Origin of the sequence: Metabacillus indicus LMG 22858 (genome assembly GCF_000708755.2) — a bacterium.
GTDB lineage: Bacteria > Bacillota > Bacilli > Bacillales > Bacillaceae > Bacillus_P > Bacillus_P indicus.
Map to the genome: position 1 here is coordinate 1,653,845 of NZ_JGVU02000002.1, position 99,431 is coordinate 1,753,275.

The 99,431-nt window shown below is 44.7% G+C and carries 97 protein-coding genes, 2 tRNA genes, 1 pseudogene, 1 riboswitch and 1 other annotated feature (1 of these 102 cut by a window edge); of the genes and pseudogenes, 30 read left to right on the forward strand and 70 right to left on the reverse strand.

The features are described 5' to 3' along the window. Positions 1 to 891: the 3' portion of a cysteine synthase A gene (cysK, locus tag AZ46_RS11755; protein ID WP_029278916.1), read on the forward strand. Its footprint begins 42 nt before the window's first position; 891 of the gene's 933 nt are visible here — the last part of the coding sequence; its start codon lies beyond the left edge, outside the window; it ends in the stop codon at positions 889 to 891. Positions 892 to 917: 26 nt separating this feature from the next. Here the strand turns inward: cysK and AZ46_RS11760 are convergent, their stop codons facing one another. Both AZ46_RS11760 and pepV read right to left on the reverse strand, forming a co-directional pair. Continuing rightward, on the reverse strand, positions 918 to 2,096 hold the full coding sequence (locus AZ46_RS11760; RefSeq protein ID WP_029278914.1) for an MFS transporter: 1,179 nt from the start codon (positions 2,094 to 2,096) through the stop codon (positions 918 to 920). Positions 2,097 to 2,210: 114 nt separating this feature from the next. Then, positions 2,211 to 3,605 (reverse strand): dipeptidase PepV, encoded by a 1,395-nt coding sequence (pepV, locus tag AZ46_RS11765; protein ID WP_029278912.1) that lies wholly within the window; start codon positions 3,603 to 3,605, stop codon positions 2,211 to 2,213. A 337-nt stretch (positions 3,606 to 3,942) separates the two neighbouring features. On the opposite strand from pepV, the gene AZ46_RS11770 reads away from it, so the two are divergent. Both AZ46_RS11770 and AZ46_RS11775 read left to right on the forward strand, forming a co-directional pair. Further along, on the forward strand, positions 3,943 to 5,244 hold the full coding sequence (locus tag AZ46_RS11770; RefSeq protein ID WP_029278910.1) for an NCS2 family permease: 1,302 nt from the start codon (positions 3,943 to 3,945) through the stop codon (positions 5,242 to 5,244). Between the two features lie 314 nt (positions 5,245 to 5,558). Further along, entirely contained in the window at positions 5,559 to 5,783 is a 225-nt protein-coding gene (locus AZ46_RS11775; protein ID WP_029278908.1) for a DeoR family transcriptional regulator, read from the forward strand. A gap of 87 nt (positions 5,784 to 5,870) precedes the next feature. Here AZ46_RS11775 and AZ46_RS11780 read toward each other — a convergent pair whose 3' ends face one another. After that, complete coding sequence (locus AZ46_RS11780; RefSeq protein ID WP_029278906.1) at positions 5,871 to 6,596, reverse strand: pseudouridine synthase; 726 nt, start codon at positions 6,594 to 6,596, stop codon at positions 5,871 to 5,873. A gap of 151 nt (positions 6,597 to 6,747) precedes the next feature. Further along, positions 6,748 to 8,370: a putative polysaccharide biosynthesis protein gene (locus tag AZ46_RS11785; protein WP_029278904.1), complete on the reverse strand. Its 1,623-nt coding sequence runs from the start codon at positions 8,368 to 8,370 to the stop codon at positions 6,748 to 6,750. Positions 8,371 to 8,707: 337 nt separating this feature from the next. On the opposite strand from AZ46_RS11785, the gene AZ46_RS11790 reads away from it, so the two are divergent. After that, a complete protein-coding gene (locus AZ46_RS11790; RefSeq protein WP_029278902.1) occupies positions 8,708 to 9,985 on the forward strand; it encodes a BaiN/RdsA family NAD(P)/FAD-dependent oxidoreductase in 1,278 nt (425 codons plus the stop codon). A gap of 11 nt (positions 9,986 to 9,996) precedes the next feature. On the opposite strand, the gene AZ46_RS21755 is transcribed toward AZ46_RS11790, so the two are convergent. From AZ46_RS21755 to AZ46_RS11860, 14 genes are all read right to left on the reverse strand, one after another. Next, positions 9,997 to 10,179, reverse strand: a complete 183-nt coding sequence (locus AZ46_RS21755) for a sporulation protein Cse60 (RefSeq protein ID WP_029278896.1) — start codon at positions 10,177 to 10,179, stop codon at positions 9,997 to 9,999. Continuing rightward, positions 10,180 to 10,419 carry a DUF2553 family protein gene (locus AZ46_RS21760; RefSeq protein ID WP_029278894.1) on the reverse strand — a complete coding sequence of 80 codons (240 nt, stop codon included), beginning with the start codon at positions 10,417 to 10,419 and terminating at the stop codon, positions 10,180 to 10,182. Positions 10,420 to 10,530: 111 nt separating this feature from the next. Further along, a complete protein-coding gene (locus AZ46_RS11805; RefSeq protein WP_029278892.1) occupies positions 10,531 to 10,854 on the reverse strand; it encodes a rhodanese-like domain-containing protein in 324 nt (107 codons plus the stop codon). 98 nt (positions 10,855 to 10,952) lie between these two features. Beyond that, positions 10,953 to 13,367 carry a leucine--tRNA ligase gene (gene leuS / locus AZ46_RS11810; protein ID WP_029278890.1) on the reverse strand — a complete coding sequence of 805 codons (2,415 nt, stop codon included), beginning with the start codon at positions 13,365 to 13,367 and terminating at the stop codon, positions 10,953 to 10,955. A 97-nt stretch (positions 13,368 to 13,464) separates the two neighbouring features. Continuing rightward, positions 13,465 to 13,691, reverse strand: a binding site (T-box leader). Between the two features lie 151 nt (positions 13,692 to 13,842). Continuing rightward, entirely contained in the window at positions 13,843 to 14,166 is a 324-nt protein-coding gene (locus tag AZ46_RS11815) for a DUF4257 domain-containing protein (RefSeq protein WP_029278889.1), read from the reverse strand. Between the two features lie 341 nt (positions 14,167 to 14,507). Next, positions 14,508 to 15,695, reverse strand: a complete 1,188-nt coding sequence (locus AZ46_RS11820) for an MDR family MFS transporter (RefSeq protein WP_029278888.1) — start codon at positions 15,693 to 15,695, stop codon at positions 14,508 to 14,510. A 155-nt stretch (positions 15,696 to 15,850) separates the two neighbouring features. Next, positions 15,851 to 16,255: a hypothetical protein gene (locus AZ46_RS11825; RefSeq protein WP_029278887.1), complete on the reverse strand. Its 405-nt coding sequence runs from the start codon at positions 16,253 to 16,255 to the stop codon at positions 15,851 to 15,853. Positions 16,256 to 16,306: 51 nt separating this feature from the next. Beyond that, the gene (locus AZ46_RS11830; protein WP_029278886.1) at positions 16,307 to 17,641 is read right to left on the reverse strand and encodes an ABC transporter permease; all 1,335 of its coding nucleotides are present in this window, start codon (positions 17,639 to 17,641) and stop codon (positions 16,307 to 16,309) included. Beyond that, positions 17,631 to 18,329: an ABC transporter ATP-binding protein gene (locus AZ46_RS11835; RefSeq protein WP_029278885.1), complete on the reverse strand. Its 699-nt coding sequence runs from the start codon at positions 18,327 to 18,329 to the stop codon at positions 17,631 to 17,633. The genes AZ46_RS11830 and AZ46_RS11835 overlap by 11 nt, the downstream gene beginning before the upstream one ends. Before the next feature lie 11 nt (positions 18,330 to 18,340). Then, positions 18,341 to 19,330, reverse strand: a complete 990-nt coding sequence (locus AZ46_RS11840; protein WP_029278884.1) for an ABC transporter permease subunit — start codon at positions 19,328 to 19,330, stop codon at positions 18,341 to 18,343. Beyond that, the gene (locus tag AZ46_RS11845) at positions 19,324 to 20,202 is read right to left on the reverse strand and encodes an ABC transporter ATP-binding protein (RefSeq protein ID WP_029278883.1); all 879 of its coding nucleotides are present in this window, start codon (positions 20,200 to 20,202) and stop codon (positions 19,324 to 19,326) included. The genes AZ46_RS11840 and AZ46_RS11845 overlap by 7 nt, the downstream gene beginning before the upstream one ends. Then, positions 20,195 to 20,584, reverse strand: a complete 390-nt coding sequence (locus AZ46_RS11850) for a GntR family transcriptional regulator (protein WP_029278882.1) — start codon at positions 20,582 to 20,584, stop codon at positions 20,195 to 20,197. Before AZ46_RS11850 ends, AZ46_RS11845 begins: the two co-directional genes overlap by 8 nt. A 704-nt stretch (positions 20,585 to 21,288) precedes the next feature. Continuing rightward, positions 21,289 to 21,450 carry a hypothetical protein gene (locus tag AZ46_RS11855; RefSeq protein WP_029278881.1) on the reverse strand — a complete coding sequence of 54 codons (162 nt, stop codon included), beginning with the start codon at positions 21,448 to 21,450 and terminating at the stop codon, positions 21,289 to 21,291. A gap of 15 nt (positions 21,451 to 21,465) precedes the next feature. Further along, positions 21,466 to 21,729 carry a YtzC family protein gene (locus AZ46_RS11860; RefSeq protein ID WP_029278879.1) on the reverse strand — a complete coding sequence of 88 codons (264 nt, stop codon included), beginning with the start codon at positions 21,727 to 21,729 and terminating at the stop codon, positions 21,466 to 21,468. A gap of 189 nt (positions 21,730 to 21,918) precedes the next feature. Between AZ46_RS11860 and mnmL the strand changes: the two genes are divergently transcribed. Together mnmL and mnmM are read left to right on the forward strand one after the other, a co-directional pair. After that, the gene (gene mnmL, locus AZ46_RS11865; RefSeq protein ID WP_029278877.1) at positions 21,919 to 22,884 is read left to right on the forward strand and encodes a tRNA modification radical SAM protein MnmL/YtqA; all 966 of its coding nucleotides are present in this window, start codon (positions 21,919 to 21,921) and stop codon (positions 22,882 to 22,884) included. Next, entirely contained in the window at positions 22,881 to 23,459 is a 579-nt protein-coding gene (gene mnmM / locus AZ46_RS11870) for a tRNA 5-(aminomethyl)-2-thiouridylate-methyltransferase MnmM (RefSeq protein WP_029278875.1), read from the forward strand. The genes mnmL and mnmM overlap by 4 nt, the downstream gene beginning before the upstream one ends. A gap of 59 nt (positions 23,460 to 23,518) precedes the next feature. On the opposite strand, the gene AZ46_RS11875 is transcribed toward mnmM, so the two are convergent. Then, entirely contained in the window at positions 23,519 to 24,565 is a 1,047-nt protein-coding gene (locus AZ46_RS11875; protein ID WP_029278873.1) for a tetraprenyl-beta-curcumene synthase family protein, read from the reverse strand. 46 nt (positions 24,566 to 24,611) lie between these two features. Next, positions 24,612 to 25,406, reverse strand: a complete 795-nt coding sequence (locus AZ46_RS11880; RefSeq protein ID WP_029278870.1) for an alpha/beta hydrolase — start codon at positions 25,404 to 25,406, stop codon at positions 24,612 to 24,614. Between the two features lie 107 nt (positions 25,407 to 25,513). Between AZ46_RS11880 and AZ46_RS11885 the strand changes: the two genes are divergently transcribed. The 3 genes from AZ46_RS11885 to AZ46_RS11895 all read left to right on the forward strand — a co-directional run bounded on the left by AZ46_RS11885 (position 25,514) and on the right by AZ46_RS11895 (position 28,010). Further along, complete coding sequence (locus tag AZ46_RS11885; RefSeq protein WP_029278868.1) at positions 25,514 to 26,035, forward strand: gamma carbonic anhydrase; 522 nt, start codon at positions 25,514 to 25,516, stop codon at positions 26,033 to 26,035. Positions 26,036 to 26,253: 218 nt separating this feature from the next. Further along, positions 26,254 to 26,820: a phosphatase PAP2 family protein gene (locus AZ46_RS11890; protein ID WP_051865459.1), complete on the forward strand. Its 567-nt coding sequence runs from the start codon at positions 26,254 to 26,256 to the stop codon at positions 26,818 to 26,820. 47 nt (positions 26,821 to 26,867) lie between these two features. Further along, positions 26,868 to 28,010 carry a glycosyltransferase family 4 protein gene (locus AZ46_RS11895; protein WP_029278865.1) on the forward strand — a complete coding sequence of 381 codons (1,143 nt, stop codon included), beginning with the start codon at positions 26,868 to 26,870 and terminating at the stop codon, positions 28,008 to 28,010. A gap of 83 nt (positions 28,011 to 28,093) precedes the next feature. On the opposite strand, the pseudogene asnB reads toward AZ46_RS11895, so the two are convergent. Together asnB and metK are read right to left on the reverse strand one after the other, a co-directional pair. Continuing rightward, positions 28,094 to 29,977: pseudogene (gene asnB, locus AZ46_RS11900) on the reverse strand (asparagine synthase (glutamine-hydrolyzing)). A 703-nt stretch (positions 29,978 to 30,680) separates the two neighbouring features. Further along, on the reverse strand, positions 30,681 to 31,883 hold the full coding sequence (gene metK, locus AZ46_RS11905; protein ID WP_029278863.1) for a methionine adenosyltransferase: 1,203 nt from the start codon (positions 31,881 to 31,883) through the stop codon (positions 30,681 to 30,683). Positions 31,884 to 32,068: 185 nt separating this feature from the next. Then, positions 32,069 to 32,219, reverse strand: a riboswitch (SAM riboswitch). A gap of 305 nt (positions 32,220 to 32,524) precedes the next feature. Here metK and pckA point away from each other — a divergent pair. The 5 genes from pckA to AZ46_RS11930 all read left to right on the forward strand — a co-directional run bounded on the left by pckA (position 32,525) and on the right by AZ46_RS11930 (position 37,791). Further along, a complete protein-coding gene (pckA, locus tag AZ46_RS11910) occupies positions 32,525 to 34,114 on the forward strand; it encodes a phosphoenolpyruvate carboxykinase (ATP) (protein ID WP_029278861.1) in 1,590 nt (529 codons plus the stop codon). 355 nt (positions 34,115 to 34,469) lie between these two features. Beyond that, positions 34,470 to 35,657: a dicarboxylate/amino acid:cation symporter gene (locus AZ46_RS11915; protein WP_081870193.1), complete on the forward strand. Its 1,188-nt coding sequence runs from the start codon at positions 34,470 to 34,472 to the stop codon at positions 35,655 to 35,657. A gap of 284 nt (positions 35,658 to 35,941) precedes the next feature. Then, positions 35,942 to 36,226: a CD3324 family protein gene (locus AZ46_RS11920; RefSeq protein ID WP_029278859.1), complete on the forward strand. Its 285-nt coding sequence runs from the start codon at positions 35,942 to 35,944 to the stop codon at positions 36,224 to 36,226. 125 nt (positions 36,227 to 36,351) lie between these two features. Continuing rightward, entirely contained in the window at positions 36,352 to 36,996 is a 645-nt protein-coding gene (locus tag AZ46_RS11925) for a FusB/FusC family EF-G-binding protein (protein ID WP_029278857.1), read from the forward strand. A gap of 12 nt (positions 36,997 to 37,008) precedes the next feature. Continuing rightward, complete coding sequence (locus AZ46_RS11930; RefSeq protein WP_029278855.1) at positions 37,009 to 37,791, forward strand: arylamine N-acetyltransferase family protein; 783 nt, start codon at positions 37,009 to 37,011, stop codon at positions 37,789 to 37,791. Positions 37,792 to 37,835: 44 nt separating this feature from the next. On the opposite strand, the gene AZ46_RS11935 is transcribed toward AZ46_RS11930, so the two are convergent. Continuing rightward, positions 37,836 to 38,078 carry a DUF2584 domain-containing protein gene (locus AZ46_RS11935; RefSeq protein ID WP_029278853.1) on the reverse strand — a complete coding sequence of 81 codons (243 nt, stop codon included), beginning with the start codon at positions 38,076 to 38,078 and terminating at the stop codon, positions 37,836 to 37,838. 53 nt (positions 38,079 to 38,131) lie between these two features. Continuing rightward, positions 38,132 to 38,914, reverse strand: a complete 783-nt coding sequence (locus AZ46_RS11940) for an alpha/beta hydrolase family protein (RefSeq protein WP_029278851.1) — start codon at positions 38,912 to 38,914, stop codon at positions 38,132 to 38,134. Positions 38,915 to 39,048: 134 nt separating this feature from the next. Between AZ46_RS11940 and AZ46_RS11945 the strand changes: the two genes are divergently transcribed. The 4 genes from AZ46_RS11945 (at position 39,049) to AZ46_RS11960 (ending at position 42,911) form a co-directional block, all read left to right on the forward strand. Then, positions 39,049 to 40,035, forward strand: coding sequence for an ABC transporter substrate-binding protein (locus AZ46_RS11945; protein WP_029278849.1), 987 nt, complete (start codon positions 39,049 to 39,051; stop codon positions 40,033 to 40,035). 12 nt (positions 40,036 to 40,047) lie between these two features. Further along, entirely contained in the window at positions 40,048 to 40,821 is a 774-nt protein-coding gene (locus AZ46_RS11950; protein ID WP_029278847.1) for an ABC transporter ATP-binding protein, read from the forward strand. Beyond that, on the forward strand, positions 40,808 to 41,614 hold the full coding sequence (locus AZ46_RS11955; RefSeq protein WP_029278846.1) for an ABC transporter permease: 807 nt from the start codon (positions 40,808 to 40,810) through the stop codon (positions 41,612 to 41,614). Before AZ46_RS11950 ends, AZ46_RS11955 begins: the two co-directional genes overlap by 14 nt. A gap of 334 nt (positions 41,615 to 41,948) precedes the next feature. Further along, positions 41,949 to 42,911 (forward strand): S8 family peptidase, encoded by a 963-nt coding sequence (locus AZ46_RS11960; RefSeq protein ID WP_029278844.1) that lies wholly within the window; start codon positions 41,949 to 41,951, stop codon positions 42,909 to 42,911. A 33-nt stretch (positions 42,912 to 42,944) separates the two neighbouring features. On the opposite strand, the gene AZ46_RS11965 is transcribed toward AZ46_RS11960, so the two are convergent. The 5 genes from AZ46_RS11965 to AZ46_RS11985 all read right to left on the reverse strand — a co-directional run bounded on the left by AZ46_RS11965 (position 42,945) and on the right by AZ46_RS11985 (position 45,508). Continuing rightward, positions 42,945 to 43,496, reverse strand: a complete 552-nt coding sequence (locus tag AZ46_RS11965) for a hypothetical protein (protein ID WP_029278842.1) — start codon at positions 43,494 to 43,496, stop codon at positions 42,945 to 42,947. 103 nt (positions 43,497 to 43,599) lie between these two features. Next, on the reverse strand, positions 43,600 to 44,070 hold the full coding sequence (gene ytkD / locus AZ46_RS11970) for an RNA deprotection pyrophosphohydrolase (RefSeq protein WP_029278840.1): 471 nt from the start codon (positions 44,068 to 44,070) through the stop codon (positions 43,600 to 43,602). A 65-nt stretch (positions 44,071 to 44,135) separates the two neighbouring features. After that, on the reverse strand, positions 44,136 to 44,468 hold the full coding sequence (locus tag AZ46_RS11975) for a hypothetical protein (protein WP_029278838.1): 333 nt from the start codon (positions 44,466 to 44,468) through the stop codon (positions 44,136 to 44,138). A gap of 68 nt (positions 44,469 to 44,536) precedes the next feature. After that, positions 44,537 to 44,941: a phage holin family protein gene (locus tag AZ46_RS11980; protein WP_029278836.1), complete on the reverse strand. Its 405-nt coding sequence runs from the start codon at positions 44,939 to 44,941 to the stop codon at positions 44,537 to 44,539. 126 nt (positions 44,942 to 45,067) lie between these two features. Next, the gene (locus tag AZ46_RS11985) at positions 45,068 to 45,508 is read right to left on the reverse strand and encodes a Dps family protein (RefSeq protein WP_029278834.1); all 441 of its coding nucleotides are present in this window, start codon (positions 45,506 to 45,508) and stop codon (positions 45,068 to 45,070) included. A gap of 106 nt (positions 45,509 to 45,614) precedes the next feature. Here AZ46_RS11985 and ytzI point away from each other — a divergent pair, with 106 nt between their 5' ends. Next, positions 45,615 to 45,779, forward strand: a complete 165-nt coding sequence (gene ytzI, locus AZ46_RS21560; RefSeq protein ID WP_081414203.1) for a YtzI protein — start codon at positions 45,615 to 45,617, stop codon at positions 45,777 to 45,779. 250 nt (positions 45,780 to 46,029) lie between these two features. Beyond that, the gene (locus AZ46_RS11990; protein ID WP_029278832.1) at positions 46,030 to 47,379 is read left to right on the forward strand and encodes a S8 family serine peptidase; all 1,350 of its coding nucleotides are present in this window, start codon (positions 46,030 to 46,032) and stop codon (positions 47,377 to 47,379) included. A 35-nt stretch (positions 47,380 to 47,414) separates the two neighbouring features. On the opposite strand, the gene AZ46_RS11995 is transcribed toward AZ46_RS11990, so the two are convergent. Both AZ46_RS11995 and AZ46_RS12000 read right to left on the reverse strand, forming a co-directional pair. Continuing rightward, positions 47,415 to 48,392 (reverse strand): TIGR03943 family putative permease subunit, encoded by a 978-nt coding sequence (locus AZ46_RS11995; protein ID WP_029278830.1) that lies wholly within the window; start codon positions 48,390 to 48,392, stop codon positions 47,415 to 47,417. A gap of 12 nt (positions 48,393 to 48,404) precedes the next feature. Further along, positions 48,405 to 49,412 carry a permease gene (locus AZ46_RS12000; protein WP_029278828.1) on the reverse strand — a complete coding sequence of 336 codons (1,008 nt, stop codon included), beginning with the start codon at positions 49,410 to 49,412 and terminating at the stop codon, positions 48,405 to 48,407. A 155-nt stretch (positions 49,413 to 49,567) separates the two neighbouring features. Here AZ46_RS12000 and AZ46_RS12005 point away from each other — a divergent pair, with 155 nt between their 5' ends. Both AZ46_RS12005 and folE2 read left to right on the forward strand, forming a co-directional pair. Then, complete coding sequence (locus AZ46_RS12005) at positions 49,568 to 50,725, forward strand: FAD-dependent oxidoreductase (protein WP_029278826.1); 1,158 nt, start codon at positions 49,568 to 49,570, stop codon at positions 50,723 to 50,725. 84 nt (positions 50,726 to 50,809) lie between these two features. Continuing rightward, positions 50,810 to 51,712, forward strand: coding sequence for a GTP cyclohydrolase FolE2 (folE2, locus tag AZ46_RS12010; protein WP_029278824.1), 903 nt, complete (start codon positions 50,810 to 50,812; stop codon positions 51,710 to 51,712). 92 nt (positions 51,713 to 51,804) lie between these two features. Here folE2 and AZ46_RS12015 read toward each other — a convergent pair whose 3' ends face one another. From AZ46_RS12015 to AZ46_RS12105, 19 genes are all read right to left on the reverse strand, one after another. Continuing rightward, on the reverse strand, positions 51,805 to 53,586 hold the full coding sequence (locus AZ46_RS12015; RefSeq protein ID WP_029278822.1) for an acyltransferase family protein: 1,782 nt from the start codon (positions 53,584 to 53,586) through the stop codon (positions 51,805 to 51,807). Positions 53,587 to 53,901: 315 nt separating this feature from the next. Beyond that, complete coding sequence (locus AZ46_RS20990) at positions 53,902 to 54,771, reverse strand: permease prefix domain 1-containing protein (protein ID WP_051865461.1); 870 nt, start codon at positions 54,769 to 54,771, stop codon at positions 53,902 to 53,904. Further along, positions 54,758 to 55,108 carry a PadR family transcriptional regulator gene (locus AZ46_RS12025; protein ID WP_029278818.1) on the reverse strand — a complete coding sequence of 117 codons (351 nt, stop codon included), beginning with the start codon at positions 55,106 to 55,108 and terminating at the stop codon, positions 54,758 to 54,760. Before AZ46_RS12025 ends, AZ46_RS20990 begins: the two co-directional genes overlap by 14 nt. A gap of 144 nt (positions 55,109 to 55,252) precedes the next feature. After that, entirely contained in the window at positions 55,253 to 56,092 is an 840-nt protein-coding gene (locus AZ46_RS12030) for a DUF817 domain-containing protein (protein WP_051865463.1), read from the reverse strand. After that, entirely contained in the window at positions 56,082 to 56,300 is a 219-nt protein-coding gene (locus AZ46_RS12035) for a helix-turn-helix domain-containing protein (RefSeq protein WP_029278815.1), read from the reverse strand. The genes AZ46_RS12030 and AZ46_RS12035 overlap by 11 nt, the downstream gene beginning before the upstream one ends. A 10-nt stretch (positions 56,301 to 56,310) precedes the next feature. Beyond that, positions 56,311 to 56,793, reverse strand: coding sequence for a DUF2975 domain-containing protein (locus AZ46_RS12040; RefSeq protein WP_029278814.1), 483 nt, complete (start codon positions 56,791 to 56,793; stop codon positions 56,311 to 56,313). Positions 56,794 to 56,980: 187 nt separating this feature from the next. Then, positions 56,981 to 57,250: a 30S ribosomal protein S14 gene (gene rpsN / locus AZ46_RS12045; RefSeq protein WP_029278812.1), complete on the reverse strand. Its 270-nt coding sequence runs from the start codon at positions 57,248 to 57,250 to the stop codon at positions 56,981 to 56,983. Positions 57,251 to 57,315: 65 nt separating this feature from the next. Continuing rightward, positions 57,316 to 57,663 (reverse strand): hypothetical protein, encoded by a 348-nt coding sequence (locus AZ46_RS12050; protein WP_029278810.1) that lies wholly within the window; start codon positions 57,661 to 57,663, stop codon positions 57,316 to 57,318. 143 nt (positions 57,664 to 57,806) lie between these two features. Continuing rightward, on the reverse strand, positions 57,807 to 59,108 hold the full coding sequence (locus AZ46_RS12055) for an aldehyde dehydrogenase (protein WP_029278808.1): 1,302 nt from the start codon (positions 59,106 to 59,108) through the stop codon (positions 57,807 to 57,809). A gap of 217 nt (positions 59,109 to 59,325) precedes the next feature. After that, positions 59,326 to 60,219 (reverse strand): formyltetrahydrofolate deformylase, encoded by an 894-nt coding sequence (gene purU, locus AZ46_RS12060; protein ID WP_029278806.1) that lies wholly within the window; start codon positions 60,217 to 60,219, stop codon positions 59,326 to 59,328. Between the two features lie 51 nt (positions 60,220 to 60,270). Next, on the reverse strand, positions 60,271 to 61,029 hold the full coding sequence (locus AZ46_RS12065) for an ABC transporter ATP-binding protein (RefSeq protein WP_029278804.1): 759 nt from the start codon (positions 61,027 to 61,029) through the stop codon (positions 60,271 to 60,273). Then, positions 60,986 to 62,011 (reverse strand): ABC transporter ATP-binding protein, encoded by a 1,026-nt coding sequence (locus AZ46_RS12070; RefSeq protein WP_051865466.1) that lies wholly within the window; start codon positions 62,009 to 62,011, stop codon positions 60,986 to 60,988. Before AZ46_RS12070 ends, AZ46_RS12065 begins: the two co-directional genes overlap by 44 nt. 20 nt (positions 62,012 to 62,031) lie before the next feature. Beyond that, positions 62,032 to 62,823 (reverse strand): nickel transporter permease, encoded by a 792-nt coding sequence (gene nikC / locus AZ46_RS12075; protein ID WP_051827346.1) that lies wholly within the window; start codon positions 62,821 to 62,823, stop codon positions 62,032 to 62,034. Positions 62,824 to 62,888: 65 nt separating this feature from the next. Continuing rightward, on the reverse strand, positions 62,889 to 63,833 hold the full coding sequence (gene nikB / locus AZ46_RS12080) for a nickel ABC transporter permease (RefSeq protein ID WP_029278801.1): 945 nt from the start codon (positions 63,831 to 63,833) through the stop codon (positions 62,889 to 62,891). Between the two features lies 1 nt (position 63,834). Then, positions 63,835 to 65,394 carry a nickel ABC transporter substrate-binding protein gene (nikA, locus tag AZ46_RS12085; protein ID WP_029278799.1) on the reverse strand — a complete coding sequence of 520 codons (1,560 nt, stop codon included), beginning with the start codon at positions 65,392 to 65,394 and terminating at the stop codon, positions 63,835 to 63,837. An 81-nt stretch (positions 65,395 to 65,475) separates the two neighbouring features. After that, positions 65,476 to 66,363 carry a DMT family transporter gene (locus AZ46_RS12090; RefSeq protein WP_051865469.1) on the reverse strand — a complete coding sequence of 296 codons (888 nt, stop codon included), beginning with the start codon at positions 66,361 to 66,363 and terminating at the stop codon, positions 65,476 to 65,478. Further along, positions 66,357 to 67,619 (reverse strand): opine metallophore biosynthesis dehydrogenase, encoded by a 1,263-nt coding sequence (locus tag AZ46_RS12095; RefSeq protein WP_051865471.1) that lies wholly within the window; start codon positions 67,617 to 67,619, stop codon positions 66,357 to 66,359. Before AZ46_RS12095 ends, AZ46_RS12090 begins: the two co-directional genes overlap by 7 nt. Next, positions 67,616 to 68,437: a nicotianamine synthase family protein gene (locus AZ46_RS12100; RefSeq protein ID WP_051865479.1), complete on the reverse strand. Its 822-nt coding sequence runs from the start codon at positions 68,435 to 68,437 to the stop codon at positions 67,616 to 67,618. Before AZ46_RS12100 ends, AZ46_RS12095 begins: the two co-directional genes overlap by 4 nt. Before the next feature lie 124 nt (positions 68,438 to 68,561). Then, complete coding sequence (locus AZ46_RS12105; RefSeq protein WP_029278791.1) at positions 68,562 to 69,035, reverse strand: S-ribosylhomocysteine lyase; 474 nt, start codon at positions 69,033 to 69,035, stop codon at positions 68,562 to 68,564. Between the two features lie 139 nt (positions 69,036 to 69,174). On the opposite strand from AZ46_RS12105, the gene yidD reads away from it, so the two are divergent. Continuing rightward, positions 69,175 to 69,405 (forward strand): membrane protein insertion efficiency factor YidD, encoded by a 231-nt coding sequence (yidD, locus tag AZ46_RS12110; RefSeq protein WP_029278789.1) that lies wholly within the window; start codon positions 69,175 to 69,177, stop codon positions 69,403 to 69,405. On the opposite strand, the gene AZ46_RS12115 is transcribed toward yidD, so the two are convergent. Continuing rightward, positions 69,393 to 69,956 carry a beta-class carbonic anhydrase gene (locus AZ46_RS12115; protein ID WP_029278787.1) on the reverse strand — a complete coding sequence of 188 codons (564 nt, stop codon included), beginning with the start codon at positions 69,954 to 69,956 and terminating at the stop codon, positions 69,393 to 69,395. The genes yidD and AZ46_RS12115 overlap by 13 nt on opposite strands. A 148-nt stretch (positions 69,957 to 70,104) precedes the next feature. On the opposite strand from AZ46_RS12115, the gene AZ46_RS12120 reads away from it, so the two are divergent. Next, positions 70,105 to 71,280 carry a GTP-binding protein gene (locus AZ46_RS12120; protein WP_029278784.1) on the forward strand — a complete coding sequence of 392 codons (1,176 nt, stop codon included), beginning with the start codon at positions 70,105 to 70,107 and terminating at the stop codon, positions 71,278 to 71,280. A gap of 121 nt (positions 71,281 to 71,401) precedes the next feature. Further along, positions 71,402 to 72,487 (forward strand): metal ABC transporter solute-binding protein, Zn/Mn family, encoded by a 1,086-nt coding sequence (locus AZ46_RS12125; protein WP_029278782.1) that lies wholly within the window; start codon positions 71,402 to 71,404, stop codon positions 72,485 to 72,487. A gap of 27 nt (positions 72,488 to 72,514) precedes the next feature. Here AZ46_RS12125 and AZ46_RS12130 read toward each other — a convergent pair whose 3' ends face one another. Together AZ46_RS12130 and AZ46_RS12135 are read right to left on the reverse strand one after the other, a co-directional pair. Continuing rightward, positions 72,515 to 73,435: a CobW family GTP-binding protein gene (locus AZ46_RS12130; protein ID WP_029278781.1), complete on the reverse strand. Its 921-nt coding sequence runs from the start codon at positions 73,433 to 73,435 to the stop codon at positions 72,515 to 72,517. 74 nt (positions 73,436 to 73,509) lie between these two features. Beyond that, positions 73,510 to 73,752: a type B 50S ribosomal protein L31 gene (locus tag AZ46_RS12135; RefSeq protein ID WP_029278780.1), complete on the reverse strand. Its 243-nt coding sequence runs from the start codon at positions 73,750 to 73,752 to the stop codon at positions 73,510 to 73,512. A 170-nt stretch (positions 73,753 to 73,922) separates the two neighbouring features. Between AZ46_RS12135 and AZ46_RS12140 the strand changes: the two genes are divergently transcribed. The 3 genes from AZ46_RS12140 to AZ46_RS21565 all read left to right on the forward strand — a co-directional run bounded on the left by AZ46_RS12140 (position 73,923) and on the right by AZ46_RS21565 (position 76,621). Then, positions 73,923 to 75,269, forward strand: coding sequence for a cytochrome ubiquinol oxidase subunit I (locus AZ46_RS12140; RefSeq protein ID WP_029278778.1), 1,347 nt, complete (start codon positions 73,923 to 73,925; stop codon positions 75,267 to 75,269). A gap of 27 nt (positions 75,270 to 75,296) precedes the next feature. Beyond that, a complete protein-coding gene (locus AZ46_RS12145; RefSeq protein ID WP_029278776.1) occupies positions 75,297 to 76,340 on the forward strand; it encodes a cytochrome d ubiquinol oxidase subunit II in 1,044 nt (347 codons plus the stop codon). Between the two features lie 122 nt (positions 76,341 to 76,462). Continuing rightward, the gene (locus AZ46_RS21565) at positions 76,463 to 76,621 is read left to right on the forward strand and encodes a DUF1540 domain-containing protein (protein WP_081414206.1); all 159 of its coding nucleotides are present in this window, start codon (positions 76,463 to 76,465) and stop codon (positions 76,619 to 76,621) included. 66 nt (positions 76,622 to 76,687) lie between these two features. Here AZ46_RS21565 and AZ46_RS12150 read toward each other — a convergent pair whose 3' ends face one another. The 10 genes from AZ46_RS12150 to AZ46_RS12195 form a co-directional block, all read right to left on the reverse strand. Beyond that, a complete protein-coding gene (locus tag AZ46_RS12150) occupies positions 76,688 to 77,572 on the reverse strand; it encodes a metal ABC transporter permease (protein ID WP_029278774.1) in 885 nt (294 codons plus the stop codon). Then, the gene (locus AZ46_RS12155; protein ID WP_029278772.1) at positions 77,569 to 78,885 is read right to left on the reverse strand and encodes a metal ABC transporter permease; all 1,317 of its coding nucleotides are present in this window, start codon (positions 78,883 to 78,885) and stop codon (positions 77,569 to 77,571) included. The genes AZ46_RS12150 and AZ46_RS12155 overlap by 4 nt, the downstream gene beginning before the upstream one ends. 6 nt (positions 78,886 to 78,891) lie before the next feature. Then, entirely contained in the window at positions 78,892 to 79,650 is a 759-nt protein-coding gene (locus AZ46_RS12160) for a metal ABC transporter ATP-binding protein (protein WP_029278770.1), read from the reverse strand. A gap of 14 nt (positions 79,651 to 79,664) precedes the next feature. After that, positions 79,665 to 80,591 carry a metal ABC transporter solute-binding protein, Zn/Mn family gene (locus AZ46_RS12165; RefSeq protein WP_029278768.1) on the reverse strand — a complete coding sequence of 309 codons (927 nt, stop codon included), beginning with the start codon at positions 80,589 to 80,591 and terminating at the stop codon, positions 79,665 to 79,667. A 389-nt stretch (positions 80,592 to 80,980) separates the two neighbouring features. After that, a complete protein-coding gene (menC, locus tag AZ46_RS12170; RefSeq protein ID WP_029278766.1) occupies positions 80,981 to 82,090 on the reverse strand; it encodes an o-succinylbenzoate synthase in 1,110 nt (369 codons plus the stop codon). After that, positions 82,083 to 83,525, reverse strand: coding sequence for an o-succinylbenzoate--CoA ligase (locus AZ46_RS12175; RefSeq protein WP_029278764.1), 1,443 nt, complete (start codon positions 83,523 to 83,525; stop codon positions 82,083 to 82,085). The genes menC and AZ46_RS12175 overlap by 8 nt, the downstream gene beginning before the upstream one ends. 88 nt (positions 83,526 to 83,613) lie before the next feature. Next, the gene (menB, locus tag AZ46_RS12180) at positions 83,614 to 84,432 is read right to left on the reverse strand and encodes a 1,4-dihydroxy-2-naphthoyl-CoA synthase (RefSeq protein ID WP_029278762.1); all 819 of its coding nucleotides are present in this window, start codon (positions 84,430 to 84,432) and stop codon (positions 83,614 to 83,616) included. Positions 84,433 to 84,458: 26 nt separating this feature from the next. Then, complete coding sequence (gene menH / locus AZ46_RS12185) at positions 84,459 to 85,262, reverse strand: 2-succinyl-6-hydroxy-2,4-cyclohexadiene-1-carboxylate synthase (RefSeq protein WP_029278760.1); 804 nt, start codon at positions 85,260 to 85,262, stop codon at positions 84,459 to 84,461. Beyond that, positions 85,259 to 87,010, reverse strand: a complete 1,752-nt coding sequence (gene menD / locus AZ46_RS12190) for a 2-succinyl-5-enolpyruvyl-6-hydroxy-3-cyclohexene-1-carboxylic-acid synthase (protein WP_029278758.1) — start codon at positions 87,008 to 87,010, stop codon at positions 85,259 to 85,261. The genes menH and menD overlap by 4 nt, the downstream gene beginning before the upstream one ends. After that, a complete protein-coding gene (locus tag AZ46_RS12195; RefSeq protein ID WP_029278756.1) occupies positions 86,997 to 88,418 on the reverse strand; it encodes an isochorismate synthase in 1,422 nt (473 codons plus the stop codon). The genes menD and AZ46_RS12195 overlap by 14 nt, the downstream gene beginning before the upstream one ends. 298 nt (positions 88,419 to 88,716) lie before the next feature. Between AZ46_RS12195 and AZ46_RS12200 the strand changes: the two genes are divergently transcribed. After that, positions 88,717 to 89,652 (forward strand): 1,4-dihydroxy-2-naphthoate polyprenyltransferase, encoded by a 936-nt coding sequence (locus AZ46_RS12200; RefSeq protein ID WP_029278755.1) that lies wholly within the window; start codon positions 88,717 to 88,719, stop codon positions 89,650 to 89,652. Between the two features lie 151 nt (positions 89,653 to 89,803). Then, the gene (locus AZ46_RS12205) at positions 89,804 to 90,547 is read left to right on the forward strand and encodes a TraR/DksA C4-type zinc finger protein (protein WP_029278754.1); all 744 of its coding nucleotides are present in this window, start codon (positions 89,804 to 89,806) and stop codon (positions 90,545 to 90,547) included. Positions 90,548 to 90,616: 69 nt separating this feature from the next. Here AZ46_RS12205 and AZ46_RS12210 read toward each other — a convergent pair whose 3' ends face one another. From AZ46_RS12210 to AZ46_RS12240, 7 genes are all read right to left on the reverse strand, one after another. After that, positions 90,617 to 93,022, reverse strand: coding sequence for a glycogen/starch/alpha-glucan phosphorylase (locus AZ46_RS12210; protein ID WP_029278752.1), 2,406 nt, complete (start codon positions 93,020 to 93,022; stop codon positions 90,617 to 90,619). Continuing rightward, entirely contained in the window at positions 93,012 to 94,463 is a 1,452-nt protein-coding gene (glgA, locus tag AZ46_RS12215) for a glycogen synthase GlgA (RefSeq protein WP_029278750.1), read from the reverse strand. The genes AZ46_RS12210 and glgA overlap by 11 nt, the downstream gene beginning before the upstream one ends. Next, entirely contained in the window at positions 94,460 to 95,488 is a 1,029-nt protein-coding gene (locus AZ46_RS12220; protein WP_029278748.1) for a GlgC family sugar phosphate nucleotidyltransferase, read from the reverse strand. Before AZ46_RS12220 ends, glgA begins: the two co-directional genes overlap by 4 nt. 82 nt (positions 95,489 to 95,570) lie before the next feature. Beyond that, positions 95,571 to 96,716 carry a glucose-1-phosphate adenylyltransferase gene (locus AZ46_RS12225; protein WP_087946352.1) on the reverse strand — a complete coding sequence of 382 codons (1,146 nt, stop codon included), beginning with the start codon at positions 96,714 to 96,716 and terminating at the stop codon, positions 95,571 to 95,573. Next, a complete protein-coding gene (gene glgB / locus AZ46_RS12230) occupies positions 96,670 to 98,601 on the reverse strand; it encodes a 1,4-alpha-glucan branching enzyme (protein WP_029278745.1) in 1,932 nt (643 codons plus the stop codon). Before glgB ends, AZ46_RS12225 begins: the two co-directional genes overlap by 47 nt. A 653-nt stretch (positions 98,602 to 99,254) precedes the next feature. Next, positions 99,255 to 99,326 (reverse strand) — tRNA-Glu (locus tag AZ46_RS12235). 13 nt (positions 99,327 to 99,339) lie between these two features. After that, positions 99,340 to 99,430: transfer RNA gene (locus tag AZ46_RS12240), tRNA-Ser, on the reverse strand. Between the last annotated feature and the right edge of the window lies 1 nt (position 99,431).

Genomic DNA, 99,431 nt, shown 5'->3' on the forward strand with positions numbered 1-99,431 from the left:
CCTCTTTTAAAATTAAACCGCCTGAATCCAAAAGACGGGGCTGCGGTTTACCTTAAGCTTGAGTTCTTCAATCCAAGCGGCAGTGTAAAAGACAGAGCTGCTTTTAATATGATTGTCGAGGCCGAAAAGCAAGGCCTGTTAAACGAACATTCAACGATTATCGAGCCAACGTCAGGGAATACAGGCATTGGACTTGCCATGAATGCGGCAGCAAGAGGATACAAAGCCATTCTTGTTATGCCTGATACGATGACACAGGAGCGCATCAATCTGCTTAAAGCTTACGGTGCAGAAGTTGTGCTTACACCCGGCGACGAAAAAATGCCCGGTGCTATAAAAAAGGCAAACGAGCTAGCAGAGGAAATCCCTGACAGCTTTGTTCCCATGCAGTTTGAAAACGAAGCAAATGCTGATGCCCACCGCAAAACAACGGCACCCGAGATTATTGCCGCAATGGATGAGATCGGGAAAAAGCTTACTGCATTCGTTGCAACGGCAGGCACCGGCGGGACCATTACAGGCACCGGCGAAACACTCAAAGAGCATTATCCGGATCTGACCGTGCATGTTGTAGAGCCGGCCGGGTCCCCGGTCCTTTCAGGAGGAAAGCCAGGCAAGCATAAGCTTGTCGGCACAAGCCCCGGATTTATTCCCGACATTTTAAATCAGGATGTTTACGATGAAATTTTTAAAATACAGGACGCTGAAGCGTACGACATCACACGCAGACTTGCTGCGGAAGAAGGAATCCTTGTCGGTCCTTCCTCAGGGGCAGCCTGCTTTGCCGCCCTTGAAGTTGCCAAACGCCTGACACCGGATGATGTTGTTGTCTGCATCGCATGCGATACAGGTGAACGGTATTTATCAAGCGATGTATTCAGAGAAGAATAGGTCTTAAGAAAAAGAGCTGCTCCGGATTAAACCGGAACAGCTCTTTTTTGATTCAGCTTCATCACACAAAGGATGACAAGCGCAATAAGGGACATCGTTCCAAAGAATAAATACACATGAAGAATCGAATACCCTTCAAGGATAAGGCCCCCAAAAAACGTGCAAAACCAGTTTCCCAGCCCGTTGCCGACAGATGAATACAGAGAAATCGCCGTTGCCCCTACAGAAACAGGAGCAAGCTCTCTCACATACTGGAGGGCAGCAGGAATGAACAATCCAACAGAAAACCCTTGTGCAATCGTTGTGGCATACACAACCCCAAGTGGCGGTTCAAAGAAATACAGGAACCATCTGAGACATGAAATGCATGTTGCCATAACCAGGATGTTCATCATGCCGAGGCGCCTGATCCAGCTGCTTGCAAACTTCATAAACGGGGCTTCACTGCCCGCCGCAAGTAAAAATGCAATGCCGATACCGGTCAGCCCGCCGCCAAGATCAGCGACAAAAATACCGAAATAAATATTATTGGCAAGAATAGGGCCGAGAACAAGAAATGCTATAAATAGAAACAGAAAATACCTTGGAACATTCGCAAGTTCTTTTATGCCGTCACGGATGCTGATCTGCATCGTTCTGCTTTCATTCGGCAGCTGAGCTGCAAAGAAAATGGCCAGAAACAGCACGAGTGCAAAAGAATAAAAAATCACGTGAAGAGAATAGTGTTCAGACAGCTGGCCGACAGCCATGACAGCAACTGCAAAACCAACAGCTCCCCACAGCCTGATGGAACCGTATTCCGTTTTGGTCTTGTGGACATAATTCATTGAAATGCTGTCGGATAAAGGAATCAGAGCACTCTGAACAACCGCCAGCAGCAGAGCAATCACAATCAGCCAGAAATAGCCGTCAAGAAGTGAGAATACAATCCCAAACAGTCCGGCAAGCGTCAAAGCGACGGTCAGTAAAACAGTCGGTTTCTGCGTGATGTCACTTAATACCCCCCACAGCGGCTGAACTAAAATCATAACAACCGGGCTGATGCTCATAATGATTCCAATCTGGCTTCCTGAAAGTCCCACACTGTCCTTTAAATAAACTGGCAATAAAGGAAACAGAGAACCTATGGCAAAAAACATGAGAAAATAAAACGAACAGAACGAAACCCGCGTCATGCGGTGTTCTCTTTGAAGAGAATAATCCAAACCAGCAGCCTTCTTTCCCCACCTGTCATTTGATTGCTAAAAACCGCTCCCGGAAAAGGGAGCGGCTAAAAGCTTCTTCAAACATCCTACCACATGAAAAGCGTTTCGTTAATCTTATTTTGCCAGTTCATAAATGGCCTGGGCATAAATGGCCGTTGCCTTCAGAAGATCATCGATGATGACATATTCATCCTTTTGATGGGCAACATCCGGTCTTCCAGGAAACATCGGGCCGAAAGCTACACCGGCTTTAAGTGACCTGGCATACGTTCCTCCCCCTATGGCAATCAGTTCAGGCTTCTCGCCAGTCTGCTCCTCATAAACCTTTTTAAGCATTTGAATGAGTTCATGCTCTGCTTCTACATAATGCGGCTTTGAGTCGCTGAAGGAGGTAAGGTGAAAATCAGTAATCGATTTGAGTCCTTCTTCAATCCTTTCCGAATCTGCTGTAACAGGGTAGCGGATATTTACCCCAAGCTCTCCGCCATCTTTGATGTCATATGACATGATGCCGAGATTGACTGTCAATTCTCCGCTTACTTCGTCTTCACATTGAATGCCGATTTTCTCGCCTCTCGTATCATTGCTGAAAAAGGCGGTCATCTGCCTCACAAAAACCTTTCCATTATGATCAAGCTCGGCTTCAGCAAGGAAAAGCCCAAGCAAAAGACCTGCGTTTTTGCCTGTATGCGGAAGACTTCCGTGAGCGGAAATTCCTTCAGCAGTTAATTTGAGGGTGCCATTCTCCTCTGAAACACTGCCTTTGATCTCATACTGGGACAGGTAGCTGCTGTATTTTTCGGAGAGGGGTTTTGCATCCTCTGTCTGAACGATCGCTTCGGCAAAATCCGGCACCATGTTAAAACGTCTTCCTGACTTGAAAGAAAGAAGCTTTGGTCCATTTTTGCTGATGCTCGCTTTATCAAAATGGAAAGAAAGCTTTGCATCAATAATTCCCTTTTCGGCATTTATGATTGGGAAATCTGCATCTGGAGCAAAACCGAGGGCAGGCATTTCTTCATGTTTGAAGTAGTGCTCCACACAGCCCCAGTCACTTTCTTCATCTGTTCCAAGAATCATCCGGACCCGCTTGTTCAGTGGAAGCCCAAGATCCTTCACAATCTTCATGGCATAATAAGCTGCCATAGTCGGGCCTTTATCATCAATCGCCCCGCGCGCGTAAATTTTCCCGTCACGGATTTCTGCTCCGAAAGGATCGCTGCTCCAGCCGTCCCCTTCAGGTACAACATCGACATGACAGAGTATGCCTACAATTTCATCTCCCTGTCCCATTTCAAGGTGTCCGGCGTATCCGTCGAGGTTTTTGGCCGTAAACCCGTCTTTTTCTCCCTTTTGGAGCATGTGAGTTAAAGCTTTATGTATGCCTTTTCCAAATGGAGCGCCTTCTGTTTTTGATTTCTCATCAAGCACACTCTTAATCCGCAAAAATTCCTGAGTATCTTCAGTAAATTGATCTTTTCTCTTCAGTACTTCCTGCATCCATTCCATTTGCATACCTCTTTTCATGATCATTTTCATCGTACCTCTACTTAGTTAAGATACCAAAGGATGCAAACATAAGAAAGCGCTGCACGGAGAAACTAAGCTTAAACAAAAAACAAAAACTCTTGCAAATCAGCCTAAAAACGAATAATATAATAAATGTTTTGTGAAAACGTTCGTTTATCAAGTGCACTTATCACTCATTCTGCTTCTGCTGCCGATAGACAGCGCATAAAAAGGCAGATGCCGATTATTCAACAGCGGTCCCAGTATTCAAGGGACCTTTCTCATGACAGCAGCTGAAGCCAGGCTGCGCGACAGATTACAAATTGGAGGCTTACTTATGTTTAAACTGAAAGAACATCAAACAACGGTGCGCACAGAGGCACTTGCAGGAATTACAACATTCCTGACGATGGTTTACATCGTGGTTGTCAACCCGATCATTCTTGCAGATGCAGGCGTTCCATTCGACCAGGTGTTTACAGCCACCATCATTGCGGCCATTGTCGGAACGCTGTGGATGGCGCTTGCTGCAAATTACCCGATTGCCATTGCACCCGGAATGGGTCTCAACGCTTACTTCGCCTACTCGGTTGTCGGCGGCCATCAGGTCAGCTACCAAGTTGCCTTTGCCTCTGTTTTTGTGGCGGGCCTCATTTTCCTGATTTTATCGCTGACGCCTTTTCGCAAAAAACTGATTGAAGCCATACCGGCTAACCTGAAATACGGAATCACAGCGGGAATCGGGCTGTTTATCGCCTTCATCGGCCTCAGACTGACAGGCATTGTAACAGACCATCCTGAAAATCTTGTGACGCTTGGTGATCTCTCTTCACCTCCTGTCATCCTTGCTCTGATCGGGCTTGCTGTTTCCCTGCTTCTTATGAGCCTGAATGTTCACGGTGCCCTGTTCTTTGGGATGATCATTACTGGAATTATCGCCTATTTCACCGGAGAACTTTCATTTGAAAATGGTTTTGTCTCTGTACCGAGCCTGCCTGAAGGATTTATGGTCCTGAACCCGGCCGATGCCATTGGACAGGTGATTTCAAATGGCCTTTACGCCGTTGTTTTCTCATTCCTTTTGGTTACAATCTTTGATACAACAGGAACAATGATCGGCGTTGCCCAGCAGGCCGGTCTTATGAAGGGAAATGAACTGCCGAATGCACGCAAAGCCCTTCTTGCCGACTCTGCTGCAACGACTGTAGGCGCTATGTTCGGCACAAGTCCGACGACTGCCTACATTGAATCCTCTGCAGGCGTTGCCGCCGGAGGACGAACAGGACTCACTACATTGACCGTTGCCGTCCTGTTCGGGCTTACCGCATTTTTCAGCCCGCTTGTAGGAGCTGTTTCAGGCATAGCAGCCATCACAGCTCCTGCCCTGATTATCGTAGGAAGCTTAATGATGGGCAACATTGCGAAAATTAACTGGAACGAACTCGACGAAGCTTTCCCGGCCTTCCTTGTCATTATTGCAATGCCGCTCACATCAAGCATTGCAACAGGCATAGCGCTCGGCTTCATCTCCTACCCGCTTATGAAAATAGCAAAAGGAAAATGGAGAGATGTTCACCTGTTCGTTTATATCTTTGCCGTTCTGTTCTTCATTCAGCTCGTGTTCCTCGGGGGACATTAAAAGCCGCTCATAAAACACTTCAAAAGCATCCATACTAGATATGGGTGCTTTTTTATACACATAAAAATGTCATACTATTCAGAATTAATCACATATAGTAAAATAAGAAATATAGAACCAATCAGCTTGTAACAAGATTAAAACTATGTAAAAATTTTGTTAATTCTAGCTTTTCGCTGGTATGATGATGTCGAAATCGTGTAAAATATTGTTGTAGCGTTCATAAATTAAATTAGTACAGTAACATCTGCAGTAGGGGACATCGTAGGTTGCAGTAGGCTATGCCATACGATCAAATGATAAGGAGTGGTTTTTTGAAACCTTCAACAAACCGTATGCTAACTCGTATCAAATCTGTCTACATGTTTATCCATGAAAGAGGTACTGTTACAACTCAGCAGCTTGTCGACGAATTTGGTATTACACCGAGAACCATTCAAAGAGATTTAAATGTGTTAGCGTATAATGACCTCGTTCGGAGCCCAAGCAGAGGCAAATGGACAATTACACAGAAGAAGGTTAGAAAAATGTCTTCCTAGAAAGCCGCTGATTCCGGAAAAAATTTTAAAATTGCATACATAAGAAAACCAGTCTGCCCTTTTGGCGACTGGTTTTTTTCTTCGCATTTACAGTTCTATGGCCTCAGCATTCCTCAGAGCTTCCACTTCTTCGTCCGTCAGCTCTCTGTATTCTCCGAGTTCAAGACTCTCATCCAGATGAAGCGGGCCCATGCTGATGCGCTGCAGATAGGCTACTTTTTTGCCGACTGCCTCAAACATCCGTTTTACTTGGTGGAATTTTCCTTCAGTGATTGTGATATGAATCTCTGACCGTTCTCCTGCTTCGATGATCTCAAGGCGGGCAGGCTTTGTGACATACCCGTCATCAAGCTCTACACCTTCTTTGAAAGCAGACGCATCTTCTTCTGTGACGTGTCCCTCAATTTTCGCATAGTACGTTTTTGGCACGTGCTTTTTAGGAGAAAGCAGCTGATGTGACAGCTGGCCGTCGTTTGTAAGGAGCGAAAGCCCCTCTGTGTCTTTATCAAGACGTCCTACAGGAAATGGCTTGTAGACGGCATCGTTCATTTCAAGCAGATCAATAACCGTTTTCTGGACAGAATCCTCTGTGGCCGACAGGAAGCCGGCCGGTTTGTTCAGCATCAGGTAAATGTGCTCTTTATATTCGACTGTTTCACCGTGTACTGTCACGGCCTGAACCGCTGGGTCAACATGTGTTTTGGCATCCTTGATGATCTTGCCGTCAGCCTTTACAGCACCTGTCTTCAGAAGCTGCTTTACTTCTTTTCTGCTTCCGTACCCTATGTTTGAAAGTAATTTATCGATTCTCATGTTACGACCTGCCTTTTGCGGTAAAGTTTAAAATTGCGAATATTCGAATCCTGGAAGTATGCCGTTCCTTCCGCTGCAATCCACTAGGTTTGCTTACATTACGCTGTAAGCAGTCCTCTTTTTTTCTTCTAGAGCTTTGAAAAAAGAAGGCTTATTCAGCAGCCTTCTTCTTGCGGTTTAAAAAGGAAAAACGGCTGCCGAGCAGCTTCTCGAGCAGGTGAGAGCGGTGCGCTGCGTACAGGTATGCAGCTGCTCCTAAACCGATCGCAATCAGCAGTATGATGACTGACTGCATTTTCCCATCAGAGTATTCAATAAAAATAGATAGAACGGATTGGGTGACTGACACGACCAGACCCATAAAAGCAGTCAGAATTCCGATAAAGACGGTGCGCTTGAACAGCAGCTTGAATGAATAGCCTGCGTGGCGGCGGATCATTGCAAAACTGTACAGAATAGATGCACCGAACCCAAGCGCTGTTGCGAGAATGGATCCGACACCCTGGTACGCCTCAATGAGCGGAGCATTCACAGCAAGTTTAATGATCAGTCCAAGTGAAAGGGAAATAACAGCAAGCTTTTGCTTGTTGATTCCCTGCAGAACGGCTGCTGTTACGGTAAAGAAAGAAAACAGGATCGCTACAGGCGCGAACCATCTCAGCAAGAGTGCCCCGTCCGGATCGTTTTCATAAAACAGCATATAGGCAGGCTCTGACAGTATCACCAGCCCGACAATAGCAGGCAGTGTGAGGAATATGATAATCTGAAAGGCCTGATCAATCTGCTTATTCACAAGCTTCATATTCTTATCGGTGAAGGATCTTGTAATCGTCGGTACAAGCGTCAGTCCAAATGCTGTCGCGAGTGATACGGGTATCATCACAAGCTTTGGCAAATATAAGACAACAATTGAAAATATACCTGTTGCCGTTTCTTTAAATCCTCCCTCAACCATCGATTTAATGAACGTATTTGTATCAATGTACGTATATAAAGGGATAGCAAGTCCAACAAAGACAAATGGCCCTGCGTATGAAAAAAGCTCTTTAAACATGCGTCCTGCGGGCATGTCTTCAGAAGGAACCACATTCTCCCTCATAGCTTCAAGACCGTGTTTGCGGCGCTGCCAGTAAGCAAACAGCACAAGCAGGCCTCCGATGGCTCCGACAAATGCAGCGAAGGTCGAATAGCCGACTGCCGTTACAAGCGAGCCGTCAAATACCTTCAAAACCAGGTAAGCTGACACGAGCAGGAAGGCAATTCTTACAATCTGTTCAATAACCTGAGAAACAGCTGTCGGCCCCATTGACTGATGCCCCTGGAAAAATCCCCTGATAAGACTCATGATCGGCACGACAATTAAGGCGAGACTGACCATGCGGATGACAAGCACGGCATCGTCAACCGTTGTATTGCCGATCTCTCTTTGCCCAAGCGAGCTTTCAGCCAAAACCGGCGCCAGAAAATAGAGAATGATAAACGCAAGCACTCCCGTTAAGAACATCACCGAGATGCCCACTCGGAACATTTTCCTGCTTGTTGCGTAATCTCCTATGGAATTATACTTTGATACAAATTTTGAAACCGCCTGGGGAAATCCCATGGTCGCAATGCCGAGGAAAACGGCATACTGCGCATATCCTATCTGGTACAAGGCCCCGCCGTCTTTTCCGACAAGCGCATAGAACGGGATAATGTAGATCATTCCAAGAATTCTTGATATGTAGGTGCCAAGCGTTAATACGAGTGTTCCCCGCAATAATTTATTCGACATGAATGAAATCACCAATTTCTCTCTGAAGATTCAACTTTTCTATTTTAACACATTAGAGACCTATAACAAGAATGTTTGTGCATGACAAAAGCGGAAGCGCCTTGGTAAGATCCGGCAGGCAGATAAGAATCCGACGGAAAAGTCCGGGTCCCGCCTTTTTTGGCGGATTTGTTCTGACAGAGGATCTAGGCGCTGAAGCTAGACGTTGATAACCTTGTAAGGTTATCAACATCCTTATATTCTTTATAAAACAATAAAAGGCGGATTTGGCATTTCACGTGATTCCGCTATAATAGGGAGAGAAAAGGTTTTTTCAGAAAGAAAAGGTTGTGAAAGCATGAAGGTTGATGTAGTGATTATCGGAGGCGGTCCATCCGGCCTGATGGCAGCGATTGCGGCAGGTGAAAAAGGAGCACGCGTCCTCCTGCTCGATAAAGGAAATAAACTCGGCAGAAAGCTTGCAATTTCAGGTGGCGGCAGATGCAATGTCACAAACAGGCTCCCGGTTGATGAGATTGTTAAACATATTCCCGGAAACGGACGATTTTTATACAGCGCATTCTCAGAATTCAGCAATGAGGATATTATCCGCTTTTTTGAAAAGCTTGGCATACAGCTGAAGGAAGAAGACCACGGCAGGATGTTTCCGGTCACAGACAAAGCTCAGTCTGTTGTTGATGCTCTTCTTAATGAACTCCAAAAGCTGCGTGTGACAATCCGTACAAACGATCCAGTGGAAACGATCGAGTACGAGAACGGCAAGACCGCCGGTGTGCGGTTAAAAAACGGCGAATATATTCAAACACAGTCGGTTGTGGTTGCTGTCGGGGGCAAAAGCGTTCCCCATACCGGAAGCACAGGAGACGGATATGCCTGGGCTGAAAAAGCAGGACATACCATTACAGAGCTTTTTCCAACAGAAGTTCCAGTAACATCCAATGAACATTTCATTCAGGAAAAAACGCTACAGGGCCTCTCTCTCCGGAATGTTGCCCTGAGCGTGCTGAATCCTAAAGGCAAGGTCATCAAAACGCACCAGATGGACATGATTTTTACCCACTTCGGGATTTCCGGACCGGCTGTTCTCCGCTGCAGCCAATACGTCGTCAAAGCGATGAAAAAGTTCAAAACCACGGCTATTCCCGTAAGCATCGACTCGTTTCCGGACCGGAACCAAGAAGAGCTTTTTCAGGAAACGGTCAAGCTCTTCAAATCAGAACCTAAGAAAGCCGTTAAAAACGTGCTGAAAGGATTCCTGACTGAAAGATACCTTCTGTTTCTCCTTGAGAAAAACGGAATAGACCCGAATCTGCCGGCTGCCAATCTTCAGATGGATAAATGGCGGTCATTCATACAGGACTGCAAAGGATTTCAGTTTAACGTCCACGGGACGCTGTCTATCGACAAGGCGTTCGTAACCGGAGGCGGAGTATCGGTTAAGGAGATCCATCCAAAAGAAATGGCGTCAAAACTTATGAACGGCTTGTATTTTTGCGGAGAAATCCTTGATATCCACGGCTACACAGGAGGCTACAACATTACATCTGCTCTTGTAACCGGCAGGCTTGCCGGAAAAAATGCCGCACAATATGCAAAGGAAGCAGCTAGTTTATAGCGGCTTCCTTTTTAGGTTCTGTATAAAATGAGGGCTGAAAAACAATAAAGCTGTTCCCCGTTCTGATCGCAGGCTGCCGACACATTGTATTTAATGTCAACAAGCTGCTCATCTGAAATCGACTTCAGGAATTGATTGATTGCCTTTTCCAGGTCTTTTTCATGCTCTTTATCAAAAACGGCCACCTTGTACATTTAGCACCATCCCATATCATTGCCTTCCGCGTATTGCTGCTGGAGCTCGCAGTTCCGTTCATACACGCGGTAAAACCTGTCCTCTTCCATTATGAACCCACTTTCTAATTCATATTCCCGTCCATCAGAAGTTATGACAAGCTTCCCGATATACTCCTTTCCGATGTACAGCTCCATAAATTCCCCGTGCAGCTTAGCGACAACGCGATCCGTTACATCAAGCTTGTGATAGTCAGACATATCACATCCCTCCTTAGTTGAAGTGTATTTTTAAGGGATGTTGTTTATGATAGCGTTTTTATTTTAGCTGTTCATTCAACAAAAAAACCCTGCCGAAGCAGGGAAATGGAATTATGCCAATTCACTTTTGCGTTTTGTGTCGCCTTTCCAGTCAAGCATGCCGCCCGCCATGTTCGTCACTTTATAGCCTTTGTCCTCCATGAAGGAGCAGACGTTGCCGCTGCGTCCGCCTGACCGGCAGATGATGATGTATTCTTTGTCCTTATCAAACTGATCAAGCTTTTCAGGAATTTCTCCCATGCGGATATGTTTTGCTTCAGGAATCATCCCTTCTTCCACTTCATCCTCCTCGCGCACATCTACAAGGTTCAGCGTTTCTCCGCTTTTCAGTTTTTTATGTAATTCGTCTGTTGTTATTTCTCTCATTGAAATCATCCTTTCTGTTTCAGATGGGTTTATTATACCAAAGCATGTGTGTGACATACCACTTTGACAAAGCAATGAAAAAAGCAGGCTCCGTGGCCTGCTTTTTCTTAGTTCGCTACAATATTTACAAGTTTTCCAGGAACGGCAATGATTTTGCGTATTGTTTTTCCGTCAACCTGTTCTTTCACGTCAACATCTGAAAGAGCAAGCTCCTGCATTTCTTCGCGTGTTGCGTCTTTTGGAACGTGGAGTTTCGCTTTTACTTTCCCGTTTACCTGAACAACGATTTCCACTTCGTCCTCAACTAATTTGCCTTCGTCGTATGCAGGCCATGTTTCATAGGAGACTGTTCCTTCGTGGCCAAGCTTTTCCCATAATTCCTCAGCAAGGTGAGGAGCTACCGGTGAAAGCAATTTAACGAAGCCTTCCATATATGACTTTGGAAGAACTGTTGCTTTGTACGCCTCATTAATGAAAACCATCAGCTGGGAGATCGCTGTGTTGAAACGCAGTCCTTCGTAATCCTCTGTTACTTTTTTAACGGTTTGATGATACACACGCTCTAAGCTGTCAGATGGGCTGTCAGTCACTTTTGCATTAAGAGCTCCGTTATCTTCTACGAACAGACGCCATACACGGTCAAGGAAACGGCGAGCTCCGTCAAGTCCTTTTTCAGACCAGGCGATAGAAGCCTCAAGAGGTCCCATGAACATTTCGTAAAGGCGAAGCGTATCTGCACCGTGGCTTGCAACGATATCATCCGGATTGACAACATTGCCTTTGGATTTACTCATTTTTTCGTTGTTTTCCCCAAGAATCATTCCCTGGTTAAACAATTTCTGGAACGGCTCTTTTGTAGGAACAATGCCAAGATCGTACAGCACTTTATGCCAGAAGCGCGCATACAGCAAATGAAGAACCGCATGTTCCGCACCGCCGATGTATGTGTCAACAGGCAGCCACTGCTTGATTTTTTCAGGATCTGCAAGGTGCTCAGCGTTCTTTGGATCAATATAGCGCAGGTAGTACCAGCAGCTTCCGGCCCATTGCGGCATTGTGTTTGTCTCGCGTCTGCCTTTTTTGCCTGTTGCAGGGTCTGTTACGTTTACCCACTCTTCAATAACGGCAAGCGGAGATTCGCCTGTGCCTGAAGGACGGATTTCTGTCGTTTTCGGCAGTGTCAGAGGAAGCTCTTCCTCAGGTACTGCTGACATTGTGCCGTCTTCCCAATGAATAATCGGAATCGGCTCACCCCAGTAGCGCTGGCGGGAGAACAGCCAGTCACGAAGACGGTAAGTCGTTTTCTTTTCGCCCTTTTTGTTTGTTTCAAGCCATGCAATCATGTTTTCAATGGCTTCTTCTTTATTTAAGCCGTTGAGGAAATCAGAGTTCACATGCTGTCCGTCGCCTGTATAAGCTTCATTTTCAACATTGCCGCCTTCAACAACCTCTTTGATCGGCAGGTCGAACATTTTTGCAAATTCATAGTCTCGCTCGTCGTGTGCAGGAACAGCCATAATTGCGCCAGTTCCGTAGCTTACAAGAACGTAGTCTGCAATCCAGATCGGCATTTTTTCGCCGTTTGCAGGGTTAACAGCAAACGCACCTGTGAATACTCCTGTTTTTTCTTTCGCAAGATCTGTCCGTTCAAGATCACTCTTGCTTTTTACTTTATCAAGATAAGCTGCTACAGCATCCTTTTGGTCTTCTGTTGTAATTTTATCAACTAAAGCATGCTCGGGAGCAAGGACTGCATACGTCGCCCCAAAGAGCGTATCCGGACGTGTTGTGAAAACAGTAAAGGATTCTTCATGTCCGTCAACGGTAAACTGAACGTGCGCTCCTTCAGAACGGCCGATCCAGTTGCGCTGCATTTCCTTGATGCTCTCAGGCCAGTCAACTTCTTCAAGGTCCTCAATTAAGCGGTCTGCATATGCCGTGATTTTCAGCATCCATTGTTTCATCGGGCGGCGTTCAACAGGATGGCCTCCGCGCTCGCTCTTTCCGTCGATGATTTCTTCATTTGCAAGGACGGTTCCAAGTGCAGGACACCAGTTGACCGCTACCTCATCAACATAAGCAAGACCTTTTTTATATAACTGAAGGAAAATCCATTGTGTCCACTTGTAGTATTCAGGATCTGTCGTATTAATTTCACGGTCCCAGTCATATGAAAATCCGAGGCTTTGAATCTGACGGCGGAACGTATCAATGTTTTTGGCTGTAAACTCTGCAGGGTCATTCCCAGTATCAAGCGCGTATTGCTCAGCAGGAAGACCGAATGCATCCCATCCCATCGGATGAAGGACGTTATATCCCTGCATGCGTTTTACGCGGGAAAGAATGTCAGTTGCTGTAAAACCTTCCGGATGTCCGACATGAAGGCCCGCCCCTGATGGATACGGAAACATGTCAAGTGCGTAAAATTTAGGCTTGCCGGCATCTTCCGTTGTTTTGAACGTCTTATTTTCAAGCCAGTAGTTCTGCCATTTCTTCTCGATTTTTTCGTGCTTGTAATTCATCATTATCCTCCTCTGATTGGTGCGCTGTTTCTACTAATTCAGTTTGAACGGGTTTTGGATTGTTAAACGGAGAAAACAGAAAAAACCTCCCGTCCCCGAAAGGGACGAGAGGTTTATTTCCCGCGGTACCACCCAATTTAGCGCCATACGGCACTCACTTGATATCCGTAACGTGGATCACGACAGACATTACCGTGCAGGCTGCCCTGCAGTTCGCATCCGTAACTCAAAGGCGAGTTCGCAGGCATTGGATGATTGACTCTCACCGTCCGTCAATTCTCTGAGCATCCGCAGTCTGTTACTAATCCTTATCACCGTTCAAAATCATAAAGTTATACATGTATTTTATAGAATTTAAACCACGGTTGCAAGCTGTTCGCTGTAAAAACTTATGAAATGGGCAGGAATGCGGGAAAATCATGCTTTTAATAGAAGTGTAGGTTGTTGAGAGATAAGGTGTGAGATGGTTTGGAGATTATTTCGCTTGGCGCTCATTGTCTTTTACAGGCTGTTCAATGCTGTCCTGCTGCTGTCTGACAAAGTCAAAACTCCGAAGTACGGCCTCCCCGCTGTAACCAGCGATAATAGAAAGCACGACAAGCTGAAATGAGGATGAAGGTTCTGTAGATAAAACGAGCAGGATCGATGCGGTCGTGCCCATTGCGATATCCTCCCAGAAACCGAGGTAGATAAAACGCTTGGTCATTCTTGGCTTTTCCATCCTTCCCTTCTTTTTAACATGTCCAAGCAGTCCCATTAACCCCCCAATCAATGACGCTACAATTACAGTCTGCAGCATAAGATCACCTTCCTAAAGCCGTAATAAATTCGGCACGCGACTTCAGGTACAAGATATATTGCTTCTCTTTGCTTGTACAAATCAATAAAACCAGAAGCTTGTTTTACTTCCATTATATGTGAATATCAAGGGAACAATCTTGATTAAATAGAAGGAATTTTCAGTAAACTTTCATTCGTACTATTTCACTAGACCGAACACTTTTTCGGTCCGGCGCCTAAGTGATTAGTACCATGCATTTCTGGAGAGTACGCCTCTTTATTTTCCTCACTCTTCCAAATACTTGTCCATTTGACCGAAAAAAGCACACCTTTTCCATTTAAAAGGTGTGCCATCTGTTATCACGCACTCACTGCGGGCGCAGGATGCTTCTCTTTGATTTTCTTATCGTAAACGGATGTCGTGAACATGGCGATAAACAGCAATCCAATCAGAACAGCAAACAGCATGTTCATGCCATATAGATCAACCAGTACGCCTCCAAGCAGCGGACCGATCATCCTTCCGCCTGTAGCTGTGCTGTTGACAAAGCCCTGATAAAATCCTTCCCTTCCTTTTGGAGCGAGAGCATTGGCAATGGTAGGAACTGCCGGCCATACAAGCATTTCTCCGATTGTTAAAATGATCATCGCTGTCATAAATCCGCTGAAGTCACCTGCAAAGGAGACCATGACAAAGGAGAAAATAAAGATGCAAAAGCCGATCATCATCTGCTTTTTAATGGATTTGGCAGCATATTTAACAAATGTATTCACAAGCGGCTGGCCGAAAACAATCAATGCCCCGTTTACCGTCCAGATCAAACTGTACTGGGTAAGCGGGATGTTCAGCTCCTGTGTGTGGGCGGCAATCGTTGACTGCCACTGAACATACGCGACCCAGCACAGCAAATAGCCGGAGCAAAGAATAATCAGTGCTGTAAATTTATCGCGGTTCTGCAGTTTGGATGATTCCTGCAAAATGGATGATTGAGCAGATGGAGCTGATGCAATCTTTCGATAACCGAAACATGCAAGCAAGAAAAAAACAGCATACAGTGCTGCATTTGCAATAAAAATCAGCTGAAAGGAATACCCTGCGATCAGTCCGCCAAGCGCAGCCCCAATCGCAACTCCCGCATTTTGAGAAACATAAATTGCGTTAAACGCCTTTCGACCGCCTTCTGGCCAAACCGTTCCGGCAAGTGCATACATCGATGGAAACACAATTCCGGAGCCAAACCCGACAAGCGTCAAAAAGACAATATACCAAGGCCAGTCATTAAAGAAAACAAGGCCCAGAATAGCCGTGAACGTAAGCACAATCCCGCTCAAAATAGAGCGGTAGCCCCCGTACCGGTCAAAAAGCACCCCGCCAATCAGGTTGCCCGCTACACTTGCAGCAGAATTCAGCATCAGGACAATCCCGGCAACTGTCAGTGATTTCCCCAGATGATCATGAATGTAAATCGTATTTAAAGGCCACAGAAACGAAGAACCTGTTACGTTAATCAGCATTCCTATTACAAGCAGCCATAAAGAACGCGGCATCGCGAAAACCTCCTTAAAAAACTCACAAAAAAGCACGAAGGCAAGAGCTGCCTTCGCGTTTTTTTAAATCCATAGAAGATTGTAGTCCTTTTATCTGGAGATTGCAACCGGGAAATACCGGACTGATTTGCCGTGCCTGGATGCTTGCATCATTGTTAATACAAAGACAGATCCTCTTCTGTTTCAAATATAATTTCACCACTGGATTGCATGCTCACTGCTGTCACATCTGCAGAACCCTGATATCCTTTTTCAAAATAGCCGACAATCGTTTCCTCAAGCTGTTTTCCGTTTTTGTCTCTGTATAAAAGGTTAATAGAACTTTCACTGAACTTTTCGCTCGGCGTGATTTTCAGCTGATAGGTTTGTTTCGGTTCCAATGACGGAATCACAATTTTTTCCTCATTATAAAAATAACTGATCTCCATTTCATCCAGCTGATGTTCCGATTGATTTGTAATCGTAATGGTGATTGCACTGCTGAACATACCTCTTACAGGCAGAACAAATAAAATCACCAAAAGCAATGCGATCATCAAATTGACAAGCCATCTTTTCAAATGCCATCCCTCCGCAGGTCATAATTTGCAAACAGCAGGCATTGAATGCCTTTAAAGCTCTCGTCTGAGCGCGGAGAGAACATTGATATTCGTCGCCTTCACGGCCGGACGCAATCCTGAAATCAAGGCCACTCCGAGACTGATGCCGCCCGCAATCAGGACAAGACTGAGGGGGATGTAGGAGAACGTAAAGTCCACACCTTCCATGCTTCCCTCAGAAACGGCTCCAAGCACAAGCGGAATGGCAAAGTTTGCTGCAAAGCTGACAGCATAAGCAATGATCACACCGAGCAATGCACCGAGCAGGCCGATAAACGCACTCTCAAGAAGAAAGATTCTGCGGATCACGCCAGGCTGAGCCCCGATTGCCTTCATAATCCCGATTTCCTGGGTACGTTCTGTTACAGCCATAGTCATCGTATTAAAAATACCGATCGATGCAATCAGAACGGCTACAGTTCCGACAAAAATCAGTCCTGCTTTAAAGGCATTAAAGAATAAGTTCATGTTTTCAAGCTCTTCTGTTATCGAATACACTAAGTATCCTTTATCCTTCAGGGAATCTGTCACGCCTTTAACATCTTCAATGCTTGCCGTATAAACCTTTATTTCATTATATTCCTGCGGTTCAACTTCATCTGCAGCATCTGCTTTTGCGGCAAATTCCTGCATGTCTTTTTTCCACACATCACTGATGTAGATATTGAAATCATCCATATAATCTCTTGAAGGTGCTGCTGTAATACCGGAGATCGTGAACGTCCAGCTTTTCGTTTCCGATTTGCCGTCAATCTGCTCGGTCTGTGTTAAGACAATCTCTTTTCCGATCAGTTCACCCTGATAGCCTTCCGGTTCTTCTGCAGCTGTCTTTGAATTCTGAGCCTGCTCATCAAGCTGTTTTCTTTCCGCATCCGTCAGAAGCGAACTTGCAAAGTGATGGCCGACAATGACTTCACGGTCATTTTTCGGGGCTTTTCCAGAGTCAAGCTTTAAATTTGCCTTAAATTCATTTTCCATATTCGTAATCAGCGGAGCTGAAAAATCGGCTGTTCTGTCACCGAGCTTTGCAGCCGTTTGTCCTGTCTGGGTAGCATAGGACCTTCTGACGACTGCTGCCACATTCTTTGTATCCTCGAGTTCTTTAATTTGTTCGTCATTTCCCTGTTCAAATCCCGCGTCCGTTTCCTTCCCGCTGATTTGGATTTCGTTCAGCTTTTGAGCGCTCAAAAGCTCCTCCTGCATGCTTTTTTGCATGCCGAAACCGACTGATGCAAGAACAATCAGAAACGCACAGCCGATGGTAGTCGCAAGTACGGTCATGAAAACCCTCATCCTGTTTTTCTTCATATTTCTTCTGACGAGGCTGAGCTGATCTCTAAATTTCAACAGGAACACCCTCTTCCTTCAATACGCCGTCCTGCAGCACAAATTTTCTGTCGCTGAATGCCGCTACTTCTTCATCGTGGGTAATGATGAAGAACGTGATGCCTTTTTCTGTGTTCAGCTCTTTGATGAGGTCAAGAATTTCTTTTTCCGTCTCACTGTCCAGACTTCCTGTCGGTTCATCAGCCAGAATGATTTCAGGATTTGTAATCAGGGCACGTCCAATTCCAACGCGCTGCTGCTGTCCCCCTGACAGCTCGTTTGGATAATGGCCCGAATGGTTATCAAGACCGATTCTGTAAAGCATTTCGGTTACCTTCGTTTTTCTTGCAGAAGAAGGAACTCCCTTCAACGTTAATGGCAGTTCAATGTTTTCAAACGTCGTCAGACTCGGGATGAGCTGAAAACTTTGAAAAATGAAGCCAAACGTATCAAGCCTGAAGGCTGCCCATTCTTTTTCACTGAACCCGGTCACCTCTGTGCCGCCGACAGTAATTTTCCCCTCTGTCGGGGCGATATAGCCTGAAACTAAATTGAGAAGCGTTGATTTCCCCGAACCGCTCCTGCCGACGATTGAAGCGATTTCCCCTTTTTGAATGGCAAGCGATACATTTTTCAAAACAGGTATTTCTTTTTCATTTCCTTTTTTTCCAACCTTAAACGAGTGACTTAATCCATCAACTTTTATCATGATTTCCTCTCCTAGGAATGCTTTGTTTTTTTATATATGAGGAAGTAGCCCAGCAGCAGACTTACGGCTGCCCCGGCAGCGCCTCCGGTTACAAATCCTGTTATGCCTTGATCATACATTCGGTATCCCATTGAACTGAATCCAAGCACCCCAAGCAGCAGCACCAAGATCAGAATAGGTAGATTAAGATGTTTCCATAAAAAGAAATTGCCGTTCCTTTCATTCGGATGATGCAGGAATGAATACAGTCCAATCCCAAAGAATAATACACCCATCGCTGCCTGGATCAAAAAGTAAAGGGGCATTCCCTCCGTTAGTTCCTTGAAAAAAGGCAAGCTCATCATTGGAAGAAACGGTGTCAAAAGACATCCCGCATTAATGAAATTCTCGATTTCTGCATAGGAGTATAATCCAAGGCCTTCTACATGGTTAAAGACAACAAATGTAAACAGAAACGGCAGCGAGCCGGTGCTCAGAGCCGTCAGCCCCTGCGCAAATGGCGTTCCCGTAAGCGAACCCGCTGCAAAGGTCAAGCTGTAAACCATCACCAGGCAGAAAAACAATTCCAAATAATAATCCATTAACGGTTCAGACAGGGCCACGCCTGCCGTCTCTGTGTAGATTCCTGACAGCACAAGCGAAATCAGTGACGAAAGCAGGATTGCAATAAGAACAGAAGCAGATTTCACAAGATAAATTTCTGAACGTTTAAATGGCAGACCAAGTGTATAATCCATTGTACCCCTGGCTCTCTCCGTTCCCATTTGCGCGATTGCGATGAAAAACAGGAAAGCAGCTGATAAAATCAGGAGCAAATCGTCTCCTAAGGGATAAGTAAATGGATCAGTCGACAACTCGGGATAATCCTTCAGCATGTTTAAAAAGCTCGAATGTTCGGACCAAATTCTATAAGGAAGAAAAAAGGCATTAAGAAGAAAAAATAAAACAAGCAGGACTCTGATCTGTCTTAACTCTTTTAGAAATAAAGCACGCACTACCATCTTCGGTCCCCTCCAAACTTTGCAATAAATACTTCCTCTAAGTTAACCGGGAGCGTATTCCAGACTTTAGGACCGAGAGATTGAAGCCGCTTCATCTTATCTTCATCCTTTTTTTCCAGAAGCATCGTGTAAAAAATACCGGAGTGCTCAAGAATCGGAACACCCATTTCTCTAATCTTTAAGTGCAGGTCATTTTCAAAAACAGCCTGTATTTTCACAAAATCCTCCCGGAGCGATTCAAGGTCCATCACATTGGACAGAGTATGGCCATCCAGAAAACCGATCTTGCTGCAGATCCTTTCAATATCCTCAAGCCTGTGGGATGTAATCAGAATGGCGGTTTCTCTTTCACCCACTTCATCCACCATAAGCTGCAGGAGATCTCTTCTTGTGACAGCATCAATTCCGTCAGTCGGCTCATCAAGCAAAATGACTGCAGGTCTTGAAGCAAAGGCCATAATGAGAGCAAACTGTTTCTTCAGCCCCGTTGATAAATCCCTGTATTTTTTTGTTTCAGGTATACCGTAGCGGTTCATCAGCTCGTTTGCATAGGTGACATCAAAATCCGGATACAGGGATTTCAGCATTCCTGACAGTTCTTTATATGTATATCTATCATAAAAAGGGTTTTGGACAGGTACATAAATAACCTTTCTTTTAGCCAGGGGCTGCTTCTTTATGGAGGCATTTTCAAACAAAACTTCTCCCTCATCCGGCAGCACAATCTGCTGAATAATCCGCAGAAGCGTCGTTTTTCCCGAGCCGTTTCTGCCCAGAAGCCCAAAGATATCGCCTTTTTCAATCGTCAGCGATACGTCCTCCAGCACCCTCACTCCATCGAGCGATTTTGAGAGATTTTTCAGTTCAAGCATGGTCTCCGCCTCTCATTTCTCTGCTGATTTCCTCAATCCATTTGTGAATGACTTCAATGTCAATTCCCGCATAAACGGCATCTACAATCAGCGGCTTCAATTGTTCTTTGATCATCTCCATCTTCCCTTCATCAAGCGTTACTCCGGCATTCTCGGAGACAAAAGTCCCCCTGCCCCTTAACGTTTCAATCATTCCTTCACGTTCAAGCTCTTTATATGCTTTGCTTACGGTATTAGGGTTTGCAATAATCATCGTTGAAAGCTCGCGCACAGACGGGAGCTTTTCACCGGGCTTAAGAATTCCTTTCAGACAGAGCTCTTTCATCTGCTGAATGATCTGTTCATAAATCGCTTTTGAGCTGCGCGGGTCAATTTGAATCATCGGTCTCCCTTCTTCCTATCGTGAAATGGTTCTGTACTACGTGTATTAGTTTTGGTAGTACACTTAATACAATAATTGTTTTTGTAATTATTGTCAATGGATTTTTGGGGAATTTTGGGAGTGTTTTTTGTGTTTGGGGTATCAAAACGCGGAATTTATTTTTGATGGAACTATTACCGGGGTTCGGTGCCATCAACACGCAGACTTTCCAGGTTGATGGCACTTATCTCGGAGTTCAGTACCATCAACACGCACTATCCTTTTTTTGATGACACTTATCTCGGAGTTCGGAACCACCAACACGCAGATTTCCTCTTTTGATGGAACTTATCTCGGAGTTTGGAACCATCAACACGCAGATTTCCTTTTTTGATGGAACTTAACTCGGAGTTCAGAACCACCAACACGTAGATTTCCTCTTTTGATGGCACTTATCTCGGAGTTCAGATCCACCAACACGCAGATTTCCTTTTTTGATGGCACTTATCTCGGAGTTCAGTACCATCAACACGCACTATCCTTTTTTTGATGACACTTATCTCGGAGTTCGGAACCATCAACACGCACTATCCCTTTTTTAATGGCACTTATCTCAGAGATCAGAACCATCAAAATGCACAATTCCTTTTTTGATGGCACCAAACCTCCAGCAGCTTTTAAAAAACACCTAAAAAACCGCTCCCAAACCCGGAAGCGGTCATTCATTATTCAGGACGCTGTTTCGATTTCACTTTCTGTCCCTGTTTTTCATATTTTTTCTTGGACTCTTTTACCGGATCAAATTCCTGGCCGAATTCGGTGTCGGTATTGTTGATGCCGTTTCTTGTTTTCTGTTCGGGGTTTTGCTGTTTTGAGCGTTTTTTCATACAGACTTCATCCTCCTAGTGATCAAGCAGAATCATTTCATTTTGAAGCTGCTGAAGCTGGATGCGCATTCTGTACAGCTGTTCTTTTTGCTGATCGTTTGCGCTCAGAGACAATGCATTGCACTCATTTACTGCATCTTCAAGCATTTGCTGCGCTTTAGAGTATTCTGTATCGTTGTAATGCTCCTGCTTTCGGCCTTCTGTATACTGGCTTTGGGCGAAATCATACGTATTTGAGCAATTATCGAGACATTCAGTAACAGATTGTCTTGTTGCCATGGCTGCAGACCTCCTATTGTAAAATGAAGCATTGTGCTCCATTACTCATATTGTTTGCCTAGAGCCTGTTCCTTTTACTGAAAAACAATTGGTAAATCCGGCTGTGCATGTTTGTCATAAGAGTCTGCCCCGTGATAAAATGCTCTGATGGCTTGTTGAAAATTTTTTTACAAAAAGGAGGTTTTTCCGCTGAAAGAGAAAAACCCTTTTCTATATGCAGCAGACGATAAAAGGTATCATACGTGGAATTACCACTTGCGGAATCATTTTGGACATAAGGTGTTTAAAGTGGCTCTGGACGGGGGTTTTGACTGTCCGAACAGAGACGGGACAGCAGCTTTTGGAGGGTGTACGTTCTGCAGTGCAGCAGGTTCTGGCGATTTTGCCGGAAACCGCAAAGAGGATCTTGTTACGCAATTTCATGAAATAAAAGATAAAATGCACGAAAAGTGGAAAGACGGAAAGTATATGGCTTATTTTCAGGCATTTACAAATACGCATGCTCCTGTTGAGGTTTTGAGAGAAAAGTTCGAATCTGTTCTTGCTCTTGACGGTGTTGTCGGCCTCTCTATCGCTACACGCCCTGACTGTCTTCCTGATGATGTGGTTGACTATCTGGCAGAATTAAATCAACGCACGTATCTTTGGGTTGAGCTCGGACTTCAGACCGTTCATGAACGAACGGCCCTTCTTATTAACCGGGCGCATGATTTTGCCTGCTACGCTGAAGGTGTTGAAAAGCTGCGCAAGCATAACATAAGAGTCTGTACACACATTATTAACGGCTTGCCGCTTGAGACGAATGAAATGATGATGGAAACAGCCCGTGCCGCAGCAAACCTTGATGTGCAGGGGATTAAAATCCACCTTCTGCATTTGCTGAAAGGCACGCCTATGGTCAAGCAGTATGAAAAAGGGAAGCTTGAATTCCTTACAAAAGAGGATTATGTGTCATTAGTATGTGACCAGCTTGAAATTCTTCCCCCGGAAATGATTGTGCACCGCATAACAGGCGACGGGCCGATTGACCTGATGATCGGGCCGATGTGGAGTGTAAACAAATGGGATGTGCTGAATTCAATCGATGCAGAATTAAAAAGAAGAGAGAGCTACCAAGGGAAATTTTATAAGACAGAAAAGGCAGGACAATTATGACACTCGAACGGGTTCTCACATTTGCAAAAACACTTTTATCCAAAGCCGCAGCAGAAGGCGACATCGCCGTTGACGCTACAATAGGCAATGGGCATGATACAGTTTTCCTCGCAGAGCTTGTTGGAGAATCAGGTCACGTGTACGGCTTTGACATACAGGAAGAAGCAGTCCGCGCCACTTCAGAACGGATTTTACAGGCAGGATACGCTGACAGGGTGACTCTTTTTAAAGAGAGTCACGAAAACCTGGCTGATTTTATCCCTGAAAAATGGCATGGAAAAGCGGCCGGAGCCATATTCAACCTCGGATATCTTCCAGGTGGCGACAAATCGATTGTGACTAGACCGGATTCCACACTGAAGGCTGTTGAGCAGCTGCTTTCCGTCCTGAAAAAAGGCGGAATCATGATTCTTGTCATTTACCATGGCCACGAAGAAGGAAAAGCAGAAAGAGATGCCGTTTTGGACTTTGTGCAAAAGATTCCTCAAAAAGAGGCACATGTCCTTAAATATCAGTTCATGAATCAGAAAAACGACGCTCCTTTTATTGTGGCAATTGAGAAGATGAAGGCATAATCGTGCTGAAAACAGAAAACGGGCCTTGAAACCAGTTGGGTTTCAGGCCCGTTTTTTCATTACGAACTTCTTGCTGACAGCTTTTGAAATGCCCTGTAAGCTCTTCCGTTCCAGTAGAAAAACGATGATGTTTTTCCGCCAAGCTTGATCAGCTGCCTGGCAAGTCTGCCGAGATCTTTTCTGGCTGTAACTTTTTCATCTGAGAGATACACGCCAAGAAGTCCCCGGTGAATCAGTTTATGAAAGTTTTCGTGGGGAATGCCGTTCAAATTGGTTTCTGCCTGAACGACGAAGTGCTGGAGACGGCCCATCATTTCCCGTTCGTCTGAGTAATAATTGCAGAAATTCAGGTCGCCGCCGATTCTGTCTTCTTCCTGGTCAATCAGGTAATCGAGAAGGATATGCAGTCCCTGAACATAGGGGAAGTAGCTGTTTCTGATGCGGGCAGCTTCTGACTTGCTGAAGTCTTTTCTGAAGGCATAGGAGACAAGGCAAAAGATGCCCAATGTAGAGCCTGCACACGCAGAAAATTCATACCACTGCATGTCAGGAAGCTCCTGCCTGTATGTTTCAAACCAAGTTTCAAGCCTTGGTATGCGCTCGTTCACTGTTACGTGCTTATGTACCTGCAGGTCGCAATAGTAGCGGGCAAGTTCAATCAGATAATCCGCAATGAATGGATAGTTATCTAAACCTGACAAAATTCGCTGGCACGTTTTCACGAGCTCATGCAAATATCCGCCGTCATCCTGGTCGGTCCTGTATGCATAGTAATTTTTAAGAGGGGCGCCGACTGTAAGAGCGTCAGTCATCGATTCATGAAGCAACGCAAAGTCTTCCGGATTAAGAGACGTGCTTCTGTCGCAAAGGTTATCGAGATAATCGCTGATTGTCTGATAGGCGACAATAAACTCCACGCAGTCGTGCCTGCAGTCTCCTGACAGGAGCCCGTAGATGCCGCCTCCTTCACAATGAAAGGTCTTCGTGCTGATGCTTGCAAGGGCCTGGGTTCTAAGCTCAGTATTCGGGATCTGTTCCGCTTTTTCTTTCCACGTGTTCAGATGGAAATGAACAGACGGAAAGATGTCTTTATAAATTTTTGCCATAAGCAAAAGCGGGTGCTCAGGAATTGCCTTCAAGAAAATCACCTCTTTATGTTCCTCGCTCTAAATGCGCGCTGACAAACGCCTCAGCGTACTTAAATACTTGATCTCTCTCTGGTTCGTTAAATATTTCATGATAAAAGCCGTCCCATTCCTTATATGCCTTTTCTCTGAGCGGGGCGCGGTTAAACCAGGTTCTGACCAAGGAGTGATCCACTACCTTGTCATCTCCGCCCTGCATAACTAAAAGCGGCAGGTCAGGGAATTGCTTCACTTTCGCATGGGCCTGTTCCATTGCCTTGATGAGTTCACGATACCACCTTATAGATACTTTTGTCACATAAAGAGTATCATTTTCATCCGCATCTCTGACTTCCTTATTTCTCGTGGCCAGACTGACGGAAAGACCCGAATTCACCTTTAAAGAAGGCGCCAGGATATTTAAAGGTTTTGAAATAAGTTCCAGTGCTTTATTGGGCTTAAAAATAAGTCCAAGGCATGGAGATGAAAGGATCACACCATTAATGTGCTGATGTTCTTCCTGCAAAGCCCTGATGACGATAAGCCCTCCCATGCTGTGTCCAAGCAGAAACAGCGGAAGGCCAAGCTTTCTCGCTTCTTTTACCCAGATGTTAAACTCTGCAATGTATTCGTCAAAAGATTTTATATGCCCTCTGTTTCTTGTCGAAGTCCCCTGCCCCGGCAAGTCGCCCATAATCACATGATACCCTGCACATTTCCACATTTGGACAAGCCACCTGTATCGTCCATGATGCTCTGCAGCTCCATGAACAATGACAATGACGCCTTTCGGATTCTCATCTTCACATTCCCATTTCCACATAAACTCATTTCACACCTTTCTAAAAGGTTTTTCACGCCTGCTTTAACCCGGTCGTTCTTTGGTATAATATGTTTGCCTAATTATATAACAAAAGGAGTTTGATCCGCATGATTTATCCCTATAAAGACACATATCCGGATATAGCAGATTCTGCTTTTATTGCAGATACAGCAACCGTTTCAGGTGACGTAGTCATCGGCCGGGAATCAAGCATCTGGTTTGGAACAGTCATCAGGGGAGATGTGTCTCCTGTCAGAATCGGTGACAGAGTAAATGTTCAGGATCTCAGCTGTCTCCATCAAAGCCCGAACGCCCCGCTTGTATTGGAAGATGGCGTAACCGTTGGCCATTGTGTGATTCTGCACAGTTCCATCATCCGTAAACATGCGTTAATCGGGATGGGATCCATTATCCTCGACGGAGCTGAAATTGGAGAAGGCGCCTTTATCGGTGCAGGAAGCCTCGTTCCCCAGGGCAAGAAGATTCCGCCAAATACCCTTGCATTCGGCAGGCCCGCTAAAGTCGTCAGAGAATTAACAGACGAGGACCGCCTGGATATGAAGCGCATCCGCAGGGAGTACGCTGAAAAAGGACAGCTTTATAAAGCGGTGCAGGAAAACCGGGAATAACCCATGCCGTTTTTACATATTAGTTAACACCTGCAAAAAAGGGGTCTATTCGGCTGGGCTGATGACCGCGGAATGGCTCTTGACTGCTGTTCCGCGGTTTTTTTATGGATAAAAAGAATGTAAATTTCTTACTTGAAATCTTTACATCCCATTATTATTCTCTAAATATTTCGCCATTAAAATGGAGGTAAACAGTGTTGTAAAGGAGCATCGGATAGATGACTAAATTAATTGCAAACATGTACGATTTTGAATGCAGATTGTTCCGCAGTGTAAACCGTCATTTTGACCGGAAGTTCATGAATTGCTTTTTCCGGAATATCACCCATACCGGCGGAGCAGCCTTTACCATCTCGCTGTGCCTTCTTCTCCTTTTCATCACATCAGGCCAGCTGCGCCTTGCAGCGGCAGCAAGTGCAGCGGCATTATTGCTCAGCCACCTGCCCGTTTCCTATGTCAAAAAGCGCTACCCGAGAAAACGTCCTTATCTTGCGCTGCTTGAGACAAAGGTGCCGGCGAACCCGCTTGAGGATCATTCGTTTCCATCCGGCCATACAACAGCCATCTTTTCCGTCATCATACCCTTTTTATTCCTCTTTCCTCAAGCTGCCGTTATACTGCTTCCTCTAGGGTTCAGTGTAGGAATTTCGAGGATGTATCTCGGACTTCACTACCCCTCAGATGTCCTGGCAGGATGCATTCTTGGCACGACTGCCGGTATAACCTGCTATCTTTTCATTCAGAAATACTTTGGAGGGGCATCCTTTTTCCAGCTTCCATTGTAACGTGAAAGAGAACATTGCTGCTGCTGCAGACTCATGGAGGGGTAAAGATGAAAATTGCGATATTCACAGACACATTTGCACCTGATGTAAATGGCGTTGCGAGAACGTTAAAGCGTCTTACCGATTATTTAGAAGAAAAGGGCCACGAATACAAAGTTTTTGCGCCGGAAAGCACGAAGGAATCACTTTTTTCCAGCCATATACACAGATTTGCGAGCTCATCCTTTTTTCTGTATCCGGAATGCAGACTTGCATGGCCCAACATGCTGCAAGTAAAATCAGAACTCATGAAATTCAAACCCGACATCATCCATGTAGCCACTCCTTTTAACATTGGTCTATGCGGACTGCATTATGCCAAAAAATTAAATATCCCCTTAGTCGGTTCATACCATACAGATTTTGACCAGTATTTAGAATTTTACGATCTGCAGATTTTCTCGAAGCTATTATGGAAATATATGCTTTGGTTTCACCGCCCTCTCCAGAAAGTTTTTGTGCCCTCGGAAGAAACGAAACTTCAGGTGCTGCATCAGGGATTTGAGAATGTCCGCATCTGGTCGCGAGGCGTAGATTGTCAGCTTTTTCACCCTAACTACCTTCGGAGGGAAATCATTCAGGAATATCAGATAAAAGAAAAGTTTATTTTGACTTATGTAGGAAGGCTCGCCCCTGAAAAAGATGTGGAGACTTTTATGAAAATCTCCCATCAGCTCCCGCCTCAATTAAAAAACAAGGTTCACTTTCTTGTCGTCGGTGACGGGCCGTCAAAAGAAGAAATGATGAACGGGGCACCTGGCAATATGACCTTTGCAGGCTATGCAAGCGGCGAAAAGCTCGCTAAGATTTACTCAGGCTCAGATCTTTTTGTTTTCCCCTCACCAACCGAAACATTCGGAAACGTTGTGCTGGAAGCACTTGCTGCTGGGACTCCAGTAATCGGAGCAAACTCGGGCGGAGTGAAGAACATCATCCAGCATGGAAAAACAGGCTATCTTTGCGAAACCGGCTCCGTTTCAAGTTTTACCGGAGCCATTGAAACACTTCTCACTAATGATGCTCTGCGTTACCAGATGGGCATGAGCTCCCGTGCATATGCGCTGACACAGACGTGGGATTCTATTTTTGAAGGACTTCTCAATGAGTACAATGAAGTGCTTCATCAGCAGTCCTATATCCGGTACGCTTAATAAAAGGGAGACCGCCATCATGCGTTCTCCCTTTCCTGTGCTGTAATTTTCATTTTATTGCTTATTTCATTCTCCTGCATCATTCAGGAATGGACAAGCTCAAGAGGACTGAAAGTGTAAACATTTTCGATGAAAACCTGATGCCAGAGAATAAACGTCAATACTGTCCAAATTTTTCTGCTGTAATCTCCTTCGCCCCTTCTGTGCTTTTCAAGCATCCCAAGAGCAAGAGTCTTATCCAGCAGGTAATCCGTCCCGTTTTCCGTGAGGAGCGACCTTGCCCACTCATACATTTCATCTTTCAGCCAATCCCTGATCGGGACTGGAAAACCAAGTTTCCGTCTGTGCAGGACATGCGGCGGAACCAAATCACGGACAGCCTTCCGAAGCAGATACTTGGTTTCACTATTTTTCACTTTCCATTCATGCGGAATCTGCGCAGCAGCTCTGAAAACTTCTTTATCTAAAAAGGGAACCCTCAATTCAAGAGAATGTGCCATTGTCATTTTATCCGCCTTCACAAGGATGTCCCCTTTCAGCCAAGTCATAAGATCGATGTACTGCATCCTTGATATACTGTCAAGCTGACGAACTTCATCGAACAGGCATTTAGTAATTCCGGTTGGCTTTTCATACTGTTCCATATTTGTCAGCATCATCTTTTTCTCTGATGATGAAAAAATGTTTGCATTCCCTATGTACCTTTCTTCAAGGAGCGTTGTGCCTCTTTCGATAAAGCTCTTTCCTTTCATTCCTTCCGGGAACATGACCGACAGCTGTTTTAGCGCTTTCCTGATGGGATTAGGCAAATAGGTAAACAGGGACAGATCTCCAGGCTCTTTATAAATGTTATATCCCGCAAAAAGTTCATCTGCTCCCTCACCTGACAGAACAACAGTCACCTGTTTTCTGGCTTCTCTGGCAACAAAATAGAGCGGAATAGAAGCGGGATCTGCAACAGGATCATCCATATGCCAGATAATTTTCGGAAGCTCTCTCATAAATTCCTCATGGTCCACATAATAGGAAGCGTTCTCTACTCCAATAGCAGCGGCCGTTTCTTTGGCCACGTCAATTTCACTGTAACCGGACTGACTAAATCCGACAGAAAATGTTTTCAGCCCGGGATGATACCTGCTCGCAATGGAAGCAATAATACTGGAATCTACCCCTCCGGACAAGAAAGAACCAACCGGAACATCACTTCTCATATGAAGGTTCACAGAGTCGATGAGCGCCTCCTGAATGTTCCTGATCATTTTTTTCTCATCAGCCTGCGCTTTTGGTTCAAGCATCGGCTTCCAGTAGCGTTCAATCTTAAGGGGCTGTCCAATAGCCTTTGAAAAAACAGATCCGGGCGGCACTTTTTGAATATGCTCCTGTATGGTGCGGGGATCTGGAACATACTGAAATGAAAGATAATGCTGCAGTGATTGGACGTCAATTACAGGGTCTGTACAATATTCTTTTATACTTTTCATCTCTGAAGCAAATAGAACCGTATGTCCATTTTCAATATAGTAGAGCGGTTTAATACCAAAATGATCTCTTGCTCCAAAGAGGTGCCTATTTAACCTGTCTCAAATTAAAAAGGAAAACATCCCTCTCAAATAATCAACGACTTCCGCTCCGTACAAGTGATACAGCGCGACAATCACTTCTGTATCTGTTTCCGTTTTTAATGAAACTCCTCTAGAAAGCAAGTGTTTTCTGAGCTCCATATAATTATAGATCTCTCCATTAAACACAATATGATAGCGGCCGTTTTGATAAGACATGGGCTGATGGCCGCCCTGGACGTCAATAATGCTGAGCCTTCTGAATGAAAGAATCACGTGCTCATCCTCAAACATCCCGCTGTCATCCGGACCCCTGTGCTTTATCATCCTGCCCGCATTTTTTATAAGCTCCCTGTACTCCGTTTTCTTTGTTTGACTGTAATAAATAACACCTGCAAAACCGCACATTTTTTTCCCTCCAGCTTCTTGTCTGCCTATGAAACGACAGAACCTGCCGGAAAGTTGCATATTTTTACAAAAAGACGGATTTTTTAATTGACTAAAAACCATTAGGAGCTTCTTAACCATCTGGCGTGCACGAGTTGTTCCGTTTAGTGCCCTTCAGCTTCTTCTCCACCATCTGAAGGGCACGATCCTTCCGCTTTTGTTACCTTCAGCTTCTTCTCCACCAACTGAAGGGCACGATCCATTCGCTTTTGTTACCTTCAGCTTCTTCTCCACAAACTGAAGGGCACGATCCTTCCGCTTTTGTTACCTTCAGCTCCATCTCCACCAAATGAAGGGCATGATCCATCTGCTTTTGTGACCTTCAGCTTCTTCTCAACCGACTGAAGGGCACAATTCATCCGCTTTTGTGACCTTCAGCTTCTTCTCAACCGACTGAAGGGCACAATTCATCCGCTTTTGTGCCCTTCAGCTCCTTCTCCACCATCTAAAGGGCACAATCCATCCTCTTTTCTGACCTTCAGCTCCTTCTCCACCATCTAAAGGGCACAATCCATCCTCTTTTCTGACCTTCAGCTCCTTCTCCACCGACTGAAGGGACAATTTTCCGCATTTTTTAAAGTTTAAAATTCAATAAGACACTTTCTCTCCACAAAACAAAAAAAGATGAAACCCGCCCTAAGGCAGATTCCATCTTCTATCGATTTTATCGGTTTAACGCTTGCTCTTTAAGTACTTCAGCTTTGTCCGTTCTTTCCCATGGAAGGTCAAGATCGTTGCGGCCGAAGTGACCGTAAGCAGCCGTTTGTTTGTAGATTGGACGGCGAAGGTTCAGCATGTTGATGATGCCTGCTGGACGAAGGTCGAAGTTCTCGCGGACAACGTCTACCAGCACATCTTCTTTTACTTTACCTGTTTCAAATGTGTCAATTGCAATAGAAACCGGCTGTGCAACACCGATTGCGTATGCAAGCTGAACTTCACACTTGTCAGCAAGACCTGCAGCTACAATGTTTTTGGCAACGTAGCGAGCTGCATATGCTGCTGAGCGGTCAACTTTTGTAGGATCTTTACCGGAGAATGCGCCGCCGCCGTGACGAGCATAGCCTCCGTAAGTGTCAACGATGATTTTGCGGCCAGTCAGACCAGCATCGCCTTGAGGTCCGCCGATAACGAAGCGTCCAGTCGGGTTGATGAAATATTTTGTATCTGCATCGATTAATTCCTTTGGAACAACCGGGTTAATGACATGCTCTTTTACATTGCGCTGAATTTGCTCAAGTGAGATCTCAGGGTGATGCTGAGTTGAAATAACAATTGTGTCAATTCGCACAGGCTTGTCATTTTCATCGTATTCAACCGTTACCTGAGTTTTTCCATCCGGACGAAGGTAAGGAAGAATGTCTTCTTTACGCACTTCAGTCAGGCGGCGGGAAAGCTTGTGAGCCAGTGAAATTGGAAGAGGCATAAGCTCTTTAGTTTCATTGTTCGCATATCCGAACATAAGACCCTGGTCACCTGCACCAATTGCATCGATTTGCTCGTCAGTCATTTTTCCTTCGCGAGCTTCAAGCGCCTGGTCAACACCCATGGCGATGTCAGCTGACTGCTCGTCGATGGAAGTAAGTACTGCACAAGTTTCAGCATCGAAACCGTATTTTGCACGAGTGTAGCCAATTTCCTTAACTGTTTCACGGACAATTTTAGGAATGTCTACATAAGTAGAAGTGGTGATTTCACCGGCAACAAGCACAAGACCTGTTGTTACAGATGTTTCGCACGCTACACGGGCATTTGCATCTTTTTCAAGAATTGCATCGAGAATCGAATCAGAGATCTGGTCGCAGATTTTATCAGGATGACCTTCAGTTACTGACTCTGAAGTAAACAGACGACGTTGTTTAGTCATTAAAGTTTTCCTCCTCAAAAGGTAGATGATACGGAACTCATTCCCTTTCATATTTTGACCATTCGGCAAAATATTTCAGTTGGCATGTTTTAGGAGAATCCACGAGTACATTCAGGCAAAATATCTAAAAAATAAAAAATCCTTTCCCGCGAGGAAAGGTTATTTACTGAATTCGCAGCCTTTCGCTCTTATCGATCAAGGGCTTTCGCCTTGCATCAGGTTAGCACCTTTGCTTTTCAAATTCACTCAGGGCATTCTGATCTGAAATGAATTTTTCCGGTAAAGCAGGTTGCTGGGTTTCACAGGGCCTGTCCCTCCACCAGCTCGGGATAAGAGAATCCGTTCAAGGTCATATGATAGCGCACTTATAATGCAGGTGTCAACAAAAAATGACAAGGTTTTTATGTTCCTTTTTTTTACTCTCCCATCTTCTTTTCCACAAAAAGTTGCGTACGAAACACTTCTATTATATATGTATCATTTTCATGGAAAACAAAGCTGAATTTGTTCCATTTTGTGATTTTGCACGTAGAATAAGTTAAATAGTATAGACTATTTATTTTAATGTGTTATACTAATTAACAAGAGCAGGATGAAACTATAGATAAAAATCCGAAATATAGGTAAAGGATGGGTATGGGATGAATTCAATCGAAATCACAAACGAGCTTGAAGTATTACTTAATGGGGAAAATGCATTTCATAACTTATCGGTTCCAGTTCTTGTTGAAAAGGTTCTGGAGCGAAAAGAAGGCGTTTTAACATCAACGGGAGCCGTACGTGCAACTACAGGCACATATACAGGCCGCTCACCTAAGGATAAATTCATTGTAAACGAAAAATCCACAGAAGACAAAATTGAATGGGGTACTGTGAATCAGCCTTTCTCAGAAGCAGCATTTGAAAAGCTATACTTAAAAGTCCTTTCATACTTAAAAGACCGCAATGAACTATTTGTTTTCAAAGGATTCGCCGGCGCTGATACGAAATACCGCCTTCCGATTCAGGTTGTAAACGAGTTTGCATGGCACAACTTGTTTGCCCAGCAGCTTTTTATCCAGCCTGGAAGTCCAGATGAACTTGTTCAGCATACAAATCCATTTACAATCGTTTCTGCACCGAATTTCAAAGCAGATCCTGCTGTTGACGGCACAAATTCCGAAACATTCATTATTGTCTCTTTCGAAAAAAGAACGATTTTAATCGGCGGTACGGAATATGCAGGCGAAATGAAGAAATCCATTTTTTCTGTTATGAACTACCTTCTGCCTGAGAGCGGCATTCTGCCGATGCACTGCTCGGCTAACGTCGGCCAGGAAGGAGATGTCGCCCTTTTCTTCGGACTTTCAGGAACAGGAAAGACAACGCTTTCTGCTGACCCGAAACGAAAACTGATCGGCGATGACGAGCACGGCTGGTCAAATGCGGGTGTTTTTAATATCGAGGGAGGCTGTTATGCCAAGTGCATCAACCTCACAAGAGAAAAAGAACCGCAAATCTTTGATGCGATCCGATTTGGATCTGTTTTGGAAAATGTGGTCCTAGATGACGATACAAGAGCGGCCGATTATGATGATACATTCTTCACTGAAAATACAAGAGCAGCTTACCCGCTTGAAGCAATGGACAATATTGTGATGCCGAGCATTGCCGGACATCCTCATACAATCGTCTTTTTGACAGCTGATGCATTCGGAGTTCTGCCTCCAATCAGCAAACTGACGAAAGAACAGGCAATGTACCATTTCCTTAGCGGCTATACAAGCAAGCTTGCCGGAACAGAGCGCGGCATTACATCACCGCAGGCTACGTTCTCAACATGCTTTGGCTCGCCATTCCTTCCGCTTCCGGCTACCGTTTATGCGGAAATGCTCGGACGCAAAATCGATGAGCACGGTGCCAATGTGTTCCTTGTCAACACTGGATGGACCGGCGGAGAGTACGGTACAGGGCAGCGTATGAAGCTTAAATATACGCGTGCAATGGTACAGTCTGCCCTTGAAGGAGAGCTTGACAGCGTTGAGACAGTAACTGATGCAAACTTCGGTCTGCAAATTCCTATTCATGTACCTGGCGTGCCTGATGAAGTGCTCCAGCCTGTGAAGACATGGGACAGCTCGGAAGCCTACAACGCAAAGGCGCAGGAGCTTGCTGGACAATTCAAACAAAACTTCAAAAAGTTCAAGAACGTTTCGGCTGATATTGAAACGCTTGGCGGACCTACAGTCTAAGAACAAAAGCGCAAGCGCCTTGGTCAGATCCGATAGGCAGATAAGAATCCGGCGGAAAAGTCCGGTTTTGACTTTTTTGACGGATTTGTTCTGACAGAGGATCTAGGCGCTGGAGCTGGACGATGATAACTTTGTTATGTTATCCACAGCCTTTTATTCTTTATAATTTCCTGGTTAACAATAAAAAATCTGTGCCCTCTTCTGCGGCACAGATTTTTTTTGTTTCTTCTCCTTCATTTCCATATATTAATAAAATAAAATTCTCTTTTTTTATACAAATTTCAGTCCGCCTGTGCTAAAGTAGTTTCTATAACTCATGTACAAATGTATCTTTCAGGAGGACACATCAATGAAAATCAAGCTCGGATTATTGCCGAAAATTGTACTGGCCATCGCATTAGGTGTCGCGGTCGGAAGCATTTCTCCCGAATGGCTGGTAAAAGGCTTCGCTACTTTTAACGGGATTTTCGGAAACTTTATTAATTTTGCCATCCCATTTATCATCATTGGCTTTATTGCTCCAGGTATTGGACAGCTCGGAAAAGGCGCAGGAAAACTGCTCGGGATGACAACAGGTTTTGCCTATCTGTCTACCATTTTTGCAGGTATCCTTGCTTTTGCGGCAGCATCCTTTATCCTGCCTTCCTTTATCTCAGAAAATAAACTGGTTCAAACAGATAACCCTGAAGAGTTCCTTCAGAAACCATTTTTTGAAATCGGCATGCCGCCTGTGATGGAAGTCATGAGCGCCCTTCTTTTCGCGTTTATCATCGGAATTGGCCTTGCATCGATTAAAGGAAACACACTGCAGCATGCATTTGAAGATTTCCAGAAGATCGTGGAAAAATTGATTAAAACGGTCATCATTCCGCTTCTTCCGTTTCACATTTTCGGAATCTTTGCCAACATGACATTTGGAGGACAGGTTCAGTCCATTCTGTCTGTTTTTGCAAAAGTCTTTATCCTGATTATTACCCTGCATCTCACAATGCTTCTTCTGCAATACAGCACGAGCGGATTGCTGACGAAAAACAATCCTTTCAAACTTTTAAAAATCATGTCGCCAGCTTATTTTACAGCGCTTGGAACACAGTCATCTGCAGCGACTATTCCTGTCACGCTTGGTCAGGTAAAGAAAACAGGCGTTCAGGCTAAAGTTGCCGATTTCAGCGTTCCGCTCCTTGCAACAGTTCACCTTTCAGGCAGCACAATTACTCTTGTCTGCTGTGCGATGGGCGTTATGATGATGAACGGCACAGTCCCGACTGCCGGAATGATGATTCCGTTTATCCTTATGCTCGGGATCACTATGGTCGCAGCACCGGGTGTACCTGGCGGAGCGGTCATGGCAGCGATCGGCCTTCTGAAGACGATGCTCGGCTTTGATCCGACGATGGTATCCCTCATGATTGCTCTGTATCTTGCTCAGGACAGCCTGGGAACAGCAACAAATGTGACTGGTGACGGTGCACTTACAATGCTTGTAAACAAGTTCAGCACAAAGAAAGCACAAAAAATAAATGAATCGAAAATAGCTGTATAAAAGAAAAACGTTTGGCCGCATTTGCAGCCAAACGTTTTTTCTTTTTCCCCTCAGGTTACGTATGATAGTATTGTATAAAAAAGGCAGTTAAGGAGGTGATCACTTTGGCAGACTTATTCCATTTGCCGGATACTGCAGCAACTCATGCAAAGCCCAGTATTAAAAAGGCGATCCTTTGCATGGGGCAAATCACGAGTAAGGCAATCCGTGCCTAACATTCCGCATCGCCATTAATGCCAGGCTTTGCCCTTATTTCTCTATTAAAAAATAAGGAGCTGGCAGAAATGAAATATGTTAACGCAAATGAGGTTCTTCCTGACAGACTGATTACTGAAATTCAGCAATATATCCAGGGAGAGTCTATCTATATACCGCGGCCTGAATCCAGCCGCCAAAAATGGGGAAGCTGTTCCGGCAGCAGAAAATGGATTGATGATAGAAATGACAGCATCCGTACATCCTTCCGCAGCGGCAGCACCATACAGGAGCTTGCACAGGAATATTTCCTTTCCTCAGAGACTATAAAAAAAATTGTCTATAAACGAACAGCGGCAGCGGATGATCAATAAGATCATCCCTCTTTTTATGCCGAGTTTCCTTCTATTTGTTTCATCCATTTAAAAAACGGATGAAACTTGCATATAATAAAAGAAAGCCGGTTCAGCCGGCTGTTTAGAAGCGGAGTGAATTAAAAATGGAACCATTTATCCGAAGCGACCAGTACAACCATATAAAGGCACAGGCACAGATTCTTGTGAACGGGCACAGCACGGCTAATGACCGCCATGTCTTAGACGCACTAAAATCACTTGCGGCAGAAAGGGCTACAGCTGTATTCGAAGAACTTTCTCCTGAGCAGAGAGACCTTATTTCCCCTGTTTCAGATGTTAAAGACACGATGGATGCCGATGCATATCTTGCCAAACTGCGTCCATATACGATTCCGTTCAGGCCGTTAACGGAGCAGTCTGTCAAAAAACTTTTCCCGAAAGCAAAAAAATTAAAGCTTCCCTCTTTTGCGCAAGAGCTGGAACTAAACGAAGTATCCTATATCGGCTGGCACGACAAAGGTACGGGAAAATACTTTATGATAGCGGAATCAGGAGAAAAATGGACCGGACTCAGCGGCACCTTCAGCAGCACCTACCAGAAAGGCGTCTGTACAATCTGCGGCAAATTCTCAGAAACTGGACTTTTTACAGTAGAGCTGAAAGGGTCAGAGCAGGGAACGTACGTTAAAAAGGGAAACTATATTTGCAAAGATTCCAAAACATGCAATGAGAATCTGACTTCAGTGGACAAACTGCATGACTTTCTTGATTGGATGAAAACCATTTAAAGGAGAGATTCCATGGAGCTTAATCAGGCGTTCAGAAACAGACTGGGTTTACCCGCCGGCAGCACCATTTCATTTGAACAGCTTGAGGACCTGCTTGAGCGGACGGCCTCAGCTTTTCCTTTCGAAAATTTTCGTGTGCTGACCGGACAGACAAAGCCAGTCAATAAAGAAAACCTGACAGAAAAAATGCTGGTTGGGAATGAAGGAGGACTCTGTTATGAACTCAATCCCCTCCTCTATTATTTTCTTCTGGAAAACAATTTGAACGTAAAATTGGTCAGGGGCATGGTCTATGACCACCATAACAACTGCTTCAGCCGGACAGGAAGAACACATGCCGCCATCTTTCTTGACTATCATAGCGAGCAGTATCTGATTGACACAGGATTTGGAGGAAATCTTCCGTTGAAACCTGTCCCTCTGAACGGAGAGGTCATCAGCTCCCGCAACGGGGAGTTCCGCGCGGCTGAGGTTTCGGAGTTTCCAGGAGAATATCTGCTTGAGATGAAGCTTTCAGGCAAAGATACAGATTGGAAAAAAGGATATGTATTTGACCCAAGAGAAATGAAGGAGTCAGAATTAGATGAAATGCAGGATGTTATCTGTCACTCAGAATTCTCCCCTTTTAACAAAAATCCCTTGGCCGTAAAAATAACAGACAGCGGCACGGTCACACTGACCGGCACTTCAATCACCCGGACGGAAAACGGCCGCGCTGAAAAGACAGCGATACAGCCGGAAGAGTTTGCTCATTTGGCGAAAACCCTTTTTCAGCTGAATTATAAAAGCTGCTGATGTGCTCAGCAGCTTTTTTGTATGCAGACTTCATTTCAGATGCTTTAATTCGTCGACTTCAGCGCAATCAGCTGATAAGTCAGGATGGTTTTTGAGTCGGCAAGTTCAAGTTTTTTAATCAGAGCCTGTCCGCTGACATCGCCGTCTTTTGTTTTTCTGACCTCAACAGGTATTTCCAGCGGATAAATGCGATATCCCTCTTTTTCAAGCGAAAAAAGATTCTCTTCCAGCCTGCTCTCTCTTCCTTTGGTCACGATCATTGTGTTCAGCTCTAAAGGCATGCCCATCCTCATCACTCCTCTTCATAGATAGCCTTATTTTATCATAACCGTTCCCGGTTTTACTGTTTTTTCATCCATGCTGTAAGGTCCTTCACGACTTTTCTGTTTACAGCCGGTGGAAAATAGTGCGTATACTCCTCAAAGTACATCGTTTCTGCTTTTATTCCGAGTTCCAAAAGCCTGTTCTCCAATAAATGAGCATGCTGCACGGACACATTCTGATCATGCATCCCGTGGATGATTAAGATTGGCGCATGCCAGTCCTCAAGTTCGTAAAGAGGCGTTCTCCAGTGGTACCGTTCCGGATATTTGGACGGAGTCCCTCCTATCACCCGCTTCATCATTCTCCTCATGTCTTCTCTTTCTTCATAGGTCAGCGTCATATCCGATACCCCGCCCCATGTCACAACCGATTTCACATCCCGGTCAAGCAGTCCTGCAAACAGCGCCATGACGCCGCCTCTGGAAAAACCGAACACGTGAATCCGTTCGTTTATCACTTTTGAATGATTTTTCAGCAGCGTTAAAGCATGCAGGGCATCATATCTGTCTTCTCCTGCGAAATCTTCATTCCCTTCTCCTCCCTGATTCCCCCTGTAGAAAGGAGCCATGACGACAAACCCTTCAGATGCAAACTGCACGATCCGCCCGGGTCTGACTTTGCCGACATTCTTAATGCCGCCGCGCAAATACAGAAAACCGTCATATACTCCCTCTTGCACAGGTTCTGCGAGCAGTCCCTTCACCTTCAGGCCTTCAGACAAATAGGTGACGATTTCCAGTCTGACAGCGGGATTGGGAGACGGCATCACCTGGCGTTCAACAATAGATCCGTTTTCCATCTTCCCTTCACCTCACAAAACGATAATAGGCATTCACACATTTTCGCTGAATTCATACACTATTTCAGGCGTTACAATACTGAAAACTTATTTTACCTATTTTTAATGGTGTCTGTCACCAAGGAGGATTATGTATGAAAAAAAAGCTGATTGGCTTTTGTCTGCTTGCTCTGCTCGTCTTTACAATGAGCGCGTGCAATCAAAGCAAGCCGGAAAAAATCAGACTCGCTGAAGTCACCCATTCCATTTTCTATGCTCCTCTTTATGCAGCGATGTCTGAAGGGTTTTTTGAAGAAGAAGGTCTTGATGTCGAACTGACAACTACGTGGGGCGGTGACAAGACGATGACGGCCCTGCTCTCAGATGGAGCTGATATCGCGCTAGTCGGCTCTGAAACATCCATTTATGTTTCAGCACAGGGCTCAAAGGATCCTGTGATCAACTTCGCACAGCTCACTCAGACAGACGGAACCTTCCTTGTTTCACGCGAGAAAATAGACAATTTCAGCTGGGACCAGCTGAAAGGCACAACATTCCTCGGCCAGCGTAAAGGCGGCATGCCGCAGATGGTTGGCGAATTTGTCCTGAAGCAGCAGGGAATTGATCCTAAGGCGGATCTGGAACTGATTCAGAATATTGATTTTGCTAATATTCCGAGCGCATTTGCATCAGGCACAGGCGATTTCGTCCAGCTCTTTGAACCGACTGCAAGTATTTTTGAAAAAGAAGGTACAGGGCATATTGTGGCATCCTTCGGCGAGGAATCCGGCAAAGTCCCATATACGACCTTTATGGCAAAGCAAAGCTTCCTGAAAGACGATAAAGAAGCGGCTGAAAAGTTCACAAAAGCGATTTATAAAGCGCAGCAATGGGTGGAAGAAAATAACGCGGAAACAATCGCAAAATCCATTGCCCCTCAATTTAAAGATACAGAACTCGACCTGATCACGACGGTGGTCGAACGCTATAAAGCTCAAGGATCATTTGCCACAGACCCGATCCTTGATGAAGCAGAGTGGACGAATCTTCAGGACATCATGGAAGAAGCCGGCGAACTCCCTGCGCGGATTAATCACGCCGAGCTTGTTAATACAAAGTTTGCTGAAGATGCCGCAAAGTAAGGAGGTTTCAGCATGTCTTTCTTAACGGTCCAGCATATCCATCACATCTACTTCACTAAAGAATCCGCAACTCTTGCATTAGAGAACATTGACCTTGAAATTAAAGAAGGAGAATTCATTTCTTTCCTAGGCCCGAGCGGCTGCGGCAAAACCACGCTGCTGTCCATCATAGCAGGACTGATTTCTCCGACAAAAGGCAAGGTGCTGATGGAAGGAAAACCTGTTGACCGGTTCTCCTCATCCATCGGCTATATGCTTCAGCAGGATTATCTTTTTCCCTGGAAGACCATTGAAGAGAATATTCTTCTCGGATTAAAAATTGGAGGAAAGCTCACACCGGAGGCAAGGATGAGAGGGCTTTCCCTCCTTGCTGAAATGGGACTCGAAAATGTGGAGAAAAGCTACCCTCGTCAGCTTTCAGGCGGGATGAGGCAGAGAGCGGCACTTGTCAGAACGCTTACAACCGATCCCAAGCTTCTGATGCTCGACGAACCATTCTCGGCTCTCGATTATCAGACAAAGCTTAAATTAGAAGACCTTGTATGGAGCACACTGAAAGATTACGGGAAGACTGCCCTGCTTGTTACCCATGATATCGGGGAAGCCATCGCCATGAGCGACCGCATCTTTCTTCTCTCGTCAAAGCCCGGAAGAGTGGCCAAAACATTTATCATACCCGAAGAACTGAAGAAGCTTGAGCCATTTCAGGCAAGGCAGCACCCTTCCTTCAATGATCTCTTTCAGCACATATGGAAGGAGCTGGACCTTCTCGATGAAAAAGGATGAACTGCAGCAGCTGCATCTCTCGTATTTAAAAGGGCTGAAAAAAGAGAAGAACTGGATAAGATTTTACCAGCTTCTAATATTCGTTTCTTTCTTTTCACTATGGGAGCTTGCGGGAAAAAGAGAATGGATTGATCCTCTTCTCTTCAGCTACCCGTCGAAGATCTGGAGCTTGTTTTTAGAAAAAACAGCAGATGGCTCGCTTGCCGCGAACTTGAGCGTCACTTTGTTTGAAACCGTGCTCGGCTTTATCCTCGGCACACTTGCGGGCACCGTACTTGCCGCCATTCTCTGGTGGTCAAAACGATTGTCGAATATCCTTGATCCCTACCTTGTCATCTTAAACGCAATGCCTAAAGTTGCACTTGGACCCATCCTGATCGTAGCACTCGGTCCCGGCTACTTTTCCATCATTGCTATGGGGGCCATCATCTCCATCATTATTACAACCATCGTTGTCTACACCGCATTCAGGGAAATTGATGCCAACTATCTGAAGGTCCTGCAGACATTCGGCGCGAAAAAATGGCAGATGTTCAAGGAAGCCGTTCTTCCCTCTTCCTTCCCAACCATTATTTCGACGTTAAAAGTCAACGTCGGCTTATCCTGGGTAGGCGTCATCGTCGGTGAATTTCTCGTATCCGCAAAAGGACTCGGCTACATGATCATTTACGGCTTTCAAGTCTTTAACTTTACCCTTGTTCTGCTCTCCCTCATCATCATCGCGTGCTTTGCCACAATCATGTATCAGGCGGTGGAGCTGCTTGAGCGAAGACTTGTAAAAGACAGAGAATAATGCAGCTGCGCGGGCAGCTGTATTTTTTGTATTTGCGCTGGTGAGATAGTGTTTTTTCCGGGTTTGATTTTTTTGGTGCCCTCTATTTTGTGCTGGTTGATTTATAGGGCATCATTTTACCTTTTTGGAGCCCTCTATTTTGCGCCGGCTGATTTACAGGGCATCATCCTCGCTTTTCCTCCTCGCAGCCCCAATCCTGACTCCTATTTTCCTTCTAGTCTATTTGGCATTTGCAAGTGTTATTGGAAAATGATAGAATTTAACAGAAAGTTCTGATTACTCTCTGCTCTTTTGCCGGTTACTAGTTTGCGAGAAACAATTAGGAGGGGTTCTTATGGAAAAATCTGTTCGATTAATCCCGTACCAAGTTGAAGACCAGCTCGTAGATATTCAGCAGATTCCGGAAGGCGTAAATCTGATTCAGGCCCCGTCGATTTGGAGCAAGGGGTTTAAAGGAAAAGACGTAGTCGTTGCAGTGATTGATACCGGATGCGATGCCCAGCATCCCGATCTTGAGGGCAGAGTGATCGGCGGACGCAATTTTACCGATGATGACAACGGCGATCCCGAAAACTTCACTGACTACAACGGACATGGAACTCATGTTGCCGGAACAATTGCGGCGGTTAACCCTGATTCGGGCGTTGTCGGCGTTGCACCTGAGGCTAAATTGCTTATTCTGAAAGCTTTGGGCGGCGAGGAAGGGTCAGGCGCTTATGAATGGATAATCAGCGCAATCGAATATGCCATTTCAGAAAAAGCTGACATCATCTCCATGTCTCTTGGAGGGCCATCTGATGTACCTGAGCTCCATGAAGTGGTTCAAAAAGCTGTACAAAATCAGATTTTAGTTGTCTGTGCAGCAGGCAATGAGGGAGACGGCAACAGCAAAACGTCCGAATTCTCCTATCCCGGCTGCTACAATGAAGTCATCTCAGTAGGAGCTGTAAGCCTGCAGAGAAAGTCATCCTACTTTACAAATTCCAACAATGAAATAGATGCCGTTGCACCCGGTGAAAAAATTGTCTCGACAGTCCCCGGCGGCAAATATGCCATTTTCAGCGGCACATCCATGGCGGCACCTCATGTGTCAGGAGCTCTGGCACTGCTGAAGCCTCTCTCTGAAAGCGAGTTTGAACGAAAAATGTCAGAGCCGGAAATTTATGCCCAGCTCATGAAACGGACTATCCCTCTTGGGTTCCCAAAAAGCCTGGAAGGCAACGGGCTCATATATCTGAGCGCACCAGACCTTCTTGCTGATTACTTAAAAAAAGAAGATCTTGCAATCGGCGTATAAAGCTAAAACAAGGCTTCCTCTAATGGGGAAGCCTTATTTGTCATTTATTCCTTTGTAAGGCACTCCATGCATTTTCGCAGCCGCATAAAAATTCGAATGATCGCTGTTGAACCGTTTGTCTCTTAAAAACACAAGTTCATTTCCATCCTTAAAAAACAGCTTCACTTGCCAATTGACAGCTTGATCTTCCGAATCTTCCGTAATAATTTCCTTTACGTCCGACCATTTGTAGCTTGTTTCTGCAAATGTCCATGCATCGCTGTATATGATCTCGTCATAGGTTACGACTTTATAATGATCCGTTCCAAGACCCAGTCCGATCAGTCCGAGTACAGCAATAGGCAGCGCCGCTTTCCAGAGCTTCTTCTGGTTCAGGTACATTAAAAAACAGGCAAGGGCCAGCACCGCGATTGAGATGCCATACATATAAAGCACAAGTCTCGGTGTTTGGATAATGGCTGTATTCGGGGTATGAAAAAGAACATTATGCACCGTCTGGGGAACGATTAATATCACAAAAAAGCTTGAAACGGCAAGCAGCAAAGCAATGGCAATCCATATGTATCTTGGTTCACTGTGGGTCATATCCATTCTCCTTTCGTGACACACTCCCTTTATATTACTATATTTTCCAAGAGCAAAAGGGTTTTTTTTCAAAAAAATTCCCGGCTCCTTCTGAACCGGGATGTTACATAAAGCGCTCTAATATTCGTTCCATGCTTTTCAGCAGGACGTCGTCTTTCATAATAAAACTGAATCTGCGGTTTCTTCCAATGTCTGTCGGCAGTGTTTCAAAAAGAATGGGGCCTTCTGTTTCAAGGTAGTCAGCTTGCGGGATGATCTCGTCAATTTCTGCATAATAAATGTTTTTAATAATTGTTTTTTCTTTTCCAAGCACTTTGTATTGCCCGACGTAATGAAGTTTAGAAACACTTGCTCCCGTTTCTTCTTTTACCTCTCTTAGAGCGGCATCTGAGGGGTTTTCACCCTTTTCTACTTTGCCTCCGGGAAATTCATAGCCGCGGTCTCTGTGGATCGTGAGCAGCCAGCGGTTTCCATACCGGCAAATTACCCAGACGTGTTTCGGTTTTTCTGAAAATGGATGTTCTTCAAACGATAAATGCACTTCATTGTGATAATAATCTTTAAATCGAAACATTTCCAATCCCTCAATTTCTATGTGTCCATAAAAATCTTATCACAATGAATGAAATTGTATAAGACCTATTGTTGTTCTTCAATCTTTTTTAATATCCCCTGAGACTTGATATGATCCTTTGCCTCTTCGTCTCCGAGTTCATAAATCATTTCAAAAATCTTTATGTTGGTCTGGTCAATTGCATCGTTCTGCCTGTCATAATGATATTCAAGGTATGGTACATGCGCCCTGAAAAACCCCTGCCAGTCAGAAGAATACACTTGGTCAAAATATTCTCTGAGCGACGTAATTTCTTCTTCAGTCGCTTCTATTTTATAGTCCCACGGAGCTTGCGTGCTGAGTCTTGATATTTCTCCGTTTGCCACCGTTACATAATACGTTTGTTTTGTATCAGGCATTTGTTAAAGCCACCCCTTTACTTGTCCATTTTTTATTTTTTTCCCAACAGCGGACAATTTATTCGGGGCTACCTTTTAAGCAGCTGTTCAATAAACTCGAGAATCCGTATAAGAAACTGCGGTACAGGAAGCTTAACGTAATGGGCATTGCGAAGGATTCTGAGAGCTTCAAACACGATATAGAAACAGATCGTGCCGTCCCGGAGAAGATAGCTTGTGTTAAGAATGAGATCAATGAGGTTGGCGACAGCAACGACTGCTATGATGATGACTTTTGCTCCAAATCTTGAGGCTGCGTTTTTCAGAAGGTTCCCATTGCTGTTTATGACACCGGCCAGCAGAAAGGTAATCAGTTCCAAGGCCATCAGTGCAAGCAGGATCAGAAAAATTTCATGCAGTTCTCCAATAATAAAAGTCAAAACCGAAAAGTAGACAGAAGTCAGCATTAGCAGGCCCATTTCTGGACGAGACATTTTTTTGCCATCCTTTCATGGAAAATAAAATCCCTATATCTTATGCTTATTTCATCTACTTGTTCTAGCATATACCCTATCAGAAGAAAAATGGACTGCACGAAAAAAGACTGCCATCCGGCAGCCTTATTTTCCCAAGAATGATTTTAGCATCCAGTTATGCTTTTCAAGACTCTGATGAATTGCAAGGAGCATATCTCCTGTCGTTTCATCTCCTACCTCATCGGCAAGTTCCATGCCTTCTTTCAGCTCTTCCGCCACTTTTGTGAAATCATTGAACGTGGACTGTACCATCTGCTCTGCGGTCTCCTTGCCTTCTGCTTCGCTGATTGTCGACAGCTCCAGACATTCTCTGAGCGTTGCAACCGGCGCTCCCTCAAGTGCGAGCAGACGCTCTGCAAGTTCGTCAATGTGGACGTGTGCCTCATTGTAGAGCTCTTCAAACTTTTCATGAAGGGTGAAGAAGTTCTGGCCCTTTACATACCAGTGATAGTTATGTAATTTCTCATAAAGGACAGTCCAGTTTGCCACTTGTTTGTTAACGGTTTGAATTAGTTTTTCAGACATATGAATCTCCTCCTTAAATCTACTCTTACGTTACCCAGAATCACAAAAAATAAAACAAAATAGGCATGAAAATCTGATACAATGTGGACATACAGGGGGGACCAGCATGTATGTAATCTTTGCGATATGCATTCTCATTATTCTAATTGTTCTTCTTTTAAGTGTTCTCACAACTTCCAAGGCATATAAATATGAGCACACAATTGATCCTCTTCAAAAAGAGGACAAACCACAAGAAAAAGAGCATATGACTAACGGTAAAGACGCCTGATACATAAAGGCGTCTTTTTGTGTATTTAGAACTATACTTTCGACACATTTTTCAATCGTCATTTATTATCACTCTTTTGCAGGAGAGAAAAATCCATTCTTTCTATTTAGTTATTGTAAAATCCTTTCATTTTTCCCATCGAAAGATAGATAACCCTGATAAAACCTGTCGAAAACGATCGAACAATAAAGAAAAAGGATCTAATTTTTATATTATAATGAAAATTAAGAAAATGAAGGGGGATACATACATGACATTGAAAAAAGGATTTATGGCAGGCGTATTAAGTACTGCACTTTGTGCTTCTGCAGTATTTGGAGGGGCCGCTGCAACAGGATCTGCCCAGGCTCCGGAAAAAAGCTATCTGGTCGTTTTCAAAAATGAAAACACTCTTCCATCAGGCTATCAGGAGCTGATTGCAAAAGCTGGAGGGAAAGTAAGCGACAAGCTTGAAAAGGTTGGTGCAGTGGAGGTTTCTTCTGCTAACCCGGACTTTTTGACAGCCATTAAAAAATCCTCCAGCGTGCAGGATGCAGGTGTCCAAAAGAAGCTTTACCCAGAATCACCTGTTGTTGAAGCAGCCTTTACGCCTGAAGCAGATGCAAGTGCAGATTTATATAATTCTCTGCAATGGGATATTAAACAAGTAACCAACAATGGCGAATCATGGACACTTCCAGGCGGAACAGGAAAATCCGTCGATGGGAATGATATCGTCGTAGGGGTCATCGACACAGGCATTGATTACACTCACCCGGATTTAAAAGACAATTATGCGTACGGGAAATCGTTCGTTCCAGGCTATCCAGATGCGATGGACCAGAACAGCCACGGTACACATGTTGCAGGATCAATTGCAGCAAAAGGCCGCACAATGGGTGTAGGTCCTGACTTGAAAGTAGCGGCTTACCGCGTATTTGGTCCAACAGGCGGAGCTGAAACAGCGCATATCGCAGAAGCGCTTATGACGGCTGCAGATGACAATGTGGATGTTGTCAACATGTCGCTTGGAGGCTACGATTGGTTCCAAAACCCTGAATATGCAACTAAAGACACTGTAGCAGACGTTAGACTTTTCAACAGAGCGATTCAATACGCCATCAAGAAGGGTGTAACGGTTGTCGGATCTGCAGGAAACAATGCTCTTGACATCAGCAGCCCAGGAAAGCTTTCCGGCGATGATAACGGCGCTACACACAGAAGTCCGAGCAGCCAGAGCATGATTCGCGTTTCTGCAGGCGGTCAGCTTAAAAACCTTGCTTTTTACTCGAATTACGGCGTTGGAAAAATTGATGTGATCGCTCCCGGCGGTGATTTAGGACCGAATTATGATCCAGCTACGGGCGCAGGAAGAGACAATACGTACCTGTGCTTAGCTACAATTCCTGGCGGAGGATACGGATACAAAGGAGGCACATCCATGGCTGCTCCAAAAGCCGCAGCACTTGCAGGTGTCATTATCGCGCAGCATGGAAAGGACAAGCTATCTCCTTCCCAAGTCAAACACATCGTCCAATCTTCTTCTGAAGATTTGTTCAAAAATGGATATGACGGCGCGGCAGGACACGGTTTAATCAATGCCGTTAACGCTTTAAAATAAGCACCAAAAAGAGCTGGGCAGCTGCCCAGCTCTTTTTAATATTCTTCATAGACATAAGGCTCTTTCGGCTGCTCAATCTTCTTGATTGACTGAATCTCGACACTCGGCAGCGTCCAGTCTTTAAACTTCACACTCTTTATTTTCCCGCTTACTTTTACCCATTCATCCTGTTCATATGTCTTTCCGTCTTCAATGGATGCAAGCGTTCCATACACAGAAGCATCCGCTACACAGCAGGATAGGCCAAACCTCGCGACAACAAACTGGTCTTCTTCAAATCCCTCTTCTCTGTAGACAAATCCGAGCATTTCCACTTCTTTGCCTTCAAACTTCTGAGGGTTTTTATCTAATATATTGGTCATGGCGATATAGTTTTTTTCTGTCAGGACGATTTTGTCCATTTTCAGCATTTTGGCTTCCAGCTCTTCGTAATAACCTTCAGGCGGTGCCTGAATCTGGAATCCGTCCGGATGCTCAAGAGGTGCGTCCGGACTTGATGCAGGAGACTGCGTTTTTTCCTCTACGCGTTCCTCAAGCTGCTTCATATACTCATCCGGATCCTGCAAGTACAGATCAGCAAGGTCTTTATCCATCTGAGCGTCTTCTTCTGATCCGGCCTGCTGCTCCTGAGACTGGGCCAGACCGTTTTTAAAGCCGCGCTTTGCAGCAATTGAGCTGTCAAGAACGGTGTCAGGAAAAACAAACCCTGTTACAACCGGAAAAATAAAAAATGAATAGATAACAAGCGACTGAATCGGCGAACTTTTTCCTGAATGATCAAAACCGCAGTTGCAGTAAAGCTCTTCTGTTTTTTTGCTGCCGCTTCTCCAGATTTGAACAACACCGAGAACTAAAAACGTGACAACAGCAAAATAGATAAACGGAAGCATCCGGGGGGCAATGAAATTCCGGATGTCACCAGTGACGATGAGTTTAAAAAGAAGCATCGTAAAGCCCATCAGGATAATGCCGCGCAAATATAAGTGAAAACGGTAATCTCTTTCCTTTTCCATTGGTTTTCCTCCTTACAGGATTACCTGCTGGTAAACCAGCACGGATAGATAAACAGCTGCTGTTACAATGGCAATAAAGGCAAAAACAAATTTTGCTCTGAAGAAAGCGAACAGCATGATTGTATTTTTCAAATCGATCATTGGTCCATAAACCAGAAATGCAAGCAGGGAGCCTGCAGTAAATGTTCCGCCGAAAGAGGCAGCCACAAACGCATCTGCTTCCGAACAGAGCGAAAGAATGTAGGCAAATGCCATCATAATTGCTGGAGACAGGAATTCACTTGAACCAAGATCCGTCAGCAGGGAGCGGTCAAGGAACGTCTGGAAGACACTTGCGATGAACGCACCCAGAATGAGGTATTTCCCCATTTCAAAAAACTCATCGCTTGCATGGAACAGTGTTTCTTTCCATTTGCTGACCCCTTTTACTGGTTCAGAAGATACAGTTCTTCCAACAAGCTCCTCTCTCGTCCATTTCAGCTGATCTCGGTTTTTAAAAATCAAATAGACCGCGAGTCCGACTAAGATGGCGACGATAAAAGCAAGTCCCATGCGTCCGTACACAATTTCTTTTGATGACTGAAAGGCATAGTATGTAGACGCGAAGACGACAGGATTTAGTATCGGAGCAGAAACCAGGAATACAATTCCGATATGAAGCGGCATGCCTTTTTTTATTAACCGTCTCACAATCGGAACGATGGCACACTCGCAGACAGGAAAAATAATGCCCAGCAGTGCTGCAGGAAACAGGGCAATGACAGCATTTTTAGGAAGGTATTTTTGAATCATCTCTTCCGATACAAATGACTGAATTAAAGCAGAAACGAAAACCCCAAGCAGGATAAAGGGAATGGCTTCAAGCACTATGCTCAGGAAAATCGTGTTTAAGTTTAAGAACGATTTAGGTGCATCAATCTGGAAGCTTCCGAAATCTATGAATATAAAAAGATAAATAAACAACCCTATTAATGCAAGAGCGAGAGACTCCTTCACAATAGAAAACGCCGGTTTTTTCATCTCTAATCTCCAATCCTATTATTTCTCCTAGCATTATAGCATACGGGGCCAGTCCATAAATTATGCAATTTCATGACAAATCCCCCCTATTGTAAAATTCGTTGGAATTAGGTAAACTAATTAAATCGTAACAGTTACGTTTTAGGAGTGGAATTATGTACGAATGGATCATTATCGGAGGCGGAGTCCAGGGAATGACAATGGCTTCTTTTCTTCTGCAAAGCAAGAAAACGGAGGCGGAAAAATTGAGGGTGATTGATCCCCACTCCAAGCCTCTTGAAAACTGGAGAAACTGTACTGAAGCGATATCTATGCCATTTTTGCGGTCTCCTTCTGTTCACCATATTGAGATGAATCCCTTTGGACTTGAGCGCTTTTCCAAACAGCAGGGACATCACGGTTTCTACGGCAGGTTTAAAAGACCTTCGCTGGAATTATTTAAAACACACTGCGATCACATATACCGGGAATTGAATCTTGAAAACTGCTGGATTCAGGGCCGTACAAAAACACTTAATAAAACAGGTGAACATTGGAAGGTTACCCTTGCAGACGGGAAAACGCTGATTTCTGAAAATGTGGTCCTGGCCATTGGAATTGGAGAACAGCCCCATTGGCCTGAGTGGGCTGAAGCAGCGAAGAAGAATTTTGACCATATCTATCATATTTTCGATAAGAATCTGAATCTTGGTAATCTGCCCGGTCCTGTTGTAGTCATCGGCGGCGGCATGACGGCAGCCCACTTATCTAATAAGCTTGCAGGGCTTTATCCGGGAGAAGTGACGATGCTGAAGCGCCATCCATTCAGAGTTAAACTCTTCGATAGTGATCCCGGATGGCTCGGACCGAAAAAGCAGCGTACATTCAGAATGAACGCTGACTACACAAGCAGACGCAATCACATAAAGTCAGCAAGGCACCGCGGCTCCATTACCAGGGATCTGCAAATGAAGCTTCATCATTTAAAAAAGCGCGGCATGCTGGAATGGAAGGACTTTGAAGTTGAACAGGCGGCTGCAGACGGGAAGACACTTACCCTTCACGGAAAAGACAGCAGTCTCATTCAGGCGGGTTCAGTCATTCTGGCAACCGGATTTATGCCTTCACTACCCGGAAAAGAGTGGATAAACCCCTTAATAGAACGTGAGAAATTAACATGCGCCGACTGCGGATATCCAATTGTAAATGAGCATCTGCAGTGGGACCGGGGACTGTATGTAACAGGTGCCCTCGCAGAACTGCAGGTAGGTCCAATTGCACGAAACATATCAGGTGCCCGGCAGGCTGCAGAACTGATTTTATCCGGCCTTTAACCACTATTGAGCATTTTTCATTGCCGTAATCTTTCATTGTACAGTATACTCTCTAGTATTGAGGCACTCGAGAGGAGATCATCTATGAAAAGAGAATTACAGTTACCGCCCAAAAAAGAGAGACACAGACTATTTGGGTCAGTAGGACCCGGCTTGAAAACAAAACCTGTTGAAAAGGACAAAATGCCGGATCTGCAAAATTCAAAAAAAGACTTTTTATTTCATATAAATGCTGTCGGCATCAGCAATGTAAAATATCCCGTTGTGATCCAATCTTCGCTGTCACCTGAACAGCAAACAACAGTGGCTGCATTTAAAATGACGTCATCCATCTCATATGAAGCAAAAGGAACCAACATGAGCCGTTTCACAGAACAGCTTGAGAAATACCGCTTAAACGGCGGTTTCACCATGTCCATCAATGAACTCTATGACTTTACGAAAGAGCTTGCTGAACGATTGAAACAAAAGGATGCTGAAATTGACGTGACCTTCCCATGGTTTTACGAGCGTAAAGGACCAAGCTCGGAACTTGCCGGCTTAAACCATGCCACTGCCGGCATGAAAATCCACTATGAAGAAGGCAAAGGCTTCACAGCCAGTGCAAAGCTTACATGTGCAGTGACAACACTCTGCCCGTGCTCGAAGGAAATCAGTGAGTACAGCGCCCATAATCAGCGCGGATTCATCACGATGGAAGTAGAATTTGCAGAAGGCTACAACGAAGAGCGTGACTGGAAAGAGGCGCTGCTGGCAGCAGCGGAAACTAACGCAAGCGCCATGATCCACCCGGTCCTTAAACGTCCGGATGAAAAAATGGTCACAGAAACAGCGTATGAAAATCCGCGCTTCGTGGAAGACATGGTCCGCCTCGTTGCAGCAGACCTTTACGAGCTTGATTTTGTTTCAGCCTTCCGCGTCGAATGCCGGAACGAAGAATCCATTCATCTGCATGATGCCATTGCAGAATTGTCGTACCGGAAATAAATATGCAGCTTGAGATGCCTGATAATGGGCATCTCTTTTTTATGCACATAAAAAAGGCTGTTCATCCGCAGTCGAATGAACAGCCTTCTCTTCTATTTTTCTTTATTGACTGATTCGGCAATCAGATCTGTCAAAGCCTCCGCGCCTGTTTTCCCCAGATGGACTCCGTCATCCCCGAAATATTCAGGATGATCAATGGACTCTGAATACCAGTCAATCAGTGTAACATTTTCGTTTTGCTCTGCTTTTTCCTGCAGCAGACGGTTTACGCTGCTTTCCCATTCTTTCGGCACCCGGGTGTTCACCAAATAGACTTCGGCTTCTGAGAACGAATCAAGCAATTCTTCCAGCTGGTTCTCCGGGAAGTATCCGTTGGTTCCGAGATGAATGACAACCGCTTTATTCTGCTCATTGTATTCATCATATTCAGGAGCAAGACTGACCGCCTGGCGCATCTGTCTGCCAATCTCAGCATCTATCGTAATGCGAGGATACTCTTCTTGAAGATTTGAAGCTATATCAATCATGACAGAATCACCTATGGCGAGGACTTCCTTATCAGATGGCTCCTCTGTCTTCGGCTCCTCTTTTTCTGAAGAATCGTCATTCTGTGATTTCTCCTGCTTATCACTGATTTTGACCTGCTTAGGAGAAGAGTGCATTTCTTTTTTCTCCCCTTCAACAATCCCAAGTGCTCCGGCGGCAAAGAAAACAAATAGAACAGAAACGACAAGTGACGCTGCTTTCCTTGATAGAGAAAAGTCTGTCCAGGTCAGCTTGATAAATCCCCTGAAGCCCTCTCTTCTTACAGGTACTTCTATCAGCCGGTATGAAAGCTCTGCGATGACCAGGATCAGCAGAAGCTGCAGCCCGACTCTCCAGTAAACCGGATTTCCGATTTCATGGACGGGCGTGCCAAGCACAATGACAGGGTAATGCCACAGGTAAATGCCGTATGACCGCGTCCCGATCCAGCGCAGGGGTTTAAAAGAGAGAATCTTCCCCAAATAGCTGACAGGATGACTGACGGCTCCAATCAGAACGGCTGCGTTAAGACAGATTAAAAACATTCCGCCTCTGTACAAAAACGGCTGATATTCAGTGACAAAATGAAAGCAGGCAAGGAGAATTCCAAAAGCGGCGAAACTGATGACATTCAGAGACACCTTATGTCCAATTGGCACCCTGCCTGAAGACAAACGCTTCATTGGCCATACAAGAGCCAGGACACAGCCTGCAAGAAGCTCAAATGCCCTCGTATCGGTTCCATAATAGACGCGGCTCGGATCTGTTCCGTCCTGAAAGAGAACAGCCATTAAAACCGCTGAGCAAACAGCTAAACCCGCTATGGCAGCCGCCAGTTTCAGCCGCTTTTTAAAGACAAACAGACCGGCTGCAAGCAAGATTGGCCAAATGATATAAAACTGTTCTTCTATGGCAAGCGACCACAGGTTTTTAAAAGGTGACGGCGATCCAAATTGATCAAAGTAAGAAAGATCATTAAAAATGTACCACCAGTTGCTGACGTAGAACAGGGACGAAACGGCATCACCGCGAAGCGTGCCCATAAGCTCTCTGTCAAAAAACATCACCCATACAAACGTTGCCGTAATCATAACGAAAGCGGCAGGAAGCAGCCGTCTTAACCTTCCTGTCCAAAATGCAGCAAAGTTCAGCTGCAGCGTCTCTCCTTTTTCCGGGAGGATCATAGATGTAATTAAATAACCTGATAAAACAAAGAAAACATCAACCCCCAAAAATCCTCCCTTTGCAAAACCAAGATGAAAATGATAGGCAATGACCGTCATGACGGCAATTGCCCGAAGTCCATCCAGCGCAGGGATGTAGCGGCGGTTATCCGTTTGGCGAAACATGATTAACTCCTCCAATATTCTGCTGAAACCTCTAGTTGTTTCTTATTCTATGTATCTTTTATTTTCATTCAGATGCTCTCTGATTGTTCGCTTCTGTGAATCTGACTTCTATCCTCCCTTTTCCACTGCAAGAAGTTATTTCATATTTTAATTGTTCCATTTTAACAGAAGGAAATTTAAACAATCAATGATCTTTACGCAACGAATAACGTTTTTTAATCATACTGACACAAATCGGGTGAAAGGATCTATGAAATGACGTTTTTTTACAGGAAAACAGCACCTGTCCTTTAAGGATAAGTGCTGTTCACGCAATCAGCTTATAGTTTCCTGCAATCGTTTCGTATGACGCCCTAAAGATGCCCAGAGAGCCCAAAGGATGATTGCAATAGTAGAGAAAAAGAGAGGAAACTTATAAAAATCAAGCAGTGATGGACCATAATTCTCCATCTGCAGCTGTTTTTCAATCACAGATTCATAGGAAGTTTTATATTCATATTGGACAATCCATTTGTCATTCGCTTTGACTACCGTTCCGTAATCATAATCGCTCGGTTTAATTTCCGCCTTATCCTCGATTGTGCCCTCACTGCCTATTACCGCCGCTGCCCGCTCATAGTCAATTGGAAAATGATTGACCGGCTCTTGCAGCGCCTGCATGTTTTCCTGCAGCCAGTCCTCTAATCCTTTAACTGGAAAGACAGCAATGAGATTCAGTCTATTCTCATACTTATCGTAAACTCCCGTCAGTTTTTCCTCATCTGCCGGTGATAGTTCACTTGAATTTTGTATAACTTCATACACATCTTCCATCATTCTTTCTTTATCTTCTCCCACGAAATCCATCTGCTTTAATTCGTTATTAAACTCATTTTGTTCCATAATTGAAAATACGAGAAAGATACATCCAAGCACAAAAGCAAGTACAGCAATTGTTTTTAAATAGCGGAGAAATGTTTTCTGAACGTGAAAAAACTCCGATAATCCTTTCACAATGTGCTGCTTTCCTCCAAAATTTTCGATTGCTATACGGACAGCAGCATCTTCCGAATGTCCTTCTGCTTTCAGCTCTTGCACACTTTCCATTAAGTGCGACCGCATTTCCTGCATCAGATCTTCAATCTCCTGTCTGTTGCCTGAAACATCCTTATAAATTGAAGTAACATATTTTTCAATTTGCTTCATATGAATCCTGCCCTCCCAGAAATGAATCCATCATTTTTTTAACAAAATCCCACTCTTTTCGCTTATCTTCAAAACCATCAAGCCCCAATTGTGTCAGCTTATAATATTTGCGCCTTCCTCCCGGACCCTGTTCTTCGCCCCAGTAAGATGAAATCCACTTGTTTTTTTCCAGCCTCTTCAAGGATAAATAGAGGGTAGCTTCCTTTAATTCAAACTGATTATCGCTTTTTTCCCGCACCATTTTTGCCAGCTCATAGCCGTACATATCCCGGTTTTTAAGTAATGACAAAAGTATCGTATCAATATGGCCCTTTAAAACCTCTTTATTAATTTCCATTTATAAACACCTCTTACATATAATATAAAATTTATTACCTAATAATGCAAGGTATTATTATAAAAAAAAATACATTGCAATAAATGTTACTTTTTCAGCAAAAAAAAAGCGTCTACCCTAATGGAGTAAACACCAGTTATACGTTTATTTTTTTCTCATACTCTCGTACGTTTTCCCTTTTACCTGCTTCAGCACAGCCACAATCAGAAAGCTGACGATCACAAGCAGCTGCCATGAACTGACCTTTCCTAAATGAACAAGGCTCCATGCTTCCGTTTGATTGGGATACTTCCAGGCCCCAAAATAGGTGGCAATATTCTCGGCAATCCAAATGAAAAAGCCGATCAGCACAAAGGATAGAGCAAGCGGCATGCGGTACCGGGATCCGTTCACCTCATAAGAAACCCAGGACTGCCAGAAAACTAGAATGACCAGTCCGGACAGCCACCACCTGACGTCAATCCAGAAGTGGTGAGTGAAAAAATTCAAATAGACGGCAGCTGCAAGCGGCACGACTGCCCAAAGCGAGGGCCATTTTATCAGCTCCACTTCAAGGCGCCTCCAAGCCTGGCATAAGTAGCTCGCTACACTTGCGTACATAAATCCGCTGTACAGCGGAACGCCAAAAACCTTGGAATACCCTTCCTCAGGGTATGACCAGGAGCCCATATGCACCTTGAAAAGTTCAAGGGCAAGCCCGATGATATGAAACAGGGTAATGACTTTCAGTTCATCCTTTGTTTCAAGCCCTGACCTCAGCATCAGCCACTGCATGAGAAGACAAATCAAAAGCAGCCAGTCGTACCTTGGAAGAAACGGAAGAGGGATAACCTGTGTCAATGCAAGGGAAGCAAAGATGACAACAGGAAACAAACAGGACAGAGCCTGCTGCCATCCAAAATGAAAGAGCTGTACGATTGCTCTTGAGATGAAGGCTCCAAGCGGATTTTCCCGCGGTTGAACTGCCTCCTGCTTACTCGCCATCTTCATCACTCCGGTATTCCAGGATATCTCCCGGCTGACAGTCGAGCGCCTTGCAGATCCCCTCCAAAGTGGAGAGCCTTACAGCTTTTGCCTTGCCGTTTTTTAAAATCGAAAGGTTTGCCATTGTAATGCCTACTCTTTCCGAAAGTTCAGTTACGCTCATTTTTCTTTTGGCCAGCATGACATCAATATTTATAATTATCGCCATATTATTCACCTCAGACCGTTAAATCATTTTCTGATTTGATATCAATCGCTTCTTTTAACAGCTTCTGCAGGACAGCAGCAAAGACCGCAACTACAAAGGATGCAAAGATCATGACCATTCCGATTAGAATGATGCCCGGTGCATCGTCCCTTTCCGCCATGAGGTAAAAGATCGGCAGACCAAACACATACAAGGCACTGAAACTAAAAGCGCAGTATTTGATTTTCTTTAAAGCTTCGACGGCATAATCCGAAAAAGCCTGGTTTCTATCGATTAAATTTAAAAGATGAAACGATTGATAAAGGGCAAAGTAAAACGGAATAGCCGTCGCATACAAGTCGATGAAAACGAGATATTTGAGAAAAGTCTGTTCAGGATACAATTCTGCTGCAAAATTTCCGATTTCAGGTATGACAAATATGCACAAAGCAATAACAGGAAGACCAATCAGGATGATCGCTGTCTTTAAAAAGAGCGTTGTTCCCCGTTTCATAAAAAGCACCTCGCATATATATTTTCAATTAAACTGTACCATGCTATTTATTGTTTTACAATAAAATTTTATTCATTTAAGATGTTCATTTATTGAAAATAGATACTTATAGACATAAAAAAAGCATACCAGGGCAAATGGCATGCTTCAGTCACATCTTGGCAGAGTATGTTTTCCTTCTTTTGTCTTACCAGCTTGATTTTTTCACACCGGGAAGCTGGCCTTTGTGAGCAAGCTCACGGAATGCAATTCTTGACAGCTTAAATTTACGAAGATACCCTCTAGGTCTGCCTGTTACCTCGCAGCGGTTTTTCAGGCGTGTAGGGGAAGAATCACGCGGCAGCCTGCGCAGTGCCTCAATGTCGCCGCTTTCCTTTAATTCTGCACGTAATTCCCTGTATTTTTCAACAAGCTCCTGACGCTTTTTTTCTTTTGCCACTTTTGATTTTTTGGCCATGAACGTTCATCCTTTCTTTTTCTTCGTAATGATTACGATTTAAAAATCATACTGTTTCCGCACATTTATGCTAGAAAGAGAAAATGCTTTTTGTTGTTTTCTGATCCATTGCCCATTCGCTCTGTACAGTCGATCCATTTATAAGTGTTCAGTTTTTGTTCTAGCTTTTTGTTGATTTCAGCTTCTGTTTCCTTCATCAGCCGGTAAATTTCTTCAGCACTTATATTGAACCTGCCGGCTGCTTCATGATAAGGCGACACTTTTACGAGCATGGTCAGAAATTGTTCTTTTGTTTCGCATTGAGACGCAAGTTCATCCTCTCTGCTCTCTATATATTGATAAACTGATCTTTTCGTCTCGGATAGACCTGCAATGATTCCCTTTGCAAGGACGTTCATTCCTTTTTCATTCAATCTCAGCACCCCGGTTTCGATGAGAGTTAATACAAATCGTAATAAATACGATTTATAATCATTATACATTTTCTGTACCTAAATGAAAAGCCTGCAGCGGAAAATGTTTTCTCACTGCAGGCTTGAGGCATCATCTATTAACCTTACTTAAAGGAGCGTTTAAGAATACTCTTAGAATGTGTAAACGTATCAAAGCTCGCTTTGCCGTGGTAAGCGCCCATGCCGCTGTCTCCAACACCGCCGAACGGGAGGTAATGAGACGTCATGTGGCTGATGGTATCGTTTAGTGCACCCCCGCCGAATGACAGATTATGCAGCACTTCATTTTGGATGTTCTCGTTCTCAGAGAAAAGGTACAAGGCAAGCGGCTTAGGACGTTCAGCTATGACATCGATGGCTTGCTGCAAGTCATCGTATTCTAGCACAGGCAGGATTGGCCCAAAGATCTCATCCTGCATCACAGGGTCATCCCATGAAACATTGTCTAGGATTGTCGGTTCAATGAATAAACGTGATTTGTCGGATTTGCCTCCTGCAACTGCGTTTCCGCTTTCCAGGAATGCATGCAGCCGGTCAAAGTGTCTTTCACTCACCACATGCGGGTACTCATCTCCCGCCACATTTTCACCGTATGTCTTTGTAATGGCTTCTTTCAGCTTGGCTATCAGCTGATTTTTCACTTCTCTCTTTACCAAGATATAATCGGGTGCCACGCACGTTTGGCCGGCATTCATGAATTTCCCCCCGGCAATTCGTGCAGCCGCCTGATCGAAATCAGCATCGTCGTGAACAATCGCCGGACTTTTCCCGCCCAGTTCAAGCGTAACAGGTGTCAAATGCTCAGCAGCAGCTTTTGCGACAATCTTCCCTACCGGTGTACTGCCGGTAAAGAAAATATAGTCAAATTTCTCTTTCAGCAGAGCTGTACTGGTTTCGACTTCCCCTTCAACAACACGCAAATATTCCTCCGGGAAGTTGTCATTAATCAGCTTTGCCAAAAGCCCTGATGTGCGGGGTGTGAGCTCAGAAGGTTTCAGCACCGCACAGTTCCCGGCTGCAATGGCGCCCGCCAGCGGATTAACGGCAAGCTGGAACGGGTAGTTCCACGGTGCAATGATAAGTGCTGATCCATACGGCTCTGATAAGATAAAGCTTTCTGCTCCTTCATGTGTAGTCGGCGTATCTGTTTTCTTCGGTGCAGACCAAGAGATTAAATTCTCGGCCATAAAATTTATTTCACTTAGAACAAGGCTTATCTCTGCGCGCTTAGCTTCCATTTCAGGTTTATTCAGGTCAGCTTTCAAGGCGTCAAGAATCTCCTGTTCATTGCTTATAATAAGCTCTTTCAGTTTAGTCAGCGTCTGAATCCGCAACTGAACATCCTTCGTTTTCCCGCTTCGGAAAAATGACTTTTGTTTTGCTGCAAGTTCTTGATAGTTTTCCATATCGCATTCTCCTTCATGGGTTTATTTTTTGAAGCATTCTTTCTTTACTAGCTCTGCAAAACAGAGATATAAGCTGTATAGAAGTTAACGCAGACAACGATACTCCTCTTGGAGAATGGGGTCAATTACTTTGCTCAGGACCTGGTACCTATAAATCAATGCGAAAACAGCAAAAAAAAGAGACCAGTCTGCATTCGACTGATCTTTTTTTGGGTTTTTAAGGAAATACCACCGTTTTATTTTCATAAACGAGTACCTTATCATCCAGATGCCACCCGACGGCGCGTGACAGAACAAGCTTTTCAACGTCTCTTCCAACCCGTTTCAGATCCTTAATCTGATATCTGTGACTTACACGCTCGACATCCTGCTCAATGATTGGACCCTGGTCAAGCTCTTCAGTTACATAATGGGCGGTTGCCCCGATAATTTTCACGCCGCGGTCATAGGCTTGATTATAAGGCTTGCCCCCAACAAAGGCAGGCAGGAATGAATGATGAATGTTAATAATCCGGTTCTTAAAACGTTCAATCATAACAGGCGGAATAATCTGCATGTATCTCGCAAGAACAACGGTATCCACACCTGCTTCTTCCAAAAGTTCAAGATGTGTTATTGCCGCTTCTTCTCTTGTTTCCTTCGTTGCCTGCACATGGTGATACGGAATGCCGAACGGCTCAACAATTTCCCTCATATCATTATGATTGCTGACAATCATAGCTATTTCTGCAGAAAGTTCGCCGAGGCGGTAACGCTGCAGCAGATCCTGGAGACAGTGATCTTCTTTTGAAACAAAGATGGCGATCTTCTTTTTATCACTCGCACAGGACATGCGCCATTTCATTTGAAACGCAGCTGCCGTCTGCTCAAACCGGTTTCTGAGTTCATTTATCATATCTTCAATTCCATGAAGCTGAAATTCGATTCTCATAAAAAAAAGACCGCCGACCGGATCGGTAGAATGCTGATCTGAGTGAATAATGTTTGCTCCTTCATCAGCTAAAAAACGTGATACTGCTGCAACAATTCCCGGGCGGTCCTCACATGAAATCAATAATCTTCCTATCACACTGAATCCTCCTCGGCCCGCATGTATTCTCTGTACGGACATATGTATAATCAATGTGAACAGTATAACGAATCGACCGATTTTAAGCAACGCCTAGTAACCAGCATCCGCAAGCTGCTTCGTATATGGATGGCGTTTGTCCTCAAAGAGCTCTGCTGAAGAAAAGACATCAAGCAGATTTCCATCCTTCAGCACGCAGATTTGATCGCACATAAACCGGACGGCAGCGATGTCGTGTGATATGAACAAAAAGGACATGCCAAGCTCCTCTTTAAGCTCCTTGAGCAGGTTCAATATTTGCGCCTGGACGGATACATCAAGGCTTGATGTTGGCTCATCCAAAATAAGGAGTTTCGGTTCAATGCTGATTGCCCGGGCGATGGCTGCGCGCTGTCTCTGTCCGCCGCTGAGCTGATGAGGGTAACAATCCAAGTGCCTGTCGCTTAAGCCAACTTTTTTAAAAAGGTGAAGTGCCATTTTTTTTCTGTCCGCTTTTTCTTCCAATAAATAAGCAGGAATAGCTTCCGGATAGTTTTCAAGCGGCTCTGCGACCGTTTTCCAGATAGGCAGTTTGGGGTTTAGTGAAGCATGAGAATCCTGAAACACAACCCCAATGTGGCGCCTTATTTTCTTTAGAGCTTTTCCCTTTTGTTCCCTCAGCACAATTCCGTTTATCGTGATTTCTCCGCTGTCAGCAGAATCAAGTCCGACTATCAGCTTTGCAAGCGTACTTTTGCCGCTCCCGCTTTCGCCAATCAGCCCGAGGCACTCCCCTTCCTTTACAGTGAGGGAAACGTCTGAAAGAATGTTATGATCTTTGTAAGACTTTGAGATTTGGCTGACTGTCAGCATCTGTCTTCTCTCCTCTCATGTCCGCATGGCAAGCGGACCAATGATGAACATTCTTTTCCTGAAATGCAGGAAATGTCCTGCACTCCGGTATTACGAGCGGGCAGCGAAGGGCAAACGGACAACCGGTTTCAGCCGAGAGACCCGGCTCGCCATCAATACTCGGCAATCTTCTGGGTACACTTCCCTCAAGTTTAGGCTGTGTGCTTAATAAAAGTTTCGTATAAGGGTGCGCGGGATCTGTAGCGATCATCTCTGTTGGGCCATGCTCAACAATTCTCCCGCCGTACATGATCATCATCTTGTCTGTCCGTTTCAGCAAATGATTTAGATTATGCGAGATAAGGAGCACGGCACAGTCTATTTCTCTTTGAAGATCAGCAAGCAGCTGAAGAATCGATTCACCAGTCAAAACATCAAGAGCCGTTGTCGGCTCGTCTGCAATGATCAGTGAAGGCTTCATCATGAGGGATGCTGCAAGTGAGGCTCTCTGCAACTGTCCTCCGCTGAGCTGATGCGGATAGCTATTAAACGTCCTTTCTGCAGGAAGCTTCACCCGCTCCAGCCAGTAAAGAACCTCCTGTTCAGCGTTCGCTTTCCTTACTTGACGATGAGATTTAATCGCTTCGACAAGCTGCCTGCCAATTTTAAGAAAAGGCGTAAAACTTCCTTGATAGTTTTGGAAAATGTACGTTACATCTTTTCCTCTTATCTTCTGCATTTCTTTTTCTTTCATGGCTGTTAATTCATTTCCGGAAAAAAGGATGCTCCCTTTTGATATACGGGCAGACGGCGGCAGCAGACCCAGTATAGCTGCTGCTGTCATACTTTTCCCGCTGCCGCTTTCTCCTGCAAGTCCAATCATTTCTCCTGCCTTGATCTTGAGATTAAGATTTTTTACAAGGATTCTGCTCTCGTGTTTATTCGTTAGTGTAATGGAAACGTTGCTTACGGTTAAGACTGTCTTATCATTCTTTGCGTTCAATGCTCTTTTCACCTCCGGACCTACCTGCTTTTTACATCGAGCCGGTCTCTCAGGCCTTCCCCTATTAAGTTGCATGATAAAACAACCAGAAAGATGGCAAAACCGGGATAAATCATCAATTCCGGGTACGTTTGAAAATAAGGCCTGCCGTCATTCAGCATGGCTCCCCATTCAGGGTTAGGGGGCTGTGCACCGAGACCTATGTAAGATAGGGATGAGATAATCAAAATCACTTTCCCGATATCCAGTGCTGCGAGTATGAGAACCGGCGACAGAATGTGAGGCAGTATATGCCTTCTAAGAATCTTCCAATCAGAGCATCCTCCAACCTTTGCGGCAAGAATGTACTCTTTTTCCTTTTCCGAAATCACAATGCCTCTTACTAAACGGGTGTAGGTGATCCATTTCACTGCGACAACAGCAATCATTAAATTTGTAAGACTTGGACCCATAAAACCTGCAATGGCAATCGCCAGAATAAATTCCGGCAAAGCAAGAAGCCCGTCTGCCGTTCTCATGAGAAAAGCATCAAACCTCCCCCCTGCATACCCCGACAGAAGGCCGAGAGGAAGACCTATACAAAGAACACTTGCCACAACAAGCGCTGTGATGCCGAGAGTTGCTTTTGCCCCTACCATCAATCTTGTAAAAATGCACCTGCCAAGATTATCTGTTCCAAGAGGGTATTGCAGACTTGGAGAAGCAAACCGTTCACCCATATTTGCCGTATAAGGATCATTTGAAACAAGAAGCGGGCCCGCAATTGAAAGAACGGCAATAAAGACAAGCAAAGCTGCTCCTGTCACTATCATTAATCTGCCTGAAAAAATGGTCCGTTTCAGATGGCGGACGTTCTTTTTCACCTGTGGAAAAGGATTCATTTCGCTGCCTCCTTTCCTCTTCTGATTCGGGGATCAATGAGAAAATACGAAAGATCTGTCATCAGATTCATCGCTACAACAAAAACGCCTGTCAGTAATACATATCCCTGTATGACAGGGTAATCACGGGCAAAAATAGCGTCGACCGCCATACTTCCAAGCCCTGGCCAGGAAAATAAGATCTCAATAACGACCGCTCCCCCAAGAAGACTTCCCATACTCAGACCAAGCACCGTCATGACAGGCAAAAGAGCAGCCCGGATAGCATGAATCCACAGAATGCGCCATTCTTTCACCCCTCTTGCTCTTGCTGCCCGGACGTAATCTTCGGAATAGCTTTCCATTAAACCCGAGCGCAATAATCTTGCATAAACAGCTGCCAGTGAAAACCCTAATGCAAATGAGGGCAAAATGGATTGAGACCACTCTCCAAATCCATTCGAAGGCAGCAGCTGAAGCTTAAAAGCGAAAACGTAAATAAGCATCAGTCCCAGCCAGAAGCTTGGAATTGATGCCCCAATCAGTGCAAGCACTCTGCTGAGGTGATCCGGCCATTTCCCTGGAAACCTCCCTGCTGCAATACCAAGCGGAAGAGCGATGGCAGCCATGACGAGCAATGCTCCCCCTGCAAGCTCCAACGTGATTGGCAAGCGCTTCATCAGTTCGTCCCAGACTGGATTACCGCTCATGTAGGACTTTCCAAGATCAAGCTGAAGCAGCCCAAACATCCATTTTCCGTACTGAACATATAGAGGCTGATCAAAGCCAAGCTCTTTTCTGAGCTCAGCCTGGTCAGCATCTGTTACCATCATTTCATCAGCGTTTAATATCAGCATTACCGGATCGCCAGGAGCAAGCTTCATCAGTCCGAATGTAAAAACAGACAAAATGAAGATGACGAGAACCAGCTGAATCACACGCTGTTTTATAAGAGGAAGCATGTTACTTCACATCCATTGTATGAGTTAGGATATAATACTCCTCAGCTGTAGGATTAAAGTTTTGAACCCGCTTGTTCACCCCTACAAGAATGTTTGGATAAACGGCATAGCTGTGTGCGAATTCTTTGTTGATGATTCCTGCTGCATCCCTTGTCAGCTGTGTTCTTTTATCTAAATCGGTGGTTGTATTCAGTTCTTTGATCAGTTCATTCAGTTCCGGGATTGAAATTTTGCCTACGTTTAAAGCACCTGTTTTCGTAAAGGCTGTATTCAGGAAGTAGCTCCCATCTCCCCGGGGAGACGTATTGTTGCTGTATGTAGCAAGATCCCAGTCTTTATTTTCAACAAGGTGTGTATCTGCATTTTCAACATTTTTAATTTCGATATCAATTCCTGCTTTTGCTGCATCTGACTGCAGAAGCTGTGCGATAAGCGGAAGTTCCGGACGTGCTTTATACGTAATGAGTTCAAGCTTGAGGGGCTGTCCGTCTTTTTCCATTTTCCCCTGGCCATTCTCTTTGTAGCCTGCTTCAGCAAGCAGTTCTTTGGCTTTATCAACATTCACTGCTTTCACTTCATCCTTTATACCAAATGGAAGGGTGCTGTTGAACGGGCCATTTGCAGGAATCCCGTGTCCAAGCATAATGTCTTCTGCTGCGCTCTTGCGGTCAAGGAGCAAGTCAAGGGCTTCTCTCACCTTAACATCTGACACTTTAGGGCTTTGCTGATTGTATAAAATAAAATGGGCTCTAAGGCCAGGTACAGATTCAACCTTCAGTTCTTTATCTTTTTCGATTGGCTCAATGCCTTCTGCCGGAATGTTGTAAACGACATCTGCTTCTTTAGATTGAAAAGCAAGTGATCTTACGTTGGCATCTTCATTAAATTTAATGACTGCTTCACTGACCTTAGGCTCTCCTGCCCAATAGCCGCTGAATTTTTCAACCTGTACTTCTTGATTTGAAATGAATGTTTTGACTTTAAACGGACCTGTACCAACTGGGGCATTGTTAAACTCTTCTTCGCCCATCTCTTTTTCAGCTTCTGTGTTTACAATCGATGTATACGGGTTAACAAGCTCGGAAGGAAGAGCAGGATATGGTTCTGTGGTTGTAATAGAAAGCGTTTGTCCGTCTGCTTCCATTGATTGTATTTTCAGCGAATCTCCAAGTGATTCGTTAACAGCAGCACTTCTCTCCAGAGAAGCCTTGACTGCCGCAGCATCAAGTTTTTTTCCGTCCTGAAATTTAACCTCATCACGGATTGTGAATGTCCAGTTCACATTATCTTCTGTCTCCCATTTTTCAGCGAGCCAGCCTTCGATCTTAGAATTTTCGTCAAGCTTTAGAAGCGTCTCTGTCACTCCTGCACGGATTGGGGTAAATCCAGTGTGAGGATCCATGTTCGGCGACTTAAAGCTGAAGATCATTGATACCTTCTTATCCTTTTCTTCTTTTTCAGGATCAGCTTGGCTATTTTCAGCAGAACATCCTGCAGCTGCAAGAATACATAAGCCTATTAAAATAGCAATCAAGCTTTTTGAACCACTAAACGATTTCATCACATCTACCACCCTTGAACATTTTAATTCGTAATAATTACGATTTACATTAGTAAATATTACTAGCTTCTTGAACAACGGTCAATGCCCATTTTTTAAAACAGAAGACGCGCGCCCCTGCACCCCAGCCGTTCTTCTTTTCATCATAGACAGCAGAACACATGAAGCAACAATCAAGATACCGCCTGAAATGGTGAGTGCATCCGGTATCTCTGACCAGAATAAAAAGCCCCACAATGCATTGAAGACAATTCCTATATACCTGGTCATTTCCACAACAACAATATTTTCATGGGTGAAAGCTTTCGTCAGGAAAATTTGGCCAAGAAGGGACACAACACCAATGCAAATTAAGTAAAAGCCTTCAATCAGTGACGGCACGACAAATTCGTTCCACATGAGCGGAATGGAAAGAACCGTTCCTGTTGCGAGAAAATAAAAAACAATTTCATAAGACGGATGTGTTTTGCTCAGATACCGAATAGATGTTGCTGCTCCTGCAGCAAACAGAGCACTTAATACTCCGACAAGAGCATACACCGAGAAAGACGAGAATTGGAACGGCTTAATCAAGAGTATTCCTCCAAGAAAAACAAGGGGAAGAACATAAAAGGTTGATTTTGAGACCTTTTCCTTTAAAAAAACCGCTGAGAGGAAAAAGACGAAAATAGTTGATAAGTGTGCAAGAATACTTGCATCAGCAAGCGGTATTTTTGAAATGGTAAAAAAGTAAGCATATAGATACAATGCACCGAGCATTCCTCTTAAAAAGAGCATGGGCACGCCCTTTTTTGAAAAGGCGGTTTTGCTTTGCCTCATCATTACAAAAATGATGACAGTGCCGATCAAGCTTCTGAAAAACATGATTTCTGAAGCAGGAATATTCAGGCTGACCGCTTTAACAAGGGCATTCATCACACTGAAAACGAGTGAGGATAAAACGGCAAGCAAGACCCCATTCTTCAGCATGTTTCTTCCCTCCCTTCAGGAATATAATTTTCAAACGAAGCGTGATGTGTTTGGCTGAACCGTGCCGCTTCCTCTTCAAACGCCCTTAGCAATGAATGAGCCACAGGCATAGAAATGCCTGCCTTAACAGCAAGTTCAGTCACCAGTTTCAGCTTATGGTAATCTTCAAGCGGAACTCTTGGAAGCACCCATTTTCCTGACCTCGCCCGCTTTACCTGGGCAAACGGCACCTTTGAAAAATCAAAGTACGTTCCATTCTCATCTGGAGCGGAAAAAGGGTCAATTAAAATAGACGTGTATCTGATGTACAGCAAATATTCCTGCTTCTCCGGACTAAACGTCGGGAACTGGCAGATATCATTTCTTGAGAGCGTGTATTCGTGTACTGGATAGTTATCATCATTTAAAAATTCCAAAAGGTTAATAGGCTTTGCTCCCAAACAGGAAGCAACTTCGGAAAGCTCTTTCCAAAGACCGTTCATAGCCTTTATCGCGTGCTGGCTAATTGGCCCTTCCGGATATAGCTTGTACATGGATTTAACAGACTTGTCTTCTCTCAAAATCTCTCTCAACGCAACAGGGTTCATGAATAATGGCGGATGAACATAGGTTGTTATGCTTCTTGCCTCGGCTTCAACTGCTGATGAAAGAATTTCCGCTTCAGGACCGATACTTCTTATAAAGTCAGCCAGGACATGAGCAAAGCTGCTGTTTTTGTATCGGGACCCCACATAGACTTTTTTCTTCACAGCTTTTGTGTAAGCTGTGAACGGGTCTTCTGCTGGAAGCTTTGTCGCTGCATAATATGCAGACAGGCTGATAACCTCTATATCTAATGCCAGCTTCTCGATGATCGTTGAAGCAGAGCCGATTCCCGGAGAAAGAAGAACCACTCGTTTTGCCCTTTTCAGATTCTTTAGGTTCAACTCTTTTAAAACTTCAATGTATGTATGGCTTGGCGTGCATAGGATAATCGTCTCCCATAAATCGTTCACTTCACCTAAAGATGGGTAAAAATAATGAATGCGGGTTTTTCCATTCAAATTTTGATCTAAGTGGGGAGCAAATAAGGAGGACACTTCAAATCCATTTCGTTCAAAGTATTCCTGAAGCTGTTCAGAATGTTCCCCGGCCCGGTTGGCTAAGCCCAATTTATTTGAGTACTCTCCTTTTCCAGCTTGGACCGCAGCGGCAAAGGCTGCCGGTCCAGCCCCCGCAATCAGCGTGTTCCCAAAAGAATTCGATTTAAAGGTCATGAATATTCGACTTCCTTTCCTGTCAATGCCTCCACTTTTTTTGTCAGAATCAGCGTATCGTAGAAACGTTTATCCTGGTAAACCGTTTCAGTTTTCCAAACAGACTCCGGCGAATCATAATAGGGATAGTTAAAAATAGATTTCAGGCCATTTCCATACCGCAGAACAACTTTGGCTCCACACGGAAGAAGGGATGCAAGCTGCTCAATAATCGCCTTTTTCTCTTCCACAAGGGAAGCAATTATGACATGCGTGGCTCTTTTGATGGCAGGCAGTTTTGAAACCGGCTCGCTTGTAAACCGAACATTCTCTTTTAGTCCAGACAGACAGGCGATATCCCTGCCCATTGCCACAGCTTCTTCATCAATATCCAGGCATGTCAGACGAGCGCCTGTTTCTTTGGCAATGGTTAGCGCAGAAAGAGGAAACGCACCTGACCCTATAAAGAAAACCTCTGATGTCCCTGAGATTCCGCACTTGACAGCATCCTCTTTTACAGCAGAGGAAAGAGCTGAAAAATAGCCTGACATATCGGCATTGCTCCTCGACGTGCAGACAGATTGATGTTTTTCCAGGGCAGCTACCGCAGCGGAAGATGTTTCTCTCAGAAGGCTGGCATATTTTCTGATCTCCATATCACTTTCCCATAAACGCCATTGTTTTTCGTTTTTATCATCCATGACAAATGCAGAAAGTTCGTCCAGTTTTTCTGTCAGCATTTCACAGCACGGGCTGCTTTTTTTAATAAAGGCCGATAGCTCTGCTATTTCGTGCAAAAGCATTTTTATGGACACTAAAAACGTATACTTGTCTTCCAAACTACCTCTCCTCAAAACGTAATAATTACGATTTGAAGTGTATCATTCCCTTCTTTCTACCGTCAATCAGGTAAAAAGGCTCAAAAAAACAGCGCCCTGCATCGCAAGGCACTGTTCTCTGTTCTTATCCAAAAACTTTAGCAAGGTCTTCTTTATCCTGATCAAGCCAGAAACGCATGAGGCGCTTGGCTCCTTCTAAATCATGAAGTTTAGCCTGGCCGCACTGCTTTTCGTTGGCTGCAGGAATTTCAGTGATTTCAATCGCATCTTTTAATGTGTCTTCTAAAAGATCGATAATTTCTTCAACCTTCGGCTCGCCGCTTACTACAAGGTAGTAGCCGGTCTGGCAGCCCATTGGCGAGATGTCGATAATATCAAAGTGATCGTACTTTTCTGCATGCGTGCGGATATTGAATGCAAGCAAATGCTCAAGGGTGTGGATCACATCCGGCTTCATCGCCTGCTTATTCGGCTGGCAAAAGCGGATATCAAATTTATTAACAAGTCCGTCTGTTCCTACTTTATGAACGCCGCAATGTCTGACATACGGGGCAACGACTGCATTATGATCAAGGTCAAAGCTTTCAACTGATGGCATAGTACCACTCCTTTATTACGTCTCTTTTTATCATACAATTAATCCCGATAAAATTCATCACTTTTGTCTGAATAAGTGTTTCCAATTTTAACTTTTTCCCACTTGCAGTATACTTAAGGCATACAGAGAGGTGATTAAAATGAAACAGCTGTTTATCGCACTGATCCGGTTTTATCAGAAATTCCTGTCGCCGCTGAAACCCCCGTCCTGCCGTTTCTATCCGACCTGCTCCCATTACGGGCTAGAATCCGTCAAACGGTTTGGGGCTTTAAAAGGCGGTTATCTGACCGTAAAGAGAATCCTTAAGTGCCATCCTTTTCATCCCGGGGGCTTTGATCCGGTTCCGGAAAAAAAGGATCAGACTCCGTAGCCGTCCACTACTAAATCAAGCTTTCCTGTAGACGGATCTATCACAAGACCGTGTACAGGAACATCACCCGGAAGCAATGGGTGATTGCGGATAACGTCTACACTGTGTTTTACACTGTCTTCGACTTTATTAAACCCTTTCAGCCAATCATCAAGCTGAATTCCTGAATAACGGAGCGTATCAATTTTATCCTGGGTAATTCCCCGGTTTTTTGCTTTTTCAAGAAATGACTCCGGATTCAGGGCACTCATGCCGCAGTCATGGTGTCCGACAACGCATACTTCGTCTGCGCCAAGCTCCATAACAGCTACAAGAATACTTCTCATGATGCTTCCAAACGGATGGGCAACAATTGCTCCGGCACTTTTGACAATTTTAACATCGCCGTTCTTGACGTTCATTGCCTGCGGAAGAAGCTCGACAAGTCTTGTATCCATACAAGTTAAAATGACCATTTTTTTGTCAGGAAATTTTGTCGTCTGATATTTTTCGTAGTCTTTCTTCTCTACAAACTGGGAATTGTGTTCAATAATTTCTTCTAACAATCTCATCTGCTATTCTCCTTATAAAGTGGTATAGTTTGGCTGCATGTAATAGGCAGCTTTTTATTTACTATATCATAACACTTGTTTTTTAGGCGCGTTTTACTATATGATGTAAATCGTAATAATTACTATTTAAAAAAACTGGAGGATTATGATGAGCAAACAAATTCCCGTTACGGTTTTAAGCGGATACCTTGGAGCCGGAAAAACGACCCTTTTAAAGCACATTCTTGAGAACAAAGAAAACAGGCGGATTGCCGTGATTGTCAATGATATGAGCGAAATCAACATTGACGGCAGCCTGATTAAAAATAGCGTCAGCCGTACAGAAGAAAAACTGGTGGAAATGCAAAACGGCTGCATATGCTGTACGCTGCGCGAGGATTTGATGATTGAAGTCGAGCGTCTGGTGAAGGAAGGAAACATCGACTATATCGTTATCGAATCATCCGGCATCAGCGAACCTGTGCCTGTTGCCCAGACATTTACCTATATTGATGAAGAGATAGGCATTGATCTTTCTGCCTTCTGCCGCTTAGATACAATGGTAACGGTTGTGGACGGGAACCGCTTCTGGGAGGATTTCTCTTCTGGTGAAAATCTTCTGGACCGGAAACAGGGAACAGATGAAAACGATACAAGAGAAGTCATTGACCTGCTGATCGACCAGATTGAATTCGCAGACGTTCTACTCCTGAACAAAACTGATTTGCTGGAAGAAGAGGATGTAAATGAATTATATGGTGTACTTAGAAAATTAAATCCGGATGCAAAGATTATAAAAACCGCCTTCAGCCATGTATCTCTGGCTGAAATTATGGACACAAACAGCTTTGATTTTGAAAAAGCAAGCCAGTCCGCCGGCTGGATCAAGGAACTCAATGAAGAGCATGTGCCGGAGACAGAGGAATACGGCATTTCTTCCTTTGTTTACAGAAGACGGAAGCCGTTTCATCCTGAGCGGTTTATGGCATGGCTTGAGAATTGGCCGCAGGATGTCGTAAGAGCGAAAGGCTTTTTCTGGCTTGCATCAAGAAATGATACATCCGGCCTTCTGTCCCAGGCAGGTACATCCATCATGATTCAGGGCGCAGGAGAATGGGTTGCCGCCTATACGGAGGAAGAGCGGATTCAAACCCTTCAGGAAGAGCCTGAGCTGCTTGAGCGCTGGGACGCGGAATTTGGAGACCGCATGACAGAACTTGTTTTCATCGGTATTGATCTTAATCGTTCTGATGTGGAAGCCTCACTTGACGAATGTCTTCTGATAGAAGAAGAAATGAAATCAGACTGGTCCTCCATGCGTGACCCGCTTCCTGCTTTTTCATAATTGTGAGAATGGTTTTTCTTTTTCCATCAGAGTATTTACGGTTCTCAAATCGTAAGTATTACGATATAATGTGATAGGAAATGATGAAACCAACGAAATATTTATATATAAGGAGCTTACAATGAGAAAAAAAGGATTATCAATGGCACTGGCACTGCTGCTTGGAACAGCTCTTGCAGGCTGTGCAGACAGCGGAAATGAAACACCCGGAGACGATAAGGACAAGCTGAAGGTTTATACTACGATCTTCCCTGTTCAGGATTTTGCTGAAAAAATCGGAGGAGACGCTGTAGAGGTTGAAAGTGTCTATCCTGCGAATGCAGACGCCCATACATTTGAACCTTCTACAAAAGATATGGTTGCCATGGCTGAAGCGGATGCCTTTATCTACTCAGGCGTCGGACTTGAGGGATTTGCTGAAAAAGCAACTGAAACCCTGCAGTCAGAAGATGTGAAAATCATTAAAGCCGGTGAAGGAATTGAGCTTGCTGATTCCTCTCATAACGAAGAAGCGCATGATGAAGAAGAAGGACATGATGATCATGCTCATGAGGAAGAACATGCTTCTGAAGAGGGACATGACGACCACGCTCATGAGGAAGAACATGCTTCTGAAAAGGGACATGACGACCATGCTAAAGAAGAGGAGCATGCAGCTGAAGAAGAACACGCTCATGACCATGGAGACAAAGATCCTCATATCTGGCTTGATCCAGCTCTTGCCATCCAAATGGCTGAGAACATCAAAAACGGCCTGACAGAGCTTCATCCGGAATCAAAAGAAGAATTCGAGAAGAATTTTAATGCACTTAAAGCAGACTTAGAAAAACTGGATGCTGATTACAAAGAAACCATTGGTGCCGCCAAGAATAAAGAAATACTGGTATCTCATGCAGCGTATGGCTACTGGGAAAGTCGCTACGGCATTGAACAGATAAGCGTTTTAGGACTTTCTCCAACACAGGAGCCATCACAAAAGCAGCTTCAGACCATCGTTGAAACAGCTAAAGAAAACAAGATCAATTATGTGATCTTTGAAAATAACGTCAACAGCAAAATTGCAGACATTGTGAAAAATGAAATTGGCGCAGAAAGCCTGACCCTATCCAATCTTGAGTCTATTTCAGAAGAAGATGCTAAAAATAATGAAGATTATTTCAGCATTATGAAGCGCAATCTTGAAACGTTAAAGACTGCTCTTCAATAAAAATCCCGGCCAGCTTGGCCGGGATTTTTATGTATGTCTTTTTACAAATAGTTTCTGTATTCTTTCTGCAGGCAGATTTTGCCCAATCAGGATCAAAACAGGCTTGTCGCTCTCAACCTTTTCTTTTGATATTACTGCTTTCCCTGCAGCATACTGCATCTCCCTCATTGTGCCTTCCACTATTAGATGCCCTTTTGCACGGATCAGGCCATCTATATCTCTCAGGATGGATTCAAGATCAGAAAGCTCCATGACCCGCGGATCCTCAATCTTAATTGTGCCAATCGTGTGATGATGGTGATGGTGCCCTCCTCCTTCACTGAGTGTAAGGGAAGAATGGCGCTGTTCAATCAGTTTTTCAAATGGTACGTTTCCATATGATGCATGATAGATTTCCATATCTTCCTGAACGGTTTTCCGAATTTTCTTCTTTACCTTTTCCAGTTCTTTATCCCCTGCCAGGTCTATTTTGTTCAGAATCAGAAAATCGGAAGAAATAATTTGTTCTTTCAGCAAAGAGCGGATTTCCTTCGAGCTTGAGAACATGCTCTGGTAGTCGAGGTAGTGGCTTGCATCGACAATTCCAATCATTGAACGAAGCTCATAATCATCAATCAGTGCCGGAGAAAGAAGTACGTCTTTAATTTCAAGCGGATTCGCCACTCCTGTTCCTTCTATTAGAAGGACGTCAACAGATTGCTCCGCTTTAAACGCTTTGAGCGTCGTCACAAGATCATCCTGAATGGTGCAGCAAATACAGCCATTTAAAAGCTCATGGACCTGCTGATCTTTAAATAAATGCTTCTCTACGTTCTCATCGCCAAGCTCATTTAAAATAATGCCCACTTTTTGTCCTCTGCTTTTCAGCTCATCCGCCATTTTCACAAGAAGCGTTGTTTTGCCACTTCCTAAAAAACCGCTTATGGTGTAAACGGGTATTTTTTTCATGTAAAAAACCTCCCTGCCACTAGATTATCATACAAAAAAGATGCCCTGGAACATGATGCTCCAGGGCTCCCTTTTTACATGTTGTATTTTTTCTTGAAGCGCTCTGCGCGTCCGTCGCGGTCTGCGAATTTCTGGCGCCCTGTGTAGAACGGATGTGTATCAGAGCTGATTTCAATTTTGATCAGCGGATACGTATTGCCGTCTTCCCACTCAGTTGTTTCGTTTGAATTTTGAGTAGAGCCGCTCAAAAATTTAAACCCGCTGTTTGTGTCCATATATACCACTTTATGATAATCCGGATGGATACCCTGTTTCATTTACAGCACTCCTTTAATCGTAATTATTACGTTTTATATGTTACCCTCTTTACGTCTTTTTGTCAACGGGTCTGCCTGCAAAGAAAGAAACATTGAAAGCATATTTTATGGAAAAATGCGGACAATAAGGAAAGATTGTTACAACCATGGGAAAGAAAGGCGGAAAACAGATGGATGATCTCGTACTTGCCAGATCCTTGTTCGGGACGACAATGGGCTTTCATATTATTTTTGCATCGCTTGGTGTAGGCCTCCCTTTAATGATTTTAATAGCAGAGCTGCTTTTTCAAAAAACGAAGGATCCTGATTATGCCGTGATGGCAAAACGCTGGACGAAAGGGCAGGCCGTGCTGCTAGGGGTTGCTATACCTACGGGAACAATCGCAGGTGTGCAGCTTGCCTTGCTGTGGCCGGGATTCATGGAAGTCATCGGCCGGGTTATGGCCCTTCCTTTTCAGATTGAAATTTATGCCTTTTTTGTGGAAGCGCTGTTTATGTCCATTTATGTGTATGCTGCTGACCGCATCTCCCCTAGAATGAGGATTGTCAGTGTATCGCTTGTTTTAATCGGAGCCGCAGCATCCGCGATTCTCATTACAAATGTCCATGCGTTTGAAGGGACTCCTGCGGGCTTCCGGATAGAAAACGGAGAGATTGTTGATGTTGATCCTTGGGCTGCGTTCTTTAACCCAAGCTTCATCGTAACGGCTGGACATGTCGTTGTTTCTGCATTTATGACGGGAGCATTTGTCATCGCTTCAATTGCTGCGTATAAAATGCTCAGAAACATGAAAAATGAAAGGCTTTATAAGTTTCACCGCAAAGCGCTCATGATGGGGCTGATTGTCGGTGGCATTTTCTCATTTTTGACCGCTTTGAACGGACACGAATCTGCTCAGATGTTGCATGAATATCAGCCTGAAAAGCTCGCTGCAGCCGAGGGGCTTTTTGAAACGCAGCGCTATGCTCCGCTTGCTGTCGGCGGATTTACAGACAGAGAAACACAGGAAGTGAAATGGGGAATTGAAATCCCGTGGGCACTCAGCTTTTTGGCAGATAACAGCTTTAAAACCGAGGTTATCGGCTTAAATGATTTTCCGGAAGAATATTGGCCTCCGCTGTTTGTCCATACCTTGTTTAATGCCATGGTAGGTATCGGCAGCCTGCTGATCCTCCTTTCCATGATCGGGTTTTTCTGGTACAAAATTCTGAAGCGGCCCCATTTTCCGAAATGGCTGCTTGTACTGTTTGTTCCATCAGGCATCCTGTCCATGCTTGCGATTGAGTTTGGCTGGATTTTCGCTTGTACAGGGAGACAGCCTTGGGTAATCTACCGCTTGCTGAAAACCGAGGATGTCGTGACAGCTTCAGGTCAGATTGGCACACTCTTTATATTGTTCACCCTTGTCTATGTCATTTTGGGACTCGCCGTGATTCTTGTCCTTGTCTATTACTTTAAACGCAATCCGGTTGAAAAAGAACTCGATAAGCCGGGAGATGGCGTCAGTGTTTATTAAAACGTTTACGAAGGAGGCGCTGCAAAGATGACAACAGATGCTCTGCTTGCCATTACGGTTGTCTGGGGATTTGTCTTTATCTATGCTGTTATGGCAACGATGGACTTTGGAGCAGGATTCTGGTCCATGGTTTACATCAATAAAGAACGGACGAATGCAACGAACATTGCCAATCGCTATTTATCGCCAACCTGGGAAGTAACGAATGTTTTTATCGTTGCGATAGTTGTCGCCCTGTTCAGTTTTTTCCCGGGGGCAACGTTCATCCTGGGCACTGTGCTTTTAATTCCGGGCAGCATTATTCTGCTGCTGCTCGCAATCCGAAGCGGCTTTCTCGTTTTTTCCCACTATTCAAAATCAGGATACGGCAAACTGCTGACGTATGTTTCCGGAATTTCAGGGTTTATTATACCGGCCATCCTCCTTCTCGTGCTCCCGATAACACACGGCGGCTTCATTGAGGTTATCGACGGTGCGCATCAACTTCAGCTGGATAAACTGTTCACAAGTCCTAATGCCTATGCATTCAGCGGGTTTGCCGTTACGAGCACGCTATTTCTTTCTTCACTCCTGCTGTCGGATTATTCAAATGTGGCGAATGAGCCTGAAGCTTATAAAGTTTACAGACGGGATGCCCTGATTGTCGGACCGCTTTCGCTTGTGATGGGCTTTCTGATCATGCTTACGCTAAGGAATGAAGCTAATTGGATCTACACAAACATGATGGAATATCTCCCATTTCTAATTGGCTCGGTAGCCATGTTTCTCATTGCCGGCGGAGCACTCTTTCTTCCTTCCCAAAAGGATAAAAGAAAGCTCGGGCGCCCAAGGCTCGCTGTAGTAGCTGTAGTCGCTCAGTATTTACTTGCAAGCTACGCATACGGACGTGCACATCTGCCTTACATGCTCTATCCGGATGTGACCATACAGGACGGCTTTACACACCCGAATACATTTCATGCCGTCTTTATCACGTACATCGTCGGATTTCTCATCCTTTTCCCTGGCTTCTTCTATTTCTGGAGGCTGTTCATGAAAGACAAACGCTATTTGGATCAAAAGGAAAGCTGAGGGTCAGTCCCGCTCCTTGTTAACGGATTAACGCAGAGCGGGACTGACCCCTTTTCACGTATGAAAGACAGGAAAGTAAGCAAAACTAACAGATGAACCTTAATTAAAAGGAGGGTATTTTTATGCCAAGAGAGGTAAAGTGCGAAGTAAATAACTGTGAGTACTGGGGCAATGGCAACCAGTGTACGGCTGATGCCATTTATGTTGTGAGCCATAGAGGCGACACGGCTTCACGCAGTGAAGAGACCGACTGTAAAACATTTAAACCTCATGATTTGTAAAATGTTCTAGTAAAAAGGACAGCTTGCGGCTGTCCTTTTCTTTATTATTGATAATGAGAATCATTTTTATTCACTAGTGGAAGCAAAATTTCTTTTTGCAAGCCATTTTGAAAGCATACCGTGTGTTGGCGATAACAGAAAGGCCAAAAAGAAGAGTGCACCTGCTGCTGTAGCCATCGCACCGGCTATGGAAACATTCAGCCATGTTGCCGACCAATAGCCGAGGACTGCGGACAAAACACCAATACCAGAGCTGATCACGAGCATATGCGACAGTTTATCTGTCAGCAGATAGGCGGCTGAAGCAGGAACAATCAGCATCGCAACCACTAATATCGCTCCGACACTGTCAAAGGAAGCAACCGTTGTAATCGAAAGCATCCCCATTTGCAGATAATGCATAACAAGGACAGGGATGCCGATGGCGGCTGCCATTTGAGGATCAAAAGATGTTATTTTGAACTCCTTATAAAACAGCGCAATAAGTACGAGATTAATCACAAGGACCGAACCAAGCATCCATACCGCTTTTGGCCCAACATCCATTCCTGCAAGTGTAAGGGTATTCCACGGAATAAAGGTGATCTCCCCCATTAATGCATGATCCACATCAAGATGAATATTCCCTCCAAATAGCGACAGCAGAATAACTCCGACTGCAAACAGGAATGTGAACACGACTCCAATTGCTGCATCGGACTGAACCCCTTTTGCATTCAGCACCTGAACTAAAAAAGCTGTCAGCAGGCCGACTACAGCTGCCCCTATAAACATCGAAACACCGTCAAGACTCTTGCTCACGAAATAGGCACCGACTATTCCGAGCAGAACAGAGTGGCTGATCGCATCAGCGAGCATCGCCATTCGCCTGAGAATCAGGAAACAGCCAATGATCGCACATGTAATGCCGACAAGGGATCCGGTCAAAAGAATCCATGCATCGTAGCTCATTGAACCTGCCACTCCTTTCTGTTTAAGCCATTTGCTGTTCCCGGCAGAAGTTTTGGCTCTCTGCTGTGATCTTTCAGAAGACTCATCAGCCTCTTCTTCATATCAAACGGCATTTTCTCCACATCAACATCATCCCTGCTTTTAAGCTGAAGCTGGGCAAGCTCCATTTCATGCATCAAATACATCTCATACAGCCTCTGATTCAAGGTCAGCTCGTAGGCATGCATTAAACCCGTTTCTGTCAATCTCCATTGATCGCTCCCGGCCTGCATAACGAGGTTCTTCTTTTCAAGTTCCTTGACCGATTTATTGATCAGACTTTGGGAAACCTTTCTCTTACTGAGAACATCTTGAAGGGAAAATGCCCCACTCACCCCGGCATTCTCCGTTATATCGTAAAAAGAGAGAAGAAGCTGTTCAACCGACGTTTTCCTTTTCAATTTCAACTGTTTCACCGCTTTTGACACAAGGCCTCTTTTCGGTGCAAATACAAGGGATATCAAAAACAGGGTCGTCGCTGCAACAATAATAAGCGGCCCTGTTGCCATTCCGTCAGTTGTCGTGCTGAGAAGAGTCCCTGCAACACCTGAGATCCCGCCTATAAGCCCTGCAATAAGCACCATATGTCCAAGCTTATCCGTCCAGTATCTAGCAGCAATCGCCGGAGTGATCAGCATGGCTGCCATTAAAATAACACCAACCGTCTGGAGGCCGATTACAACTGCACAGACAATCAGGACCATCAGCAGGCCATTCAGAAATGTTGTCGGCAGGCCAATTCCTTTTGCAAATTGAGGATCAAACGTCAGTAGTTTAAACTCTTTAAAGAAAATGGCGGTAAGAAGGAGCAGGGCAGCTGCAATCCATGTAATAATCTGAACATCCTGACCGACCATCGATGCCGCTTTTCCAAAAATAAAATCACTCAGTCCGCTCTGATTTCCGCCCCGGTTATGCTGAATATAAGTCAGCAGCACAATTCCAAACCCGAAGAAAACGGACAGAACAAGGCCAAGGGCTGAATCCTCTTTTATTCTGGAGTGCTTGATAATGATCCCGATAAGCCAAGCAGCAAGCATTCCCGAAACCGCAGCTCCCACAAGAAACCACAGCAATGATTTAGAACCGTAGAGAAGATAGGCCATACAAACTCCAGGCAGAGCGGCATGGGCCATCGCATCGCCGATCAGGCTCTGTTTTCTAAGAAGAGCGAAGCTGCCAAGGACTCCGCTTGCAAGACCTAGAAGCATTGTTCCGACAAGCACCCACTGCGTATTTTGATTTTGCAGCTGATAGATTAATTCCTCCATCATATTTCTTCACTCCTGTTTGGTTTCGTCTACTAGCACCTGCTGATCCTGCAAGAATGTGAGTCTGCCCCCGTAGGTTTTCTGAAGGTTCTCCATGTTAAAGACCTCACCCGTCGGACCAAAAGCGATTTTCCTAAGGTTCAAAAGCAATACCCAGTCAAAGTATTCTTCTACAGTCTGCAGATCATGGTGCACGACCAGCACCGTCTTTTTTCTTGCTTTCAGTTCGTTAAGCAGCGAGATAATTGCTTTTTCCGTTGCGGCATCCACACCGACAAATGGTTCATCCATAAAATATACGTCTGCATCCTGTGCAAGGGCTCTTGCAAGAAAAACACGCTGCTGCTGGCCGCCGGAAAGCTGGCTGATTTGCCTGTCGGCAAAATCCAGCATGCCCACTTTGTTCAGGCATTCTTTTGCAAAGGCAATATCCTTTTTGCCCGGCCTTTTCATCCAGCCCACATGTCCGTAGCGCCCCATCAGCACAACATCAAGGGCATTTGTCGGAAAGTCCCAGTCAACTGAACCTCTTTGAGGGACATAGCCGACCCGCTTACGCTGCTTTTTATATGAATCCCCGTAAATTTCAACTTCTCCTGAGGCTGAAGGGATCAGCCCGAGTACCGCCTTAATCAGCGTTGATTTTCCTGCCCCGTTCGGTCCGATAATTCCAATTAATTTCCCCTCCGGAACCTCAAAACCAACCTCTTGAAGGACAGGTTTCCGGTGATAGGCAACCGTCAAATTGTTAACTGCTACTGGTATCATGATCAGCACCTGCCTTATTTCAATGATGAAACGATTGTATCGATATTGTGTTTGAACATTCCAAGATACGTTCCTTCTTCAGACCCTTCTTCGCCCATGGCATCTGAATAAAGCTGTCCGCCGATCTTCACGTCATGACCGTTTTTCTTAGAACCTTCGACAACCGCTTTAATGGATTTTTCTGAGATGCTGCTCTCAACAAAAACAGCCTTAATCTCTTTCTCTGTCAGCACTTCCACCAAATTTTGAACATCCTTCAAACCATATTCAGAATCTGTGCTCAGTCCCTGAAGGCCCATTACTTCAAAGCCGTATGCCTTCCCAAAGTATGCGAATGCATCGTGGGCGGTAACTAGAACTCTGCTCTCTTCAGGAATGGATTGAACCTGCTCCTTTGCATATTGGTCCATTTCTGCAAGCTTTTCTTTATACGCAGCTGCATTGGCAGCAAACTCCTCTTTGTTTTCAGGAGAAAGCTTGCTCAGCTCCTCTTCCACTTTATCAACGGTGTACATCCATAATGAAATATCAAACCAGACATGGGGATCATGTGCTTTTTTATTGGCCGGATCACTTATCAATTTTGTTTTGGGTATCGCCTCTGCTACAGGTACAGTCGGCTTTTCATTTGACATCTTTTCAAAAATCTCGCCCATCTTGCCTTCCAGGTGGAGACCATTGTAAAGAATAATATCAGCCTTATTCAGCTTCTGAATGTCTCCCTGTGACGCCTGATACAAATGGGGATCAATTCCCGGTCCCATCAAAGAAGTGACTTCTACATGGCTTCCTCCGACATTCGCTGCAACATCCGCAATCTGAGCAATTGTCGTCGTTACCTGAACCTTGTCATTTTCCCCTCCGCCTGTGCTCTTGCTGCAGGCAGACATGATTGCCGTAAACATAAAAACTGCGATCAGCATACTGAATCGTTTTTTCATATAAATCCTCCTTTTCATCAATCAACAAATGTTTCCCATATGCAAATTTTAAGGTAAAAAAAGTCTTCCTTTCGCTGAAGCATCATATGAAAGAAAGATAGGTTGGGTGCCAATAAGTTAGCTTGTTTCATAATTTGTTGACAAGTATAAGTTTTTTGCCCTTATGCAAAATTTAAAGCATTTCCCTCTGTCTGTCAATCATAGATTCTCGACAAAAAAACCAGCTATCCGAAGACAGCTGGCTTAAAAAGGGCAGAGAGGGTATTTGTTAGAATGATGCCGAATCACTCTACACTCTCTTTTTATCATATAACGCAAAACTGAGCAAAGCGGGAAAATCACGTTTTTGATTTGAAAAACTTCATTTTCCCCTAGGGTAAAATACCTTTTTACAGGGTGAATTCCTCTTTGAAGGTGCGGTACTTTTCTAATTTCGTCCTGTCGATTTCAAACCCGATTCCCGCTGCTGCCGGAACATCAATCAATCCTTTGTCCACTTTCACTTCAGGTGTAATGATGTCCTCCTCCCAATACCGTGAAGATGCAGAGATATCACCTGGAATGGAAAAACCGGATAGAGAGGCGAGAGCAATGTTATGTGCCCGTGAAACGCCAGTCTCAAGCATGCCGCCTACCCAGACAGGTATGCCTTTTTCCGCACAGAGATCGTGAATCTTCTTTGACTCCGCAAGCCCTCCAACTCGGCCTGGTTTAATATTAATGATTCCGCAGCTTCCAAGCTGGATCGCATTTTTCGCATCATTGAAGGTGATGATGCTCTCATCCAGGCAGATGGGCGTTTTGATTTCAGCCTGCAGGACCGCATGCTCGATGATATCATCATGGCCAAGCGGCTGCTCAATCATCATCAGATTATAGGAATCAAGCTTTTTCAAATGCCCGAGATCACTGAGTGTATAAGCTGAATTGGCGTCTGCCATAAGAGGAATATCCGGAAAACGGGTTCTGATTTCTTCAAGCAGTTCAACATCCATCCCCGGTTCGATTTTTACTTTTATTCTTTTATATCCTTCATCGATATGCTGCTCTATCTTCTGAAGCATCATTGCTGCAGGCGCCATTCCCACAACAACTCCGGAATCAATCTGACTTCTGGTCCCGCCAAGTACGTCTGCAAGCGGCCTGCCAAGAAGCTTCGCATACAAATCCCATACAGCAGATTCAATTGATGCCTTTGCCATTTGGTTCCGCCTGATCCACTGAAGGGAATTTGCATAGGACTCCGGATGCTGGAACGTTTGACCGAGAAGATCCGGAATCAAGAAAGATGTCAGCATATGATGGCATGTCTTGATGGTTTCTTCGGTATACCAGGGGGATGAAAAGGCAACAACCTCCCCCCAGCCTGTGGATCCTGAGGAATCTTCCAGTTCAACCAGAATACTCTCCCGCCGGTGAACCGTTTCTCTGCTGTTTTTGAAGGGAGAGACGAGATTCATCTCCAGATGGTGAAGGGTCACTTTCCGGACGTCAATCATGCCTGCCTCCATCCGCAAGCATCCTCCGCATCAGCTTGCTCGAAGCGTTTCTCGGAAGGCTGTCTCTAAAATAAATACGGGAAGGAAGTTTATATTTTGCAAGTCTTTCTCTGCAATACGAGAGCAGTTCAGCTTCGCTCACATGCTCCTTTAAAACCACATATGCTACTGGCACCTGTCCCCACTTTGGATCATCTGCTCCCGCTGCTCCCGCTTCAAGTACAGACGGGTGCGACAGGAGCACCGCCTCTATTTCGGCAGGATACACATTTTCACCGCCTGAAACAATTAGATCTGAACGCCTGTCTAAAACAAATAAAAACCCATCTTCGTCAAGATAGCCGATATCCCCTGTAGGAAGAAAGCCGTCGTGAAACGTGCTTTCCCGCTTCCAGTAGCCCTTTGTGACATTTGGACCCTGGACGTAAATCTCTCCTTCAGCCATAGGAGGACACTCTGCTCCGCTGTTCATGATTTTAATCCGGCACGGAAACAAAGGCTTGCCGGCAGATCCAAGCTTTGAAAAGCTGTATTCCGGAGAAAGGGTGACAATTTGAGAGGAAGTCTCTGTCATTCCGTAAGTCTGATAGACCGGAATGGATTTTTCTTTACACTCTTTTAAAAGAGGCATGGGCGCCGGGCCTCCGCCAAGCAGCATGACCCGCAAACTGTCTGGAAACTTTGCATCACCAAGGTCTTCAAGCATCCGGGTCAGCATTGCCTGCACAACCGATGCAATGGTTACTCCTTCTTCCATGATCGCCTTATTTGCTTTTTCAGGCTGAAATGCTTCATGAAGCACAACGGTCATTCCATAAATAATTCCTCTCATTAAAATGGAAAGACCGCTGATATGAAAAAGAGGAACCGCACAAAGCCAGCGGTCATCATGATGAAGTCCAAGATTTAAAGAGGATCCGGAAGCGCTCCAGTAATGGTTCCCGAAGGTCTGCATCACGCCTTTCGGTTTCCCTGTCGTGCCGGATGTATACATAATGGTCGCCGTCTCATCCAGATGAAATGTTTTTTCAAACATTTCAGTTTCTGTAAGACTTTCAAGGTTCCTGCTGTCTATAGAAATCCAGCTTGGCTTCTCCCATTGATGTTCCAGGGCATGATGGTACAGGAGATACTCTGATTCTGAATCACGCAGCTGATAGTCAAGCTCTGCTGCTGTCAAGCGTGTATTCAGCAATATGGCCTGTGCCCCAATATAGGCAAGAGCATGAATGGTGACGGCCATATCAAGACTGTTCTTCATAAGAACCGCACACCGGCTCCCTTTTCCCATGCCTTCTCCTTGCATGGCGGCTGCTTTTCGGAGTGTCCGGATGTGCAGTTCATGAAAGGTTACCGTTTCTTCCTCAGCTGCAACCGCGATTCGTTCGGGCGTCAAAAAAGCCCTCTGCATCAGCCAGTTTGGCATCATTGTCATGTTTTCACCAACTTTCATATGCTAGTAGCTTCGGCAAATTTGCATAAAAGAAAACAGCTTGATGAACTCATCAAGCTGCTGCATGTCCTTAAGGAAATCTTGGGAACTGTTTGAAGTCAGGATTGCGCTTTTCTTTGAAAGCGTCTCTTCCTTCTTTTGCTTCATCTGTCGTGTAATAAAGAAGCGTTGCGTCACCTGCAAATTGCTGGATGCCGGCAAGTCCGTCTGTATCCGCATTAAATGCAGCTTTTAAGAAGCGGATGGCAGTCGGACTCTTCTCAAGAATCTCTTCACACCACTGAACGGTTTCTTCTTCAAGTTTTTCAAGAGGCACTACTGTGTTGACAAGACCCATGTCCAGAGCTTCCTGTGCATTGTACTGGCGGCAGAGGAACCAGATCTCTCTGGCTTTTTTATGTCCCACAATACGGGCAAGGTATCCTGAACCGTATCCTGCATCAAAGCTTCCAACCTTTGGTCCAGTCTGTCCGAATACAGCATTGTCAGCTGCAATTGTCAGATCACATACGATGTGAAGAACATGTCCGCCTCCGATTGCGTATCCTGCAACCATCGCGATAACCGGTTTCGGAATAACACGGATCAGGCGCTGAAGGTCAAGAACATTCAGCCTTGGAATCTGATCTTCTCCAACATATCCGCCATGTCCGCGGACTTTCTGGTCTCCTCCGGAACAGAATGCCTTTTCGCCTGTGCCTGTTAAAATGATGACTCCCACATTTGCATCGTCTCTTGCATAGGCAAAAGCGTCAATCAGCTCCATCACTGTCTTTGGACGGAATGCATTATGTACTTCCGGGCGGTTAATCGAGATTTTGGCAATCCCATTATACGTTTCATATAAAATATCTTCGTACTTGCGTTCAGCTACCCATTCTACTGTCATCGCGTACAGCCTCCTTTTGAATACGTTTACTTATTAACAAACTCATTTACTATTTTACCAAAGATTTGCGGTTGTTCCACATGAACTGCATGACCTGCATCTTTCATTTTAATATATGTCGAAAGAGGGAGCAAACCTTTCATCTCTTCTGCAAGCCTGCAGAACTTCTCATCCCGCTCTCCGCAGATGAGAAGGACAGGGATATGAAGGGAAGAAAGACCGGTCCAGACAGGAGTCTGTGAGCCCGTCCCCATCCCGAGAAGACTGTTTGACAGGCCGGCTGCATTGTTTTTAAGCCGCTTGCTGCGCTCTCTGTTCTGAATGGCCTCAGGCAGTTCTTTTTGGGAGGCAAACAGCGGAATCTCCTCCCAATGCTGCACGAAATGCGGAATTCCTTTTTCTGAAATCATTTCGGCAAGTTCCTTGTCACTTTGCTGTCTCTTTTTTCTTTCCTCTCTCGAGAGGAGCCCGGGTGTGCAGCTTTCAAGAATCAGTTTGCTGACTGTTTCAGGATAGCGCACAGCATAGGACAAGGCTGCCCTGCCTCCCATTGAATAGCCTGCAATCACAGGTTTATCCAGCTCTAGCTCCTTGAAAAGTGCATGAAGATCAAGCACCGTCTCCTCCATCGAATACCGGCGGTAATCTGCCGGAGTATCGGTCCTGCCGTGACCAATCAGGTCAATTAATATCACCTGGCAGGATTGAAACATTTCAAGAAACGGATGCCATGTTTCTGCCGATCCTGTAAAACCATGCAGAAGCACAAGGGGCCGGCCCTCTCCATACGTTTCGACCGAGTAAGAAATCCCTCTTATCTTCACCATCATTTCCGCATCATCTCTCTTATTTCCTGGGAAACACGATTCATCAAGTTTCGATGAATCGTGACACGGGAATGGCGGTTCGTACGGACTTCGATGATATTCAGCCCCTTGCGGCGAGCGGCGTTTTCAACGTCATCTCTAAATGCCTCCCAGGTCTCAGGCTGGGTATATGCCGCATCATAGAGCGAAGCAGCATGCTGAAAATGCAGACCGGTCGGGGTCCCGAAAAGCGTTTCAAAATGCTTTTCTTCTTTTGACTGGGGCAGGAAGGAAAAAATGCCTCCGCCGTCGTTGTTCAATAGGATCACCGTCATGTCAAGCTTGTGCATTTTTGCAGCCAGCAGCCCATTCATGTCATGGTAAAAGGAAAGGTCTCCAATGACCAGGAAAAGCGGATCTTCTGCAGCCGCACTCATTCCAAGGGCTGTTGAGACGATTCCGTCTATCCCGTTTGCCCCCCGGTTGGCGTGTACAGAAATACGCTTATTTGAATTTAAAAAGTAGTTGTCAGCATCACGGATCGGCATGCTGTTTCCGACAAACATATGGCTTTTCTCGGGCATGGCCTTTTGCAGCTCGGAAAAGACTTTTCCTTCAAACATGGCATCCGGTCCGTCTTCCGGAGAGGAAAGGATCTTACGTGCTGCACTGTTTGTCTCCTGCCACGTCTTTAGCCATTGTTCATTTTCTGCAGGAGAAACCCTGCCCGACAGACTTTCACAGAACCAGCTTTCATCGCATTCAATCATTTCAGAAGCCATGAGAGTAGGTTCCCGGAACCCCCCCTGTCCATCGACCACCAGCTGCAGAATCTCAGGAGATCGTTTCAGAAACAGGAACAGCGGCTTTGAAACCGGCATCGATCCAAAACGGATTATGACGTCCGGTTTCAGCTCATTTAGAAGTTCATCATCTTTCATAAAAGCATCGTATCCATCAATGACTGCAGATTTATCATGAGATCCTGTTCTTAAGTTAGAAAGGGGATCTGCAAGTATTGGATATTTTAAAGCTGCTGAAAGTTTAAGGACAGCGTCAGTAAAGAGCGGATCACGTATTTCCCCGCACACAATCAGTCCTTTTTCTTTTCCGGAAAGCAACTCGGCAATCCTCTCTATTTCAGGGTCATGAAGAACTGCCTGTCCCGGTTTAATGGTGACATGCTGTGTTCTGCCGCTGCCATTCTTCCAAATGTCCTCTAAGTCAAAATCAGGAATCAGCGGTTCTCTAAATGGAAGGTTCAGGTGCACAGGACCAGCTGGAGATGACAATGCTTTGCCTGCTGCCCTGGCAGCCATCATTCTGCTGTAGGCAAGCATTCCTTCCGTTTGTTCAGGAATTGCCATGTCTGCAAACCACTTCGCATACCGTCCGAAAAAATGAATCTGATCAATCGCCTGGGGAGCTCCAACATCCCGCAGTTCGTGAGGACGGTCAGCCGTCAAAATAAGCAGAGGCACTCTTGAATAGAATGCCTCCACGACAGCAGGGTAATAATTTGCAGCTGCAGTACCGGATGTGCACAGCAGCGCTACCGGTTTATTCAGCATTTTGGAAAGCCCCAGTGCAAAAAAGCCTGCGGACCTTTCATCGATCATAAGATGAATGTTGATATCAGGGTGTTCTGCCATCAGCATCGCCATCGGTGTTGACCTTGATCCTGGACTGATGACGGCTTCTGTAACATCCGCTTTTGCCAGCTCATCCGCAAAATTTGCTGCATAAAGGGTAAGTGATTTAGATTTGCTCATGCTGCATACCTCCCAGAGCAGAAAGCATCGGCTTCAGTTTAATGAGTGTTTCCTGATATTCCGACTGCGGATCCGATTCTGCTACAATTCCGCATCCTGCAAAAAGGGATGCCTGTTCCCCGTCTATCAGCCCTGACCGGATGGCCACTGCAAATTCCCCGTTGTTGTCTGAATCCAGCCATCCAACCGGACCTGCATACCATCCTCTGTCCATCGGCTCAATGTCTCTGATCATCTCAAGTGCACCTGCTTTTGGATACCCTCCGAGTGCAGGCGTTGGATGCAGCTTTTCAACTAAGCTGAGCAGCGACCTGCCGCCGTGCATTGTGCCTTCTATCGGCGTATACAGATGCTGGATATTTTTTGTTTTTAAAAGCTGCGGACCGTCCGGCACCCTGATTTCACTGCAGCACTCCTCAAAAGAATCCTTGATCATTTTGACGACAATGTCATGCTCAATCAGGTTTTTTTCATCATTTAAGAGGGCAGTGCCAAGTTCTGTATCCTCGTGCTTTGTATCCCCTCTTTTGATCGACCCTGCAAGACATGTTGAAAGCAGTCTGCTGCCTTCTTTTTTAATAAGCCGCTCAGGTGTAGCCCCGATGAAAGACTTGCTGCCGATTTCAATCGAGAAAATAAAGCTTCCAGGCTGTTCTATCTGAAGCTTATTTAAAGCTGCATAGACATTTATATCACGCTCATAAGAAACACTGACCTCCCGTGCAAGCACCACTTTATCAAGCTTGCCTCCTTTAATGGAAGCTGTAGCTTTTTCGACAGCGGACATCCATTCTTGTGTATCTTCTTCTTCGAGCGAATAATTGCCGGCGGGTTCCATGCTCACCGGCTGCTGTGCTGCCAGTACTTTATTTGCAAGATCCGTAAAGTGCAGCGCGCAGTCCTCAAGCTCGTCATCCGGCCTGATTATCCGGTTGATGGTTAAATAGGATGCATTTTCCTTCACCGTAAGCATCACAGAAGGCAGAAAAAACTTAGATTCCGGAAAGTGGCTCCACTGCTCATTGCTCCGATTATGCGGATCAAACGAAAAGCCGCCAAAAAGCAGGGCGCCTGTACCTATGTGAAAACTTTCACTATCTTCATGGTGAACAATCTTTTTGAAGCGCTTCCATTCCGTTTCAATGCGCCCAAAACGGTCGCTTACAGCATCATTTTCCACTGTGCATTCGCTGCCCAGACCACAGATCGTAAACCGTGCACCCGGAGTGGCCCAGTAAAACCGGCTTCCTGAAAAATGCTGTTCGCCAGCCGCATAAAATTGGAGGGGATTCTTGATCTCATGCAATGTTTTAACCTGACTCAGGATCACCGGCTCTTCTAACTGTCCCGCTTCATCCAAAGCACCCTTCAATTTCTCTGTAAATGTATGTTCTAACGCCGTAATCATTGGAAATCCCTCCAAAACCGAAAAATCGCTTATATTAAGATACACCCCAGAGGAAAGAGGTGTCAATAGTACTTTCCCAAAGAAATGGTATAATAGAATGAACGACTATTATCCTTATTATATTACTACCCGCATCACTTTAAAATGAAAAGCTCTCAAGGAAGAATTTTCAGGTGCTGGAATAGACCCCGATGTTCAAACATCTGTAAAAGGATTGACACAATATTGTAAATTTCCTACACTTAATTTTGGGAAGCTGTCAGCTTTAGTCAGCTTCAACTAGGGGAGGAAGAAAAAGATGCACACACAATCTCACACAACTCAGAACATGCCTTCCATCAAACCGGATAAAAGCTGGAAAGTATGGTGGATGCTGCTCAGGCCGCATACCCTTTCAGCAGCCTTTATACCCGTTACGATCGGCACAGTTCTTGCCTTAAATGAAGGCAGTATACATGCGGCCCTGTTTCTTGCCATGCTTCTTGCATCCATTCTGATTCAGGCTGCAACCAACATGTTTAATGAATACTTCGACTTTAAGCGCGGTCTCGACAATGAAAACTCTGTCGGAATCGGCGGAGCAATCGTCCGAAACGGCGTAAAGCCAAAAACAGTACTGAACCTTGCTTTCGGCTTCTTCGGAATCGCCATCTTGCTTGGCATCTACATTTGTATGGAGTCCACTTGGTGGATTGCTGTCATCGGCCTGATCTGCATGGCGACAGGATACTTCTATACAGGAGGCCCTGTTCCGATTGCATACACTCCTTTTGGAGAGCTTGTAGCGGGATTCTTTATGGGAATGGTCATCATTCTGCTCGCTTATTATATCCAGACAGGTACAATTTCTGCTATCAGTGTAATCATTTCCATACCAATTGCCTTTTTAGTCGGAAACATCATGCTGTCCAACAACATCCGTGACCTTGACGGCGACAAAGAAAATGGACGGAAGACACTGGCCATTCTAATTGGCCGCAAAAAAGCCATCATCTTCCTTGCCGCCACGTTTGCCGCTTCTTACGCTGTCATTCTTGCCATGATTGCATTTGGCTATCTGTCAGCATGGGCATTGCTTGTTTTGATCAGCACGCCTAAAGCATACAGTGCGGTCAAGAAGTTTATCGGAAAATCACTTCCGCTTGAAATGATGCCTGCTATGAAAGCTACGGCTCAAACAAACATCCAGTTCGGCTTTTTGCTTGCGATCGGATTATTTATCAGCACGATCTAAAAGGTCCTCTTACGGGGCCTTTTTATTTTGGCTTTTTTCACATGCAGAACCAGGAAACTTTCATTTTCAAACATGAAAACACGCCTTTTGACCATACTAAGAAAAGCGATTAACTTAAAAGCTGCTAGACGTGGAAAGGAATGTGATGGATATGCTGAGCAGTGAACAAATGGCTTCCTATCGCTCTGTTCTTGAAGAGATAAAAGCGGAGCTGGAACGGCATCTTAAAGAAAACAGCCACTATGGCCTTGAACAGAGCTTCGGGCATGATTCAACAGGAGAGCTTTCAAGCTATGATAATCATCCGGGAGATGAAGGCACGGAACTTTATGAACGCGAGAAGGATATTGCCCTTAACGAGCATGCAGAAGAGGAATTAAGTGATGTGAACCGGGCTCTTTCAGCCATCAAGAATGGCACTTACGGCAAATGCGAGGTTTGCGGCCGGGACATTCCCGAAGAACGGCTTGAAGTGCTCCCGACAGCCGTCACCTGCAAGGAGCACTCGCCTGAACAGGCTGTTTCCTATGAGCGCCCAATTGAAGAAGATGTCCTGGAGCCTGCCTTTGGTAAGTTTGAGTACGATGAGAGCGATTCTGAAGCTTATGATGCAGAAGATACGTATCAGGACGTCGAGCGGTACGGAAACTCCGAAACACCTTCAGACCTTGAATATCCCGTCGACTCATATAATGACGTTTACATGGAAAATGATGATCCGACAGGCTATGTCGAAGATTACGAAAACTTCGCTGCCACAGATATTGAAGGAAAGAATGTAACCGTATATCCGTCCATTCAGCACAGGCAATATGAACACACACTTGATGAAGAAGGTCTGATGACGCCGTTCGGTGATTTGCCTGCATACGAAAAAGATCCTTATACAGAGTAAAACAGAGCGTTTTGTGCGCTTGTTTTTACCGCCGCAGAAAAAAACCCGCTAATAGCGGGTTTTTCAATTTCAATGTAAGACAGGAATCGGCTGGATGTCCCAAATGCCGTCTGCATATTCATGAATGGTGCGGTCACTGGAAAAATAACCGGAATGCGCAATGTTCAACAGGGCTTTTTCAAGCCACTTATCCTGATTTAGATAGGCTTTTTCAAGCTGATCCTGTGCATCCACATATGATGCGAAATCCCGAAGAACGAAATACTGATCGTTTTCATACAGCAAGGAGTCTTTTATCGCCTCAAATTCATCTTCCGTATCAGGGAAAAATCCATTTGTGAGCTGGTCTACCACCTGCCTGATCCTCAGATCATGGTGATAATATTCGCTTGAGCGATATCCGCCATTTTCATAATAGTTCAAGACTTCCTCAGCCTTTAATCCGAATGTGAAAATGTTTTCCTTCCCGACTTCTTCAAGAATCTCAATGTTTGCACCGTCCAGAGTTCCTATAGTCAGGGCGCCGTTCATCATGAACTTCATATTCCCTGTGCCCGATGCTTCCTTACTGGCTGTTGAGATTTGCTCACTGACGTCTGCAGCAGGGAAAATATGCTCCGCCAATGACACTCTGTAGTTTTCCATAAAAATGACTTTCATCATTTTTGAAACTTTCGGGTCATTGTTTACTTTGTCGGCAAGTGCATTAATCAGCTTAATGATTTTCTTGGCGTAATAATAGCCTGGTGATGCCTTTGCCCCAAAGATAAAGGTTCTCGGATGAATCGAGAAATTAGAATCCTCTTTCAGCCTGTTGTACAGGTACATAATGTGCAGCACGTTCAGCAGCTGACGTTTATAGGCATGAAGGCGCTTAACCTGAACGTCAAAAATGGAATTTTCATCTACCTTGATGCCAGTATTTTTTTCAATAATGTCCGCTAAAATTTTCTTTCGCTTTCGTTTTACAGCTGCAAACTGTTCTTTCAGCAGCGGATCGTAAATGTGCCGCTTCAGTTCAATCATCAGATGGGGCTTTTTAATCCAGTCTGTCCCGATCGTATCCGTTATCAGACTTGTCAGCTCCGGATTGGCCTTCAGCAGCCATCTGCGATGAGTGATGCCGTTCGTTTTATTGTTGAATTTTTGAGGATAGATTTGATGAAACAGCTTCATTTCCCTGTTTTTCAGGATATCAGAGTGGATTTTGGCTACTCCGTTGACGCTGTGGCTGCCAGCTATGGCTAAGTGAGCCATCTTGACGACACCGTGCGCAATAATCGCCATATTTTCAATCCGCTTCCAGTCTCCCGGGAAACGATTCCACAATTCTCTGCAAAATCTTTCATTTATTTCTTCAACAATCATATAAATTCGCGGCAGCAGCGGTTTAAAGATATGCAACGGCCATTTTTCAAGTGCTTCAGACAGTGTCGTATGATTTGTATAGGAGATTGTGCCAACGGTGATGTTCCAGGCTTCTTCCCATTCCATGTGCTCTTCATCAAGAAGGATGCGCATCAGTTCAGGAATGGCCAGAACCGGATGTGTATCATTGACATGAATGGCTACATGCTTGTGAAATTCATGCAGTGTGTCATTCTTTTTCAGGTAGGATCTTATGATGGACTGCAGGCTTGCAGAGACCAGAAAATACTGCTGTTTCAGACGAAGAATTTTCCCTTCATCATGTGTATCGTCCGGATACAGAAATTCAGAAACAGCTTCTGTCTCGCGTTTATACGCAAGCACGTCGCGGTTTGGCGGATTTGGAGACGGTTCAGCGTTCCACAGTCTCAGAGTATTGACCGTGCTTGTTTCATAGCCGATGACGGGCATATCATAAGGCACAGCCATTATGTTTTCTGCATGAACGTGACGGAATTCAAGCTTTCCATCCTCCATGACATGTTCGATTTTTCCCCAGAAAGGAATTTCAATGGCCTGATCCGGCTTTCGCACTTCCCAGACGTTGCCGTGTCTAAGCCACTGCTCAGGCAGCTCCACCTGATAGCCATCGACGATTTTCTGGTCAAATAGGCCGTGTTTATAGCGTATTCCAAGGCCATGGCCCGGAAGGTTGAGAGATGCCAGCGAATCAAGGAAACAGGCAGCAAGGCGGCCTAAACCGCCATTGCCGAGGCCTGCATCTGCTTCGCTTTCCTCGATCTCCTCAAGATCAATGCCAAGCTCAGCAAACCCTTCAAGCACAACTTCCCGGATCCCCAGGTTTAACAGATTTTGTCCAAGCAGCCTGCCAAGCAGAAACTCGATTGACAGGTAATAGACCTGTTTGTTATTGCTTGCGCGGTTCCATTCATTTGTCTGGATCCAATGGCTGCTGATATGTTCTCTTACCATGTTTCCAAGCGTTTGGTACTGGTCGCGTTTTGTCGACTCAGCAAACGTTTTTCCGTACATCATTTCCAGACGCTTCAGAAAACTGTTCTTAAACTCGTTTTTGTCAGAGAACATGACTCCCACTCCTAGTCATTAAATCAGCGTAAAGCTGGTTGTATTTAAACGCAGACTGCGCCCAACTGTAATCTTCCTTCATAGCTGTTTTGACAAGGCTGTTCCAAATGGTTTTGTTTTTATAAACAGAAAATGCACGGTCGACTGTGTGCTTCATATCATGCGCATTGAAATTTGTGAAGGTGAACCCGTTCCCTTCACCTGTATCATCCCGGTAGGATGTGACAGTGTCATTCAGTCCGCCTGTTTCCCTTACAATCGGAATGGATCCATAGCGGAGGGCAATCAGCTGTCCAAGTCCGCACGGTTCAAACTGCGACGGCATCAGAAAGAAGTCCGACCCTGCATAAATGCGGTGTGCAAGAGGCTCATCAAAGCCGATATATGCTTTGCATTTATCCGGAAAGAGCCATTCCATGTGACGGAAGAAATCCTCGAATTTCTTTTCTCCGGTTCCAAGGATAATCATCTGCATATCAGACTGCAGCATCTCATGCAGCACGCGTTCAACGAGATCAAGTCCTTTTTGCTGAGTAAGCCGCGTAACCATTGTCATGAGTGGCGTATCCTCTTTTTCAGGCAGGCCAAACATCTTTTGAAGCTCTTTTTTGTTTTTCGCTTTATTCTGAGCTCTGTGCTCGTCATAAGGGAATGCTATGTACGGATCATCCCCGGGGTTGTAGATCGTGTCATCGATGCCGTTCAGAATCCCGACAAGAGACGCTTCCTTAACCCGCAGCAGACCGTCAAGACGCTCTCCGAAATATGGGGTCTGAATTTCATTTTTATATGTCGGGCTTACCGTCGTGATCAAATCAGATGCTACAAGAGCAGCTTTCATGAAGTTGACCATGCCGTGGAACTCAAGCTGATCATTGTTAAAATAACGGTCATCAAGGCCCAGCAGGTCGTACAGAATTTCTCTCGGGAAAATCCCCTGAAACTGCAGATTATGAATCGTGAAGACTGCTTTCATATTTTCATAAAAAGACTGCGAGGCATATTCCTCTTTCAGAAGGAATGGAACCATACCTGTATGCCAGTCATGACAGTGGATCACATCAGGCTGGAAGTCAACCGCCTTAATGGAATCAAGAACGGCTCTGCAGAAAAAAGAGAACCGTTCCCCGTCATCATAATGGCCATATAAAGAATCACGCTTAAAATAATATTCATGATCGATGAAATAATACGTGACACCCTCAAATTCAAGCTGCTCGATACCGCAATATTGCCGTCTCCATCCGACAGGAACGACAATCTCCTTCACTTTCTTCATTTTGGAGCGGAAGCGCTCTGGGATTTGCCCGTATTTAGGCAGGACTACTCTTATGTCAGTCCCGAGGCGCTTAAGCTCCTTCGGCAGTGCTCCCGCAACGTCGGCCAGGCCTCCGGACTTTACGAAGGGAACACATTCCGATACGACAAATAATACTTTCACGATTTCATCAGCGCTCCTTGTACCGTTCCTTTTCTGAGGACAACCGGAAGATCAGATGTTCCTTTCAGTTCAATGCCGCTTCCAACTTTGACATCTTTATCAAGCACGACATTTTCAAGAACACAGTCTTCACCGATCTGTGATTTCTGCATGATGATGCCGTTTTTCACAACGGTTCCTTTTCCAATATGAACGGCTCTGAAAATAATGCTGTTTTCAACATGCCCTTCTATGACGCTGCCGTTTGCAATCATGGAATTTTTCACAATAGCGTTCTGGCCATGGCGTGCAGGCGGCTCATCCTTTACCTTCGTCAAGATAGGACGATTTGTCAGGAACAGCTGCTGCCAGACTTCCGGCTTCAACATTTCAAGGCTGTGGCGGTAATAGCTTTCAGTCGAATCAATAATGGCGACATATCCGTCAAATTCATAATCACAGATCATGAGCTTGTGGGTATTATCCATGATTACCTGGGCTATCGTTTTATATCCTGTCTGGTTATTGTCATGAATCAGATTCAGCAATAGTTTTGTTGACATGACATACATCTGCAGGGACTCGCCGTCTTTGCGGATTTCTGTTATGTCGCAGCCCATTTTCACGTGCTTGGCAAGAACATCTTTAAAATCGATATTGCAGACGGTATAGCTGTTTGCAATAACCGCATATTCCTGCTTGCTTCTGAGGAAATAATCAATATGATCTGACAGCTGGCGGATCGATCCAAACTCGCTGTATTGATCATTTAAATGCGGTGACGGGAAAAAGAACAGTCCGTCACGCTTTCTGTTTAAGTCCCATTGCTTTCCTGAACCAAGATGGTCCATTAGAGAACGGTACTGGTATTTCGGGAAGATTGCTACACTGTCAATATCCGAGTTCACCATATTCGATAAGATAAAATCTATTAATCTGTAGCGTCCTGCAAACGGGACCGCTGCCATTGAACGATTTACCGTCAAGTCTTCGATGGCATTTGTATACGTTGTTGCATCAATAATTCCCAGCATCCTTTGATTCATAGCTGTTCCACCTCTCGCATTCGTTTTTTTTCATCGGAAATAAATAGGATTTCACTGCTGACACGCACATCGTACTTAGCGGTTACGCTCCTGCCGTTTGCTCGACTAATTCTTCCGTTACTAAAATGACTTCATCAATATCTTTATCCGAACGAATGACCATGCCATCCGGCACAACAAGCCCCGACGGAACAATCGCATTCTCAATATAAACATTATTGCCAATGACAGCATCAGGCATGACGACCGTATTTTTCAGGAAAGAGTGCTGTCCTACTGTTACACCCTGGAAAAGGACCGATTTATGAATGGTGCCGTATACGACACAGCCTTCATTTACTAATGATTCCGTCACTTCTGCGCCTTCTGACAGATACTGCGGCGGCTGATTCGGGTTTACAGAATAAATTCTCCAGTTATTGTCGAAAAGATCAAGCTCAGGATCGGCTTTTAAAAGGTCCATGTTTGCTTCCCACAGACTTTTCACTGTGCCGACATCCTTCCAGTAGCCTTTGAATGGATACGCAACAAGCTTTTTCTTTTCATCAAGAAGCAGCGGCAGAACATCTTTTCCAAAGTCGTGGCTTGAATATGGATTGCGCTCATCCATCTCCAAAAACTCCTTAAGAATGGACCATTTGAAGATATAGATTCCCATGGAAGCAAGATTATTTTTAGGATTTTGAGGTTTTTCATCAAACTCTATAACTTCAAGATTAGCGTCAGTATTTAAGATTCCGAACCGGCTCGCTTCATCCCATGGAACTTCTTTTACCGAAATAGAAACGTCGGCGTCCTTTTCGATATGATAGTCAAGCATGTCGGAATAATCCATTTTGTAAATATGATCGCCTGACAAAATGAGCACGTATTCAGGATCATACTGTCTTAAATAATTCAGATTCTGATAGATGGCACTTGCTGTTCCTTTGTACCATTTCACCTCTGAAGATTCAGCGTATGGAGGAAGAACCGTTACTCCCCCGTTTTTCCGGTCAAGATCCCATGCACTTCCAATTCCGATGTAGGAATTCAGGACAAGCGGCTGATACTGCGTCAGCACACCAACTGTATCAATGCCGGAGTTGCAGCAGTTGCTCAGTGTAAAATCAATGATTCTGTATTTTCCTCCAAAAGGAACAGCCGGTTTCGCCAGATTCTGTGTCAGTGAACTTAATCTGCTACCCTTTCCTCCTGCCAATAACATTGCGACGCACTTTTTTTTCACCATGGTTGATTGTCTCCTCTCGTTTTTTAACTGCGCGTAATATGGATATTCCATATGGCGGAATGGTCATTGATATATGGTAAGGCTGATTATGCATCTTGCCTTCCTGCGCTTTCAGTTCTTTCTTGTTGATCTGGCCCGACCCTCCAAATACTGCATCATCGCTGTTCAGCGTTTCAACATATCTGGTATCAATCGGCACTCCGACTTTATAGTCATGGTACGTTTCAGGAGTGAAGTTACAAACGACAACAAGCTGTTCGTTCGGCTTAATCCCTTTACGGATAAAAGAAAAAATACTCTGGTCTGAATTATTGACGTCAATCCATTCAAAGCCTTCCTGCGAATGGTCAAGCTCATAAAGCGGACGCTGGCGTTTATACAGGGCAAGCAGTTCTTTAACATAAACTCTTGATTTTTGATGCATGTCAAAGTCATCAAGCACCCAGTCAAGCTGCTCAAGGTCTTTCCACTCATCAAACTGGGCAAATTCTCCGCCCATAAACAGCAGCTTTTTGCCTGGATGTGCAAGCATATAACCAAGCAAAAGTCTGTACTGTGCAAATTTCTGCCAGTAGTCACCCGGCATTTTATTCAGCAGCGAACGTTTTCCATGGACCACTTCATCATGTGAAAGCGGAAGGATAAAATTCTCTGTGAAAGCGTAGATCAGGGAAAAAGAAACTTTGTGATGAAGATCTTTCCGCTGTTCTGGAGGGGCTTCCATGTATTTGAGGATATCGTTCATCCAGCCCATATTCCATTTATAATTAAATCCCAGTCCTCCATCAGAGACAGGAGATGTTACAAGAGGAAAATCCGTAGAATCTTCCGCAATCATCAGTACGGAAGGATCGTACTCAAACACTTTCTCATTCAGTTTTCTTAAAAACTGAACCGCGAACGCATTCTCGTGAGGTTCATCCGTATTCTGCCAGTAAATCATATTGGCAACAGCATCAACCCTGAAACCGTCGATATGGAACATTTCAAGCCAGAAGAGAGCATTTGAAATCAGGAAACTCTGCACTTCCGGTTTTCCAAGATCAAAGTTCGCCGTACCCCAGACGATGTTCTCCCTGTCTTCAAATTTCTCATATTCAAAAACCGGTTCCCCGTCAAAGAAATAAAGTCCGTGTGCATCTTTGCAGAAATGGCCTGGTACCCAGTCCATAATGACTCCCAGGTTATTCTGATGGCAAAGATCTATGAATGTCATCAAGTCGTGCGGGGTGCCGTAACGGCTTGTAGCCGAATAATAGCCCGTGCCCTGATATCCCCATGAACGGTCATATGGGTGCTCAATAATCGGCAAAAGCTCGATATGTGTAAACCCATGCTCAAGAACATACGGAATCAAGACATCCGCAAGCTCTAAATATGTATAAAGGCTGCCGTCCTCTTTCTTTTTCCAAGAGCAGATATTCAGTTCATAAATGTACATAGGGCGCTGATAAATTTCCTTTTGGCGTTTTTTTCTCTGCCAGTTTTTATCATTCCATTTATACCCTCCAAGATTGTAAACAACAGAAGCTGTATTTGGCTTCAGCTCAGAATAAAAGGCAAATGGATCAGCCTTCAGAATTTTTTCATGCTTTTGAGTGATAATCTCATATTTATAGAGATCACCCTCTTCGATGCCATCAATAAAAGCAGACCAGATTCCCTGTTCATTCAGCTTCTCAAGCTTGTGTCCAGTGCCGTCCCAGTGATTAAAATCACCTGCAACCCGCACCTCAAGCGCATGAGGAGCCCAAACTGTGAATACTGTTCCGCTCACACCGTTTCGCACGCTGCTGCGGGCACCAAACAATTCATGAGCTCTGAACAAATTTCCTTCATGGAAAAGATGCACCTCAAAATCAGTTGGCGTAGCAAGATTCATTCCCATCACCCTTTCTATAAAGTAATCTTAATTCTTATTTCAATCAGAAGGAAGGATTACCTTTTTTGTAAGCGCTTCTACTTATTGACACGAAATGTCATGAACAGCCATTCATTTTTCAAAACATTATACTTTTAAAATGATGTCGAATAAAGAAAGGAAGGAAGGATAGAATGTTGGTGAAATGAACATCAGTCTTATTTACTAAATAAGTCATATTCGATGAGAAAATCCGGTCATATTAACAAAAAAATACAATCTCAGCAAATGCAGTATGCTATATCACAAAAACAGTTAATTCGACAAATCCTCTTATATTTGTCGAAATTTTCACGACCTTTTAATCACGGTTTCTTTATTACCATTACTTATACCTCTAATGAAAAACATTCAAACCTTTTTGAGTAACAGAAATATATATTATTTGTTGAAAACATATTTTAAGGGAAAGAAGGATTTTTTGAAGTCATATTTTAACGGGGATACAGGGTTCATTCGTTCCTTGGAGATAGTCTGAGCTGCCTTATGGGAGTCGAGATCCCGTTGACGGAATCATTGTGGAGGATAGGTACGCTTTACGGCGTTTTTCATAACGGCTATCTTTTCTAACAACAAAAAAAGCGCTGCACAATGTGCAACACTTTTCTTAATGATGACCCGTACGGGATTCGAACCCGTGTTACCGCCGTGAAAGGGCGGTGTCTTAACCGCTTGACCAACGGGCCGGAGCATGCCTTCTGGCGGAGAAGGAGGGATTTGAACCCTCGCGCCGCTTACGCGACCTACACCCTTAGCAGGGGCGCCTCTTCAGCCACTTGAGTACTTCCCCA

What these genes read in the sequence shown, in the direction of transcription:
- pepV (WP_029278912.1), bottom strand. Translation starts at nt 3,605, where the DNA reads ATGGAATGGATGCAGGAAGTACTGAAGAGAAAAGATCAATTTACTGAA.
- AZ46_RS11770 (WP_029278910.1), top strand. Translation starts at nt 3,943, where the DNA reads ATGTTTAAACTGAAAGAACATCAAACAACGGTGCGCACAGAGGCACTT.
- AZ46_RS11780 (WP_029278906.1), bottom strand. Translation starts at nt 6,596, where the DNA reads ATGAGAATCGATAAATTACTTTCAAACATAGGGTACGGAAGCAGAAAA.
- AZ46_RS11785 (WP_029278904.1), bottom strand. Translation starts at nt 8,370, where the DNA reads ATGTCGAATAAATTATTGCGGGGAACACTCGTATTAACGCTTGGCACC.
- AZ46_RS11790 (WP_029278902.1), top strand. Translation starts at nt 8,708, where the DNA reads ATGAAGGTTGATGTAGTGATTATCGGAGGCGGTCCATCCGGCCTGATG.
- AZ46_RS21755 (WP_029278896.1), bottom strand. Translation starts at nt 10,179, where the DNA reads ATGTACAAGGTGGCCGTTTTTGATAAAGAGCATGAAAAAGACCTGGAA.
- AZ46_RS21760 (WP_029278894.1), bottom strand. Translation starts at nt 10,419, where the DNA reads ATGTCTGACTATCACAAGCTTGATGTAACGGATCGCGTTGTCGCTAAG.
- AZ46_RS11805 (WP_029278892.1), bottom strand. Translation starts at nt 10,854, where the DNA reads ATGATTTCAATGAGAGAAATAACAACAGACGAATTACATAAAAAACTG.
- leuS (WP_029278890.1), bottom strand. Translation starts at nt 13,367, where the DNA reads ATGAATTACAAGCACGAAAAAATCGAGAAGAAATGGCAGAACTACTGG.
- AZ46_RS11815 (WP_029278889.1), bottom strand. Translation starts at nt 14,166, where the DNA reads ATGCTGCAGACTGTAATTGTAGCGTCATTGATTGGGGGGTTAATGGGA.
- AZ46_RS11820 (WP_029278888.1), bottom strand. Translation starts at nt 15,695, where the DNA reads ATGCCGCGTTCTTTATGGCTGCTTGTAATAGGAATGCTGATTAACGTA.
- AZ46_RS11835 (WP_029278885.1), bottom strand. Translation starts at nt 18,329, where the DNA reads ATGATAAAAGTTGATGGATTAAGTCACTCGTTTAAGGTTGGAAAAAAA.
- AZ46_RS11840 (WP_029278884.1), bottom strand. Translation starts at nt 19,330, where the DNA reads ATGGTAGTGCGTGCTTTATTTCTAAAAGAGTTAAGACAGATCAGAGTC.
- AZ46_RS11845 (WP_029278883.1), bottom strand. Translation starts at nt 20,202, where the DNA reads ATGCTTGAACTGAAAAATCTCTCAAAATCGCTCGATGGAGTGAGGGTG.
- AZ46_RS11850 (WP_029278882.1), bottom strand. Translation starts at nt 20,584, where the DNA reads ATGATTCAAATTGACCCGCGCAGCTCAAAAGCGATTTATGAACAGATC.
- AZ46_RS11855 (WP_029278881.1), bottom strand. Translation starts at nt 21,450, where the DNA reads ATGAAAAAACGCTCAAAACAGCAAAACCCCGAACAGAAAACAAGAAAC.
- AZ46_RS11860 (WP_029278879.1), bottom strand. Translation starts at nt 21,729, where the DNA reads ATGGCAACAAGACAATCTGTTACTGAATGTCTCGATAATTGCTCAAAT.
- mnmM (WP_029278875.1), top strand. Translation starts at nt 22,881, where the DNA reads ATGACACTCGAACGGGTTCTCACATTTGCAAAAACACTTTTATCCAAA.
- AZ46_RS11875 (WP_029278873.1), bottom strand. Translation starts at nt 24,565, where the DNA reads ATGGCAAAAATTTATAAAGACATCTTTCCGTCTGTTCATTTCCATCTG.
- AZ46_RS11880 (WP_029278870.1), bottom strand. Translation starts at nt 25,406, where the DNA reads ATGTGGAAATGGGAATGTGAAGATGAGAATCCGAAAGGCGTCATTGTC.
- AZ46_RS11885 (WP_029278868.1), top strand. Translation starts at nt 25,514, where the DNA reads ATGATTTATCCCTATAAAGACACATATCCGGATATAGCAGATTCTGCT.
- AZ46_RS11890 (WP_051865459.1), top strand. Translation starts at nt 26,254, where the DNA reads ATGACTAAATTAATTGCAAACATGTACGATTTTGAATGCAGATTGTTC.
- AZ46_RS11895 (WP_029278865.1), top strand. Translation starts at nt 26,868, where the DNA reads ATGAAAATTGCGATATTCACAGACACATTTGCACCTGATGTAAATGGC.
- metK (WP_029278863.1), bottom strand. Translation starts at nt 31,883, where the DNA reads ATGACTAAACAACGTCGTCTGTTTACTTCAGAGTCAGTAACTGAAGGT.
- pckA (WP_029278861.1), top strand. Translation starts at nt 32,525, where the DNA reads ATGAATTCAATCGAAATCACAAACGAGCTTGAAGTATTACTTAATGGG.
- AZ46_RS11920 (WP_029278859.1), top strand. Translation starts at nt 35,942, where the DNA reads ATGAAATATGTTAACGCAAATGAGGTTCTTCCTGACAGACTGATTACT.
- AZ46_RS11925 (WP_029278857.1), top strand. Translation starts at nt 36,352, where the DNA reads ATGGAACCATTTATCCGAAGCGACCAGTACAACCATATAAAGGCACAG.
- AZ46_RS11930 (WP_029278855.1), top strand. Translation starts at nt 37,009, where the DNA reads ATGGAGCTTAATCAGGCGTTCAGAAACAGACTGGGTTTACCCGCCGGC.
- AZ46_RS11935 (WP_029278853.1), bottom strand. Translation starts at nt 38,078, where the DNA reads ATGGGCATGCCTTTAGAGCTGAACACAATGATCGTGACCAAAGGAAGA.
- AZ46_RS11940 (WP_029278851.1), bottom strand. Translation starts at nt 38,914, where the DNA reads ATGGAAAACGGATCTATTGTTGAACGCCAGGTGATGCCGTCTCCCAAT.
- AZ46_RS11945 (WP_029278849.1), top strand. Translation starts at nt 39,049, where the DNA reads ATGAAAAAAAAGCTGATTGGCTTTTGTCTGCTTGCTCTGCTCGTCTTT.
- AZ46_RS11950 (WP_029278847.1), top strand. Translation starts at nt 40,048, where the DNA reads ATGTCTTTCTTAACGGTCCAGCATATCCATCACATCTACTTCACTAAA.
- AZ46_RS11955 (WP_029278846.1), top strand. Translation starts at nt 40,808, where the DNA reads ATGAAAAAGGATGAACTGCAGCAGCTGCATCTCTCGTATTTAAAAGGG.
- AZ46_RS11960 (WP_029278844.1), top strand. Translation starts at nt 41,949, where the DNA reads ATGGAAAAATCTGTTCGATTAATCCCGTACCAAGTTGAAGACCAGCTC.
- AZ46_RS11965 (WP_029278842.1), bottom strand. Translation starts at nt 43,496, where the DNA reads ATGACCCACAGTGAACCAAGATACATATGGATTGCCATTGCTTTGCTG.
- ytkD (WP_029278840.1), bottom strand. Translation starts at nt 44,070, where the DNA reads ATGTTTCGATTTAAAGATTATTATCACAATGAAGTGCATTTATCGTTT.
- AZ46_RS11975 (WP_029278838.1), bottom strand. Translation starts at nt 44,468, where the DNA reads ATGCCTGATACAAAACAAACGTATTATGTAACGGTGGCAAACGGAGAA.
- AZ46_RS11980 (WP_029278836.1), bottom strand. Translation starts at nt 44,941, where the DNA reads ATGTCTCGTCCAGAAATGGGCCTGCTAATGCTGACTTCTGTCTACTTT.
- AZ46_RS11985 (WP_029278834.1), bottom strand. Translation starts at nt 45,508, where the DNA reads ATGTCTGAAAAACTAATTCAAACCGTTAACAAACAAGTGGCAAACTGG.
- ytzI (WP_081414203.1), top strand. Translation starts at nt 45,615, where the DNA reads ATGTATGTAATCTTTGCGATATGCATTCTCATTATTCTAATTGTTCTT.
- AZ46_RS11990 (WP_029278832.1), top strand. Translation starts at nt 46,030, where the DNA reads ATGACATTGAAAAAAGGATTTATGGCAGGCGTATTAAGTACTGCACTT.
- AZ46_RS11995 (WP_029278830.1), bottom strand. Translation starts at nt 48,392, where the DNA reads ATGGAAAAGGAAAGAGATTACCGTTTTCACTTATATTTGCGCGGCATT.
- AZ46_RS12000 (WP_029278828.1), bottom strand. Translation starts at nt 49,412, where the DNA reads ATGAAAAAACCGGCGTTTTCTATTGTGAAGGAGTCTCTCGCTCTTGCA.
- AZ46_RS12005 (WP_029278826.1), top strand. Translation starts at nt 49,568, where the DNA reads ATGTACGAATGGATCATTATCGGAGGCGGAGTCCAGGGAATGACAATG.
- folE2 (WP_029278824.1), top strand. Translation starts at nt 50,810, where the DNA reads ATGAAAAGAGAATTACAGTTACCGCCCAAAAAAGAGAGACACAGACTA.
- AZ46_RS12015 (WP_029278822.1), bottom strand. Translation starts at nt 53,586, where the DNA reads ATGTTTCGCCAAACGGATAACCGCCGCTACATCCCTGCGCTGGATGGA.
- AZ46_RS20990 (WP_051865461.1), bottom strand. Translation starts at nt 54,771, where the DNA reads ATGAAGCAAATTGAAAAATATGTTACTTCAATTTATAAGGATGTTTCA.
- AZ46_RS12025 (WP_029278818.1), bottom strand. Translation starts at nt 55,108, where the DNA reads ATGGAAATTAATAAAGAGGTTTTAAAGGGCCATATTGATACGATACTT.
- AZ46_RS12030 (WP_051865463.1), bottom strand. Translation starts at nt 56,092, where the DNA reads ATGGCGAGTAAGCAGGAGGCAGTTCAACCGCGGGAAAATCCGCTTGGA.
- AZ46_RS12035 (WP_029278815.1), bottom strand. Translation starts at nt 56,300, where the DNA reads ATGGCGATAATTATAAATATTGATGTCATGCTGGCCAAAAGAAAAATG.
- AZ46_RS12040 (WP_029278814.1), bottom strand. Translation starts at nt 56,793, where the DNA reads ATGAAACGGGGAACAACGCTCTTTTTAAAGACAGCGATCATCCTGATT.
- rpsN (WP_029278812.1), bottom strand. Translation starts at nt 57,250, where the DNA reads ATGGCCAAAAAATCAAAAGTGGCAAAAGAAAAAAAGCGTCAGGAGCTT.
- AZ46_RS12055 (WP_029278808.1), bottom strand. Translation starts at nt 59,108, where the DNA reads ATGGAAAACTATCAAGAACTTGCAGCAAAACAAAAGTCATTTTTCCGA.
- purU (WP_029278806.1), bottom strand. Translation starts at nt 60,219, where the DNA reads ATGTCCGTACAGAGAATACATGCGGGCCGAGGAGGATTCAGTGTGATA.
- AZ46_RS12065 (WP_029278804.1), bottom strand. Translation starts at nt 61,029, where the DNA reads ATGCTGACAGTCAGCCAAATCTCAAAGTCTTACAAAGATCATAACATT.
- nikC (WP_051827346.1), bottom strand. Translation starts at nt 62,823, where the DNA reads ATGATAGTGACAGGAGCAGCTTTGCTTGTCTTTATTGCCGTTCTTTCA.
- nikB (WP_029278801.1), bottom strand. Translation starts at nt 63,833, where the DNA reads ATGCTTCCTCTTATAAAACAGCGTGTGATTCAGCTGGTTCTCGTCATC.
- nikA (WP_029278799.1), bottom strand. Translation starts at nt 65,394, where the DNA reads ATGAAATCGTTTAGTGGTTCAAAAAGCTTGATTGCTATTTTAATAGGC.
- AZ46_RS12090 (WP_051865469.1), bottom strand. Translation starts at nt 66,363, where the DNA reads ATGCTGAAGAATGGGGTCTTGCTTGCCGTTTTATCCTCACTCGTTTTC.
- AZ46_RS12095 (WP_051865471.1), bottom strand. Translation starts at nt 67,619, where the DNA reads ATGACCTTTAAATCGAATTCTTTTGGGAACACGCTGATTGCGGGGGCT.
- AZ46_RS12105 (WP_029278791.1), bottom strand. Translation starts at nt 69,035, where the DNA reads ATGCCATCAGTTGAAAGCTTTGACCTTGATCATAATGCAGTCGTTGCC.
- yidD (WP_029278789.1), top strand. Translation starts at nt 69,175, where the DNA reads ATGAAACAGCTGTTTATCGCACTGATCCGGTTTTATCAGAAATTCCTG.
- AZ46_RS12115 (WP_029278787.1), bottom strand. Translation starts at nt 69,956, where the DNA reads ATGAGATTGTTAGAAGAAATTATTGAACACAATTCCCAGTTTGTAGAG.
- AZ46_RS12120 (WP_029278784.1), top strand. Translation starts at nt 70,105, where the DNA reads ATGAGCAAACAAATTCCCGTTACGGTTTTAAGCGGATACCTTGGAGCC.
- AZ46_RS12125 (WP_029278782.1), top strand. Translation starts at nt 71,402, where the DNA reads ATGAGAAAAAAAGGATTATCAATGGCACTGGCACTGCTGCTTGGAACA.
- AZ46_RS12130 (WP_029278781.1), bottom strand. Translation starts at nt 73,435, where the DNA reads ATGAAAAAAATACCCGTTTACACCATAAGCGGTTTTTTAGGAAGTGGC.
- AZ46_RS12135 (WP_029278780.1), bottom strand. Translation starts at nt 73,752, where the DNA reads ATGAAACAGGGTATCCATCCGGATTATCATAAAGTGGTATATATGGAC.
- AZ46_RS12140 (WP_029278778.1), top strand. Translation starts at nt 73,923, where the DNA reads ATGGATGATCTCGTACTTGCCAGATCCTTGTTCGGGACGACAATGGGC.
- AZ46_RS12145 (WP_029278776.1), top strand. Translation starts at nt 75,297, where the DNA reads ATGACAACAGATGCTCTGCTTGCCATTACGGTTGTCTGGGGATTTGTC.
- AZ46_RS21565 (WP_081414206.1), top strand. Translation starts at nt 76,463, where the DNA reads ATGCCAAGAGAGGTAAAGTGCGAAGTAAATAACTGTGAGTACTGGGGC.
- AZ46_RS12150 (WP_029278774.1), bottom strand. Translation starts at nt 77,572, where the DNA reads ATGAGCTACGATGCATGGATTCTTTTGACCGGATCCCTTGTCGGCATT.
- AZ46_RS12155 (WP_029278772.1), bottom strand. Translation starts at nt 78,885, where the DNA reads ATGATGGAGGAATTAATCTATCAGCTGCAAAATCAAAATACGCAGTGG.
- AZ46_RS12160 (WP_029278770.1), bottom strand. Translation starts at nt 79,650, where the DNA reads ATGATACCAGTAGCAGTTAACAATTTGACGGTTGCCTATCACCGGAAA.
- AZ46_RS12165 (WP_029278768.1), bottom strand. Translation starts at nt 80,591, where the DNA reads ATGAAAAAACGATTCAGTATGCTGATCGCAGTTTTTATGTTTACGGCA.
- menC (WP_029278766.1), bottom strand. Translation starts at nt 82,090, where the DNA reads ATGATTGACGTCCGGAAAGTGACCCTTCACCATCTGGAGATGAATCTC.
- AZ46_RS12175 (WP_029278764.1), bottom strand. Translation starts at nt 83,525, where the DNA reads ATGACAATGATGCCAAACTGGCTGATGCAGAGGGCTTTTTTGACGCCC.
- menB (WP_029278762.1), bottom strand. Translation starts at nt 84,432, where the DNA reads ATGACAGTAGAATGGGTAGCTGAACGCAAGTACGAAGATATTTTATAT.
- menH (WP_029278760.1), bottom strand. Translation starts at nt 85,262, where the DNA reads ATGATGGTGAAGATAAGAGGGATTTCTTACTCGGTCGAAACGTATGGA.
- menD (WP_029278758.1), bottom strand. Translation starts at nt 87,010, where the DNA reads ATGAGCAAATCTAAATCACTTACCCTTTATGCAGCAAATTTTGCGGAT.
- AZ46_RS12195 (WP_029278756.1), bottom strand. Translation starts at nt 88,418, where the DNA reads ATGATTACGGCGTTAGAACATACATTTACAGAGAAATTGAAGGGTGCT.
- AZ46_RS12200 (WP_029278755.1), top strand. Translation starts at nt 88,717, where the DNA reads ATGCACACACAATCTCACACAACTCAGAACATGCCTTCCATCAAACCG.
- AZ46_RS12205 (WP_029278754.1), top strand. Translation starts at nt 89,804, where the DNA reads ATGCTGAGCAGTGAACAAATGGCTTCCTATCGCTCTGTTCTTGAAGAG.
- AZ46_RS12210 (WP_029278752.1), bottom strand. Translation starts at nt 93,022, where the DNA reads ATGTTCTCTGACAAAAACGAGTTTAAGAACAGTTTTCTGAAGCGTCTG.
- AZ46_RS12220 (WP_029278748.1), bottom strand. Translation starts at nt 95,488, where the DNA reads ATGAATCAAAGGATGCTGGGAATTATTGATGCAACAACGTATACAAAT.
- glgB (WP_029278745.1), bottom strand. Translation starts at nt 98,601, where the DNA reads ATGAATCTTGCTACGCCAACTGATTTTGAGGTGCATCTTTTCCATGAA.